Source organism: Coleofasciculus sp. E1-EBD-02 (genome assembly GCF_040218245.1).
Lineage (GTDB): Bacteria > Cyanobacteriota > Cyanobacteriia > Cyanobacteriales > Coleofasciculaceae > Coleofasciculus.
Genome location: NZ_JAVJQN010000087.1, coordinates 1 through 98,519 on the forward strand (window position 1 = coordinate 1; position 98,519 = coordinate 98,519).

A 98,519-nucleotide genomic window follows, 5' to 3' on the forward strand; every position below is an offset into this window, starting at 1 on the left:
ATCATGGTATGATTGTGTGGAGTTTTGTGCGCGATTGTCGCAGTACACAGGTTGGAACTACCGACTTCCTAGTGAGGCGGAATGGGAATATGCCTGTCGTGCTGGAACAACAACACCGTTTCATTTTGGCGAGACGATTACTACCGATTTAGCCAACTATGACGGGAATTATATTTATGGTGCAGGTGCGAAGGGTAAGTGTCGCACGGAAACCAATCCAGTGGGCAGTTTTCAGGTAGCGAATGCCTTTGGCTTGTACGATATGCATGGAAATGTGTGGGAATGGTGTCTTGACCAATGGCATGATAGCTATGAAGGTGCGCCGTCAGATGGTCAAGCTTGGATAATTGACAATGATAATGATAATCATTTCCGGCTGTTGCGCGGTGGTTCGTGGAACCCCTATCCCAGGGGCTGTCGTTGTGCCGCTCGCCACAGGCTTTCCCCAGCCTACTGGAGCTACCTCAACGGGTTTCGGGTTGTCTGTGGTGCGGCGTGGACTCTTTAGCCCTTGACACTTTTGCCCTTTTGCCCTATGCCCTATTTTCTTTTCCCTCTTCCCGCCGCAGGCGGGTCGATTTTTTTTTATAGCCAACATCACTAATAGTCTGTCAGAATACCTCCTGTAACCGAATCAACCAATGAGTGTTGTGAGGATAGGGAATAGGCAATGGGGAATGGTTGCCCAATCATGATCAACCTCCAACTTGCTAGTGTTGATGTCATAAACTGCCCAGCATCTCAAGGTTGTTGAGTCGCGATCGCTAATTTCGCCCCCGGAATCTCACGCAACCGATCCATGACAGCAACAACTTGACCATGATCAACCACAGTATCGGCTTGAACAATAACCAACGCTTCCGAGTTGGGTTCGATAAGCTGGCGCACTTTAGTTTCTAACCCATCCAGTTGAATCGACTGGCGGTTCAGTGATAACTGTCCTTCTGGATCAATCGTCACCGTAATTTTTGTCGAAGGTTGAGTATTAGCTGTTTTTGCCTGGGGTAAATTGACAGGTAATCCTTCAGATCGGGTTAAAAATAGGGTTGAGATAATGAAAAAAGCCAAAATAGCAAAGATCACATCAATCATGGGTACGATGTTGATCTGAGTTGGCACCTCTGGTTCATCAGGTAGATGCATATTCCGGTTCTCCTTTGGTTTGTGTTTGCTTCTCGTAGCGGCGACGGTAGAGGAGTTCCAGTTGACCGCCATATTCCTGAATCAGCGCGATTTGCCGCAGATAGAACCCGCGAAAAATGTTAGATACCATTAGCGTAAACATCGCCACAACTAACCCGGCGGCGGTAGACACCAACGCTTCACTAATCCCGCCTGTGACACCAGCCGATTGACTTGCGCCAATATCACCCACGCGCAGGGAAGCGAAGGAGTTAATTAAACCTAAGACGGTTCCCAACAAACCCAGCATCGGCGAAAGCCCAATAATGGTTTCAAAGGCGACGCTGAATCGCTTGAGTATGGGTATCTCCGCTTGCGCTTCGCTTTCTAAAGCCAGCCGAAATTCCTCTGGGGTGGGTTGTTCAAGTTCCAATGCTGTCAGAAAGACTCGGGCAATGGGTAGATCGGCATTTGCCTTTAGGCTTTTTATCGCATCTATGGGATCACGTCGATAAAGAGACAGCACGTCTCGCACCAAACGGCGTTGTCGTCGATTCACGCGAAACCAAAACGCCGCACGTTCTATAGTAAGCGCGATCGCGAGCACAGAAAATCCCAGCAGGGGCAACATGACTACGCCACCTGCACTGAATACATTATTGACTTCCATCTAAGAGTGAGACCGTTTTTTGAACAAAGGCAAGACTACAGGACTTACGCCATGGCAAAGGTGCGTTACGCTTCGCTAACACACCCTACACATAGAGCCATGGCAAAGGTGCGTTACGCTTCGCTAACACACCCTACACATAGAGACATAGAGTCTTGGCGTAAGTCTTGTTGTAGCCCGATTTACACAGTTGGGGTGTTCGCAAGTAAATGATATAAGTTCTCAAAAACTGTAGAGCTAGTGAGAATCACTTGTCAACCCCGATCTGTAAAAAATTTTTTTATCTACAAAGTTTTTAGAGCTGAAAACCCTTGATGTATGGGAATAGGGCGATTATAGCGGCACTGTGCAATCAGCCCTCTCAATTAAATTGTGTATTGACATTTGCACACGGGTCGCTTACGTTACTTAAGCACCTGATAACTAATCTCAATAAGCTATGGGCTTGTCAATGCTCGCTGTAGACCAGCGAGACAAAGAAGACGAGGCGATTCGGTCGTTTATGACCTATAGCCTTGTGGGTTCGCTGGCACTACATATCGTTGTGCTGATGCTTACTCATCTTTGGGTGAAAACGCCTGGGCTAGCAGAAGAACCGATTGAAATTATCGTCCTTGATGCACCCAGTCCTCAAGCTGTAGCACCCAAGCCAAACAATCAAGCAGAAGAGTCAAACAATGCTGGTAGTAACGCTCAAGGTGGTGGCGCTAATCAAGCGCCTGTGGCATCATCGCCAGCAGGAACGTCTACGCCAGATATTGCGCTATCGCCCCCATCGAGTTCTTCGGAAAACTCGTCCGGTTCCATCCAGCCTGTCACTCTGCCAAACCCTATAGCAACGCCTCCTGTAAAACGGAAACCTAAACCTGAACCTATTCAAACGCCGGAGGTAGAAACAAAACCGGAACCTGAACCTGTTGAAACACCGGAGGTAAAAGCGAAACCCGAACCCGAACCGATTGAAACACCGGAGGTAGAGACAACACCTGAACCTGAACCCGTTGAAACGCCAGAGGTAGAGACAACACCTGAACCTGAACCTGTGGAAACGCCAGAGGTAGCAGCGAAACCGGAACCTGAACCCGTTGAAACGCCGGAGGTAGAGACAACACCTGAACCTCGAAAAACTTCGGAACCAACACCGACACCTGTGGCGAATTTGCCAACAGAATCGACACCCAACCAAACAGAGGAACCCCCTGTGGTTCCATCTCCAAATTCTAGTCCGACAACTGAACCCCCCTCTGAATCGTCTTGGTTTAAACCCATTCAAGACATTTTCAAGAAACCTGATAATGCGTCAGGAGGTCAAGCTGTTGCCAGCAATGAAACAGAGTCGTTAAGCGATACCAGTGGAGAAGGCGATCGCACTTCGTCTTCTGACTCCGCAAACACCGGGGAAAGTAACTCGGGTTTAGACAATGACACAGGCGACGCTGAAGCTGGAACCGGGACTGATTCCGGAAATGGCTCCCAGATAGGGGATGACACAGGCGATTTCGGTGAAGGAACGGGTGAGGAATCAGGAGGGGATTCACCCCTAGCCGCTAAACCGAGTCCACCTTTACCACCCACAACGTTTGACGAGGATGAGGAGGATGAGAACAAAAGCCCAAAACCCGGTTCAAGAGACGCTTTGCTCAATTGTCGCAGCTGTCCCGATCCTAACTATCCTCGGAGAGCTAAACGACGAGGTTTAGAAGGAACGGTGCAAATTATCTTTGATGCTGATTCTACAGGAAATGTCAGCAATGTCAGACTTCTTAGTTCTAGCGGTTACGACATCCTTGATGAAACAGCTCTCTCTACTGTAAAACGGTGGCAATTAGCAGCATCAGAAAGTGGTTGGCGTGGTATCTCCGTACCCTTTACCTTTGCTGAACAAGGCTCTGATTTTGAGCGCCAAGCCCGCGAACGCCGAGAACGCCAAGCTCGTGAACGTCAAGCCCGCGAACGCCGAGAACGCCAAGCTCTTGAAGAACAGCAAGAACAGAATATCTCCGATCCGCCTGACTTTGGCTTCGACACGGAACCTGTAGTTCCACCATCACCAATTCCGGAAGCATCACCAACAACTCCTGATTCTTTCTCAGTTCCCGATGAACCATCATCAATTCCAGAAGCATCACCAACAACTACCGACTCCTTGCCAGTTCCCGATGAACCACCACCGATTCCCGAAGTATCACCGACAACCACTGATTCCTTGCCAGTCCCCGATGAACCACCATCGGTGGAACCCTCGCCAATTCCGGAACCATCGATTCCCGTAGAACCTGTAGAGGAAGTCATACCATCTGAATAAGAGGAAGTTTGTAGTAAGCGCTTTAGCGCTGATGGCACTAAAGTGCCGACTACCTACCTACCTACGAACGGAACGAACGCCGGAAAAAATTTCCTTAACTATTGACAAGTATTCTTATTTAGCTCTATGCTTCTAAACTTAGATGAGAGAATTTGTTGAGAAAATATTTCAATTATTTTGGCGCTACCTGAAACACTCCTACACAAGCTAGAGGTATTTGAACGTGCAAAAAACTGAGAATTATTCCCATTTAGAGGAACCAAGCCTTCTATCGCCACAGAGCGATCGCGACTATAGAAAGGCAGAAGGCAGAGGGCAGAAGGCAGAAGGAATCCATCCTGTTTCACCTTCTCAAGAAATTGGTCGTCAAGTGTCCTTACCTGGTCGAGTGTCCCACTGGTATCTCCAACGCCAAACCCAACGGGAATCGAACGCCCGCAGCTATCCCCGACGAATTCCCATTGCCATGCGTGAAGCCAAGGGAATTTACGTCAAAGATGCCGATGGGAACCTGTATTTGGACTGTTTAGCGGGTGCTGGAACCTTAGCCCTGGGACACAATCATCCCGTTGTACTAGAGGCAATGCAGCGTGTGTTAAACGAAAATCTGCCCTTACACACCCTAGACCTCACCACACCGATTAAAGACCAATTCGTTGAAGAATTATTCGCCAGTTTGCCCCCCGCCTTTGCCCGGAATGCCAAGATTCAGTTCTGTGGACCCTCTGGGGCGGATGCGGTGGAAGCGGCGGTAAAGCTAGTGAAAACAGCGACGGGGCGGCGTAGCTTACTCTCGTTCCAAGGGGGATATCATGGGATGACTCATGGGGCGTTGAGTTTAACGGGCAATCTAGCCCCGAAAACCGAGGTGGCGGGTTTGATGGCAGATGTGCATTTTCTGCCCTATCCCTACCACTATCGTTGTCCCTTTGGGTTTGGCGGTGAGGTCGGTTATAGCGTGGCTAGCCGCTATATTGAACATCTTCTGGATGACCCGGAAAGCGGGATTATTCCCCCGGCGGGGATGATTTTGGAAATCGTTCAGGGAGAAGGGGGCGTAATTCCGGCACCGGATCACTGGATGCGCCAAATCCGACGCATGACCCGCGATCGCGCTATTCCCTTAATTGTGGATGAAATCCAGACGGGCTGGGGGCGTACAGGTAAACTTTATGCCTTTGAGCATTCTGGAATTATCCCAGATGTGGTGCTGTTGTCCAAAGCCATTGGTGGCAGTTTACCCCTATCTGTTGTCCTTTATAACCAAGACCTCGACACCTGGGCACCAGGGGCGCACGCCGGCACCTTCCGAGGGAATCAGTTAGCCATGGCAGCCGGAATCGCTACCTTGGGCTATATCCAGGAAAACCACTTGAGTGAACACGCCGCCGCGATGGGTAAGCGGTTGATGAGTCACTTGTATCAGATTCAGTCGGAATTTCCCTGTATGGGAGACATTCGCGGACGAGGTTTAATGATTGGGGTAGAAATGGTTAATCTTGAAGCCTCAGCCGATCGGCGCGGTTGCTATCCTGCCCATTCCGGGCTAGCTAAAGCCATTCAACAAGAATGCGTGCATCGTGGCTTGATTGTCGAGATTGGCGGGCGCTGGGGCAGTGTGGTGCGTTTTCTACCACCTTTAATTGTCACAGCAGCACAAATTGACCAAATCGCCGAGATATTCCACGCCGCCGTTAAAGCCGCCCAACAGCAGATGCTGTCAGTGGTTGAGTTTGCGGAGGTAGGCTGATGGGGCAACTGACGCAGACATCCCAGCAAAATGTAAATGGCTTTCTCAGTAATTCTGGGGACAGTATCGCCGCCTACCAAGACGCGATCGCAACTGCCCAGCAGGTTGTGATTGATTACTTGGCGCAGCAAACTCGACCCTATAGCGGCGCGAATCCCGATGAGTTAACCCAGATTCTGGCAACTCGTGAGATTTGTCCAGAAGGGAACCAGCAATTAAAAGAGATTCTCAATTATATAGGTGAGACCATTCTCAATAACTCCGTGGTTGTGTCTCATCCTACTTGCATCGCCCACTTGCATTGTCCCCCCTTAATCCCCGCCTTAGCCGCCGAGGTGTTAATTAGCGCCAGTAATCAATCCATGGATTCGTGGGATCAAAGTCCAGCCGCCACCTTATTGGAACAACAGGTGATTAATTGGCTGTGTCAACTCTTTGGATACGAACAGACCAGTGATGGTATCTTTACCAGTGGGGGAACCCAATCCAATTTTATGGGATTGTTACTCGCCCGCGATCGCTATCTGCGCGATCGGTTCAATTGGTCAGTACAGCAGCAGGGATTACCGCCAGACGCTTCTCGGTTACGGATTTTATCGTCAGCCGTCTCTCATTTTACCATCCGTCAAGCCGCCGCTTTGCTGGGATTAGGAGAACAGGCTGTTATTCCCGTCGAAACCGATAGCAACTATCGCCTTTGTCCCCACGCCCTTACCCATGAGTTAGCCCAACTTTATCAGCAAAACCTGTTACCGATTGCCCTAGTTGGCACTGTTGGCACGACCGACTTTGGCAGCATTGATCCGTTAGCCGAACTGGCAGCAATTGCCCAAAATAACGGACTTTGGTTTCACGTTGATGCCGCTTATGGGGGCGCATTAATGATGAGCGATCGGCATCAGCATAAACTCACAGGCATTGAATGTGCCGATTCTATTGCCGTAGACTTCCATAAGTTATTTTATCAGCCAATTAGCTGCGGCGCATTCCTACTGAAAGACCGATCTCAGTTTAACGCGATCGCACTCCATGCCGATTATCTGAATCCTCAGACAAATGTTGAAGCGGGGATTCCTGATTTAGTTACCAAATCCATACAAACCTCCCGCCGTTTTGATGCCTTAAAATTATTTGTTTCCTTGCAAACATTGGGGCGTCAAGGATTCGCTGACTTAATCGATACCACGATTGATTTAGCTGTCCAAACTGCCCAATTAATTGACGGCGAATCAAACCTGAAATTAGTCAATTATCCCACCCTTAATGCTGTAGTATTCCGTTATTGTCCCCAGCAATCCTGCCATAGTAATTCCATCAATCGCCAGATTAGAACAACCTTGATGGAAAACGGTGAAGCTGTTCTCGCCCAAACTCAGATTGGTCAACAAACTTATTTGAAATTCACCCTACTCAATCCCCAGACTACGGTTGACCATATCCGGCAACTTTTGCACCGGATTCAACACCTTGGTCATCAATTAGAATTAACCGGAACCTGGAATATGAGGGAATAAAGAGGCGAACAGTAAGCCCTCCTTATTAAAGTGCCATCGGGGAATCTCTCGCCATTGAATTAACACTTAAAACGGGGAGAACAGTAAGCCCCCCTTTCAAAGGGGGGTTTGGGGGGATAAACACACCAACCACCTAGTATAAAAATCATAGACATGATAGAACCCACCATCATCGAAGCCAGCAATTCTCCAGCCCATCTCAATCCCACAGACAAACAAATTGCTGAACAAGCCACGATTCAAAGCTTTCTCAATTGCTATTTGCGAGAAACAGGCATTACCAGTCCTAACGCCCAAGAAATTCGGTGTAACTTACCCCATCAAGGCGTACAACTCATCGCTAAGGTACGATATTGGTCTCCCACAGGACGCCATTTATTCTCCTTTCCCCTCTATTACCAAACCGCCAACGGGAATCAATTAGAACTCGATTATGTAACCTTGGTCGCCCTCCTCACCAAAGAACTCGCCCTCGCCCAAGGGAGTGCCAATCACTGCGATGAATTACTGCTACGAGTGATTCAAAGTTGTTGGAATATTGAACAATTTGTCAAGCATCGGCGTCGAGATGCCGAACTCCTCTATGCCTTTACCAGTTCATTTTGGGAAACCGAACAATCCCTCGTATTTGGGCATCATTTACACCCCACCCCCAAAAGTCGTCAGGGATTTTCCAATCAGGAATTATTTACCTATTCCCCAGAACTAAAAGGCAAATTTGCCCTCCATTATTTCCGCGTCCATCATTCAATTGTTCAGGAAGGTTCAGCCCTCCCCCAAACAGCAACATCCCTAATTAAGGCACAATTACAGTCTGATCCAGAAATAGATAGCGAATTTAAGCAAACCTATTGTCAGGAGGACGACTATAGCCTATTACCATTACACCCCTGGCAAGCCAAATTTCTCCAGCATCAACCGACTGTTCAAAGCTTATTCAAGCAGGGATTACTCCAAGATTTAGGACAACAAGGTCGCGCCTTTCTTCCCACCTCTTCTATTCGCACAGTCTATCATCCCGAATCAGCCTTCATGCTGAAATTATCGTTAAATGTCAAAATCACAAACTCGGTGCGAACCAACTTATATAAAGAATTAGAACGGAGTGTAGAAATTTATAGCCTGATTGAGGGTAAAATTGGTCAAGAATTGCGAGAGAAATTTCCTCAATTTTCGATCATTCGTGACCCCGCTTATATTACAATTAAGATTAACGGGGAACCCCAGGATAGTTTCTCAACCATTTTACGAGAAAATCCATTCATCCAGCATCCCGAAACCGATGCCACCTGTTTAATTGCCTTGTGTCAAGACTCTATCTTTGGTGATGGTTCGCGATTAGCGCAAATCATTCGCCAGCTTGCTAAACAAGAACAACGGTCAACAGCACAAGTTAGTGTAGACTGGTTTCACCGTTATCTGAAGATTTCCTTAGAACCAATTCTTTGGCTATATTTCACGTATGGGATTGCCATCGAAGCCCATCAGCAAAATAGTGTATTGCAATTACAAGACGGTTATCCTTTCCGGTTCTTTTACCGGGATAATCAAGGATATTACTATGGACAATCATTTTCCCAGCAATTAGAGGGTATATTGCCAGGAATTAGTCAAAAAAGCCAAACTTTTTGCGATAATGCGGTTATTGATGAGCGATTAGGATATTACTTATTCTTAAATAACCTATTTGGCTTAATCAATGCCTTTGGGGTTGCCGGATTAGTGGATGAAAAGGTACTTTTAGCCCAACTGCGAATGAGTTTAGAAAAACAGGCATTGTTGCAGATGGGAGGTTCTGTACTTTTGCCGACTCTATTATCTCAAACTCAACTGCGCTGTAAGGCTAATTTGCTGACTCGTTTTCATGATATGGATGAATTGGTTGGTTCTGTTGCTACCCAGTCGGTTTATGTCAGTATTGATAATCCTTTGGGGAATAGGGAATAGGCAACAGGCAACAGGCAACAGCGAAGAAGACAGATAAATAGGTAACAGAAAGCCAGAAATAGTGAATAAGTAATAGGTAAGCTGTCACGCATTTAAATTGGGAATGGGTAGCGAAAAAGATGTTCACATTACAACAACTTTGCCGTTTTTAACATTAAGGTTTAAATGCATAACAGCTTAACAGGAAACAAAGAACAAGTCACAAAAAATGAGAAATAGGCAAAAGTGAAGACGTGATGGTGAAAACGTAACAATAATATAGCGAAGCGTTGCGGCGGGGGTGTGGGGGGGTCGCAACGTCCCCACTGGGGGGTTTGGGGGGCTAGCCCCCCAATAAAAGTTAGCTTTCTAATCATTCAAATTAATCGAATAAATTCCCCTAAAAACGAATTGCACTTCTGACTTCAAATGAGGGCGGGTTTAATTAAATCTGGGTGTAACCGAAACGATAGTAGTCAAACCCGCCCCTACCACCCCACCCAAAACCACCAAATTAGAGACATCAATGTCACCCACCAACTCCATTACTCAACCTAACCCTACCTACCAAACCTTTGACCCTGATATCAATAAACACATTACCTTTCGTACCCTTATCCTCGACCAAGATTTATCCTTAATTCATAACTGGATGAATCAACCCCACGTCATTCCCTTTTGGAACCTAGCCCTTACCCTAAACCAAATGCGGAATCACCTCGAAAAAGCCCTCGCCGATACCCACCAAACCCTTTATATCGGTTGCTTAGATGGCGTACCTATGAGTTACTGGGAATCCTATTGGGCAAGTAAAGATAGAATCGCCCAATACTATCCCGCCCATCCGACAGACCAAGGTATTCACCTATTAATTGGTGAACCCAACTATTTAGGGAAAGGATACGCCCTTCCCTTACTCCGCGCCATGACAACCTTTCAATTTCAACACCCAGACACCCAAAAAATTATCACCGAACCTGATAGCCGCAACGCCAAAATGATTCACATCTTTAAACGCTGTGGCTTCCAACCCCAAATCAACATTCAACTCCCCGAAAAACCAGCAATTCTAATGTTTTGTCATCGTAAAACCTTCTTCAACCGTTAAAAAAATGTCAAATCGCATCTACGACATCATCGGCGTCGGCATTGGACCCTTTAATCTAGGGTTAGCCGCATTATTAGACCCCCTATCGGAAATCGACGCCCTATTTTTAGACCAGAAATCTCAATTCCAATGGCATCCCGGCTTACTCATGGAAGGAACCACCATTCAAGTTCCCTTCCTCGCCGACTTAGTAACCATGGCAAATCCTAGTAGCCAATTGAGTTACTTGAGTTACTTAAACGCCCAATCCCGTCTTTATCACTTCTATTTTTTAGAAGACTTTCATATTCCCCGACGCGAATATAACCACTATTGCCAATGGGTTGCCCAACAATTACAAAGTTGCCGTTTCGGGGAACGAGTAGACGCTATTTCCTGGCAAGACTCTTTAGGGTGTTTTGAAGTAAAAACCCAGAATTTAACCTATCACTGTCACAATTTAGTCTTAGGAGTGGGTAGTGTTCCCAAAATGCCAGCTTGTTTTCAGGGACTAGACACCCAGGATATCTTCCATTCTGCCCAATTTTTGCACCAGCGCGATCGCATACGCCATTCCCAGTCAGTTACCGTTATCGGTTCGGGACAAAGTGCGGCGGAAGTTTTCTATGAACTTCTCCAAGAACAGGAGACATATAACTATCGCTTAGACTGGCATACCCGTTCTGCTGGTTTCCTACCCATGGAATATTCCAAACTGGGATTAGAACACTTCTCCCCCGACTATATCCACTACTTCCATAACTTACCTCAACCTAAACGCGATCGCGTACTGTCTCAGCAAAATTTACTGTACAAAGGAATCAGCTTTAATACCATTGCCCAAATCTATGAATTACTCTATGAACGCACCGTCGCGGGTAATCGTCCCAATCTGCGATTGTTACCCTTAGTGGAGGTTAAAGAAGTTGAACCAATCACCACAAACGAGAAAACAACTTACCGACTCAGTTATCGCCATATCCAACAAGACCAACGATTTACATATCAAACCGATTGTGTTATTTTAGCTACAGGTTATGACCATCAAATTCCTGATTGTATTGATGGGATTCGCCCGTTAATTCAGTGGGATAACCAAGGGCGTTATATTGTTAATCTCGATTACCGCCTTACCCTTACCCAAGATATTCCCAATCAGATTTTTGTCCAAAACGGCGAGTTACATACTCATGGCGTTGGTGCGCCTGATTTGGGCTTGGGTGCCTATCGCAATTCTGTGATTATCAATACCCTTGTCGGACAAACGGTTTACCCCGTTCAACGCCATAACGTTTTCCAGCAATTTGGGGTAGCCTGATGAAACAGCGACAGAAATGGGTTTGGGGCGCACTGTTTCTCTGCGTATTCCTAGCAATCTTTAACGAAGTTTTACTCTCGCCATTCTATCCCCAGTTTTTCCGCAAAGTATTCGGCGTAGAAGACTTATCCTATACCGGATATTACATTTTCGCTTGTCGGTTAACGGTGGTACTCTGCGCCCCAATTTGGGGAATTGTTGCCCGTCGGTTTGAGGTAAAATACTTGCTGTTTGTAGGTCAGATAGCGACAGCCGTGATGACGGCGTTAATGGCAACAGCGACGAGTCACCAACAGTTTCTTGTCTACACGATTATGTTGTTGCTGTTTAAAAGTAGTTATTTGTTGGTTTATCCCTTAATTATTCAATTAGCCGGGGAAGCCCAAAGACCAACCGTTGCTGGAACCTATCAAGCGGTATTTCATGGGGCAATTGTCAGCGCGACAATTACTGGCGCTTGGATGGTAAATTTTGAATCGCCGTTGTTGTTGTTTTATTGGATTGCCCTGGCTGATTTTTTCCAATTCGGTTTATGTCTTTATGTACTGCGAGGAGTATCAACACGGCGAGTAGAATTAGCCGTTGAAAAAGATAAGGGAGATAGGGAAAATGAAAAGCGAAGCGAAGGATTAGACAGGGCGGGTTTTGTACAAAGATTAACGTCAATAGGCAAACGAAAGTCTCTAAACCCGCCCCTACAGACGAATAATCGCACGTCTCAAAATCATGCCATCGAAGGTTGTGAAGGGTCAACACTCAACACTTCCCCAATTAAAGGAGATAACTGGACGTTTTTGATTGCCATTGGTGTCGTTATTCTCTCATTTCATCTGGCAAATAATCTAGTGCGTCCCTATTTTACGGCATACGTAACAGCCGAGACTCCCTTTAATACCAGCCTGCTGGCGAGTAGTGTGCTATTTCTCATTCCTAGCATTATGGCAATTGTCGCCTTACCGTACATTCGTCAAGCTTGTCAGCCAGAACGCCTAAATAGTATTTATCCCTGGGGAATAGGTTTAGTCATGGTGAGTTTATACCTGCAAGGACAAACCCAAAACTTATCGATTTTAGTGTTAGCCCGAATGGTTTACGGTTTCTGTTTTGCTGTCACCCAAGCCGCCTTGGAATTAAAGTTATTCGGCAAAAGTCGCGATAATCGTCTCCATTTCAACTATAGCCTTGCCACTTCCTTTGCTAATGTGGGACATTTAGCCGCCCCATTAATGGCATCTTGGCTAGTAAGTACCCAGAGTTTAATTGCGCCATTTTTAACCGCCGCCGCAATTTGTGGGTTTAACAGTATTTTTGCCCGATTGTCCGTTTTCCGTTCTTTTAAAAAGGAACAGGAACTAGGAGAGATGGGAAGTTAAATCAAATTTAGTCAGGGCGGGTTTAGTTAAGTTAGGGGTTTCCTGTTAAAAGTTATTGGTAAAACCCGCCCCTACAAACACGGGTTTAATTGGTGCCGACAATGACAAAGGACAAATGACGAATGACGAATGAAAAAGGACAAATCATCATGGAACATCTAAACAGTCTCAACCACGCTTTACAGCCAGAATATTGGCAGTCTGTTAGTCGTACTCTCCTAGCCAAAATGCTGTCGGAGTTTATGTACGAAGAAATTATTCAGCCCGACGTGATTAGCCAAAATGATGCACCGCCTCTCTATCATCTTTCCTTACCCGAAGGTATCGCCTATCGTTTTGCGGCTAAACCGCGCTTATTTAACAGTTATCGGGTTATCCCCGAATCGATTCAACGAGGACAAGGAAGCGACTGGTTACCTGCCTCCAATCCTTTTCAATTTGTCTTAGATGTTCATATTGCTGTGGGAATGACGGCGGAAACAACTGCCCATTTAATTAAAGAACTCAGTAATACACTGCTAGCGGATGCCCATATTAATGCCGCAAAAGAAAATCAGAATATTGATTGGCTAACCCTAGATTATGCCCATTTAGAAGGAGAAATGGAGGGACATCCTTGGATTACGTTTAACAAAGGGCGAATTGGTTTTGGGTATGATGACTATCTAAACTATGCCCCCGAACGTAAACAGCCTGTTAACCTAACTTGGATTGCTGTTCGCCATGACCGCGCCCAATTTAATTCTGTTGCAGAATTGGACTATTCAACATTAATACAAGAGGAGTTAGAGGCAGAAACGCTGGCTGAATTTGAGGCTACATTAAATGATCAAAATGTCAACTCCTCAGACTATTATTTCCTACCTGTGCATGAATGGCAGTGGCAAAATATTATCATTCCCCTATTTGCTGGAGAATTAGCAACGGGGGCGATAATATATCTGGGTTGTAGTCGCGATCGCTATTTGCCACAACAGTCGATTCGTACCTTTGCTAATATTAGTCATCCAAAAAAACGTCACGTTAAATTGCCCTTAAGTATTTTGAACACTTTAGTATATCGTGGGCTACCAGGAGACCGAACTGTCATTGCGCCCCAGGTAACAGAGTGGGTAAAATCGATTTGCGATCGCGACCCATTTTTAAGCGAGGAATGCCGTCTGATTCTACCAGGAGAAGTTGCCAGTATTAACTATGATCATCCCTACTACGCCCAACTTCCTAGCGCCCCCTATCAATATAAAGAAATGTTGGGGTGTCTGTGGCGGGAAAGTGTTCTCGCTTATGTTGAACCTGACGAACGCGCAATTACCTTAGCCTCACTGCTTCATGTTGATGGTTCAGGTCAACCCTTTGTATCTCGTTTAGTGGCGGAATCTGGACTCAGTTTAGAGGCTTGGTTAGACCGCTTGTTCAATACGATTTTGCCGCCTCTCTTACATTGTCTCTACCGTTACGGGGTTGTCTTTTCGCCCCATGGGGAAAATACGATTCTGGTTCTCAAAAATTCCATCCCCCATCGTCTGGCGATGAAAGATTTTGTCGATGATGTGAATATTAGCCGTCATCCGTTACCTGAACTTGAATCATTACCGCCAAATTTGAAAGCCGTCTTATTAACGGAACCACCAGAAGGACTTTGCCAATTTATTTTCGCGGGTTTGTTTATCTGTCATCACCGTTATCTATCAGATTTGTTGGAACTTCACCACAACTATCCAGAACGTCAGTTTTGGACACAAGTGCGACAAAGTATCTTAAATTATCAACAGCGTTTTCCAGAATTGCAGGAACGATTTGAGTTATTTAATTTACTTGCGCCTGAGTTTACTAAACTCTGTCTGAATCGGAATCGGTTGCTGACTTATGGGTATGCTGACGATGGCGATCGTCCTCATGCTGCGGCTTTCGGGAAGGTTAGTAATGCGTTGTACGAAGTTGGAGAACAGAATCGTCATTCGTCATTAGTCATTGGTCATTTGTAACGGTTATGTCAACGCAAGTAGGTTGGGTAGAACGATAGCGAAACCCAACAGAATCTCCTTGGAGTTGGGTTACTCTTTCGAGAAGGCTTCGCCTACGTTCCTCAAGCCAACCTACATTTTGCTCAAATTTATTTAGTTAATGGAAATCAAGCTACAGTCAATAATCAACAATGAAAAATCAACAATTATTGAATTTAATGGGTCTAACTAGCACCATTTGCTTAGTTGCAGCAGCCCCCGTACAAGCAGGGGTTGTCGAAGTCACCGATGTACTACTCAATCCCACATCCGCCGGACTTGAAGTCATCTTAGAAACAAAAGATGATAGCCAAACGAGAGTGTTTACCGCCTCTCACGGAAATACCTTCTTTGCCGATATCATTAATAGTCAATTAGCCTTACCAGACGGTAAAGAAATTCGCCTCGAAAATCCTAGCGATGATATCGCCTCAGTTCGAGTGTTTCACAAATATGCTAATACTGTTCGAGTGGAGGTGATTGGTCAAGCGGGTGTTCCGACTGTCCAAATTGATCGAAATAATCAACAATTAGCATTTAGTTTAGTTGCGCCAGTAACGACAACGGCGACTCCACCGACTTCAACACCCCCTGTACCATCCACGGAAGTCCCCTCCTCAGAAACGCCTGCCCCACCATCTACATCAGTCCCCGTTTTCCCTGACACTCCAACCTCACCGTCTCCCGAAGTCCCCGTTTCCCCAGAAACTCCAACCACACCATCCACAGAAGTCCCTATTTCTCCAGAAACTCCACCGTCTACAGAAGTACCCTCCCCGGAATTGGGACAAGAACCTCTAACTCCCACGGAACAGCCACCACTATCCCCAGAAAGTCCTGATCCGCTACTTGAACGAATTATCGTCAGCGTCACCCGTACCGAAGAAGAACTCTCCGATGTCCCGCGTTCGGTAACTGTGATTACCCGCGACGAAATTGAAGAACAAAGCAATTTGACTCAAAATGTGGGTGATATTCTTGGTCAAGTTGTCCCCGGATTTGCACCGCCGACTCAAAGTAGTAGCGCATTTGGGCAATCCCTGCGAGGGCGGAATGTCTTAGTATTAATTGATGGCGTTCCTCAATCCACCAGTCGGAATGTGTTTCGGGATTTGAGTAGTATTGACCCCTCGGCGATTGAACGGATTGAAGTGTTACGAGGTCCCACAGCCATTTATGGGGATGGGGCGACGGGTGGCGTGGTGAATATTATCACCAGACAACCGACAACTGACCAATTTACATCAACCACAGAACTCGGTATCAATTCATCCTTAACTCACGTTGATGACAGTATTGGCTATCATTTACAACAGCATTTCTCGGGTAGACAAGGGACGTTTGACTATGCGTTAACGGCGTCTTTTACGGAGACTAGCGGCTTCTTTGATGCAGAAGGCGATCGCATTCCACCTGATCCGAATGGACAGGGAGGGTTAGCTGATGCGGATATCCTGAATCTTTTGGGTAAAGTTGGCATCGATTTGAGTGAAGATCAACGCTTGCAATTGACCATTAATCACTTAAATGATCAACAACATACTGATTTCACCACTGATCCCAGGATTCTGGACATAGACGGACGGCAAAAAGCCCGCGCCTTGGAAGGTTTGGAGTTAGATGATCCCCAAGGTACAACAAATACGGTGATCAATCTTGACTACAGTCATCAAGATATCTTTGGGAGTCAGCTAAAAGGACAACTCTATTATCGTGACTATTCCACCCGATTTTTCCCTTTTGATGCCCGTAATTTTGATAGTTTAGGGAATGTTATTTTCCAATCTGAACTCGAATCGGACAAATGGGGCGGTCGCTTCCAGGTTGAAACGCCCTTAGATCCCAATGAGTTTATTACATTACTGTGGGGATTGGATTACTCTAGTGAAGACAGTTCTCAACCCGTTTCTGTTTTTGACGAAGATAGATTTGAACGGAGTAACGGGTTAGTGTTCCGAGAAACCGGGGAACGATCGTGGACACCTCCTTTTGACCAAAATAGTCTGGGATTATTTGCCCAGTTGAAATGGGATATTAGTGAAAGCTGGATTCTCAATGGCGGCATCCGTCATGAACGAATTGGTGTTAATGCCGATGATTTCACGACGATTCGCGGCGATAATATTGGCGGAGGTGAGTTAGATTATGATGCCACGTTGTTTAATATTGGTGCTGTCTTTTACGCGACCGATGAGTTAGATTTATTTGCCAACTTTGCCCAAGGATTTTCTGTTGCTGATGTTGGTTTAGCGTTGCGAAATGCCCCGGCTGGTTTTTCGGTTGAATCCTTACGTCCCGAAGCCCAAAAAGTCGATCACTTTGAATTAGGAATTCGGGGAAATTGGCGAACGGTGCAAGCTTCTCTGGTTGGCTTTTACAACGAATCTGACTTAGGCACAACCTTTACCGCACCCGGAACCGTCGTGCGATCGCCCCAGCGGGTTTACGGTGTAGAAGCCACTCTGGATGTACAACCTGCCCAGAATTGGCTATTAGGAACAACGGTGAGTTGGACAGAAGGAAAACGGGATAGTGATGATGATGGCGATTTTGATGCGGATTTGGATGGGTTTACAATTCCCCCGTTGAAACTAACCGCTTATGTGGAAAATCAAACTACACCAGATTGGCGCAATCGTCTCCAGCTTTTATTTTCGGGAAATCGTGATCCAGAGGGAACCGGATTTGGCTTAAATGAGGTGGATAGTTATGTGACGTTGGACTATATTAGTCAGATTCAATTGGGTCAAGGAGTTCTGGAAATCGGGGTTCATAATTTATTGAATAACCAGTATTTTCCCGTGGTTTCGCAACTGCAAACCAATGAATTGAGTAATGCGGCGGCGAGGGGGATTACGTTAGGGGTTAGTTATTCGTTGACGTGGTGATTTATCAAAACACTGATTTCACGGATTTATTGGAGAGATTGGGGTAGGGAGGTGAAAGTTTAGTCACACAGATTACACGGAGGATTTAGTAGCTGAGAAGGGCGGGTTTAATTACGTTATCGGTCATTGACAAAATGTTATCGGTAAAACCCGCCCCTACAACCTTAAAGGGTAAGGTGGACAATGCCCACCCTAAGTAGGTTGGTGGAAATAAAATTAACCCTATTAAGTTATGTTAATAAGCCTCAAACCCTTACAAATGACAAATGACAAATGACAAATGACGAATGACAAATGACAAATGACAAATGACGAATGACAAATGACAAATAACAAATGACAAATGACAAATGACAAATGACAAATGACACTTACTGCTAATAATCTAACTATTTGTTACGGTGAAAAACCGATTGTTCCCAACCTCTCAATCACTCTGCCAACAGGAGAGGTGACAGCTTTAATTGGACCGAATGGATCAGGTAAAAGTACCATACTGCGAACCTTGGCACGCCTAATCCAACCGAGTAAAGGAACCGTTTATCTCAAGGGTCGTAATATCGCCCAGATGCCGACTCGTGAGGTTGCCCGTCAGTTAGCTATGTTGCCTCAATCTTCGGAGATACCTGCTAATATTACCGTTTGGGAATTAATTGGCTTTGGTCGCTATCCTCACCGCAGCTTACTGGGTAACTTTTCTACTAAAGATATCGCCGCAATGCGATGGGCGCTGGAAATAGCAGGGTTAGAACCGTTGGCGGATCGTTCTGTGGACACTCTCTCCGGCGGTGAACGCCAACGGGCGTGGATTGCCCTGGCGCTAGCACAACAAACTCAGGTGTTATTACTGGATGAACCTACCACATTTCTGGACATCCGTCATCAGCTTGAGGTACTGTCTTTAGTCCGGCGCTTAAACCGTGAACATCAGATTACCGTGGGATGGGTGCTGCATGACTTGAACCAAGCCGCCGCCTATAGCGATCGCTTAATTGTACTGTCTCAAGGGCGAGTTGTGGCGTCAGGATCTCCGGCTGATGTGATCACCGCGCCGACAATTTGGGATGTTTTCGGGGTGGAAATGGTTGTGGTTCCTCACCCCATCAATGGTTTACCGTTATGTGTTCCCTGTGATTTAGGCAAAACCGATGAATCGAATTAACCGACGCCAATTTTTAGTCACGGCGGTACTCTCTGCCCTAGGCGTTGCCTGTACACCGTCTCCCCAGCAATCTGCACCTGTAACCAACACCGCTACCCGCGTGGTGGCATTGGAATGGGAATATGTCGAAGATCTTTTAGCATTGGGAGTGCAGCCTGTGGGTGTTGCCGATATCCCAGGGTATCAGCAATTTGTGCAAATTGAGCCAACCCTGGCAGAAACGGTAGTCGATGTGGGTACACGTCAGGAACCTAGCTTGGAAGCGATCGCACAATTGCAACCTGACTTGATTTTAGGTGTGGAGTTACGCCATGAACCGATCTACGATACCTTATCTGCGATCGCGCCAACCCTTTTATTTAATCCCTATCCCGCTGCCGAGGAATCCACACAACTGGAACGGATGCAGCAAACCTTCTTAGAGATTGCCGATGCTGTCAACCGACGCCCCCAAGGGGAAGCGGTTCTCAACCAGATGCAGGAAACCTTTAACCAGGCGGCTAACCAATTGCAAGAGTCTAATCTGGCAACTCGTCAATTTCTATTGGGGCAATTTGTCCCCGGCGTTCCCCAGTTACGCCTATTTACTAATGATGCCATGGCGGTGCAAATTTTAAGCCAAATTGGTTTACAAAATGCCTGGATTGGGGAATTTGATCGCTTTGGATTTAATCCGGTATGGGTGGAAGCTTTACCTAGTGTTGAGGAAGCGAATTTCCTCTATATTGCTGAAACCAAGAATACGCATTTTAAACAGTTACAGAAAAATCCAGTTTGGCAGAACTTACAGTTTGTGCAAGAGAATCGCCTGTATCCCATAGGAGAAGATACTTGGGTATTTGGGGGACCTTTGTCAGCCCAGGTGCTGATTGAAAACGTGGTTAGCGCTTTTTGATTGTGTAGGGGCAGGTTTGACAATTATAGCGCTACGCGCCAGGGAATAGGCAATAGGCAATGGGCAATAGTGAAGACAAAAGGTGAGCTGACAAGGGATTGACCCTTCGACTTCGCGGCAATTGAGCCTGTCGAAATTCAGGGTCAAGCGATTTGAATTTTTCTTGATATAGCGCTACGAGGATACGTTAGGACATCAGTTAGTCCAAGAGGGAACAGGGAACAGGGAACAGGGAACAGTAAAGAATGTCCTAACCTGTCTTAGTACCGCTATATGTCCTAACCTTAGTGCGTAGTGCTATATCCTTTTTTGAGACCCTGATTTGACTAAACCCGCCCCTACAAAAATGGGTTGAATTTTCAAAGGACGAGTATGACAAATAACAAATGACGAATGACGAATGACGAATGACAAAGGACTAAGGACAAGTCTGATCGCCCTGTTACTGCTTTTGGTTTTTGCCATTCATATTACCCAAGGGCAGGCAGATATTCAGATCAGCACGATTATCACCGCGATTTTCTCCCCAGATAACACCACGGCTGATAATCTGGTGCGTTACGTGCGCTTACCCCGTGCCACGATTGGCGTGATTGCGGGTACGGCGTTAGGCATCGCGGGGGTTTTACTTCAAACCGTGACTCGTAACCCCTTGGCATCTCCAGCCACGTTGGGGATTAATGCAGGTGCTTATTTAGCCCTCACCACTGCCGCGATCGCAATGCCGACTTTATTTGCCCAATCCCCTGTGCTGGTGGCATTTGCGGGAGGAATGGTAGCGGCGTTGTTGGTTTATGCGATCGCCTCTAGTGTGCAAATCACTCCGATCCGGCTGACGTTGGCAGGTGTGGCGGTTTCGTTGATGTTAGCGGCGTTGACTGCCCTATTACAGCTATTTTATGAAAATGAAATTGCGGGTTTATTTTTTTGGGGTGCGGGTTCCCTGGTGCAAACGGATTGGAGTGGCACGGTTTATGCTGCACCGAAGGTATTGGTAGGGGCAATTGTTGCGATTGTGATGGCGAAATCCCTTGATGTACTCTCACTGGGGGATGAAATTGCCCGATCGCTCGGTCAACGGATACAATTAACTCGCTTAATGGCGACTGGGGTAGGTATCTTTTTAGCCGCCGTAGCCGTAAGTGTGGTGGGACCCATTGGTTTTGTCGGGTTGGTTGCGCCTCATCTGGGGCGCTTGATGGGATATCAGAAACATCAACACCTCCTACCCTTAGCCGCCCTTTGGGGGGCTGTTCTATTAGTGGGGGCGGATGTGGTGGCGCGATTTGTCACCGGAACGGTTAGCGAATTGCCTGCGGGTACCGTTACTGCCTTAATTGGCGCACCGTTTCTCATCTGGCTGGTGCGGGTTTCTCTGTCGGGACAACGGGGAACGGTTGGGGAATTTGCGGTGTCAGGGAAATCCTCTCGCCGTGTTTCGTACCCGGTTTTACTCCTAATTGTGATTGGATTACTCCTCATCAGCCTAGTGGCTGGCTTATTATTAGGCGGGATTTCCCTCAACGGGCAGCAACTCTTAAATACCTTAGTCGGGCAGGGTACAGCCCTTTCAGAACAAGTCCTTTTCCACCTGCGCCTCCCCCGTCTTTTAGTCGCCCTCTTCGCTGGTGCATCCCTAGCCGCCAGTGGTTTACTCCTGCAGGGTGTGGTTCGTAATCCCTTGGCTGGACCCGAAATTATTGGGATTACCTCCGGGGCTGGGTTGGGGGCGGTGTTTGTTCTGGTAATATTACCGAATGCGCCTGTAGAAGCGGTTTCCATTGCCGCCTTTATCGGTGCGTTTGTCGCCTTTGGTTGCGTCTATTTAGCCGCTTGGCAAGGAGGCGTGTCACCCGCCCGATTAGCATTGGTAGGGATCGCCGTTTCTGCATTTTGTGCCGCCGGGATTAATCTCTTGGTTGCGATCGCGAAATTACGAGTGGCACAAGCTTTAGTCTGGCTGGTGGGCAGTACCTACGCCAGCACTTGGGAACAACTCTGGCGATTACTGCCTTGGTTTCTGATTTTACTGCCGTTAGCGTGGCTGATCTCGCGTTGGCTGGATTTAATGGCATTGGGGGAAGACTTACCCCGTACCCTAGGATTATCCTTGGAAAAAGCTCGTCTCATTTCTGTTGCGATCGCGGTTGGTTTAGCGGCGACAGCCGTTTCTACAGTGGGTACGATCAGTTTTGTCGGCTTACTCGCCCCCCACGCCGCCCGTCTCCTCGTCGGTTCTCGTCATCGCCAACTGCTCCCCATTGCCGCAATTTTGGGAGCGATTTTGGTCACTCTAGCCGATAGTATAGGTCGAATTGTCCTTGCTCCCAGAGAAATGCCTTCAGGACTTGTTACAGCGTTAATTGGCGCTCCCTATTTCCTGTGGCTACTTTATCGAAATCAAAAGTAAAATTTTAGGGAAGAGAGAAAAATTTTTGAGAATTCCAGGACTATGCCTCTGGTAACTGCATAGGTTCCCAAACGTCAGAGATATAAAGGGTTATGCTCCTTCCTACATAACCCCCTCAGGCAATATCTGAGGGTTTTTTTTGACTTTTCACCTTTTTTTCACAATTGTTCGATAGGTTTAATCATAGTTGTTACCCTGATGTGGAAGTGATTACCCACCCCCTGCTAAAATGGCGGGGGTCTTTTTTTGTCTATTTTTTTTTGTCAATGTTGGTCGGTGCGCCGATCATCAGCTTCATATCTTGATTTACACTCTTTACAGGGAAAAAGCAATGACCAATGACCAATGACCAATGACGAAGGACAATTCATGAGTTCAACACTTCAGCGTCAAATTCAGCAGTTTTACGACGCCTCCTCCGGACTGTGGGAACAGGTTTGGGGCGAACACATGCACCATGGTTATTATGGTCCGCTGGGTCGTGAGAAAAAAGGTCGGCGTCAGGCGCAGATTGATTTAATTGAGGAACTGCTGAATTGGGGTGATGTGCAGCACGCCGAGAACATCTTAGATGTAGGGTGTGGGATTGGCGGAAGTTCTTTGGACTTAGCCCAACGGTTTGGGGCAAAGGTACAAGGGATTACGCTGAGTCCCGTCCAAGCGGCGAGAGCAACCGAACGGGCAAAGGAGGCGGGGTTAGAAACTGCGGTGGAGTTTCAGGTGGCTGACGCCTTGGATATGCCGTTTGCGGATAACTGTTTTGATTTTATCTGGTCGTTAGAAAGTGGGGAACATTTACCCGATAAGCAGAAATTTCTGGCAGAATGCTACCGGGTTCTGAAACCAGGTGGGACATTTCTGATGGCGACGTGGTGTCATCGTCCGATTACGCCAGCCACGGGAGATTTGACGATGGATGAAAAGCAGCATTTAGAGCAAATTTACCAGGTTTACTGTTTACCTTATGTGATTTCATTGCCAGAGTACGCCGCAATTGCCCGTGAGTTATCTTTTGCGGATATTCGCACTGATGATTGGTCAGATGCAGTCGCACCGTTTTGGGATATTGTCATTGATTCAGCCTTTGAACCCCAAGCATTAATCGGTTTACTCAAAAGTGGTTGGGGTACAGTGCAAGCGGCGCTATCGTTGGGATTAATGAGTCGGGGGTATCGGCGGGGTTTGATTCGGTTTGGTGTACTCTCTGCTCAGAAACCATCTTTAAATCGCTTGACCCTGAGCGAAGTCGAAGGGTCAATCCCCTGAAGGGGTGACAAACTCGCGTAAAAGGTAGGTAGGGTATGGGGTGTGGGGTATGGGGTGTGGGGAAAATATTAGAGAAACTAACTGTGATGGTGATACGCCCCAATTTCGGGTTGAAAGGGAGCGATTTCTGGCTTCACATCCACGCCTAACTGATTCAACATCGCCTGTAAAACGGAGTCAGGTGACAAGCGTAAATAGTGGGGAGTGACTTCCAAGGGGACGTGGCGATTACCAAGGTGATAGGCGGCTCGCAGTAAACTCAGGGTATGGGGAGACGTAACGGTTAAAACAGGTTCGGGTTTCGCCGCAATCTGCACCACTATCTCACCTGTCTCAGATTGGAGTAAATCCCCATCATTGAGAATCGTCCCTCTCGGTAAACGCAGATACAAACCCTGACCCTCTGGGGTTTCAAAGCGGTAGCGTGTCCGGGTGCGTTCCTCGGCGGTGAGGGAAAGTGTAAAATTAGCGGAGAGTTTTGTCGCTGAGTTCAAGCGTTGCGTCAACGTCAGCATAAATTGCCCAATCTGTCAAGCTAAAGTACAAGCTAAAGTGACCGTTTCAGGCGAATCAGTTGATTCTGAATTTGCCGTTGTAAATCGGGGTCTAATTGAGCTGTATTAGTAATGGCGTTAAATTGAGCCATGTTGAATCCCTGACTTTCACCAATTTCTTTGGCTTTATTGCAGTAGTTGACGGCAATTCCTTGGACATCAGAGGGGAGTTCTTTGAGAGAATCGGGTTGGGTACAGGTAATATTAGGAATCTGGTCTTGGTTTATCTGTTGCTGAATTTCGCTGAAGGCAGTTTGACGGCTATTTTCGATCGCCAGAAGTGCCTTGGCGTAATTCCTGATTTCTTCTTCGGTGATAGTTTCGGGTGGCAATGGGGAAATAGTGGGACTTGCCTCTGGAGTGGAGTTAGAGGCACATCCAGAGAGAATGAGGGCGAGTGCGGTTACACAACTCGTCCAGGGAATCTTATAGGTTCGCGATCGCGCCTGTATGGGCATGGAATCCGATTCAAGTAGCAACGGCAAAGTGTAGCTCTATTTTGACAGGTTTTGACCGTTTGGAGCTCAGGAACTTAGTAAAACTCAGGGTTCTTGCTTATATCTAGAGTTCCTTACCGAGCGTTATGATACCACAAGAGTGGCTTATCGTTGGCTGGATTCTTGCTGTCTTTGTAATGCATCTTGAATCCGCTGTCGTAAATTACCATCTTTTTCCGCCAGACGTGTAATTTGATTGAATCGGGAGGGGGTTAAATAATTATTCACCAGCGCTAACGCTTGGTTACAATAAGTATTGGCAATTTTTCGCGCCTCCTGAGACGGCAGTTGATTGATGGTTTCTGAGCGATGACACTGGATATCAGGAATGTTGCCATTTACGATTTTTTTAATTTCGTTATAGGCAACTTGGCGCAAGGGTTCCATGGCTAAAACTGCTCTAGCATAGTTGGTAACTTCCGCCTCGGTAACCGCTTGTTGAGCATAGACAGCACGGCTGAAGTCCAAACTTAGAGACTGTCGCGAAAGTTCGGGAATGAACCCAGACAGTAAACCTAAGCTGGTTAGTGCAGCTACAATAAGTGGACGAGAGAAACGAGGCACATGAGGGTGATTACAGTAGGACGTGATCATGACGATCGCAAATAATTAAACAGTACACAACAAAACCCAGAGTGGGCTTGTTTTTCCTGAACTATTTTAGGGGATAGAAGTTCCGCTGTCGGGTGTGAGGGTGTCGGGTGTCGGGTGTTGGGTGTTGGGTGTTGGGTGTCGGGTGTGAGGGTGTGGGGAAGTTGGGGAAGCTGGGGAAGCTGGGGAAGCTGGGGAAGCTGGGGAAGCTGGGGAAGCTGGGGAAGCTGGGGAAGCTGGGGAAGCTGGGGGAGATGGGAGACAAAATTTCTATTGCCTATTCCTTGATAAATGACAAATGACAAATGACCAATGACAAATGACAAATGACAAATGACAAATGACGAATTAATGACGAATTAACGACAAATTTGACACAGTTTTATCACCTGGGTTTGCAGAGTGGAGAGTCCATCAGCACCTCGTTTTAGGCTAACCTCTAACTCTAATAAAACTCGTAACGTTGCCATTAATTGATCCAGGCTGAGGTGTTGCACATCTTTCTTCAAGAAGTAAATACGCTTAGGGTTACCAACTTCGGCGGCGTTAGCAATAACTTTTATATCCTTTTCTCCCTCACTCATCATTAGCTTCACCCATAACCAAGTGCGAAATTGTCCCACAAGGGTGGCGACAATTCGTAATGGGTGTTCGTTGTTGTTGATTAAGTCAGCAATCAATCCTAATGCTTTAGTTGTATCGCCTTTGAGGATACTCCCGGCTAATTGTAAGCTATTGTGAGTTGTGGTGGTGACTAATGCAAAAACAGCGCGTTCATCTAAGCTAGTTGTCTCATCGCCTGCGTAAAGGCGTAATTTGTCGAGTTCGTTGGTAAGTTGGCGGGTATTGTTACCCACTGCATCAGCGAGGAGTTCAGCCGCTAGGGGAGTGAGTTTAACACCAGTGGTTTGGGCGTAGGATTTAACCTGTTGGACTAATTCCTCGGTTTTCCAGGGGGGAATTAGCGGAAATTCTCGGATTTTGGCGTGTTTTTGCAGCAGTTTGGTGGATTTGAGCCGTCCATCGGGGCGATTATGACTGGTGAGGAGTAATATAGATTCTGGTGGAATAGCGGGGAGAGTGCGTCCAAGTTCAGCCAGAACGTTTTCGGAACAGTTTTGGCAAACGGTGGTATCGACTAGCCAGACTAATCGTCCTCCCATCCCAAATGGGGGAGTCATCGCTTGATTGAGTCCCTGAATTACGGCATCGGGTTGGTCTGGGGGAATTCTATCATAGTTAAAACTCAGCCAGTTGGGGTCGAGGACGGACTGGCGCAGTTCGTTGACGGCTTGGGTAAGGGCGAAGTCATTGTCTCCCCAATAAAGATAAATTGGCATAAGGACGTTTAGCGTATTCGGAGGAAATTCAACGTGGATGATACTTATCCAACCTATGTCAATCGGGTGGCGAGGATGACTGTACCCGATAGTTATCATTCCCAGTTACCCAATATCCAGGAGTCACCGAAGTTTGAGCATCTGGCTGATGGCACAACTAAGGCGGTTAATTTTCCAGGATACACGGTGATGACTCCACCCTGGGAGGATGAGTCGGAGAATGGGGCGTTTTACGGGAGTTTACAGGAGTTACAAGGGATATTAGAGCAGGAATTGCCCAGTTTCATGATATCGCTTCCGCCTGAGAGTTTTCATTTCACGCTGGCGGATTTAATTTGGGAGAATAATTATCGGGATGCGGTGCAGAATAATCCAGAGTTTGATCCACAACTTCAGGGACGCATTCGAGAGAGTTTTGGGCAATATCAGGAGTTGTATAGGAGTTCTTATCCTATATATTGGCAGTTTTTTGGCGTGATTGTTATGCCGCGTGCGATTGGGGTTTGTTTGGTGCCAAAAGATGAGGAGTCTTATCAACGAGTGGTTGAGTTCCGGCGTTGTCTTTATCAAAATCCAGGGTTAATTGGTTTGGGGGTTGAGCAGCAGTACCATTTTACGGCGCATATTACGTTAGGATACTTCGGGAAAATTCCAGCACAGCTTGAGCGCGATCGCATTAGTAGTATGTTATCGGATTTGAATCAGCAATGGTTAGGGAAGGAGGATAATTTATTTTTGGTTAAGCGGGCTGAGTTGCGGAAGTTTGATAATATGACTCATTTCTATCGCAAATCGGATTTTCCGGTTGTTGAGTTTTGATCTGAGTTAGTGTGGGGTGGGGGGAATGTTTACGTTGATAAGTTTAAAACCCGCCCTCTTTTAGGTTGTTGAAGATGGGATTTGTGTATTTGCGGTGTGAATGGTTTTGTCTCAGAATTGAATCGTTTTTAACGCAGAGGTTCGCAGAGGTAAGCGCAGAGGGACGCAGAGGGTTTGGCGTTACTTATAGGTAGAAGATGGTAGGATGTTTCTGGCTAATTTTCGACTGAATCGAGGGCGGAAATTATAGTAATTTTATCCAAGAGTGAACCCAATAACTACGTATCATTAATCAACCTTCTGTCCGGGAGCCTCCTGCATTCTGCTATAATTGGGTGGTTTTAGGCTTTTCGAGTGAATAATAAATCATGGCAACTAATCTAGAGATTTTTAAGTCCCCTCGATTTACGGGTGAAGTGATCCAAGCTGATATTGAATTTTTTGATTCTCTAGAAACGATTGATCGCTTTGCGGCTAACAATGACTTACAAATATTTGTTACCCAGTCAGTTCGTCAACAAGGTGTTCCGATTGGAGGAGCTATTGTTCCTCCCGCCAGTCGGTCAAATCACTTAGTCGGTCATGCTATCGACATGAATATTCTATTAAATGATCGCCTCTTTAATAGTACTGATCTGAGATCAAGTAATTTGAGAAATCTGCCAGTTGCTGTCCAAGATTTTATCAGAAGTATACAAATTGATCCGATTCTGCGATGGGGAGGAGATTTTGGTGATCCTGTTCATATTGATGATGGCTTAAATCTGAGACAACCGCTTACTTGGGCGGCTAAGTTTCCGATTATCCAGGCGGAATTGGTTGGTGGATTACCTCCTGATGATTCAGAACAAGAAAGACTATTGTTTCTGACTCGCCCATTTATGCGGGGAGAGGATGTACGTGCTGTTCAAGAAGCGTTGATTCAACGAGGCTTTGATATAGATGCAGATGGTATATTTGGTCCCTTAGCGGATGCAGCCGTAACCGCGTTTCAGGCAAGTCAAGGTTTGACTGTAGATGGGGTGGTTGGTTCTCAAACTCGACAAGCATTGGGGCTGTAATTTGATAAAAAATAAAGATAGTGATTGACTTAAATAACTGTGAACTACAAAATAAGTTACTCTGTAGCAACGAGATAAGGGATGATTAAGTAAGTTAACTAAATATAGTCACTAAGTAGAAAACGGCACGCTCATTAAGTTTGGTAAATCGCCCTCAAACCCTTACTGTTCCCTGTTCCCTATTCCCTATTCCCTGATCTCAACCGTTAACTTTAATTGTGTCCACCTACTTATGAATCCGCTAAATCATCCAATTCTAGAGCAAAGTTTTGCTATCATTGACCAAGAAATTGGCGAACATGACTTCACGCCTGATGAATATGCAATTGTCCGGCGGGTGATTCACAGTACCGCTGATTTTGAATTGGCTAAACTGATTTATTTTAGTCCGGAGGCAATTACATTAGGAATTACCGCCATCCAGAATAAAGTCCCGATTATTACTGATGTGGGTATGGTTAAACAGGGAATTACGGGAATGGTGAGTAAGACGTTTGGGAATCTGGTAATGGCGGCGGTTGAACAAGCATCGGTGGCGCTTCCGGGGAAAACTCGCACGGAAACGGGTTTATTAAGTTGTTATTGTCAGTTTCCTGAAGCTATTTATGTGTTTGGTAATGCGCCGACTGCACTGTTAGCATTATGTGCTGAGTTGCAACAAGCTTCAGTAAAACCAGCTTTGGTTATTGGCGCACCTGTAGGATTTATTTCGGTTGTGGAAGCAAAAGAGACTTTAGCAAAAACCCCAATTCCGCAAATTCGGATTAATGGGCGCAAAGGAGGTTCCCCGGTTGCGGCGGCGATTCTTAATGCTTTAATTGTCTTAGCGTGGGAAAATTCGTGAATTTAACTTATAAGCGTTTGTAGTAAGCGCTTGTAGTAAGCGCTTTAGCGCTTCTGGCACTAAAGTGCCTACTACGAACCTAGTTACCTTGTGGTGGGCAAGAGCAATAAACGATATGATAAAAAATTTAAGGATTCTAACTCTTGCCCACCCTACATGAAATATTAATAACAAATAACGAATAACAAATGACAAATGATATTCATGTAGTCGGAATCGGTTTAGATGGCGTGGCGGGACTTACAGAATCCGTGCGACAATTAGTAGAACGGGCGACGCTGTTAGTGGGGAGCGATCGCGTCATGAGTTACTTCCCTGATCATCCCGCACGCCGCCTGGTTTTGGGCGATTTGACGCAGGTGATCCGCGAGATTCGTCGTCAGTTGGCTAAGAATGAGCCAAATTGCTGTATCATTGTGTTAACCAGTGGCGATCCTTTGTTTTTTGGCTTGGGACGTTTATTATTAGCTGAATTGCCACCTGAACATCTCACGTTTCATCCCCATGTCAGTGCAGTACAATTAGCATTTAGTCGGGTGAAAGTCCCTTGGCAAGATGCGGTGATGATTAGTAGTCACGGGCGTTCGTTAGAACGGTTAACCCAAGCGCTACAACAGGGAACTGATAAAATTGCCGTGCTGACGGATAAAATAAATACGCCGAGTGCGATCGCAAATCTGTTACTTGATCTGGATTTACCCTGTGAGTACCAGTTTTGGCTGTGTGAAAATTTAGGTGGAACTGATGAACGGGTGCGGTGTTTGCCTGTGGATGCGGTACACTTAGAAGCGATCGCGCCGCTGAATGTGGTGATTCTTTTGCGTCAGTCTGAACCGAGTGATATTCCCCTAGATGTCGCCACTTTACCTATTTTAGGGCTATCGGATCACAGCTTTGCCAGTTTTCGCGATCGCCCGGGTTTAATGACTAAGCGAGAAATCCGTACTCTGATTTTAGCGGAACTCTCCCTACAACCAGAACAAATTATCTGGGATATTGGTGCAGGAACGGGTTCCGTCTCGGTTGAAATTGCCCGATTATCGCCTACGTCTCACGTCTATGCGATTGAAAAAACGGCGATGGGAACGGCTTTAATTGAACAAAATTGCCGCCGTTTACAGGTTACGAATGTTACCTCTATCTATGGTACAGCACCGGATATATTATCTCAACTGCCCACCCCCCAGCGGGTGTTTATTGGCGGAAGTGGCGGGAATTTGTTGGCGATTTTAGAACGAACCCAGGCACAATTAGGAGATAATGGCATAGTAGTGTTAGCCTTAGCCACCTTAGAACACCTGAATCAGGCAGTCAACTGGTTTAGCGATCGCGGTTGGACGTATCGATTGTTACAAGTTCAGCTTTCCCGTTCCATTCCCATCGCCCAACTCACCCGTTTTACCCCCCTGAATCCGGTGACGATTATTCGAGCTATGCGATCGGATAAAATAGAGGGTGCTGAATAGGTATTGGGGTGGGGTTATACCAAATCCGCCTTTATCACCCCCTTTTTCCACGGCGATTGAAATCGCTGCTACACAAACAAAGTCCGCCTGCGCGGACTAGGTTATAACGGGGGTAGCGTTCCCCGGATTTGGTATTAGAGAGCAGGGGAGCAGGGGGAGCTGGGGAAGCCATGTAGAGACGTGCCATGGCGCGTCTGGAAGCTGGGGGTGAGGGCTGTTTAAACCACAAAACTCGCCCTGATTCATACGTCGTAGATTATGTAGAGACGCAGCAGGCTACGTCTGTCATCAGTGACATGAAGCAAGTTACAGTTTATCTCAACCATGGAAAACACTGTACCGGAAGCTCCGATAACGGCAGAACCACCATCGAGAACCATATCTTGTATCCCGGTGATATGTGTATTGTTGATCCCGCCAATTCCAAAAAACACAAATACAGAGGTAGAATTGGCAGACTGGATGGCACTCAACGAAAAGGAATTCCCCGACTTTGTTTCACCGACAAAAAAGGGGGTTATGGTTACATCAATCCCGTTGATCTCTCCCCTCTCCCCGCCAATCTACCCGCCATTACCAGCATTAAATCATCGTCCCAAAAACCCCATCCCACCTTTCCGGTAGACTTACCGCCAAAAGTTCCCGGCGATAAAGACAGTCTACAACGCGCCATCTGTCTCCTGGGAAATCGCACTAAATCCGAACTGAAACAGAAACACCAAACCGAATTAAGAGAGCTAATTGGCACCTATCCCAACGCCCAGAGAGCCGCCGATTGGAAGAAAGGATTAAAGCAAGTGGTTAAACAGTCGGATTGATGGAGATGAGGGAGATATGCTATGGCACGTCTGTGTGTAGGGGCTGGTTTAGGGAATAATATTGATGGCTATCCCTAGCTTAGCTGCAAAACCCGCCCCGACCAAATGACGAATGACAAATGACGAATGACAAATGACCCAAAAATTTCGCCAGCTAATCCAACAACCCGAAACCCTCATCCTTCCCGGCGTCTACGATTGCATCAGCGCCAAACTCGCCGAAAAAATCGGCTTTGAAGCCATCTTTACCAGTGGCTTTGGCATTTCCGGTTCCACCCTAGGTAAACCCGATTACGGTTTTCTCACCGCTACCGAAATGCTGAATAGCGCCGGACGAATTGCTGAATCTGTTACCATTCCCCTTATCGCCGATATTGATACCGGGTACGGAAACCCCCTCAATGTTATCCGTACCGTCACCGATATCGTTAAACTTGGTATAGCCGGAATTATCCTCGAAGACCAAGAGTTGCCCAAGAAATGTGGTCATTTTGCCGGAAAACGGGTAATTCCCGCCGCAGATCATATTCAGAAAATCCGCGCCGCCGTTCACGCTCGTGGTAAAAATGAATTAGTGATCATTGCCCGTACTGATGCCCGTGCGCCCTTGGGACTCGACGAAGCGATTAATCGCGGACGTGCCTATTATGAGGCTGGAGCGGATATTATCTTTATAGAAGCACCCCAATCTATTGAAGATTTACAGGCGATCGCATCAGCACTTCCTAATGTGCCTCTGTTTGCCAATATGATAGAAGGGGGCAAAACTCCGGTGCTGTCGGGTCAACAATTGCAAGCGTTAGGCTTCAAAATCGTCGTCTATCCCCTCTCTGGCTTATTTGCAGCAACTAAAGCCATGATGGACTGTTTGACTCATTTGCGCCAACAGGGGACTACCGCAGGCTTTTCCAATCTCGTCTCCTTCCCAGAATTTGAGCAGCTTATTGATGTACCGCACTATCGCCAACTCGAACAGCAGTTCACTGTATCAGAAGCATCACCACCGGAGGAAACGTGATGAGAGGATGGGGGAGTTATCAGTGAGCAGTTATCAGTTATCAGGAGATGGGGAACACCTCGACTTCGCTCGGTGTGTCAGATGGGAGAGATGGGGGAGTTAGTTCAATAGTATTGCACTTGGTCAGGCGGGACGCAATATGGCTCAGATAAGCTTCTCCCTCAGCTCCCCCAGCTTCCCCAGCTTCCCCAGCTTCCCCGGCTTCCCCAGCTTCCCCAGCTTCCCCGGCTTCCCCGGCTTCCCCAGCTTCCCCGGCTTCCCCAGCTTCCCCAGCTTCCCCGGCTTCCCCGGCTTCCCCAGCTCCCCCAGCTTCCCCAGCTTCCCCAGCTTCCCCGGCTTCCCTGATTGATCCGGTTGACCAATAGAAGAATGCCGGTATACATGGGTAGAAAGGGACGCCATCTTCAAAACTTAACCGGAATGCCCTGAAATCCCCTGTAGACGGCAACTACACCCAACAATTACGGTTCTGCCCACTGATACAGTCCATCATACAGAGGTAAAGTGTTAGTAGAAAGTACATAAAAATTTACAAATAAGGGTAAATCGTTTACCCCTTCAGCCAATCATATACCGCTCGGCAAAGGAAACCAACCATGTTTGAACATTTTACAGACAGAGCTATCAAATCGATTATGCTCGCCCAAGAGGAAGCCCGTCGCCTGGGACATAACCTCGTGGGAACGGAGCAAATTCTCTTGGGATTGCTGCGAGAAGGAACCAGTGTGGCGGCGATTGTCCTCAAAGATATGGATGTCACCCTGGAATCAACCCGGAAAGTCGTCGAGAAAATCATTGGTCGCGGATCAGGCTTTGTTCCAGCAGAAATTCCCTTCACTCCCAAAGCCAAACGCCTGTTTGAGCAATCCTTCAAAGAAGCTCGACAACTGGGACATAATTATATCGGTCCAGAGCATTTGTTACTCGCCATCCTTCAAGACAGCGACAGCGTTGCGGGTAAAGTGTTACAAAGTTTAGGCGTCAATCCATCCACCGCCCGCACCAAACTGATTCAAGCCATTGGCGAAGTAGCAGCGGCTGCAACCGCTAGAGGACCCGGTACTTCAATGATGGGTCGCACCTCAAAGTCCGCGACTCTGGAAGAGTTTGGCAGGAATCTCACCCAGTTAGCCTCAGAAGGTAAGTTAGACCCTGTGGTGGGTCGTGTCAAGGAAATTGAACGGATTATCCAGATTTTAGGACGCCGCACCAAGAATAATCCCGTATTATTGGGAGAACCTGGCGTGGGTAAAACCGCGATCGCAGAAGGATTGGCGCAACGGATTTCCGATAGTCAGGTGCCAGAACTGTTGGAAAATAAGCAGGTGATCAGCCTGGATATCGGATCACTGATTTCCGGGACTCGTTTCCGGGGTGATTTCGAGGAACGCATCAAGAATATAATGGCGGAAGTGCGCGAAGCCGGAAATATTATCCTGGTGATTGACGAAATTCATACCTTAGTCGGTGCTGGAGCGTTAGAAGGCGGATTAGATGCAGCAAATATCCTCAAACCCGCATTAGCACGAGGCGAACTCCAGTGTGTTGGGGCGACGACGTTGGATGAATATCGCAAGCATATTGAGCGAGACGCCGCCCTAGAACGCCGTTTCCAACCGATTATGGTGGGTGAACCCTCGGTTGAGGAAACCATTGAAATTTTGCAGGGATTACGGGATGCTTATGAGCAGCATCACCGAGTAGAAATCTCTGATCATGCGTTAGATGCAGCGGCGAAACTGTCCGATCGTTATATTAGCGATCGCTTCTTACCGGACAAAGCCATTGACTTGATTGATGAAGCTGGAAGCCGTGTGCATCTGATTCATTGTCAGCCGTCTCCCGCGACACGCGACATCAAGCGTCAAATGCGTCAGGTAACCAAAGAAAAAGAAGACGCCGTTCGTCTCCAGGACTTTGAGAAAGCCGCCCAATTGCGCGATCGCGAACAGGAACTGGAAACTCAGCTTCAGGCGGTTCTGCAAGAGGAAACCGACGAAGATACCCCTGTGCAGACACCTCTGGTAAATGAAGAAGATATTGCCCACATTGTCTCCTCCTGGACAGGTGTACCCGTCAACAAGCTGACCCGATCCGAATCAGCCCTGCTGCTGCACATGGAAGATACCTTGCACCAACGCTTAATTGGTCAAGAAGAAGCCGTTACAGCCGTCTCCAAAGCGATTCGGCGGGCGCGGGTGGGATTAAAAGACCCGAATCGACCCATCGCTAGCTTTATCTTCTCTGGACCGACAGGAGTGGGTAAGACGGAATTGGCGAAAGCATTGGCGGCTTACTTCTTCGGGTCAGAAGAGGCGATGATTCGCTTGGATATGTCCGAATACATGGACCCGCACACCGTCTCTAAGCTAATCGGTTCGCCTCCCGGATTTGTCGGCTATGACGAAGGCGGTCAACTTACAGAAGCCGTCCGGCGTCAACCCTACACAGTACTCCTGTTTGACGAAATCGAGAAAGCACACCCCGATGTCTTCAATAGTCTCTTACAACTGTTGGATGATGGTCGGTTAACAGATGCTAAGGGTCGTACTGTAGACTTCAAGAACACCCTGATTATCATGACCTCGAACATCGGTTCGCGGGTGATTGAAAAAGGTGGCGGTGGTTTCGGATTTGAAGATTCAGACAACCTGGCTGAGTCTCAATACAACCGGATTCGTAGCCGTGTGAATGATGAACTCAAGGACTATTTCCGTCCAGAATTCCTCAATCGCCTTGACGATATTATCGTCTTCCGTCAGTTAAACCGAGATGAGATTAAGCAAATTGCTGATCTCCTGTTGGTGGAAGTGTCAACTCGCTTAGTTGAACAGGGAATTACCCTGGAAGTGACGGAACGCTTCAAAGAGCGTTTAGTCGAAGAAGGGTATGATCCCAGTTATGGGGCGCGACCTTTACGTCGGACGATTATGCGGCTATTAGAAGATAGCTTAGCGGAAGCCATGTTAGCGAGTGAGATCCTTGAGGGAGAAACCGCTGTGGTTGATGTAGATGAGAATGGTGAGGTGAAGGTTTTACCCGGTGAATCGCCAGCGCGATTGCTGCAACCTGTTGGTTAAATTTTAGCAACCTAGACGTAGCATGTAACTTGTTCTAGACGTAACATGCTACGTCTTTTTTTTTACAACTTTTTTACCACCAAAACCGCCGAATTAGCCACGTCACCAAAGCCGCAACAAAGGCGACTGTTAACTATAGCACTACGAGGATACGTTAGGACATCAGTTAGTCCAAGAGGGACCCAAGGATTTAGATGTGCAAGTAACCAAAGATGCGGTGATGATTAGCGGCGAACGCAAATCTGAAGCCAAGACTGAAGAAGGAGGAATGACGCGCAGTGAATTCCGCTATGGTAAGTTCCGCCGCGTAATTCCCTTACCCGGACAAGTTGAGAATACGCAAGTCCAAGCTGACTATAAAGACGGCATTCTAAATCTCAATATTCCCAAAGCGGAAGCAGAAAAGAACAAAGTCTTTAAAGTGAACCTTGGCTAATCAGAATCGGTGCGAATTCAGATTAACTAGGCTTGTAGACAGCCCTCACCCCCAACCCCTCTCCCAAGCTTGGGAGAGGGGAGCCATCAACTGATATCATGTCCTGACGATTACCCATAATTGCAATGCTGTAATAACAAGGGTTTCAGGCGTTTTTATTCGGGGTGTTTGACCGGACATGATATGATAGTAATAAAGACAAAGATTAATTAGGGGCTGATGAACAAAACCGAAACCCTTACCCATCAATACTTTGAGCTTTATTGACAGAGGGTTTGATTCAAGGAAATCGGGTAGTATTCTTTAAAGGTATGGCATCACCTTGCTCAGGAAAAATGTACCCTTGCTCCCCCAGCTTCCCCCGCTCCCCCTCACCACAACACTTATTCAGCAGACCCTAATTAGGGCGAGTTTTGGTGAGCCGTTATCGGTGAGGTCGGGCGGGTTTTGTTGTACATTTATCGGTGAGGTCGGGCGGGTTTTGTTGTTCCGTTATTTCAGCAATAGCTGACGTTAGTTCCTAAACCCGCCCCTACAGTCCCTAAACCTGCCCCTACATTAGTTTCTAAACCCGCCCCTAGATTAGTTTCTAAACCCGCCCCTACAATTGATGCTAATCATCAATCACGAATTATTAATCTCCAATCTCCTGAAGCGCCTGTCGCACATCATCTCTAATTTCTTCAGCACATCCTTTAACAGGTTTATGACAGTAATCCGCCACCGATAAAGGTGAACCAATACGAATATCAACATCGCATCCCTTGTGCGGTACAGGTTGACTATAATGAATCCGAATTGGCACAATCTTAATCCCTAAACCCGGTTGATCCGTTTCTGCATGAAGCGCAATCCGAGCCAATCCTGGTTCTAAGGGTTGGATGTCTTCCGTCCGAAAAATATCGCCTTCAGGGAAAATAACCAGAACTTTTCCCTTCTCCAATAACTCAATTCCGTGACGCAGACTGGAAATTCCCGGATGTTTAGGATCAACGGGGAATCCGCCTAAACGACGAATAAACCACCCTTGCACGCCTTTCATTTCATCAATCGACACCATAAACTGTAAATCTCGTCCGGTAATATCTCGACCAGCGGCATAAGCTAACATCAGCGCATCCCAGCGAGACCGATGGGTGGGTGCAAAGATAACTGGATTATCTTTGGGTAAATTCTCCCGTCCCTTGACCTGAATCTTGCCAAAGTAAAAAGGCAAAACCAGGTAACGCCCTAGGGGATAGACTAGGCGCACTAACCACGGCGAAACATGAGAGGTAGTTGCCTCTTCCTTGGTATTGGTGGAATGGTCTTGAGTTTTGTCGGGGGATTTAGTCTGGCTCATTGTGGCAATTGGTGATGTGTAAGCCAAAAATTTTCATTACAGCTTTACCTTAGGTGTTATGACCTAGACTATCCTCTGCCTAAAGGTTGATGACGTTAGTTTGTAGTAAGGGCTTTAGCCTTTATCAAAGGAGGCAGCGCCAGGAAACGAGACTGGACTAGGGCGGGTTTTGTTGTTGATTTATTGGTGAGGAGGGCGGGTTTTGTTGTTCCGTTATTTCAGCAATAGCTGACGTTAGTTCCTAAACCCGCCCCTACATTAGTTTCTAAACCCGCCCCTACAATCGACTGTAATTGCACAAAAATCTGCCTGTTGAATGGTGCAAGACTTGCTTCACCTATGCCACCTTCAAATTAGGTACAGATACTCAAACAACAATATGTCTTATCATTACGAACTCCTCATCATTGGTGCAGGGTCTGGCGGACTAGCAGCAGCGAAACGAGCCGCTGCTTATGATATCAACGTTGCTGTGGTGGAAAAAGAATCCCTAGGTGGCACTTGTGTCAATCGCGGCTGCATTCCCAAAAAATTAATGGTCTATGCGGCTGATTTTGCCTTACAAGATCAACTCGCCACCAGCTATGGCTGGAGTGAATGTCAACGGCAAATCAATTGGTCACAATTTCTCAGCAAAATCCACCACCATATCGATAAACTGAATCAATCCTATCTGCAAACACTGGAGGAGGCGGGAATCGACCTGATTCGCGGTCAAGCCAAATTTGTGGATGCTCATACGATAACTGTAAGCGATCGCCAAATTACTGCCAATAAAATTATTATTGCTGTGGGTGGGCATCCCATCGTACCCAATATCCCTGGCAAAGAGCATGGGATTACCTCCCGCGAAATGTTTCACCTGCAAGAATTGCCCAAACGACTGGCAATTATTGGCGGCGGCTATATTGGTGTAGAATTTGCCAGTATGATGGATGCTTTGGGATCTGAGGTCACGCTGATGGATGTCGAGGAATCAATCTTACCTGGGTTTGATCACGATATCCGCATGTCTGTGCAAAAGAGCTTAAGTCAACGGGGAATTCGGATTCTGACTCAAACCACAGCCAAAGAAATTAGCCAAGGAAGCGATGGAATCCAACTCAGCTTATCTGGGGACTATCAGGAAACCCTGAACGCCGATACTGTCTTAATTGCCACCAGTCGCGCCCCCAATACGAAAGACTTGGGTTTGGAAAACACGGAGGTTAACGTCAGTGAAAAAGGCGTCATTGAGGTGGATGAGTACAGCCGCACGACGCAGGATACTATTTTTGCCATTGGTGATTGTACCAATCGTATCCCCTTAACCCCCGTCGCCATCGCTGAAGGTCAAGCTGTTGTAGATACGGCAATTGGCAACCAGCCCCAGTCTGTCAATTACGACGATGTTCCCTCTGCGGTGTTTACCCGCCCAGAAGCGGCGACTGTGGGAATGACACAAAGCAAGGCGCAGAAAAAATTTGGTGACTCCGTGCGCTGCTACCGCACTGAATTTAAACCCATGCTTTACAGCCTGAGTGAACAAGACGAAAAAGCGATGATCAAATTAATCGCTGAGGGCGAAAACCAACGCATCGTGGGCGCTCAGATGGTGGGTGAACATGCGGCGGATATTATGCAAACTCTCGCCGTGGCGATTCGTCAGGGTGTCAACAAGCAAGAGCTAGATGCGACGATTTGTATCCATCCCACGATTGGAGAAGAGGTTCTCACGCTGGACTAAATCTGGGTTAACTCGAATGGTACTGACTGGCAGGCTGGTGGGCAATGCCCACCCTACGATATCTCAAGGGTTTCGGCGGATAAAACGGCAGAAGGCGAGCCTGCCATTTGGGTTAACTCCCTTTTGGTGGGGACAAGGCAAATGGTATGGTTTTCATTTCTTAAGAATACGGAAAATTGCGGTAATCTGCGGTAATATATACATATACATAGGTCGATAAAATTACCCCATGAAATTATTGGATTACGCTCTCATCACAAGACGTCAGGCGAGCGTAAGACGGAAAAACTCATGCTTCGAGCTGCAATTAATATGGAGACAATGAGACTTGTGGAGAAGCACGTAATTCGTAAAGGAAGTCGAGAATGGAAAGAGATTGATGATTTGGCATTCAAGTCTAAAAATCTTTACAACCGAGCCAATTACGAAATTCGTCAACACTTCTTTAAAACCAACCAGATCCTCTCCTACAACGAGATGGCATCTCGGATGCGACTAGAGGAGTCTTATTGTGCCTTACCTCGCAAAGTCTCTCAACAAGTCCTGCGTTGCTTGGACAGGAACTGGAAAGCATGGAAAGAAGCTAATAAGGCATACAATAAAAACCCGGTCTTATTCTTGGGCAAGCCCAAGCTTCCCAAGTATAAAGATAAAGAGAAGGGGCGTAATCTGCTGGTTTACACCATCCAGGCTATTAGCTCGAAAGAGCTTCAAAAAGGATGGATTAAGCCATCGGGAACAAACCTTATGATATCTAGCAACAAGCAGGATATCAATGAAGTAAGAATTGTTCCCCGCCTGAATTACTACGTGGTTGAGGTGATTTATGAGCAACCCATTCAGCAATTGGTTAGCGGTGAAGCGGTAGCCGATGTAGATATTGGACTGAACAACTTAGCGGCTGTAACTTCAAATCAAAAAGGGTTTAAACCTTTCCTGATTAACGGCAGACCTATTAAAGCGGTTAACAATTACTACAACAAGAAAAAAGCCGAACTGCAATCTCAACTTAATGGAAACAGAAAAACGTCAAACAGAATTCAATGTTTATCAACTAAACGAGGATTCAAGATTGACGACTATCTCCACAAGTCCAGTCGGTTTATTATCAATCAGTTAGTTGAGAACAACATCTCAACTCTCGTGATTGGTAAAAACGAGAACTGGAAGCAAGGAATCAGTATCGGTAAGGCTAACAATCAGAACTTTACTAGCGTTCCTCATGCAAGATTTATCGAGATGTTGACCTATAAAGCTGAACGGGTTGGCATAAAAGTCATCATCACCGAAGAATCTTATACGTCGGTTGCTAGTTTTCTGGATGGAGATTTTATTCCTGTTCACGGAAGCCCAGAGGCATTAGCCGCAAAATTTAGCGGTCGTCGTGTTAAGCGTGGGTTGTACAAATCGAAAATCGGCATCAAATTCAACGCCGACATCAATGGTAGTTACAACATCATTCGCAAAGTAGTCCCAGATGCTTTTGGCAATGGGATAGAGGGTGTAGTAGTTCACCCAGTCAAGATTACTCTGACCAACTAATTTCCGCGTTTTTCCGCAAAATTAGGAACTATTCAGGCACACATTGGGATACTCCGACAACAGCAAACACTGAAGTCTGTCGGTGAATCAATTAAGAGTTATAACAGCTTGGTTGACGCCTATTATCAGGGAGAAGCTAATCGTCCATCCTTGCCTAAGTACAGGAAAAAAGGTGGTTGGGCGGCGGTAACTTTTCCTAAGCAAGCTCTAACCTACAAAGACGGGTGTTTTCGCCCATCCACGACTCAAAGAATCCAAGCCTGAACTCATCAGTCAGATTGACGCTTCGACTCCGCGAGCGCGTCAACACCGAGCGGAGCCGAGGTGTTGAGTTACCATTGCCAGAGTTTATTGACTCAGACTGGGTTAAAGAAGTAACGATTCGTCCTTGTCTTGGTGAGTTCTGGATTGATTGGGTAATAGACGACTCAAAAGAACCCATTAAAGTCAACCCCAACCTAGACCGGGTGCAGCGTAAACGCAACAACCAAATGAGGGATGCCATTAACAAGGCAGCTAGATTCATCATTAATCGGTGCTTGGCTGACGGAATTGGCAATCTGGTTATTGGTTGGAACGAGGGACTCAAAAACAGTCCCAAGATGGGTAAGCGTGGGAACCAAAACTTCATGCCCATCCCCACGGGCAGGCTAATTGAACGTCTAAGGCAGCTTGACACTGCCGAAGCGGTACGATCTGTTTTCCAATCTGAAACGATCATACCGCGAGAAATGTGAAGCGAGAGTCTTTCAACCCTTCGGCTTCGCTCAGGGTTGAAGCTGAGCGAAGCCGAAGCTTCAAGCTGTCGCGTAGCATCCGCTCTCCAATCCTCTCGCTTTTAAGGAGAGGAGATGTCAAAATTGAGTAAAATCAAGAGCAAAGTAGCCCAAATGAGTGCAACAAATAGCGCTAAAAAAATAAAATTCGGTACCGATGGCTGGCGGGGAATCATCGCTGATGATTTTACCTTCGCCAATGTCTGTAAGGTAACTCGTGCGATCGCGAATTATCTGGATACAGCCTACGGCAAAGACCGCCCCGTCTTGGTAGCTTATGATACCCGCTTTCTGGCTGATGAGTTTGCCCGCACCGCTGCTGAGGTTTTGGCAGACTTGGGCTGGACGGTGAAAATTGTCAACCGGGATTGTCCGACGCCAGTGATTGCCTATCAAGCGCGTCAACTCAACTCAGCCGGAGCGCTGATGTTTACAGCATCCCACAATCCCGCTGCCTATTGCGGGATTAAATATATTCCGGATTATGCAGGTCCTGCTACCCCGGAAATTACGGATACGATTGTTTCCAATATTGCTGGGGCAGATGATGCACTACCGAGTGGTAAGTCGGGTGATAAAATTTCTACCTTTGATCCGAAACCGGATTACTTGGACTTTATTTACACGCTACTAGATGTAGAACGGATTCGGCGGGCGCAACTCAAAGTAAAATACGATGCCCTTTATTCCACCTCTCGCGGTTATCTGGATGATGTCCTGGAATACTGTGGCTGTCAGACGGAAAGCTTTAACACTACCCGTGATGTCTTATTTGGTGGCGGAATGCCCGAACCCAAAGGCGAGTATCTGGTGGGGTTAAGAGAAGCCGTGACGCGAGATCAGGCGGATTTAGGTCTAGCGACTGATGGGGATAGCGATCGCTTTGGTATCGTAGATGAACAGGGTAATGTACTAACCCCCAATACCGTGCTATTGTTACTGGCACGCCACCTGATTAAAAACAAAGGTAAAAAAGGTGCGATCGTCCGTACCGTTGCCACAACTCACCTATTGGATAACTTTGCCGTAAAACATGGTCTAGAAACTTACGAGACAGCCGTCGGGTTTAAATACATCGGTCAGAAAATGCGGGAAACCGAGGTGCTGATTGGCGGTGAAGAATCCGGGGGATTGAGCATTATTGGGCATATTCCTGAAAAAGATGGTATTTTAGCCAATATGCTGGTGGCTGAAGCCATTGCCTACGAAGGTAAACCCCTAAGTCAGTTAGTCGAAGAAGCGATTAAAGAAGCGGATGGTCCGGTTTACAACCAGCGTCTAGACTTGCATTTGAATGAGGATCACAAAGCCGCCGTTTTAGACACTTGCACCAAAAATCCCCCCCAAGAAGTGGCTGGAATTAAGGTTAAAGAAGTCGGGCGCAAAGACGGGATTAAACTCTATTTATCAGAAGGAAGTTGGGTGTTATTGCGTCCCTCCGGTACCGAACCTCTGATGCGGGTGTATATGGAAGCGGATTCTCCTGAAAAGCAAAATCAAATTGCTGAGGCGATGAAGCAGATGATTCAGCAGATGGAACCAGCAACGGTATAACTAAAGCTTGCTGAATTAGGGTTGTAGAGACGTTACATGCAACGTCTCTACACAGCAAGAGGAGGCGATTGAAATCGCTGCTACACAAACAAAGTCCGCCTGCGCGGACTGCGATTATAGAGGATTTCGACTTCCATCCCCCCACCAAAATGAATCGCAAAATAGTTTCAATCCCTGATAGGGATTATAGAGGATTTCGACCCAACATCGTACCACATTCACTGCAAATACTTCAGTTTCAATCCCTGATAGGGATTATAGAGGATTTCGACTTCAAGAGAGCGATCGCGAATAAGGGCAGGAGGATGAGTAAGTTTCAATCCCTGATAGGGATTATAGAGGATTTCGACAATCCTGCCAATCCCCACCAACCTGATCAATAGCTTGTTTCAATCCCTGATAGGGATTATAGAGGATTTCGACATCAAAGTTGCCAAATTTGCGGACAGCTCGTCTAAGTTTCAATCCCTGATAGGGATTATAGAGGATTTCGACAGCTTTATCGAAAAATTTACTTAGAGGTAATCATGGTTTCAATCCCTGATAGGGATTATAGAGGATTTCGACGAGGGCAGTTCCCCTCGCCGCCGCACTGCCACTCAAGTTTCAATCCCTGATAGGGATTATAGAGGATTTCGACTAGTAGTAGGAAAAGTAGGTTCAGAAGTAATTTGGTTTCAATCCCTGATAGGGATTATAGAGGATTTCGACACTATGCCTTATGATATTTACTATCAAGAACATTTTATCGTTTCATAGGGTCGAAGGAAAGATTTATCTTTCTCAGCTCCCATTCAAAACCGAACGAGCAAGTTTCCAAGCATTCGGCTCCTAGTATGCCTCCGATAATTAGTGGAACCCTTTCCCGTTTCCAGTTGGGGGTCTGGTCTGTTTAACGCTTTTATTGTCCCTTTTTATCCCACGTTCAGAGGTTTCGCCTCCTACGTTTTAGGCATTTTAAGAACTTAATCAGTCGTGACCAAGGCAGTGACTGCCATACGTCAGCTTATCTTAAGCGTTACCTTAAGCTTTGGCTTCTTATGACATCGTATTCAATCGGGTTCATCCGGAGTTAGCTCACCCTACTTGTGAAGGATTTCCTTATCCAATCAGGTAAACAAGTTGTGCTATCTGTTCAACAAATAACAGTTCATGTTTCCTGTGGATGGATTTGCGGTTTAACCTATCACCTCTGACCAGAATTATCCTGCAAGAGAACCCGATGATTTACCTCGTTCCAAGTAACTATTTCTTGATACCTTTAGGTTCCGAGTATCCGCCGGGGTAATTATCGACAACATCTCTTGTTGGTGGATTGCGCCCAACAAGCTCTTTACCCATTGCACCAAGTATGGAGATATCCAAAGGATAATATGGATACCAGTCGCTGTCCCTTTGGGGCTGGTCACTGTTATCCCCTTCCTTTGTTACCACCGTTCCTTTACATATAGTAAAGAATCTAGGTTTTCTCCCCTTTCGGGAGAGAATTCCCGTACACAGCCTCTTTCTCTGGCTCCTATCTAACGACGGGTCTTACTCAATTTACTGTACGTTAACCCTGGGCATCTTCCCTCCCGACTTCACCAGTTGAGGCTACCAGCTTATCCGGTTTTCTCCTAAGCTGTTCCAGGACAAGTTGCTATCTTGTTTAAGGTAGGAGATGGATTCACCCCGATGCTAAGGGGGTGGGAATTTAACCCACATAGATTACTTAGTTGTCAAGGTGCAATTTTAGTTAAACTAGGGCTGCACCTTGCCACCTTTTCCTATTAGTATCTTTACAGCAAAAAAAAAAAATCTAATAATTATAGGTGAACGAGTCGCCCCAATCCCTGATAGGGATTATAGAGGATTTCGACTGCCGACCTCTGAAACGCTTGCTGTATTTGGTTTTCAAGGTTCGATTGCGACAACCTCTTCTAACTATAGCATTTCAGCCCTCGCTTTTGACAAGCCCTCTCCAACAAAAACTCTCAAATCCTTGCTGGATAAGTTTTTCAGACATTGCGACAACCTCCTAAACTGGGAAAAAGCCTGTATCCCTGATCCAATAAGGATTACAGCCTCAAATTTTGACTCCTCAAAAAAAACACCTACTGGTTGTCGCATTAGGCAAAGAAAATCGAATCATCCCGAAGAGATTCGCCGCCGATGCGCTTAACCTTGCATTGACAATACCCCAGAGGCAGTCAAACTGTACTCATATAAACTATACTGCATCCACTGCCCTGAAGACTTGAGCGTTAGATGAAAGCCTTAACTAATCTACTCACATCTGTGATTGTCGCCGCTTGGATTGCGGCAATTGCCATCCTATCGGTACAAAATGCCACACTTGTATCTCTTAGATTTCTCAATGTTGAATCCATTAAACTCCCTGTGGGAGTTGTTTTAGCGTTTAGTGTGGGAATAGGCGTGATTGCTGGGGCAATTATTCCCTGGGTATGGCAGATAGAAGGCAGAAGGCGATTATAAGTAGGTGGACATAATTAACGTGAAGGGTGAAGATAGTCATTTGTCATTTGTCATTTGTCATTTGTAAGGGTTTGAGGTTTGTTTACAAAACTTAGTGGGTATGCTGTTTTCTTTTTAGGTAATCTGTAGGGACGGGTTTAGGGACAATTGTAGGGGCGGGTTTAGGGACTAAATTCAGCTAGTCACCGATAAATCAACAAGAAAACCCGCCCTCCCCACCGATAAATCAACAAGAAAACCCGCCCTCCCCACCGATAATGGAACAACAAAACCCGCCCTCCTCACCGATAATGGAACAACAAAACCCGCCCTCCCCACCGATAAATCAACAAGAAAACCCGCCCTCCCCACCGATAAAGCAACAACAAAACCCGTCCTCCTCACCGATAAAGCAACAACAAAACCCGTCCATTCCTCCACCGCCAGACAATCAATTAATCCCAAACCGAACAACAAAAATCAGCAGATTTTCAACCGCGATCGCATATCAAAATGTCGGCGTGAAAGGGTGGGGCAGGGCGGGTTTTGTCGAAAGGTGATTGGTTGCTTCATTAATTTTGTCCCTAAACCCGCCCCTACATGGGAACTTGGAATAACCAACGATAGTATGGGGATTGCAAGGTTTATAATTATTTACACCACCAACGCTGGACGCTGGTGAATCCCCGGATTTGTCGCTTCTAACCGAGTAGCCAACGCAATCAGCGTCGCTTCAGCCGCAGGGCGTCCCACTAGCTGAACCCCTACAGGTAAACCCTTTGAGTCAAATCCTGTCGGAATTGCGATCGCGGGAAGTCCACTGGCATTAAATGGAGGACAAGGCGCAATCCAACGAATAATATTTTGCAACGTTTCCTCTGGACTTAAAGACGCCCATTCCCCCACCCGAATCGTTGGGTGCATATAAACCGGAAGCACCAACACCTGAAAATTCTCAAAAAAGCCGACAATCTGTCGCGATGTAATCTGCATCTGGGCAACAGCTTGCAAATACTCCCCCGCCGAACCGGATTGGGCGGCAATCCACTGATTCATCGGACTTAACGCCGCCACGGGAATTCCTGTCGCCGTTACCCCGGCTTGCCACACCTTTTGAAAAGGTTCAATTAAAGCACTAAAATCAGGACAACCCGGTTCCACCTGATGTCCCATCTCTTCCAAGCGCCGCGCCGTTTCATGCACCGCCTGCTGACAAACCTCTGCGGCATCCCCTAGAGGGGGTATCGCTGTAGAAAAGGCAATTCGCAATTGACCCAGCGGTTGACGAGTGGCTTCCAGAAATGATACCTCCGGATCAGGTAACCAATAGGGATCACCGGGAATATAGCCAGACATCACATCCAGCAACGCCGCCGCATCCGCAACCGTGCGGGCTAAAGAACCATTAGCGGCAATTCCATTTTGGCGATCGCCCACTGGGGCAAAAGAGACTCGTCCCCGTGCGGGTTTAATCCCCACCACGCCACAGCAGGAGGCAGGTCCACGCACTGAACCGCCCCCATCAGACCCCTGGGCGATCGGGCATAATCCAGCAGCAACAGCCGCAGCAGACCCCCCACTTGATCCGCCTGGGGTGTATTCTAAATTCCAGGGATTACGGGCTGGGGGGAATCCTGGAGGTTCGGTATAAGGAAGCGAACCCACTTCTGAGGTGGCGGTTTTGCCTAAAATAATGAATCCCGCTTGTTTAATCCGGGCGACGACGCCATCATCGTAAGGTGCTATTTTATCTTTGAGAATCGGCGTGCCGTAGGTACAGGGTAATCCCTGGACAGCGGTGAGGTCTTTAATAGCAATGGGTACGCCAAAAAAAGGGGGCAGTTCGGCACTATCTCTTATCTGCGTCAACTGTTCCGTTTTGGCTTTGGCATCCGCTAGCGCCATATCAGTGGCGACACTAAAATAACTGCCCAATTGAGGATTAAACTGTTGAATGCGGGCTAAATACAGTTCGACTAATTCTAAGGGAGATAATTGACCTTGGCGAATTAATTGCGCTTGTTCTAAAGCGGGTGTGAAGGCTAAATCAGTGTTAGTCATTTGTCATTTGTCCTTAGTCATTGGTTATTTGTCCTTTGTTGAAGACGGCTTGCTGTCTGTCGAGGTAGGTTTAGCGGGTGTAGGGTGAGGAGAGCAAAGCGTAACGCACCATTTCAAACGATAGTAGTGAAACCCTATAACAATAGGCAATTGAGCCAATGACGCAGAGGTTTAGGTTGGTTGGGTTCTTGATAATTATTGGGTAATAGTTTAATCAGCGCCTCTTCTAACGTTTCCATCGCCTTTTGGACTTCCTTTGGTTTGGGGCGTTTGGATTGAGGAAAGTGCAAGGGTTCGCCAAATCGCAGGGTTAATAGCTTGCGAAAATAAAGGTCATGAGTGCCAATCAAGGCTACGGGTACAATGGGGACGCCCGCCCGCAACGCATACATAATCCCACCTCGCGCTAAGGGTAATTGTAATTCACCTTCAACCTCACCCAGTCTCCCCTCTGGAAAGATTAAAACGCCATCCCCACGGGCAAAAATTGCCTGCACCACCCGTTCTATCTGTCGCATAGTACCTAATCCGGCGTTGCTGGGTACATCCTCTTCAATGGCGGCGGCTAAGTCGGCTAAATCCTCGCGCCCTGCTTGGGCGGCTTCAATAACCGCTTTTTCTTCTTTCCAGCGCCGTTCTAGGGGAATGACACCCCCCGCCCAACCCAAAATCCGGCGTTTCCACCAATGGTTATAGAGAGTACGGGCGTCAGCCGGGGTGTAGTAGTAGGGATGTTCGGGGACTTCGGCGAGAATCAATAATGGATCAATGTGATTGAGATGGTTGGCGGCGAGTAATGCGGGTTGAGTGGGGATATATTCCGGGTTTTCGATTCGCACCGGGAACAGCAGATGAATAAACGATCGCAGGATGAAACGCCTTACCCTTCCCCTGACTCGCTGATCACAATCCCCATTCGCGATCGCATTCAGATTATTCCTAGCATTTTCGACAGCATCACGCACTCTGCGATCGCGGGCTGCACTCAATCCTTCTTTCACCCGTTGAATCATTGCAGGTGTCAGGGGTGGCGATTGGGTTTGTTGGGTTTGCTGATTCTCTACGGAGGAACTCATAGGCAATTAGGGAAACAGGGAACACCGAGGTAGCCGGAATAGACTTCATCATTCATCTTTGATAACGTCTGTCCTCGATAGGAAATGCAATAGCCCAGTTTTTCCTTTGTCACCGTCTCCACTTCGTTGCTTTGATTACACCATCCTGAATAGCTTGGAGTCGCAACGGTTCAAGTTACAACGGTAGTATAGACAGTTCAAAAACTGGCATACTATTATATACCAGTTTTCCAGGTCGTTATAAGAAGTTTAAATACTAAATTTGAGTTAGCCGCTTATGGTGCTAATGGTTATCCTGGGACACAATAAGGCTAAATTATTCAGGGAGCTTCTCAGTTGCCAAAAGAAGCTCCCTAACGGTTACTATTATTGATTTCCTTGGGAATCATTGTCAGTTGGAGGTTGAATATCAACATCAGGCGCGGTAATCGTCTTTTCTTCTTGGGTTACTTCCACATCAGGAACAGTAATCTCTTTTTGCTCAGTTCCTACATCAACTTCTGGTCCCTCAACTTCATATTCGGGCAAATTCCCAGGATCTACGTTTACATCTACATCCGGTTCTTCCCCGGCTTGCTCTTTTTCCACGCGACAACCTGTTGAAACAACAAGCAGTAAAGCCAGAGGAAGTAATAGAAAGGGTCGTTTTAGAAAAGACATAACTTTTTTATAGAATTCATTATCTCGTTACTAGGGTATTTACATAATGTAATAACTCTTACAACGAAGACTCTCTCATTTTAGGAAATAAGGTCAATTTTAGCTTATGCCTTTAGGATGAAATTATTTGAAGTAGCGTAGCATGTCTCAATTGTTACATCAGCCTCGTAGGGGCGCGAGGCTTGCATCCGTGTCAACTTAAGGTGAGAACTTTTCCCTGTAAAACTTTGAATTTCATCGCTTTAATCTTATCCGGTTCCTTCCCCTTGATAAGGGGAGGGTTAGGGTGGGGTAAAAATGTTGAGGTAGGGGCGCACCGACGTGCGCCCGATTTAATCGTCAAATCTACTCAGCCTCACACAAATCGATGCATAAACTCATAGGTCAAATCCACTCGTCCTTTACGTAACATCGCCGGGTCGAAGCGTTCTGTGGTATTACAGGTCATTAATACCACTAATTTTTGCTGCGCTTTAATTCCGGTGTCATCAATTACACTCTGATACAAAGTTCCATCCAACAAACTGAGAATATGCTCCGTTTTATTATTCCATTGTGCCACTTCACTGGCTCGATTTTTTGCTAAGTTATCCGCCTCGTTAATAATTAGGGCAACTCGTTCCAAATAACTCGGCGGTACAAAATTTTCTACGGCATCATGATCCAGAATAAAAATCGTATACCCCAACGGTACAAGAACTTCTTTTGCCAGCGCTTGTGTCCATACCGTTTTCCCGGTTCCCGGTTCACCATGCACGACAATCGCTAACTGGTTTTGATCCAGAATTGCCTGCTGAACGGTATCGGTAAACCGTTGAATATCGCTGGGAAAGTCTCTAATCTGAAACTGACTGTGAACCTTCCCCACGCGACTTTGATAACCACTCAGCATCACCGCTACATTATAGGTCGCTTTATTCACTAACGGGCGAATTTCATCCGCCATTAAATTGTAGCAGCGCCGTCCTTGACCCTGGTTATTAATTTGTAACCAAATCTCTGGATTAGACCAGTAGGCATAGACTGTGCCAAACACATCTAAGCGTTGCCAATTGACAAACTTTTCTAGAGGATAATAAAAGCGACGATCCATGTAATCTTGAGTAATTAAATCAGGACTGCCCAGAATATCCAAGACTTTAAATAAAGTGACTTCTTGTAGTCGATTCAGGACATACTCAATCGGAATACTCTCGCGAGTAACCGTTTGGGTGACGGGCGTATTGACAAATATCGTCTCCCGCTGACAATGATTAGGAGTTGGCGGGTCAGGGGTAATGTACTCCCAGAACTCATCCCACTCATAACGCATATTTTCGGAAAATAAGCTCAAAACATTGGCAAAAATATTATAGTGATTTCGCCCTAATGCATCAGCCACATCACTGGTAAAATCTAGGCTCTTTTGCAATAACTCTGATGTATCATTTTGCAACAAATGTAAAATAAAATCCAAATCAAACTGCCGGGATAAAGGACGCCAGCCTAACCCCAATAACCCTTTCGATTGCCGATTATTCTGATGAGATTTTTCTTGAGACCAAAGCTGTTCTGAATTCATCACTATTTTTCCTGCTGAGTTGGAGACTCCTGGCGGATTAGAGTTGCTGTAGATATTTAGGGGGAACAAAATCCACTAACCACACGCCATTATCGGAACAGTAGAATGTATGACCCTTTTCGGACATGGCTTTAGCATCGACAGCTAAAACCACTGGAGAACCATGACGCTGTCCTACTTTTTTGGCGGTGGCGATATCCTGGGATAAGTGGACGTGATGCCGTGACATTTTGCATAAGCCTTGACGCCGAATCGATTCAACAGTTTTGTGACCTGTACCGTGGTAGAGTACCTCTGGTGGAAGGGTTGGTTCTAACTGTAAATCAACCGCGACACTATGCCCTTGATTGGCGCGAATCCGTGTTTCTGTCGCATCAAAGGAAAAGCGTTGTTTATCATTTTTGGCGACGACTTCTTTAAGTTCATGGAGAGTAAGGGGAAAGGAATATTGTTTACAAGCAGATAGCAGTTGATCAACGTTGACCCAACCTCCTGGTTCTAAGGTTAACCCAATCCGTTCGGGTTGATGCCGTAGATGTTTGCTGAGATATTTACTAATTTTAACCAGGCGAGTAGAGTTCATGGTTGATTGAATCAATAGCTTTTAAGAATGGTTTCGCTAACCCTAAACAATGGTTGGATAACGTTGCCTTGAGTCTGAGTCAGATCAATGGGTTCACACTCAGGGGTGAGGACTAGACTAGCTTGTATTATACAATACTACAATTACTAAAAATTGTCTACCTGTTAATTATTCGTCATTTGTCATTTGTCATTCGTCATTTGTTGAAGATGACTTTCACTCTAATCGGGGCGGGTTTAGTTACATCTGGGTGTAACCAAAAAGATAGTAGTGAAACCCGCCCCTACACAATCTCCCCCATCTGACACACCGAGCGAAGTCGAGGTAGTTCCCCCATCTTCCCTATCTTCCCCATCTCCCCGATCGCCTGATAGGGTTGTGTAACCCTGTTTTTTTTCGAGTGAGTTGATACAATGAACCAGGCGTAGGAACGGATGCATGATTCGATGAACAATACATCAACCTCTAGCTATGGTGTAGTCTTGGTAACGGCAACGTCAAAAGAAGAAGCAGACGCGATCGCTTCATCCTTAGTGGAAGCGCGAATGGCAGCTTGTGTCAGTATTACGCCCGTGCGATCGATTTATACCTGGGACGGAAAGGTGAATCGTGACCAAGAGTGGCAATTGGTGATTAAAACCGATTTATCTCAGTTTGACCAGTTAGCTGCCAAAATTCAGGAGTTGCATAGTTACGACGTTCCTGAAATTATTGGTTTGCCGATTATTGCTGGATCTGAGGCTTATTTACAGTGGATTTCCGAGAATGTATCTGTGAAAAAATTGTAGGGGCGGGTTTAGGACTTTCGTTTCGCCATTGATGATAACATTGAATCAAAACCAGTCCAGTTGTAGGGGCGGGTTTAGGGAATTTTATTTCGCCATTGATGATAACGTTGAATCAAAACCCGCCCTGATCTAGAGAGAGATGAGGGATAAGTAATTTCTTGATGCCCTTTGTCCTCGGCTGTGGGATAATCATACTTTTGAGGAAGTCGTCATTTTTTAAAGTTGTACATCGTCACATTTCGTTCTGTTTAATGCCTACTTCTGAACTCTCAAAGCGTATCCAATCCTTCTGGAAATTTCTCGTCAAATTATTAACCAGCAATTGGCGTTCTCTGGTCATATTATTTCTGGGTGTCTATATCCCCGTGCAAATCTTCGGAGAATTAGCCGAAGAAATTTGGGAAAAGGAAGGGGGTTTTCCCTGGGATGTGCCAATTTTATTAGCGATTCACTCAACAACTTCCCCTCAACTCGATACGTTTGTGATCTTCCTGACGAACTTGGGTGCATATTGGGGGGTGTTTCCTGTATCTGTGGCGATAGTACTGCTCTTGGCATTCCGACGCCAGTGGCGATTCCTTACCTATGCGCTGATAACCTATTTAGGCAGTGTTATTATTGTTCGTACCGCTAAGTTAACTTTCCAGCGAGTACGTCCGAGTTTGTGGGAATCCCCTGCGCCAGAATCGGATTATGCGTTCCCCAGTGGACACGCGATGGGAAGCGTAACGTTTGCGATTGTATTAATTATTTTGACCTGGAATACCCGTTGGCGTTGGGTGACGGTGATTGGGGGTATCGTGTTTGCGATCGCGATTAGCTGGACGCGGATGTATTTAGGGGTTCATTACCCCAGTGATATTATTGCAGGTTGGATGGCATCCATTGCTTGGACAGTTGGCGTCTGTTTGGTGATTAGACCCCACAGGAGTCAGCGACGACTGGAGAAAGAAGAGAAAGCGGCTACAGAAACGTCCTAACATAGGGGCTGCTGAATAAGTGTTCCCTATCCTCACCACAAGACGTTCCACCGGAACGTCTCTACTACAGCAACCCCGATATAGTGAAACCCGTCCCTACATTTCTCAATTCTTAAAACGTTTCGCTCAAAGTTTGGCGATAATGAAAGAAAGCGTGTAAAGAACCACAGGACAACTTACAGTGGCTGGCTTTCAGTTAATCACGCTGGAGTTTAAGCCGATGCAGCCTGTGACTGGAAGAGAGCGCTTTGGCTAAACCAAACCAAGAGGAGGATTGGCAATGGATATAAATAGACGTGAAGGGAGTTATTTGTTGTGGTGCGGCTTTCTGTTTGGATTTGGAGGATTGCACCGCCTCTATAATGGTAAAATTGCCACAGGTTTGTTGTGGTTTTGTACGGGGGGATTATTTGGGGTTGGTCAATTCGTTGACTTGTTTCTGATTCCCGGCATGGTAGAAGAACATTATCTCAAATATGGGAAGCGCGATCGCATCACTGGAGAAGCAACGGTTTCTGGTTCACCCACATTAGTCCAGCCTTATCATGCTCCTGCTACTTTAAACCATGACTCCTTTGTTGTCCAATTAGTAAAAGCGGCTGAAGTCAGAGGCGGTAAATTGTCCGTGACTCAGGGGGTTGTCGATACGGGACGAGGGTTTGCGGAAGTAGAAGCGACGTTGAACGATTTGGTCAAGTCCGGGTATGTGAATATTGACAATGACCCCGATACAGGTGTTGTCGTTTATGCGTTTCCAGAATTAGAGTTGAGTGTTAATCCTGAGTTAAAGCGATGGGTGTAGGGAGGTTGACCACTATCCTATTTTGAAATATCGCATTATCCTGCTCATCAGCATTATCCTCATTGCTCCTTTGGGGTATGCGGTGCGGTTTTACGCACCTGCACCGGAATGGCTGAATGACCGCCTGGGTAGCTTTGCTTATGAGATTTTCTGGATTCTCTTGGTTGGACTTTTCTTTCCCCAAGCGTCACCCCTGTGGACGGCGGTAGGCGTCTGTATAGTTACTTGTCTCCTGGAGGTTCTGCAACTATGGCAACCTCCATTTTTGCAAGCAATCCGAGCCACGTTACTGGGTCGGGTTATCTTGGGGAATACCTTTACCTGGTCAGATTTTCCCGCTTATTTTATCGGGAGTTTTCTGGGTTGGGTCTGGATGCGATCGGCTTTGGTCTACTCGCGCCAGTCACGTCGCCAAAGTAAATCATAACTCAATACGTTACCGCTTAAAGGCTGAGGGAATTGTATTAGTTTTACACAGCAGACAGTGTACAATCTGGCTGTATCGGACTTATACGCTGGGAGTGCTTTGTGTATTATTTTCATGAACCGCCTTATTTATTGTTAGTGATGGGTTTATTGGCTGGGATTACCTGTGGTGCGGCGTTTGAAGCCACACTGAAACAAAAGGTACAGGAATGGTCAAAAAACCGTTCCTCTCGCAGTCTGGCTCAAATGCAAGGATTGCCATTATTCATCCCATTCCTAGGAATTTCCGCCGGAATTTGCGTATTTTTGGCGGCTGGGTTAGAAATTTTTAGCTTTCCCACATTCCTGGCTTACACCATTTCCCTACCCCTAACTCTATTCATTGGTTGGTTAGTGTGGTATCAGTTGGGTAAACTTTTAGGACAGCTAGAACGAGGCGGCTCAAAAGCCATAGACCTCGATGCTTGGGAATAGAATGTAGAGACGCGCCATGGCGCGTCTTGATTGTTGAAACCCCAATACCCCATTCCGCCTCACCCATTCCCCCGGATGCGTTTAAGATACAGTTGAGCCACTCTATCCCTAGGACTCAACCGTAAAACCTCTTCAAATCCTTGTGCGGCTTGCTCAACAGCCTGGAGATGATAGAACGATAACGCCTCAGTAAACAGTTGCAATGTCGCCAACTTCCCAGCTTTTATCTCCGGAGAATCCGCATCAAAGACTTCATAAACTGTGACTAATTCCGCTTTTCCCTTAACCTGTACTTGACCAATTAAACGAATCGCATAGTCAGTGGGATGCTGTAACCCTAAGAACGTATGATGGGAAATTAACAACGACACGCCATACTCCTTCGTCAATCCTTCCACACGAGACGCCAAATTCACCGCATCACTGATTACCGTCGTATCCATGCGATTGCATCCGCCAACTGTCCCCAACATCAAAGAACCCGTATTAATCCCTATACCAATTCTCAGGGGACTATCACCCTGATTCCGGCGCTTTTTATTATACTCTCTCAGTCGATGCAACATGGCAATTCCGGCGTTCACCGCATCATTAACCTCACCGCCAAAGAGTGCCATAATCCCATCGCCAATATACTTATCGATAAACCCTTGATTATCCACAATCGTCGGTTCCATACATTGTAAATAAGAATTAATCAATTTGAAAGTATCATCCGGTGTGATTGTTTCCGAGAGTTGGGTAAAATCCCGAATATCAGAAAATAACACCGACATTTCCTTCTGCACCTGATCCCCAACTTGTACCTCCACAATACTGTCCTTATCCAAAAACTGGAGAAATTGACGCGGCACAAACCGGGAAAATGCCAGATTCAGTTGAGAGAGTTTTTGCGTAAATCGTTCGTGTTCAGCCTCAGCGTGGCGACGTTCGGTAATATCTTGAAAGGCGACAATTGCATAGATAACATTCCCCTGTTCATCAAAAATAGGTGTTCCCCAGGCTTCGATGGGAATAATTCTATCGCCGTGATGGATTTCAATATCATCCGCCGTCGCATATTCACCACGTAAGGCTTTTACCATGGGTAATTTATCATTAGGATAAAGCTGCTTTGTTCCAGCGACATAGTTTTGATAAAGTTCAGCAATTTTATCATAGTTGATATCGGGTATAATGCCTTTGGCGAGTAACTCCTGCGCCCGTTGATTCAAGTAGTGACTTTTGCCCCGTTTATCGATAACCGCGACTCCCACAGGGACGGCTTCTAAAAATTGACTTAATCGACTTTCATTGCTGCGAAGTTCGGCGTAGAGTTTAGCATTATCAATGGAGATTGTGGCTTGAGAGGATAAGAGTTTCAGCAGTTCTAGTCGGTCTGAGGTAAAAGCACCTGTCGTTAAAGTATTTTCTAAATAAATCAATCCGGATAGTTTGCCTTGATTCAGTAATGGACTACACAAAATAGACTTAGACTGATTTTGGATCACATAGACATCCTGGGTAAATTTACCCTGATTCATGGCATCATGTAAAACCACTGTTTCGTGGGTACGTGCCACATAATTAATAATACTTGTTGCCACAGCGGTACTACTTTCTACTGGAATCGACTGTAACACCTTAACCGTCTCCTGATTCACCGCAGCCTCCGCTTCAATCAGCAGTTTTCCCTGAGTGGACAGAATCAAATAGCCTTGAGTTGCACCTGCATTTTCAATCAGAATTTGCATGAACTTTGCCAGCAATTGATCTAAAAGGATTTCTCCTGATAAGGCTTGGGAGGCTTTCAGAACACTGGTTAAATCTAAGCGAGACGAATCACTCCCATCAGAGGTTTGAATAAAGGGATTGACGTCGGAGGTGTTCCTGTCGGCTGAACGTAAATTTGCCCGCCGTTCAATTAACTGAGAATGGCGTTCCTCTAAGTCCCTAACTTTAGCGTTTGCTCCCCAGCGACTATAGCAATAATGCGCTTTATTCATATACGTTTGAGCAATTTCTACTCGATTGAGACTGAGATAAAATTCGGCGGCGCGTTCATAGGCTAAGGCTTCTTCTTGGATATACCCATGTTCTCTTGCCCCCTGAATCGCGTGGTCGTAATCGTCCATTGCCTTGAGGAAGTCTCCTAAAATTCGCGCTTTCTCTGCTGCAACTAAATCATACTTATGTTGATAGTTCATCGGGGCATAATTCGCCCAATGTTGCATTTTTTCTTGATTAGCAATGACTTGCTTTAAATACTGTTCTTGTTCAGAGGGTTCTACAGTGGGATACTGCGCCAAGAGGATGAGTGAATTGTAGAACAGATGAATCGCATAAACGATTAATCCCTGGGCTGATCCGGCAAATGCCTCAGTCTGATGGGTTACGGAAATCGCTAAATTAACCTCTTTAAATAAATAACTGAGGATTTCTTTGGCTAAATAGGCAAAAAAGAGTAAGGTATGATTATTGGTTTGGTGTAAGTAGGGCAGAGTTTCCTGTTCATCAAAGCTATCCCCCTGCAATTGCACTACTGACTCGACTTCCCCAATTAAGTTCAAGCAGAGTTGTTGCCAGAGTTGGGTTAAATAAAGGGAAAATGTATGGTTTATTTTAGAGAGGGATTTAATATAGTGTTTATGTTTTTTCTCGACAACATCCAGGGGAGTACCAATAAAAAACGAATAGGTACAATCATTGGTCATGCAATACCCCGCATATTCTAAATCCCCAGTTTCCAATCCCGATTGAATTGCCGATCGCAAGGGAATTAAGGTATCCTTAGCATGGGCTTTCCAGTGGTGGATATAGACATTAAACAGGTGCAGCACTTTACACTTAAGCGCCTTCGCCTCTAATTGATCTAAGAGTCTCAGCGCCAACTCCCCGGCGTAATAGCCTTCCTCTATTTTCCCCAACATTCCACAGAGAAGCAATCCATATACTGAATAGGCGTAAGTAGACTCTGGCAAAAGCCCATAGGTTTGACAAAGATTGACCATGGTTAAGATTACCTGAAACAAGAGTTCCGGCTTGGCTAAATAGGTAGCTGACGCAACAGTAACCAGTAGTCTCATTGCCGCTTTTTTCTGCGGATCAGTCATTTGGGGAAAGTCGTCTAAATCGGTGAGCGAAGGTAACTTAACTTGTCTATTTCCTCCGTTAGACTCGACTAAAAAAACATCCAGCATTTCCAGAGTTTCTAAGCCAATATCAATCGCCTGAAGTAGCTGGTTTTGGGCGATACTAATCTGCATCATCAGTTCATAGACTTTGACGCGATCGCGCAATGTATTAGCTTGGTCTAAAATAACCGTTCCTAACTGTTTTGCGGCGGCAAAATTTCCTCGTAAATAGGCGGCTTCGGCAGCTTCATAATAGAGTTTTACTGTTAAGTCATACTGAAGCTGCCAGCTATCCGTGGCTAACAAATTCAATCCTGTATTTAAATAATTAGCCGCCGATTCATAAGCAGTGGCAGCTTTGGCTTTTTGTCCAGCTAAGAGATTCAATTGAGCCAGTTCATTTCTCTCAGACTGATGCGTGATTAATGGGATACCAATATTTAACTGATTGACAATATCAAATAGTTTCTCCTCCTGCTTTTCTGGTGGAGTTGTTTTCAGCATAAACTGACCAATTCGCAGGTGAATGCCAGGTTGATCAGGTTCAGGAATTAAAGAATAGGCAGCTTGTTGAATTCGGTCATGAATAAATCGGTATGAAGAATTAATCGTGACACTGATTGGTAATGTAAGAGAGGAGGAATTGTCATTCGGATCATTGTCAGTGAAATAGCTAGACGTGGTGAGTACAGCAGATTGAATAAATTTGTAATCTTCACCGAGAGGAATAATTAGTCCTGCTTGAACCGCCTCCCATAAGTCAATGGCAGTTTCTAACGGTGATTTATCATAAATAGCGGCTAACGTAGTTAAATCAAAGACATTACCAATTCCAGCCGCAAGCTGTAAAGCCGACTGAGTATTTTCTGATAACGTTTGCAGTTTTTGGGCGATAAATTCAACAACGTTATCGGATACCGTTTGCGCTGCAATCTCTTGAATATCCCACTGCCATGAACCTGAATCAAAATCAAATTGAAGTAACCCTTGGTTATAAATAGAGGTTAAGAACTGGTTAGCAAAAAAAGGATTTCCTTGGGTTTTGTTCCAAACCAATTCTGCCAGGAATTTCACCTCCTCTAAAGAACAATCCAGCGCATCGGCAATTAGCTGATTCAGGTGGATTAACTCTAAAGAGCTAAGATTAATTTGATTAACTGCTACACCCAGATTAAGACTCTTATCCAGCAACCTATTTAAAGGATGAACTGGGTTAATTTCGTTATCCCGATAGGCAGCAATAATTAAAAGATAACGACTATCGATATCAGTCAGTAACCGTTCCAACAAATCCAGAGATGCCGAATCTGCCCATTGCAAATCATCTAGAAAAATAACCAGAGGATGTTCTGCTTGAGCAAACACCTGGATAAACTGAGCAAACAATCGATTAAAGCGATTTTGCGCTTCTGTCGCCGGAAGTTCAGGTACAGGAGGCTGTTGACCGATAATCAGTTCAAGTTTAGGAATAACGTCAATAATAACTTGACCATTAATCCCAAACGCCTCTAACAGTTGAGAACGCCAATCGGCAATTTTGGCTTCACTTTCGGTTAAAATTTGTCCGATTAAGTCAGAGAAGGCTTGCACCAAAGATGCGAAGGGGCGATTTGGGTTAAATTGGTCAAATTTACCAACTATAAAATAGCCCCGTTCTTGCACAATTGGTTGATGAAGTTCCTGGACTAATGCCGATTTACCAATCCCAGCGGAACCCGATATAAGCATTAATTCTTTGCTGCCATTAGCCACACGGTTAAAGGCGGCGAGTAAGATAGCTAATTCAGCATCTCTACCATAATTTCTTTGAGGAACTTGGAATTTTTCACTGACATCATTTTCGCCAACGGGAAAGGGTTCGATAAAACCATTTGCCTCTAATTGCATCAGACAAATCACTAAATCGGCTTGAATTCCCAAGGCACTTTTATAGCGTTCGTCTGCTGTTTTCGCGAGGAGTTTAAGCACAATGTCTGAAACCGCCTGGGGTATCTCCCCCACTCCCTTACCTGCCTGCATCTGTTTACTCCCGTCTAAAAGATGGGGAGGTGTGGGATATTTTGCCAGATGGCAATGCACTAACTCCATCGCATCTTGAGCCTCAAAGGGAAGGTTTCCGGTCAACAATTCATAAAAGGTGACACCCAGCGAGTAAAAATCTGTGCGATAATCCACATATCGGTTCATTCTGCCCGTTTGTTCCGGGGAGATATAGGCTAAAGTCCCTTCGATAACATTGGGGTTTTGTAGAGTCGGATTTTCCTGACTCAAAACACTGGCAATGCCAAAATCAATCAGTTTAATTTGTCCGGTTTGGGGATTGTAAACAATATTACTGGGGTTAATATCTTTATGGATAATAGTAGCGGCGTGGATTTGATTTAAACTATCGGTTATTTTAATCGCGATATCGAGAAACTCAGCCAGAGTCAGTGGATGGTGATTAAGCAATAGCTGTAAAGAATCGCCGCCGAAATCCTCGAATATAATGACTACGTTGTTTTGATACTGTTCTAAGCGATACGCTTTGACGACGCCTGCCAAATTGAGACGGCGGGTAATCTGATATTCCTGCTTATATTTGCGAATCTCTTCCGGTGTAGGATAATTAGTCTTCAGGCGTTTAAGGATAACCGCTTGCTGATCCGCTTGGCGAATTCCTCGATAGACAATCGATTGAGTGCTTTCATAAATTTGGCATAAAATCTGATAACCGGGAATGTTAAACATAGATGTGATTTAAAGAAACAGGGAATGGGCAACACCTCGGCTTACCTCGACTTCGCTCGGTAACACGCTCGGTGTGTCATGGGCAATGGGGAACAGAGAAGCACAATCAGGTATATAAACTGTTAAAACCAATAATTTTATAGGGATTAAAAATCCTCGATACTTATTTTTCATCCATTTGCCTTGAAACCCTCTGCCTTCTACCTATTCAAACAGCGTAACTGATAAATTCGAGCCACGCTATCTTCAGGGTTTTGGCGCAAACACTGTTCAAACAGACTGGCGGCTACGTCAAGCTTACCCAGATTGTAAAATAACAGGGCTTGTTCAAAGGTTGTTTTTGTGACTAACTTAGCCTGTTGCAGTTCCGATTCATCTGCATCAAAGACTTCATAAACACTCACCGCCTCAGATTTCCCCTTAACCTTAACTTTATCAATCACACGAAAACTATAGTCATTGGCATTATTGAGCTGGCAAAACGTGTAGTGAGAAATTAACAACGGTACGCCATACTCTTTGGTTAATCCTTCCATCCGATACGCTAAATTAACAGCATCACTAATCACCGTACTATCCATGCGCGATGCACCGCCTACTGTACCCAACATCAACGAGCCTGTATTAATCCCAATGCCAATGTGAATCGGCACATAGCCAGTTTTGGTACGATGACTATTATACTCAGCCAGCCGATGCAACATGGTAATTCCCGCCTTAAGTGCATCATCGGCACTACCGCTAAAGAGTGCCATAATCGCATCGCCAATATATTTATCAATAAACCCTTGGTTATCAATAATGGCTGATTCCATGCGACTCAAATAGGAATTAATAAATTTAAAATTATCGTCCGGATTCATTTTTTCTGAAAGGCTGGTAAAGTCGCGAATATCAGAAAATAGCACTGACATTTCTTTCTGGACTTGATCACCCAGTTGCACATCGACAATACTGTCTTTCTCCAACAATTGAAGGAATTGGCGGGGGACAAAGCGGGATAAGGCTTGATTGAGGGCAAACAGATCCGTGGTAAACTGAAGGCGTTCGGCTTCGGCTTTTTTGCGTTCGGTGATGTCTTGAAACGCCGCGATCGCAAAAATAATAGTCCCGTCTTGATCAAATATCGGTGTTCCCCAAACCTCTAGGGGAATCACCTGATCCCCGTGGCGAATTTCTAGGTCATCAGCCGTGGAAGTTTCACCCTGAAGCGCTCGCACAATCGGTAACTGCTCAAAGGGATAAAGTTGGTTGGTTCCGCTGCGATAAATGTGATAAAGTTTAGCTAATTTTTCCGCATTGACTCCCAGAGGGATGCGATGTCGGGTTAACTGTTTTCCCTTACGATTAATATAGTACAGACATCCTTGATAATCCAATACCGCCACACCCACGGGCATCGCTTCCAGAAATTGCAACAGTCGTTTTTCACTATCGAGTACGGCTTGAATTGCCTGATTATGCAACTGGGCGGTAACGGTATCCGAATGTTCCGTTGTCGTCTCCAGCAGAATTTCTAAATCCGCATTTTCCTGCTTCAGGGCGGCGATTTCCTGGCGCAGACTGGCATTTTCCAAAATGAGCTGCTCTAGGGAGGGGTGTTCAGGTTGCATAGGTGCGATCGGCTTTTTCCGGACGAGCTATAGTTTTCATATCAATCTGTTCAGCCTTATTTCGGAAAAAATGTCATTTGTCATTCGTCATTCGTCATTCGTCATTCGTCATTTGTCATTTGTCAGAGAATCGGTAAGGTAGAACTTTGAGTTAACTCCCTCTGTTCCCCCTGCTTCCTCTGCTTCCCCTGCTTCCCCAGCTCCCCCTGCTCCCTCTGCTCCCCCTGCTTCCCCTGCTTCCCCTGCTCCTCTGCTTCCCCTGCTTCCCCTGCTTCCCCTGCTCCCCCTGCTCCCTCTGCTTCCCCTGCTCCCTCTGCTCCCTCTGCTTCCCCTGCTCCCTCTGCTCCCTCTGCTCCCCCTGCTTCCCCTGCTTCCCCTGCTCCTCTGCCCTAACATCTTTCCGATGAGGGAAGTCAAAATGCATCCGGCGTATCACGCTTAAATGGAATGGCACTGACTTAAAATTCAGCCCTGAACTAAAGTTCGGGCTAAAAGCTCAAACCCGTTAAAACGGGTTAAATACTTACCCAGTAGGCTTTAGCTCACTTGAGCTTCGACAGGGAAATTCATGTCTTGGCTATACAAGTCAGTTAAATACTTACCCAGTAGGCTTTAGCTCACTTGAGCTTCGACAGGAAAATTCATGTCTTGGCTATACAAGTCAGTTAAATACTTACGCAGTAGGCTTTAGCTCACTTGAGCTTCGACAGGAAAATTCATGTCTTTGGCTATACAAGTCAGCAATATTCCTCTTAAGCGTGCCATTCCTCTTAAATGACAGGTAACTATGGGAGGATGAGGTGCGCCAACTTTTAATTCAAGTGCCGCGAGGACAAGGGGATAAGGTTCTCGATATGGCTAAAGCTCATCAGGGAACGAATCTGGCGCGGTTTGAGGCGTCTGATACCGAAGGAGAGCTAGATTTTGTGATTACTTATGTTCCCAATCGTCAGGTAGAGAGCTTTTTAGAAGCTTTAGATACACTTCCTGATTTACATCTGACATTAGTGCCTCGGGGGATGATGCCCCTTAAACCGCCCCCGTCAGAAGCCCCGCAACAAGTGAAAGAGGTGCAGTTACGCAGCCCCTTAGAGATATTTTTAGCGGGGTTGCAGAGTGTTGGTTCTTGGAAGGGATTTCTGGGGTATGCGGCTTGTGCAGGTGTGGTGGTTTGGATTGGGCTATTTACCAATACCATTTATCTACTCACCGCCGCGATGTTAATTGCGCCCTTTGCTGGACCGGCTATGAATACCGCGATCGCAACGGCACGAGGCGATTTATACTTACTTAAGCGTAGTGTCATCCGCTATGGTGCAGGGATTGGCGTGACGGTGGTTGTGGCAGGGGTTTTGAGTGTGATTATGCAACAGCAAGCACCCACCAGTCTGATGATGGCGAGTTTTAAGGTATCATCAGTTACGATTCTCCTCCCCCTCATTGCCGGAACAGCAGGCGCTTTGAATCTCATCCAATCTGAACGCAGTAGTCTGGTTTCCGGAGCCGCCGTTGGTGTGTTAGTCGCCGCCTCCTTAGCCCCAGCCGCCGGATTAATCGGCATGGCAGCCGCGATCGCACGATGGGATATGGTAGTTAATAGTCTGTTCCTCCTCGTGCTTCAGTTAGCTGGGATTAATTTTTCTGGCGCGATTGTCTTCCGTCTGGTGGGGCTTTCCGCTAGGGGCGCTCGCTATAACCGGGGAAAGCGGTGGTTGTTTCCAGTCGTATTAGGGATTGGGACGGTGATCATGGCAGGGTTGTTAACCGCGCAACTTTGGCAGGAACCCACTTTACAGCGAACCACACTCGAACAGCGTACCTCAACAGAGATTCAGCAGGTGGTGCAGGAGAGTGATTTGGCAAAACTGGTGCAGTCGAATGTGCAGTTTACGCCGACTAAAATCGAGGGACAAAATACGCTACTGACGATAGTTTATGTGCAGCGTAACCCGGACGTAACGGCTTCTACGGAAACGATTCAGACGCAGTTAACCCAAGCGATTCAAACCCATTTATTAGAACAGGATTTTAATGTTACACCCTTAGTGCAGGTGAATGTGTTGGAATTGCCAGAGGTTCAGGGTAAAAGAGTAGAAGGGTAAGCTGAGGTGCATTTAAATTGTGTATTCCCTGTTCCCTGTTCCCTGTTCCTTGTTTCCTGTTGCGATCGCAACATCTTCAGTGTTGAACGTATCATTAACCACGCTGCTAGCATTAATCTGCGCCATACTCCTGGCGATTGTCCATCTATTTGGTGGACAAATGCGCTTTCTCGATGTGATTCCTCGCAGTCAGTGGTTATCATTCGCCGGGGGCGCGTCGGTGGCGTATGTTTTTGTGCATTTATTGCCAGAACTCAATCAGGGACAACGAACCATTGAACAGACAGAAGGATTGGCGATCGCGTTTTTGGAAAGCCACGTTTATTTAGTCGCACTTCTGGGCTTAACGGTATTCTATGGCTTAGAACATCTGGTTAAAGTATACCGACAAAATCAGCATAAACTTAGCGGTATCCTCTCTCAAGGACTCTTTTGGTTACATATTGGCTCGTTTTCCCTTTATAACCTGTTAATTGGTTATCTACTGATTCATCGCGAGGAACCGGGAGTAGAGAGTCTCTTATTCTTTTTTATCGCCATGGCGTTGCACTTTTTTGTCAATGATTATGGATTGCGGGATCATCACAAAGACGCCTATCATCGGGTAGGGCGCTGGGTTTTAGCGGGTGCAATTTTATGTGGTTGGGCGATTGGACAAGCTACGGAAATATCTGAAGCCGCCTTAGCCATGCTGTTTGCCTTTCTGGGTGGAGGAATTATCCTGAATGTGATTAAAGAAGAACTACCCGAAGAACGGCAAAGTCGATTTTGGGCATTTGCTTTGGGTGCAACTGTCTACGCTGGTTTACTCGTTTTGGGTTAGATTTTTGGGCGATTCAGGACAAGAGAGTCCCATCTTAACGTATCGATGGCGAATCAAGCACTGTCTTCGGATTTTCCATATTTAGCGTAGACCTGTTGAGGGGTTGCTGGCATTACGTTATAGTATTCTTCGCTACCGTTGCTCTTGCCAATCGGAGCTTGGTATCCACAGACAAACTCGGCTGTGCCGTCACTGAAGACATAAGCCCCACTGTAGTAACCCTCTTGGTCAGGATTACCAAAGCTTTCTTTGACAATTTTGGTTTTGTTGCTCATTTTTTTGTTCATCTAAAATCTCATTCTCAGTAGTCGGACACAATTAAACTTGAGTGTGAGGGCAAAGAAACACCTCGACTTACCTCGACTTCGCTCGGTAACACGCTCGGTGTGTCACAGAGAACAGTAATAATTTGACGCTTGTTAACATTTTCTAGTACAGCGGACATAATTGATGTCTAGGTATTTACTACTGCATATCTAATAAATGGTTCATTACGACTCCTCCTTATCATAAAGCATGTTCTGATATTTAATATTAAGTTTAATGTCAAGGAAAACGAAACTCAGCAATCCTTATCCTTTAAGTGACCTGAAGAACATCCCCATACTGACCCATTCAATCATGGTTAAGGTATGGATAAGAGAAGAGTGCGATCGCGTCTTCAAATAGGAGAATGCTTCCACCAACTACCTTACCTTCTGACTGGCTAAGACTTTGAACCCGTTTTAACGGGTTTTAGCTTTTAGCCAGAACTTTAGTTCTCGGCTTAATTAAGATTAAATCCCCAAAAAATCAGTTATTTCTCTCACCAGCCACTTTTGCTCTGATCGGCTTAAAGCTATACCTAACCAATGCTTGCGCCGATGCGACTGCAGCAAACACACGGTTATCGTTTTTCTAAGTAACGGTAACTTTATTTTGTCCAGGTTGATCGGATTTCTATCAGCCAATTGCCCCCGAACATTCCAGTAACATAAACCCAAAACCCACCGTTTTATCTGGAAGCCCTTTGGACTAATTTCGATCCAAGTGCGAGACGTGGCACGAATTAGGAAACTCCCGATACTAAACAGTCCTGTCATAACATAGATACTCAGAAATAAAAGACCAATAACGAGGAACCCAATACATCCATTTAATACCCAGTTGTAGATGGTTGTTGCAAATATAATATCTGGATGATGATTTAATCGAATAGTTTCAGCAATATTACCAGAAAATGATGGCATAGCGATAACTTGAACCAGAAGCAAACCGATCAGATCCCACAACAGCAACGGTAAAATGGGTTTGATTATACGAGTCAGTCCCCTTAATAAACGGAAGCGATCGCGCTGTCGCCCTATCGGTTTAATTTCTAGAATTAATTTGTGCGGCGTCTTGAGTAATGCTATCCGCTTTTGGGGCGATTGGTAAAAAAGTTGTCCTATATTTTGCCTCAGTTTCTCTTCCCCCTGCAAGACAGATAAGGCATATTTCGCATTAGCAAAACGATGGGCGATCGCAGGTTCTAGGATTCGCTCTAACCAATCGGCAAACTCTGGCGAAATTTGGACGTGGGGACGGAACTGAATTTTGAGCTGATGCTGAGGGAAATCAGCCGGAGATTTTCCGGTTAATAAAAATAGCAATGTTGCCCCTAATCCATACAAATCCGTGGATAATACTGCTTGACCTCGATATTGTTCGGGAGCCATATAGCCGAATGTTCCCACTATCGTACTACCTCCGGTTACGGTGTGACGATAGGTATCGGAAACTGCGCCAAAATCCACAAGAAATACTTCTCCATTTTTACTGAGAATAATATTTTGTGGCTTAATATCGCGATGGATAATCGCTGGCGTAAATTGTTGTAAGTAAACCAGTATATTTAATAATTCAATAGCTAAACGTTTAACGGTAGCTTCCTTGGGTTTCCACCCCAGTTCCACTAATTCAGCTAACGACTTTCCCGGAGCGAGTTGCTGAACAAGATAAAAATCACGGGTTTCCGGTGTATCTACCTGAAAATAGGCTAAATACTGGGGAATTGCGGGATGATTGAGTTGTGCGAGAGTTTGGGCTTCTCGTTTAAATAAGTCTAAGGTTTTCCAGTCGCTCATCTGGCGTAGGGATAGGGATTTTATTGCCACGAGTTGACCTGTTTTTAAGTCTTCAGCTTTATAGGTTGTAGCGATACTTCCTTGTCCTAAAACATTGAGGATGCGATATCGATTTGCCATGATGTCTTGACGAGAATAGAGTTGTGGCATTTTAATTAATCGGTTCATAAAGTTGAATAGTTCATTTATTGGTGGGGAGGGCGGGTTTTGTTTTTGTTTTTGAGGTGAGGAGGGCGGGTTTTGTTGTTCCGTTATCGGTGAGGAGGGCGGGTTTTGTTGTTCCGTTATTGGTGGATATTTGAATTGAGTCCCTAAACCCGCCCCTACAATTGTCCCTTCACGACCTTCGAGGGTATAAGTAGGTTGGTGGAAATAAACTTAACTAGATTAAGTTATGTAAACAACCCTCAAACCTTTACTGTTCCCTGTTCCCTGTTCCCTAATCTCCACCGCTAACTTTAATTGTGTCCACCTACTTACTTATAACTGTGAAATAAAATTCTAAGGCATCGCACCGTAATCTTCGAGCAATTGTTTGATATACTTTTTTTTAGCCAGTTGTAGAGGAGTTTCACCGGAAAAATTTATCACATTAACCTCTGCGCCTCTAGCGAGTAACTGCACGACTAATTTAGACCAGTTATTTCTGACAGCTTTATGCAGCGGAGTGTCACCATTAAGATCTATAGCATTGATATCAGCACCTGAATTAACTAAAAATAAGGCAATATCCTGTAATCCTGTACAATGCAAGGGCGTTTTGCCCTCTCTATTAGGAAGATTAATTTCTGCTCCTTTTTCAATCAGAAGTTTAACAGCGTCTAAGTTATTCCAAGCGGCTATATGAAGGGGACTATAGAATTGATTGTTTGGCATATTCACATAAGCACCGTTAGCAATTAATAGTTTGATCAGATCCAGATCATTATTTTCTTTAAAGTCGTCACGAGTTTGATTTGCGATCGCGATATGTAGCGGGGTGTTTCCTTGATTATTTCTGGCATTAACATTTGCGCCTTTAGCAATCAGTAACGCTACTTGATCTAGCTTAAGCAGAGAAGCGGCGTTATGAAGGCGTGTATTCCCCCAATTATCTTGGGCATTACTATTCGCATTTTGATCGAGTAATAGCTCGATAATTGTAGTATTGCCCGCTTTATGTAATGGCGTTTCTCCTTGGTTATCCTGGGCATTACTATTCGCACCTTTAGCCAGCAGTAATTCTACTACCTCGGTTTTGTCATTCTCTACCGCTTTATGGAGTGGCGTTTCCCCATAACTATTTCTGGCATTAACATCAGCAATGAGCAGTGCTGCGATTTCAGGAGAAGGAGCAAAATGTAACGGCGTATTACCCTGATAATCTTTAGCTACAATATTTGCCCCGCTTTGCAGCAGGAACTCTATCATCTTCTTAGACTCTATTTTGCTTGCCTGATGCAGAAGAGTACCATGGGGATGGTAGTCTGTATTAATCTCATCTGCCTCAATTTTGGCACCGTTTTCAATTAAAACAGCGGCGATTTTAGGAGAATGTGCTAGATGTAATGGCGTGCGATTTGTTTTGGCGTCTTTTATATTAACATCCGCCCCTTTATCAATAAGCAATTGGGCAATTTCCGCAGAACGGGCAACGTGTAAAGGGGTGATTCCGGGTAGCAATTTACCCCAATTCCAGTGATATCCATGTAATTGCTCCCAGTTGGGTTGACTTTGGGCATGAATATCAGCACCGTTGGCAATAAGTAACGCCGCAATGTCACGCGATCGCGCATAATGGAGAGGAGTCCAACCATACTGATCTGTGGCATTTACATCAGCACCAGCATTAATCAGTAACTGTGCCACTTCCGCTGAACCTACCCAGTGCAAAGGGGTTGTATAGTCTCCATTTCTGGCATTCACACCTAACCCGTTTTTGAGATACTGTTGAATCGTGGTAATATCTCCCTGTTCGGCGGCTTCATAAACCTGGGGCGGTGTCAGTCTGAGGGTGCTGAGGATTGGGTATTTAAACGTATTAATTCCTAAAATAACACTGGCTAAAAGTCCTACGGATACCAGGGGTTTCCAGAAGGCTGACTTAGAGGAAACGGGTTTAAATTTAACGGAAACTCGCTGATTTTGTAACTCAGCCAGGGCGGTTTCAGCATCAGAGAAGCGGTGCTTTAAATCCGGTTCCAGCATTGTCTCCAACCAATCAGCAAAGGCTTCCGATATCTGTATCCGAAAACACCGGGAATCCGTTGTCAGATGATTGACAGGTAAATCGGCGGGAGAACGATGGGTGAGTAAAAATAACAACGTTGCGCCTAACCCATACAAATCCGTAGCTGGAACCGCTTGTCCCAGAAATTGTTCGGGTGCCATATAGCCAAACGTTCCCACCACAGTATGACTTCTGGCTAAGGTACTGTAATAGGTAGTTTGCACCGCGCCAAAATCCACAAGCATTATCTGTCCATCATCGCCTCGGATGATATTTTCTGGTTTAATATCCCGGTGAATTACAGGCGGTATTTGCTGATGTAAATAAATCAGGATGTTTAAGATTTGAATGGCAATTTGGCGAATTTCTGTTTCATTCCCCCGCCAACCGTTTCGGATTAATTCCGCTAGTGAGTGTCCGGGGGCAAATTGTTGGATAATATAGAACGTGCGATCGCGTGGTGTATCTTGATAGAAATAGTCCAGATACCGAGGAATCCCCGGATGATTCAGTTGAGCCAACACCTGCGCTTCTCGTTCAAACCGTTCAAGTGCTTTCCAGTCATGAATCTGGCGCAGTGACAACGCTTTCAGGACAACTCGTTCTCCGGTGTCTAAATCTTCGCCCAGATAGGTGATACCGCTCCCTCCCTGTGCCAAGGGTGCTAAAATACGATAACGTTTAGCGATCGTCTCGTCTCGCGCTTGTAGTTGTTCCATAGCCACTTAACCTGTAACCGGATTGATATTGTTGTTGCCTCTGTTGCTATAAGTAGTCGGACAAAAGAAAACAACATTGTATTAATTTTTGTAAATCGACCTCAAACCCTTACTATTCCCTATTCCCCATTCCCTGTTCCCTAATCTAAACCGTTAACTTTAATTGTGTCCACCTACTTATGACTCACTCTATTCAGAGTATGCCCAAATTTGTTGCTAATTCTGTCACCCTCAGCAGATTTTATAGCAGTAGACACATCAATTAGGACTTTCCGTACTGTTGTAGAGACGTTGCATGCAACGTCTCTACCTATCGTTAAACCGAACTTTATTAGCCATGTCGTACAGCGATTTTACCCTCTATGAACTCAAAAGCCAATTTAACCTAATTATTCAGGAACGAGTAGAATTATTTAAGCCGATAGAATCAGTCATCCCCAGCCCCATTTTGCAAGAAATTCTCGCCGAGAATATTCCTCTCGCCTTAGAAATCGATACCAAAAAAGCTCGTTCAGAATTAATTATTGCCCCTATCCTGGTTGAATTGCGAAAATCCTTCAATCGAAAAATTAGTATCTTTTCGGGTACAGAGTTTACCGTTGACAAACAGAAAGGACTCAACGGTAAATGTGACTTTCTGATTAGCCAGTCACCCGAACAATTATATATCAATGCTCCTGTCGCCACCCTAGTTGAAGCCAAAAACGATAACATCAAATCAGGCATAGCTCAATGTATTGCTGAAATGATAGCCGCTCAACTCTTTAACCAGCAGAGAAATCAGCCAATTGCCTGTATCTATGGCGGCGTAACGACAGGAAGTAACTGGAAGTTTATGAAATTAGTAGATAATACCGTATCCCTTGAATCCGGAGAACATTTTATTGGTAATATAGAACTTATTCTGGGCATTCTTACTCAGATTGTCCATACTACGTTTCCCCAGACGTAATCAAGCAGCTTTATGGGTCTTCCGTAGTTAGTGTGCTAAATTGTTAGTTTAATTTGCCGGAGTATTTGCCATAAAGGTGTATTGATTGGTTCGCTAGTTATTCCCGTAGATAAACCGAATTAAACCCGTGACGAGTAATGAGTGTATATATTTAAAATTATTGCCTTTCCCCCGAAAAAATGCCAGATAATCCCAACACGACTCAAGACACTGTACAACTGTCCCTAACTGCTTTACGGGAACAGGAATTGCAGCGCCTGTACAACAGTTTACGTCAGGGACAACAACCGATGGCAGATTGGCAGGGGGGTTCTCTGGCGGTGTCGGCGGTACCGGGTGCGGGGAAGTCTACGGGAATGGCTGTCGCGGCGGCTATTGCGATCGCACGCTATCAACTTCATGGTAAACGACAATTAGTCGTGGTCACGTTTACGCGATCGGCGGCGGCTTCAATTAAGGCGAAAATTCGCGATTATCTTAAACCCCTGCGCTTACCCCAAAATAGTTTTGTGGTGTATACGCTACATGGGTTAGCCCTCAATATTGCCAACCGCCATCCGGATTTATCCGGGATTAATTTAGATACGCTGACGGTTGTCACCCCGAATCAAAGCCACCGCTTAATTCGCGCTTGTGTGGAACAGTGGATAGCCTCGAATCCGCGCCGTTATTCTAGTTTGCTGGAAGGAGTCAGTTTTGATGGGGAAGAAACGGAACGATTGCGGCGACAATCGGTATTGCGAACCGAAGTGCTACCGTCTTTAGCCTATACAGTGATTCACGAAGCCAAAAGTTCGGGACTATTACCGGAAGACTTATGGGGAATCAGTCAACAAACCAATGACCCTTATGACATATTAGCGATCGCGGCGGGATTATACGAACAATATCAACGAGTGACGCGATCGCGAGACTTTATTGATTATGATGATATGATTCTGGCAGCATTGCGAGTGCTAGAGGATAACACCGTGCGTCAACTCTGGCAGAGGCAATTCTTTGCCGTCTTTGAAGACGAAGCACAGGATTCCAGTCCCCTCCAATATCGCTTATTACAAACCCTAGCCACTGATCCGAGTAATCCTTACAGTCCCCTCAATTTAATCCGGGTGGGTGACCCAAATCAAGCGATTAACTCCACCTTTACCCCCGCTGACCCCATTTATTTTAATCGCTTTTGTTCCGAATGCCAGGAACAACAGCGCCTTGCTACCATGGATCAAGCAGGTCGTAGTACACCAATTATTATTAATGCGGCTAACTTTATCCTAAATTGGGTGAATCAAACCTATACGCAAAACCAGGATGAATCCACTCGTCCCTTTCGCCCCCAAACCATCCATCCCGTACCCCCCGATGACCCGCAAACCGACGCCAATCCCCAGCCAGAGGGGAAAGGGTTAGAAATCTATCAACCCAGTGATATTTATCAAACGGTAGAATTGTTGGGACAACGGGTAATAGACCTATTTACCCGCAACCCCGAACATAACGCCGCCGTCTTAGTCCGAGAAAATCGCCAAGGAAACTTTATCGCCCAGAAACTCGACTATCTCAAACGCCAGCATGGGATTGACGTGTATGATGTACAGGGGAGCGATCGCCATTCACATATTCCCATAGAAATCCTGGCATTATTGCAATTTATTGACCGTCCCCATTCTCCCGATTACCTAAAAGCCGCATTAGACGTTCTGGTTAAACGCCAACTGATTCCCACCCAAGACTTAAACGCCCTCGCCACCTATCCCGAACAATTCCTCTATCCCGGACCCCTTGACCCCCATCCCACGCCCGCAGTCAGTCAAGCCGCCAGATACTGTCGTAGTCTATTACGGGCGCGTTTAGAATTACCCCATTACCAGCTTATTTCCTTTTTAGCCCTCACCTTACAGTACGACCAATCGGAACTCGCCACAGCCGATAAACTCGCCGAACGAGTGGTTAAACAAACCTATAGTAGCAGCGCCATGCCTGCTACCTTAGCCGCCTTGAGTGAAATTGTCTCCTCGGAACGCTTTGAACCCGTAGAAACCGAAGACGCCGACTCGCGCTATTTACGTCGCCGTCAACTCACCATCATCACCATGCACAAAGCCAAGGGATTAGATTGGGACTACGTTTTTCTCCCCTTTCTCCACGAAGACACCATTCCCGGTAATCCTTGGGTACCCACCGCCGCCCAATTCTTAGGCGATTTTACCCTAGCCGAAGTCGCCCGGGCGCAAATTCGCGCCAGCTTACACGAACACCCCCTACCCACCGCCTTAGAAGCCTGGGAGAAAGCCGGACAACTCAAAACCGCCGAAGAATATCGTCTATTATACGTCGCCATGACCCGCGCCAAGCGACTCTTATGGATATCAGCGGCACAAAAAGGACCCTTTCGCTGGAATACCTTCAGTGGACAAGCCTCAGATAACTTACAGATGAAAAAGCCTTGTCCTGTGTTACCTGTATTAAGTCGTCGCTTCCCCGATTCAGTAGTTTCGCTAGCAACGATGGCAAATTAAGAGTTAGCCGGAGTGATGGTTAGTGATTTAGTATGGAACAACAATCTGATGAAGACAGACTGATAAATATACTCCAAAAGCACAAGAACTTGAAACGCTGGGTCATCGCTCAATTAACATCCCATTATATTTCCTGTCGGGAAACCTATGGTAATGATGAGAACGGTGATATAAAAATTATAAACTCAGCCGATACCCTTAAAGTCAAACAACTCATTCGAGAAATTCATCAGCAATTTAATCAGAATGACTCGATTACGGCTACGGCGACAGTAACGTCAACCAGCAATCCCCATCTGGAAATTAAAACCCAATATCTCTATGGCAAGGAAGTAGATATAATTATTAACCAAGGAACTGTAATTGGAATTGTCAGCGCTAACCGAATTTCTCAACCGAGTAAGCAAAAACTGAACCAGGCGGGTATTGCTTTTGCTGAAAATATACCTGAATCAACATTTAGTAATTACTGATATGAGATAGGAAGAAGTCATGTTAAACATTAATTTCTATGGGGAAAATGGACAATCTTCTCAAAGTATTCGGATGATAGAAGATTTTTATCAGTGGCTAGCCTATTCAGACTTTGCTCAAGTCGGGCGTTCTAAAATGACCACGATTTGTCTTGATGGAGAAGAAGTAGAGCTACCACTAATCCATTTATCCAGCACCACAAGAAGTATGTTTACTGCCTGTTTTAATGAAATGATATTGAAAGAAACAGCAGCCATGTTAGTAGACTTAGAGGAAACCCTCTCCAAAGAAATATTAGGAGAAAGAACGTATCGACTAAAAAAACTTTTAGAACTATTGGATTGCTGTAAAAATAGTCGTTTTATTTATTTGCAAAGGGAGTAGTAATATTAAATTTGGGATGTAATGCCCATGTGATTCTAGTTGTTTGGGTGATGTAAACGTTGCCTATGTTGGGATTTTCAACAATTGTTCTATTTTACCTTTATCTAAATTCAAAAACAGATAATCATTCCAGCAGGCAATTATAGCAGTAGACACATCGATTAGGACTTTCGGCACCATTGTAGAGACGTTGCATGCAACGTCTCTACATAAATGATGTGTCCTAACTTGTAAAGAATCGAATCAAACAGCATTTCATCAGCGGCAAATTCCTCAAACGTTATTCCGGCTGTTCGTTCCTGAATACTCGAAATTGCCTGCAAAATATCTTGAACTCGCAGTTGCCAACCTCTAGAAGACACGAATCACATCCTCCAAAACAGGTTCACGCAAATGCTCTCGTAACGCATCTTGAGTCCCTAAATCGACAGGACAGCCTAAAATATCTTCTAGATAAAGCCGGATGCGACTAAAACCAAATAATCCTATCGGTTGAGAAAATTCGACCAGAAAATCCACATCACTGTCGGTTCTCGCTTCATCCCGCGCGACAGAACCAAACAACTCCAACGACTTGACACCAAGTTCTTGAAGTTTCAATTGATGAGCTTTAACAATGGCTAACACATCCTCTCGTTTCACCGTTATCCCCCCACTCATTCAGCCAATACGACTAATAAGAATATTATCTAACACTCCAGACATTAAGTTGAAAAAAATAGCCAGCAGCAATGCCAACCGTACCTGATTAATTGACTTTTGAAAGTAGTCCTCAAAAAAGATAATGGTGCGTTACGCTTTGCTAACGCACCCTACAATGATTGGTGTAAGATGTGAGTTCAACTAAAGGTATTTAATGTAATGGTATCAGTAGGGGCGGGTTTAGCCTATCAATGTAGATGCTCACCAATAACTGGGCAACAAAACCCGCCCAAACCCCAAATTTACCCCTTCAACTTTTTGCCTAAAAGTTGGTTGGTTAATTTGGGATTTGCCCGTCCATTGGTTTCCTTCATCACCTGTCCCACAAAAAACCCTTGCAGCTTGGTTTTCCCATTCCGATACTGTTCCAATTTCTTGGGATTAGCCGCAATCACTTGATCAATGATGGCTTCGAGTTGGCTGACATCAGAGATTTGAATCAGTCCCCGACTTTCAGCTAGTTCCTTAGCTGAACCGCCTGTTGATAGGAGTTCTGGGAGAATTTCTTTGGCGATTTTGCCGCTAATCGTATCATCTTCAATCAACTGAATCAGTTCTGCCAACACTAACGGTTTGAGCGCGATTTCGGTAATCGCCAATTTCTCCGTATTCAGATAAGCAGCAATATCTCCCATCACCCAGTTTGCCACTTGTTTAGGATTGGCATTAGCGGTTACGGCGGCTTCAAAATATTCGGCAACCAGTTTATCTTCAGTTAAGACGCGGGCATCATAAGCCGAAAGCCCGAATTTCTCTTCATAATGATGCCGTTTCTCGGCGGGAAGTTCGGGGAGTTCACTACGCCATTGTTCGAGTTGTTCTTTAGAAACTTCAATTGGGGGTAAGTCGGGTTCGGGGAAGTAGCGGTAATCGCTAGACCCTTCTTTAATCCGCATACTAATCGTGCGTTGACTTCCTTCTTCCCAGAGGCGGGTTTCTTGGACTATCGGTTCCCCGGTTTCAATTGCCTCGATTTGCCGTTCGATTTCGTAGTCAATGGCTTTTTGAATGGCGCTAAAGGAGTTCATGTTTTTGATCTCAACTTTCACGCCAAACTCTTTTTGACCGACGGGACGCACGGAGATATTCACATCACAGCGCAGGGAACCTTCCTGCATATTGCCATCACTGATACCCAAGTAACGCATAATCCGGCGCAATTCTTGGGCATATTCGGCGGCTTCTTTGCCAGAACGCAAGTCGGGTTCTGAGACAATTTCTAGGAGGGGGATACCTGCACGGTTGAAATCGACGAGGGAGTAGGTGGAACCAGAGAGTCGGTCACTTCCGGCATGGACGAGTTTTCCGGCGTCTTCTTCCATGTGCAGACGGGTGATGCCGATTTTTTTGTCGATCGGGTTTCCGTCGTCATCGATGAGTTCGATTTCTAACCAGCCATGTTCGGCGATGGGGAGGTCATATTGAGAGATTTGATAGTTTTTGGGTAAGTCGGGATAAAAGTATTGTTTGCGGTCGAATTTACTATAGGGGGCGATTTGGCAGTTGAGGGCTAATCCGGCTTTGACGGCGGATTCTAGGACTTTTTGATTGAGAACCGGTAGCACTCCGGGGAGTCCCATGCATATCGGGTCAATGTTGGTGTTGGGGCGAGTGCCGAATTCTGTGGAGGAGTAGGAGAATATTTTGGTGGCGGTGTTGAGTTGGCAGTGGGTTTCTAGACCAATGATGGCTTCGTACTTGGTTTTGGCGGGTGCTGCGGTGGTCATCTGTTTCTTTGCTGTTTTGTTGTAAGAGTTTTGGTCTATTTTAGCGTGGGGGTTGGGATCGTCATTTGTCATTTGTCATTTGTCATTTGTCATTTGTCATTTGTCATTTGTCATTTGTCGTATGATCAACTCTCTACAATTACCCGATCGAGAGTGTGACGAATAATCTCCCGTTGTTGGGCATCATATTGCCAACGTTCCAGAAACGCCTTATAACTTCCCTCTCCGGTGATGGCACTTTCCCGTAACGCCACTACTTTTTCCTGCACTTGAGGGAGATTAATTTGTTCAATTAAATGGATCGTTCGTCTTCGTACTCGATCTGATCCTTGCGCCATGGCTTCATTCTGATTCCGACGGTGGGTAATCGCCATGGCAGCGGACATGGCTAAGTTTTTCACCAACAGTTCAGCGACGGTATCCGGTGAGGATTGCAGGGCTTGAATTACCTCTGGCGAGGGAGTATCCGCTAAACTGTCGTCAGCGGTGAGGTACGTGACAAAGAACCCTCTAGCACCATTTGTGGTTTTCACCAATTGGGCGATCGCACTCGCCGCGTCTACTTGGGAGAGTTCACCGGATGACAGTTGGGTCATCAGCGACTGAGTGAGTGCGATCGCGTCGTCAAAGGTCACATCGTCTGGAATATCCACCTGATTCCATCTCGTAATAAAATGCTAGTCAAGTTATCTTGATCGAAAATTCATCCTAATGCAAGCACTTTGGCTGGAAAACAATCAACTGCAACTCCGCCACGATATCCCCATTCCGCAGCCACCACCGGGGGAAGCCTTGGTACGAGTTGTTCGGGCGGGTATCTGCAACACGGATTTGGAATTAATTCGGGGCTATTATCCCTATAAGGGTATTTTAGGTCATGAATTCGTCGGTGTTGTCGAACAAGGACCGACTGAATTACAGGGACAACGAGTTGTTGGCGAGATTAACGCCGTCTGTGGGCAATGTCACTATTGTCAACGTGGACAATCAACTCACTGCGAAAACCGCACGGTATTGGGAATTGCCAACCGCCATGGGGCGTTTGCCGACTATCTTAGTTTACCAATAGAGAATTTGTATCGAGTCCCCGATACTTTACCCACAGATTTAGCTACCTTTACCGAACCCGTCGCCGCCGCCTTGGAAATTCAGCAGCAAGTCACGGTGAGTTCGACGGAACGAGTGGTGGTGGTGGGCGATGGGAAACTGGGACAATTAGTCGCCCAAACCCTTGCCCTAACCGGATGTGACTTGTTTGTGGTGGGGCGTCATCGGCATAAGTTGGCAAATTTATCGGCACGGGGGATTAATGTGGGATTCGCCGATGCGATCGCACACCGATCGTTTGATATTGCGGTTGAGTGTACCGGGAATCCGGCTGGATTTGAACTCGCCCGCCGCGCTTTACGTCCACGGGGTATTTTAGTCCTGAAAAGTACCTACGCGGGTCAATTAACCTTTGATGCATCATCTCTGGTTGTAGACGAAATTACCCTAATTGGGTCGCGTTGTGGTCCGTTTGCCCCCGCCCTGGAGTTACTGGCGTCAGGACGGGTGGATGTGAAACCACTGATTCAGGGTCATTATCCGTTACGAGAGGGAATTAAAGCCGTTGAACAGGCAAAAACTAAGGGCGTGTTGAAGGTTTTATTGGATATGAGTGATCAGTAGTTTGTCATTGGTCATTAGTCATTGGTCATTGGTCATTGGTCATTGGTCATTAGTCATTGGTCATTGGTCATTGGTTATACTCGCTTGCCGAAAAGAAGCCAATCAGGATGAGATTTCAGGATAAAAACAGGGAGGGTCAAGTCGGGTGCAAATCGGATGGTTAGAAGATAAACAGACAAAGGCAAAGGCGATCGAACTGACCAATGTTATTCGTTTTTTTGCCAATCGCGGTTGGACACCAGCCACCAGTTCTAATTTTTCCTTCGTTAAGGATCAGGAACAAAAAGCCTTTGTTATTTCCCGTTCTGGACAGGATAAAAGCCAGTTTAAACCCAATCATTTCATGTTGATAGATGAACGAGGTCAAGCGATTGAACCGAAAGAGGCAAAACCCTCAGCCGAAACCTTAATTCACCTAAGTCTTTATAACTGGCAACCCATTGAATGTGTGCTGCATACCCATTCCCCGGCGTCTACCGTGTTATCGATGAAATATGCTGGATTAGGAACAGATTTTGCCCATCCTGGTGAAATGACCTTTACGGGCTACGAAATTAAAAAAGCCTTTGATGGCATTGACACCCACGACACAACCGTAACGCTGCCCATTTTTCCCAATTCCCAAAACATGGTAGAATTTGCGAACAATTTGAATCACTATTTAGCTCAACGTGACGAGTTATTTGGCTTCGCGATCGCGGGTCATGGGTTATATACTTGGGGAAACACGATTCAGGCGGCGAAACGTCATGTTGAAGCCTGGGAATTTCTGTTCGAGTGTCGTTTATTGGAGTTAAGGATGGGATGAGTGTTACCCTAACCGATGTCAAGTATATTTTGTTGGATATTGAAGGCACAACCTCTGATATTCAATTTGTGCATAAGGTGATGTTTCCTTACTCTAGAGAACGGTTGGAACAGTTTGTTTTAAGCCATAAGAATTTAGATGAGGTGGTTGAGGCGATTAACCTGACGCAGCAGACGGTTAAAGCTGAACAAGGACAAGAGATTGATTTAGAGGGCGCGATCGCGACTTTACTCCACTGGATTGATCGCGATCGCAAACACCCCGCCCTGAAATCCATTCAAGGACTAATTTGGAAAGAGGGATTCGAGACGGAGGCATTTAAATCACATCTTTACCCTGATGTCAAGCCAAAGTTAGAAGAATGGGCGCGATCGGGGTTAAAATTAGGGATTTATTCCTCTGGGTCAATTGCCACGCAAAAAATGTTTTTCAGCCACACAGTCGAAGGTGATTTAACCCCACTATTTTCTAACTATTTCGATTTGACGACGGGGAGTAAAAAAGAAGCGATGAGTTACGAACAGATTATCGAGGTTTTAGGATTAGCGCCCAATAAAATTGTATTCTTTTCCGATGTTCCCGCTGAATTAGTTGCGGCGCGAGAGAAAGGGTTACGAGTGGTTCATGTCAAGCGCGAGGAAACCGAATCTTGGTCTGACGTACCAGAAGTAGAATCGTTTCAAGACGTATCGTTGGACACATAAGCGAAGTTAGATGCCAGGAAATAAATTTCCGGCTGAAAGCTTAAGTAAGCTAAAGCTTACTCCATTAAACACGTTGAAGGCTTCTTTGGCTTTAGCAAGATCTGTGAATTGACTGTATGGCATTGTTGTTCGATCTGATCAAATCAATTCACACCTTAGAAAACAGGTAAATCTAAAACAAATCCGGGTAAAACAGCTTCTCCTGATAAACTCGCAGGTAACTGCACAATCTCAACAGTCTGATTTGGACGATAAATTTGCACCTGTTGGGCTTGCGGATTAATCAACCACCCTAAACGCAAACCACTGTTCAGGTATTCCTGCATTTTGGTTTGCAACTCTGGCAGGGAATCGGTGCGAGAACGCAATTCGATGACAAAATCAGGACAAATGGGCGGAAATTTTGCTTGTTCTTCTGGAGTTAGCGATTCCCAGCGTTCATTGGTAACCCAAGCGACATCGGGAGAACGATCTCCGCCATTGGGTAAGCGAAATATGGTAGACGAACTAAAGACTCGTCCCCGTTGAGTTTGGCGATTCCAAAACCACACTTGACCGTTCAAATCAGCTTCTCGATTTCCACTCACGCCACCAACGGGAGGCATAATAATTAATTCTCCTTTAGCCGTTCGTTCGAGTTGCCAATTGTGATTGGCTTGGCAGAGTTGATAAAATTGTTCATCGCTTAAACCAACGTTGTCTAAGTTTAGAATTACTGGAGTTGAAGTAATCGTTGCCATGCCATAAACCCATAGAATACTGACCCGTTAAACCTTGCATATCCTCTCATATTAGCAAATAGGAGTTAGACTCGCGATCGCACGGACAACCCGAACTATTCTTTTAGGTTGAATCGGTTAATAATGAAGGTCTGCGATCGCCAAGACAGGGCGACCCGAAATTGAATGGAATTGTGTTGTTGATTAAACCAAGCGGGTCGCCCTTACAGGAAGATGATCGGGGTTTTGGTTCTAGTATCCGATCGCCCAATCGTATCTATCCTGATCCAAGCAACGCGATCGCACGTTTCCTCCTTATCCCCTAACTTCTTCCCATTCCCAGGAAGACGGGGAAGCATCACTCCCCAGTCTACCCCTGTTCATTTCTACCACCTGATTGAGATAAGGAAAACTTTTAGACTTTAGGCTTACGTTTTAATCATTTAAACTTCATCAAACTTAACAGGGCAGAAAACGTCACAGGTCAATCCTGATTTGATCAGGGTTTGAGGTTGTAGTACAATGTTAACTTAATCCTGTATTGTGCTAATTTTATAGCAATTTTTCAACTTTAAACGCTTCAAACCCTTATAAATACGTTATTTTATCCCGTAACACTGCGGCAAACGTGAAACACGACAAGCATCTTACATTACCCAATTTCCTCAACTCAGACCGAGGTAAATTTGACAAAGGAACCTTTTTATGCATCTGAGGTTTAATCAAAAAGGAACAACTGGGGGGAATAGGAATGCAACTCAGCAGGAGTTAGAGGAAGTGCGATCGCATAAGACACAGATCACCGAATCTCTGCTTAAGCCAACAAATTGAGGAACCAGTGACTGGATGGGAGGGAAGAAATAGGGCGCGATCGCACCGCGACTCAACCCAAATAATTCTCTTTATACAGTTGCGCGGTCTTCGCTTTAAATTGAGGACAGGGCGACCCGATCGCATTGAATAGAGTGGTGTTGTTAATTAAACCAAGCGGGTCGCCCCTACAAGAAGTAATTTGACAAAAGTACATTCAGTTATCCCTGTTTGACTGGTAGGGAATCACCGATCCTTTTAGGTCGAATGCCACTGACTTTAGAGTTTGTAGTAAGCGCTTTAGCGCTTCTGGCACTAAAGTGCCTACTACGAACCCAGCGTAAGTCAGTGACATTCCTTTTCGGTCGGTGAGAATGTCAACGATGTCCTGCATCAGATGTTTTATCTGGATCAACGGTTAACCAACTGTTTTTGAAATACCAGCCATTTTTCCATAGCATCAGAATTAGAGTCTACCCCTTTCTGCAATAAAATTACCCCATCTTCAAACCCAATAATGCCATACTCCTGCTTTGCCGTTACCTGATCAATGAGTGATACCAGCGACTTCAAGAGTCCTCGTTCCTGATCAAAAGCCACCTGATATTGCTGCAATCGCCAAAGGTCAGCAATCATATAGTCTACATTAATAACCTCTTGCTGATCATTGCGTAACTTTAAATCCGGTAAGCGGATAATTTCACGGCGACTAGAGAGATGAGGAATAATATACGTTGTCGCCGAAACACTGGCATCCGGTGGAATTTGGGCAACTAAAGGACGCATTTGTTGCACATGCCGCCACTGTTGGGGTAATGAGATATGTACCCACGGGTCAAAGGAATCCGGTAGCATAAAATAAAACGCCCGATTTAACGCTGAAGCACTGGAGGTATAGGAGAAAAATAGCGTCAAACTAATACAAAAAATCCAAAAATATCGAAAGTGCGATCGCTTATATAACCCTTGATGCTTTGACCACCAGAGAATCACCCCATAAAACAACCCTGGCACCACCGTAAGCGCATAACGAATATTAATCGCCAGTACCGATTCTCCCTGACCTAAAAATAACTTAAGTAAGGGAAATCCAGCTATCATCCAAGAGGCGGGTGAAATCGCTGGCACAAACGCCAACGGTAACCATTGCCCCAATAAATAATTCAACGTGCGACCAAAGGGTGTAACCAATTCCACCAACACCCGCCCTGGATTACTCACCATTCCCCAGATAATTTCTAACGTAGACGCCTCATCCCCTGAAGCATATTGACCGAATCGTTCCATCATAAACCGCTGCGAAATATCTTCTGAAAATAACGGCATAACTAGATTCGTCAGCAGAATTATATAGCCAAAACTTAAGCTACAAACCGCTAACCCAATCCGGGGATAGCGCCGACTTAGGATTAAGTAGACTCCCACACCAAACAAGCCGATTCCCGCATCTTCGCGCACGGCTAAAAGGAACACGGCTAATAGCCAAAACAGCCACCAGCAGCGTTTTTCCATCGCTAGCAACAGTCCGAAAACAAATAGGGGAATCTGGGAAATATCGTGAAAGTTCGATAACGTTGGACCAATAACTGCATTCGCACAGTAAAAGCTAACCGTAATCATCCCAGCTAAGGTTGGTTCCAGATACTCTCGTGCGAGACCATACAACACCAAACCTGCCGCCGTGACCAATGTTATCTGCAATACAGTTAACGTGGCGGGTGTAGGAAATAAAGCATACAGGGGTAACCAAAGTAACAACGCTGGCGTAAAATGTTGTCCCAATCGGTGATAATCCACCCTGGGAACCTCCCCCTGATGAACCACATTCGTCGAAAGTTGGGAGGATAAGGAACTCTCAAAAAAACGTCCATGCAGGTTATTCCAGAAGACTTGATTAAAAATCCCTTGGTCGTAGGAGGAATAAAACGTATAGTGTCGATGTAAGCCTAAAGTTAAAGCAATACAAAAAAAAGCGAGTGCCACCGTAATCGCTAACTTTGATAGAGATACCTGAGAAAATTTCAATCGCATCATAGTATGTCCGGCTGTATAATTCGTCTATCATACCCGTAGTTATTTTCCAGAGAACATTATCCTAACGAAGGACAAAGGACAAAGGACAAAGGACAAAGGACAAAGGACAAAGGACTACTTAATTTTGCTACCATAGCGGGAGTCCCCTTGCTGATTGTAAGATGATCAAGAGAATTTCCTTAAGCTTAGGCTTGTTGAGTGGCATCCTATTCACAGGCAATCCAGTTAATGCTGATATACCCCTAACTCCAGTCTCCCCTGCATCCTCAACAGTTCCCCAAACCATTTCCCAAGCCTCCACCTCTAGCAATATCAAGCTGTTACTCGAAGACTTACCTGAGGGGTTCCAGGAACTTCCCCCCGAATTAACCGCCTCACTTGCCTCTCAATTTAGACTGTTAACCCAGCAATTCCAGGAAGCCAACCTGAACCCAGAAAATTTATTTGCCTTTGTCAATCCCGAAAGCTTTCAAATTGTGCTGGGATTTACCAGTCCCCTGTCTAGCGAACAAGATTGGGTAAACTTTGATACCAATGTACAGCAGTTACAACAACCCGAAATTCAACAGTTACTGGTTAGCCAACTGAAGCAACGATTGCAAGGGATGGGAGAAATTAACGTTTTGGAATACAAACCCCTCCCACAATTGAATAACTTTGCAGATACCTCAACAGGCTTTACTTTAGGCATCGATATGGAAGGAACCCCCCTACAATTAGACATGGCAACCTTTCGCCGAGGTGGGATGATTGCGTTCACTGGGGTGATGTATCTGAATGGACAAATGCCATTAATTCAAGTTGGCGATGTTGCCCAAAAGCTTGATAGTCGTATTGTCCAACGTTCGGCGCAATCCTATCCTGCTAGTTTAGCCAACCACTAGTTTAGCCAACCATCAGTTTTAAATCCCCAACCGACAACGTAGATATATACCCACCTGGCGTATATGTAGGGGCGGGTTTAACGACTATCTTTCTGGTTGCACACAAGATGTGACTAAACCCGCCCCGATTAGGTATAGCACTACTATTGCCTATTGCCTATTGCCTATTGCCTATTGCCTATTCCCTATTGCCTATTCCCTATTGCCTATTGCCTATTCCCTATTGCCTATTGCCTATTGCCTATTCCCTAGCGCTAAGTAGGTTGGTGGAAATAAACTCAACCATGTTAAGTTATGTTAACAAGCCTCAAACCCTTACAAATGACGAATGACGAATGACGAATGACGATCCCCACCGTTAACTTTAATTGTCCCCACCTACTTATATCATCGTTCAATTCTCTCCCTAATCCACTTCCGAAAAGCTTTTAAAGCCACACTTGAACCTTGCATCAAACTCATTTGGACAAATTGTGAAACCCCCTCAATCATCGGGAAATTCGGAAAAGTAGGACTCAAAGAAGATTCAACATAATCACCCGCTTGCAGTACATTAATTTTTAAAGTTCCCTGAGAAAACTGCCATAACTCCGGCACTCCCAAAGCGGCATAAGCACTCAGTTGTGTTTTGGAAGTAACATCAACCTCAATGGCTAAATCAGGGGGTGGATCTACGGTTAAATCTAATCGTCTTTTGCCAATCATTAAACGATGATTTTGAAGATAAAAACAATTATCTGGCTCGATTCCTGCTGCCATATCCTGGCGCTTAAACGTCGTTGAACCGTAACATTCGCGGTCAACCTCCAATTATTCTAGCAAAATCTTTACCATGTCACCAATAATTTCTTTATCAAACTCATGTTCTGATAATGGCATCCTAATTTCTAATTTACTGTGATAGTAAGCTACTCTAGTCGCTCGTTTTTTACCGAGTTCTTGCAAAATATCCTCGAATTTTGACCAGTTTACATCAGTTAAAATAATCCGCTGTCCTAGAGGAATACTTAACTGTTTGAGTTGTAATGTTACCATTTATAGTTACCTTCGGGTTAACCTGCTTCTATGTTAGGGCAATCACTTCACCTGTACTAATACCAAGTTGTGTTCAAAGATAGCAGATAGAGTAGATGGGGTGAGGGGGTGATGGGAAGATGGGGGAAAAAGAAAGTTCTACATTAGACGGCAACTTGGTATAAAACCCGCACAGTATTCAACCAAGTCGCAAACCGCTATATTGTTTTAGACAAAATCTCCCGGTAGCTACCAATAGCTTACCGGGAGAGACTCAGCATTTTCTGTTTGATTTCAATTGTAAGTTCAAGGACACCGATCAAAAATCCGTAAAATTCAGGAATTTCCGGTCTCTAGTTTCCATAAATCATCAAAAATACGGGTTGACAACGGGTTATAGCAATGCTAGCTAGGGTCTGCTGAATAAGTCTTGTGGTGGAGTTAGAGAGCAGGGGAAGCAGGGGAAGCAGGGGAAGCAGGGGAAGCAGGGGAAGCAGGGGAAGCAGGGGAAGATGAGGGAGATGAGGGAGATGGGGGAGATGAGGGAGATGAGGGAGATGAGGGAGATGAGGGAGATGAGGGAGATGAGGGAGATGAGGGAGATGAGGGAGATGAGGGAGATGGTAGACAAAATTTCTATAGCCCATTACCCTGTTCCCTGTTCCCTGTTCCCTGTTCCCTGTTCCCTAACAAATGACAAATGACAAATGACATAAGACAAATGACATAAGACAAATGACAAATAACCCTTACCGCTCAAAACTGTAGATTTTTTGCGTGGTTAAATGCTCAAATACACGGGAGGGACACTGACTCAGCGAGAACATTTGCCGATCAAGCTGAACTTGTAAACTAAGCAGGGGATCGACTCCAGTAGACACTAGAAATTCTAGACGTCCCAGTTGCGACCAAGTGCTGAGTGTATCTAAGATTTTCGCGATCGCAACGCAGTAAGGATGATGGCTATCCTTGTACCAGTCGGGTTCTGCCAGATTAGCTTGATCAAAGCCCAGGTGAACGATTAAAGACGGTTTCCCAAATAGTGCGATCGCCACAGGACGGGCTTCTTCCTGTAACAATAGGTTATGGCTTTCCGCTAAATGTCGCAGTTTTTCCAGTCGTTCATACCGTTCCGTCACCGGTTGCGGCGCATCTAACCACTGAATTCCCACAGTGACTAAATAGGTTTGTAGCAACAGATGCCCTAATTTCTGTGCCTTGGTTGCTAAATAGATCGAATTATAGTCATTGGATTCAATCAACAGGGGGACGCGATCGACCACCTCAATCCCATATCCCCTTAATCCAGCAATCTTACGCGGATTATTGGTAATCAGGCGAATTTTTTTGACGCCAATATCATTAAGCATCTGCGCCCCCATCCCATAGTTACGCAGATCCGCCGGGAATCCCAAGCGTTCATTCGCTTCCACCGTATCCAGTCCCATATCCTGGAGGGAATAGGCTTTCAGCTTATTCACCAAACCAATCCCGCGTCCCTCTTGGCGCAAATACACCAGTACCCCTTGACCCGCCGTCTCTATCATTTTTAAAGCGGCTTCGAGTTGCTGGCGACAATCACAGCGCAGGGAACCCAAAGCATCTCCCGTCAGGCATTCTGAGTGCATCCGTACCATCACGGGTTGGTCTTGGAACGTGTCCGGATCTCCCTTGACAATTGCCACATGTTCTGTTTTGTCCAAGGTATTGCGATAGCCATAAATTTTAAACGTGCCAAACTCTGTCGGCAATTTAGCCACCGTTTCCCGGTAGACAAAGCGATCGTGTTCTAGGCGGTAACTAATTAAGTCGGCAATGCTAATCAGTTTAAGATTATGCTGCTTGGCATACTGAATCAACTGCGGCAAACGCGCCATCGACCCATCGGGATTTTGGATCTCACAGATCACCCCGGCTGGGTATAAACCTGCCAATCGCGGTAAATCCACCGCCGCTTCCGTATGACCCGCCCGTTTGAGGACACCTCCTTCTCTAGCGCGGATCGGGAAAATATGACCTGGACGTCGTAAATCACAGGGTTTAGTGTGGGGATTAATCGCAATTTGGATCGTTCGCGCCCGATCTTCTGCCGAGATACCCGTTGTCACCCCCAAATGGGATGCTGCATCAATGCTAATCGTGAACGCCGTTTGATTACTATCGGTATTTTTAGTTACCATTAACGGCAAATCCAGGGCATCGAGGCGTTCTCCCATCAGCGCCAGACAAATCAAGCCCCTGGCTTCCACCGCCATGAAATTAATCATATCTGGTGTAGCAAATTGGGCAGCGCAAATTACGTCCCCTTCGTTCTCCCGGTTTTCATCGTCAACCACAACCAAAGCGCGACCGGCTTTGAGATCGGCTAGGGCTTCATCTATCGAGTTGAATTCAAACAAAACAGTTTCAGGCGATTCCACGTCAAAAGCGCGAGTGCTAGACCGTTACATAAAACTTACACAAATTTACCAACAAGTGGTAAAATATGCCGTTTACTTCCTGCTTCATTCTGGCGATGTCGGCATCCTCCAGTCCACAGGCTATCACCACCTAACTGGCGGCTGTCTCCAAATTCAGGGAGGCGTTAAAGTCTGGTCAATTTCCAACCCTAAATTTATAGCGTGAGTTACTTTTCGATTGTATCCCGTTTATCTGGGTAGAGAATTCACAGATGCCAGAGTTCTTCAAGAAGGGCGGGTTGAGTTAAGTTATGGGTTTGTGCCAAAGGTTCTAGCTCCCCCAGCTTCTAGACGTTCCACCGGAACGTCTCTACTCCCTCTGCTCCCCCAGCTCCCCCAACTCCCCCAGCTTCCCCAGCTCCCCCAGCTTCCCCAGCTCCCCCAGCTCCCCCAGCTCCCCCAGCTCCCCCAGCTCCCCCAGCTTCCCCAGCTCCCCCAGCTCCCTCTGCTCCCCCAGCTCCCCCAGCTTCCCTTACTACCCCCTCTCCCTCATCTGTGACTGTTTCAATGCGGCTTTCGCTTGTTGCCAAAGCTGCTCTAATTCATCCAGGGTATACTCAGACAAGGAACGAGTCGCGATCGCTTCCATCCCAGACAAACGCTGGATAAACCGTTGGTTGGTGTCTTGCAGCGCTGTGGCTGGATCAAGGTCATACCAACGGGCGACATTAATTAGTGTAAACAATAAGTCTCCTAATTCTGCCTGCTGCTCCTCTTTCCCTTCCTGGGCAATTGCCTGATGGAACTCCGCTAATTCTTCCTCAAATTTTGCCCAAACCCCATCCACATCATTCCATTCAAACCCGGCGGCGGCGGCTTTTTGAGACATTTTCATCCCTGCCATTAAGGGAGGAAGTTTCCGGGCGTATCCCTGGAGTTTGCGACTCAACCGTTGTGCCTCGGCTGGGGTTTCTCCTTTTTCGGCAGCTTTGATTTGTTCCCAATTGTAATGGACTTCTTCGGCGTCTTGCACATTGACATCACCGAAGACGTGGGGATGACGACGGATGAGTTTTTCGGTAATGCCATCTGCCACTTCTTTTAGAGTAAAGTCACCGACTTCGGCGGCTATTTGCGCTTGTAAGACGACCTGAAGCAGTAAATCACCCAATTCTTCGGCAATGGCTTGGGGATTGCCACGGCGAATCGCATCCACCACTTCATAGGCTTCTTCAATCACATAAGGGGTCAACGTCTCCGGAGTTTGGGCAAGATCCCAAGGACAGCCTCCATCAGGCGATCGCAATTGGGCAACCACATCGATAAGCTGTTGTAGGGCATTTGTCATTTGTCCTTTGTCATTCGTCATTTGTCTTATGCCTTATGTAAGGGGTCGAGAATGCAGGCATTTTGGTTAAGCTATAGGGACAATCCCTCAAGCGGTTCTATCGGGTAACTATGAATCTAACTATTTTTGATCAGAAACTCCGCATTGAACTGGAATGGTATGAGCAACTTTGGGCGTTCACCTTAGATAAAGGGTGGCAAATCCCCCTCAACCATATTACCAGCGTCACCACTGATGAACCCCCTAGCAGTTGGACAGAAATTCGCGCCCCCGGTACAGCGTTACCGGGAGTGATTAAGGCGGGAACCTACTACAGTTCTAGGGGGAAAGAATTTTGGTATGTGACGAGCGATCGCAATTATCTCGTACTAGCACTACAAGATGAACCCTACCAGAAAATTGTCCTAACGTTAGACCAAAATGACTTTTGGGCAGAACGTATTCAGCAAGCCCAAGCCTCATCGATTTGAGGCTAACTTCTGTTCCCTGTTCCCCAAACTTAAATTTATTTTGGCGAATAAAGCCAGCTTTGATATTCAGGATTAGTGTCTTTCATATCTTCATAAAGCCAGACCATGCGATCCAGAAACCACAGCTTTCCGGCATAGATTAGCGCGACACCAAACAGCGTGATCCAAATGTCAAGTTCAATGACGCCCCAAGCCACAAAACCTGTACCAATTGCTGCTACTGTCGTGAGGATATTGGGCATAGTTTGATGTCGGGTGGGGACGGGGATTGTATCTCGATTCATCCAAACCCGTTCGCCAAACACGGCTTTAGATGCCCAATTATCAGTTGTTTCTGGTTGAGCAAAGAGGCGTGGATTTACCCAATTCCAAAGTAACGCCACTGCAACCAAAAGCAAAGACCACCAACCTAGCCAAATTCGACTCCAAATGCCTAGAATGAGCAAAGGTAAAACTGTGTTGCGTGTCCAGACACTCCAAGGATTAGCATGACGTGTCCATGTAGCTTCATCCATCTGAAACAGTTGAGAAATTTTGTTTTCTAGAGTCATGGTTGTTATAAGTAGGTGGACACAATTAAAGTTAACGGTCGAGATTAGGGAACAGGGAACAGGGAACAGGGAACAGGGAACAGTAAGGGTTTGAGGGCGATTTACAAAACTTGGTACAGTACCGTTTTCTGTTGTCCGACTACTTATCTCAGAAGCGTCAAGTTCGTCGATTTGAGGTTCGTTTGCGTTTAGTTGATTTACGGCGCGGTTTTTGCTTTTGACGCTGGTAGCGCTTGTAGGTGGAACTCGTCCAATCACTAATGGAGTGGATGATAGCGCCGAGTTCTAAGCCGATAAATAAAGCAATCCAGTGGGCTTGATAATCGAGGAGCGATCGCGTGATTTGTTGTTTCAACTCTTCCCCAGTCCAGGGTACAGCTTGGAATAGGTATAGAATCGCGAATCCGATTCCCGCCAGGGCGATGATCCAACTCCCCAGATAAAGGATACGAATCGTAGTCCCCAGGATAAATCCGTGGGAAAAAATAGAGCGGTGGCGCATTACCTTTTGGTAAGGTAGCCAAATCCAGCGCAGCCACCCCCAGCGTTTAAAGGGGCGTGAGTAGAGATCTAAGTCGGGGCTGAACATGAGTCCACTAAAAAAAAAGCCTCCAGATACGATCAGGGTTAAGTCCCCATTCCTAGTCATGATGCGGGTTACAGCGGTTACAAGGGGGAGACTCCATAAGGTAATGCGATCGTGTATTTGACCAGAGGGCATATTTTTGGTAATTTAGTGTTAACCTAAGTAAGTATGTTACATACACGGGCGGTTAGCTCAGCGGTAGAGCGCCTGCCTTACAAGCAGGATGTCACTGGTTCGAATCCAGTACTGCCCATTTTTTTTGTACAGCACTTGTAGGGGCTTGGTAACCAAGCCCCTACTTGATGGGAACCCGGTGTACTGTTTTGATATAATCGCCTAACTTACCCACCCAGTTTTCCCATGTCACAAGCGTGTATTTTAGCTCACTTGAGTCACACATCCTCTGTGCCGAACCTGATCGCCTCTGAACCCACGTTAAGCACGGTTTTAATCGGGATTGCGATCGCGTTTGGATTCGGTGCGGTTCATGCACTGTCCCCTGGACATGGTAAAACCCTCGTCAGTGCCTATTTTATTGGCTCTCAAGGAACTGCACAGCAGGCGGTTTTACTCGGATTAACGATAACCTTTACTCATACGCTGAGTATTTTTCTCTTGGGTGCGATCGCGCTGTTTGCATCTCAATACTTCTTACCTGAACAATCCTATCCGATACTGAGTTTCGTGAGCGGGTTAACCATTGGTATCGTCGGATTGAGCCTGCTGAGGAAGCGGCTGCATTCCGATTCCCATTGTCATTCACACGCTCATGCACACTCACCCACTAGCCTTTCATCCCTGGTTAAATTAGGGATTGCGGGGGGATTAATTCCTTGTCCTTCTGCATTGGTGATGTTATTGAGTGCTGTGGCTCTACACCAGATTAGCTATGGGCTATTTTTGGTGGGCGGGTTTAGTCTGGGGTTAGCATCAGTGTTAGTTATTTTGGGTGTCGTCGCCATTTATGCTCGCCAGTGGCTGGAGCGATTGCCACAAACGGATCAAGTGTTGCAGAAGTTATCCATTTTGAGTGCGATCGTGATCATGATCATTGGTTTTGGTATTACCGTTGTTTCAGTCACTACCTCGTTATGAGGCAAAATCAATCACAACCTTTTCACAGATATCCAATGAAAGTAAAACAGTTCTTTGTTGTCCTACTGGTACTTGTCAGTCTTTTGGGCTTTCCCAGCCAAGCCTTCGCCCATGGTGTAGAAACAAACTATAACTTAAACATTAAGTCCCTGGAACTTCAATCGCTGTTCAGCACAGGAGAAGCGTTTAAAGATGCGCCTGTGATTGTCCATCCTCCTGCGGGTTCAGACTATGCACCGATTGAAGGAAGAACAAACGAACAAGGGATGTTTGTTTTTGAACCCGACTACTCCGTCAGTGGAGAGTGGGAGGTGGAGATTGGTGAGGATAGTCATTGGGATATGTTAACGATTCCGGTGAGCGATCGCGGAATTGATGTCGAGGCGATCAGCCAGATTCAGGAGGATCATCCTCACCATCATCACTATCTTGCCAGTCAAATTCTTGTCGTGGTGCTTGCCATTTGTTTTGGCATTAGTAGTCAATTTATCAGCCATAAATTCAAGGGTTAACCTCGTAGGGGCGCACAGACTTCATTAGTATCAACTTAAGGCTGAAACCCTTACTTAATCAGAGAGCCCCCCTACCTCCCTTAAAAAGGGGGGAACCAGAAATTAATCAAAGTCCCCCTTTTTAAGGGGGATTTAGGGGGATCTAAACTTTGAGCGCTAGTCATACAAACTCTTAAGTTGACACGGATGACTGACGTGCGCCCACAGGCAGAAAAACAGGCGATCGCATTTTTGACTTGTAACGAACAATGATTCCAATTATTATCCCACAAACCCTAAAAGTTACTCAGGAACAGTTTGAGAAACTCGCTGCGGCTAATCGCGACGTGCGACTCGAACGAACAGCTATAGGAGAATTAATTATTATGCCACCCACTGGGGGAATTACCGGAAAACGGAATATTGATATAGAAGGACAACTCTGGTTTTGGAATCGCCAGACAAAACTAGGGGTTGCTTTCAACTCTTCTACTGCATTTCGGCTTCCTAATGGTGCAGATCGTTCTCCTGATGCGTCTTGGGTGAGTCAAGAACGATGGGATGCTTTGACACCCAAACAACAGGAAGCATTTCCGCCACTGTGTCCGGATTTTGCGATCGAATTGCGTTCTAAGAGTGACAATATGGAACCTTTACGCAAAAAGATACAGGAATATTTAGACAATGGGTTGCGTTTGGGGTGGTTGATTGATGCGAAGAATAAAAGGGTTGAAATTTATCGACCGAATCGGGAGGTTGAGGTTTTAGAGTCACCTACGAGTTTATCGGGGGAAGAGGTTTTACCGGGATTTGTACTGGATTTACAGGTGGTTTTGGATGGTTAACATTTATTTTTATATACCAGCCAAAGTCTTCTAGCATGAGACCGTTAAAAACATCATTATTAAAGAGCAGGGTTGTTAGTAAAATAAATTAAATAAAGGCAGTAGTCACCGATCAAGGTTTCAAATTTTTCATGGGATCAACGTGGAGATATTAAGACGATGAATATAACCCTAACACCAGAAGCGGAACGATTGATTCAAGAAAAGCTTAAAAGCGGTCAATATCAAACGGCTGATGAAGTAATTGTTGAAGGGTTACAATTATTAGAGCAGCGAGATCAACACTATAAAGTGTGGTTAGAAGAAATTACTCGCCAAGTAGAAGTTAGTCTTCAACAGCTCCTTAAGCAAACTGACACAAAATCAATTCCTAAAACACCCGAAGAGTTGGGCTGGTCTCCTGGTTTTTTTGAGAAGACAGCAGGCAAGTGGCAAGGGGAACCATTGACACGAGGGGAACAAGGAGAATATGAGCAGCGGCTTTGGGAACTTTTGTAATTTATCTGTTAGATACGAATACGTGTATTCTCTATCTGACTCGTCGAAATTCAGCAGTTGTTGAGAAATTGATGACTATTCCACGGCAAGACATCGTGCTGTGCGATATTGTCAAAGCTGAACTCTATTATGGTGCTTATAAAGGTACTCGCCTGGAGAGTAATTTGGCGTTGTATCAGGAGTTTTTCAGCGAGTTAGTCAGTCTTCCTTTTGATGGCAATGCAGCAGCAGTCTACGGGCGTATCCGGGCGCGACTAGAAGCTTTAGGGACTCCTATTGGTCCGAATGACCTTCAGATTGCAGCAATTACTCTTGCCAACGACTTAATCCTAGTCACCCACAATACCCGCGAATTTAGTCGCGTCGAAGGGCTACGCCTGGAAGATTGGGAGTTGTCCGTGTGAAGTGTTCGCCACTGTCGCCGCCGGAGACGCGATCACACCAACAACTGACAAAGATTACAAGCTAGCTTCAAACAACTGACCAACCAAAAACGCCTTATTCCATAATTACTTTGGGGACTCTATTTGAGTCGGTTCTCCAATTTCACCACTACCAAAATTATCTATCATGAAATCTTTAAAAGCTTCAGCACGATCAATGGTAGCGAAAGAAGCAACTTGTATAGATAGATTATCTGTTTCTTCCCTGGTCTTTTTCCGAGCATCTTGACAAAAACTTGAAGTGACCTTAATCAAACTATTCTCGCTGTAATCAATGTAAACAGGATAGAAATTTACAGGATATACATTTGGGTCTTTGGGCAAAGGATCACCACATACAGTTTTTGGAAAAGATTCCTTATAAAAGGGATTTTCTATTTGACCTGGATTCACTGGTAAATTTTCTGATGGTTTTCTTGAGTTATTTGGTTGCTCTGGAGAAGTTGGAGCTTGCACTATATCAGGCTCAGACAGATTTGACTTTATAGTCGTTGCTACAACGATTATCAACATCAGTAAGCTTCCACCCCCTACGGCAAGTAACCAAGGAAGGATTGCTGCCCACCGTAAAGCAGATTTCAAAAGACTTGAAATAGTTTTTACTTCATTATCTGAAACATGACTCCACTTCCGAAGAACAAAAGTCATCATATCCCGACGTAATTGGTAATGCCAAAACGCTTTAGGCAATAGGTTGCTGATAGCTGGGCGATAGCGTTCTGCATTCTTGGTTGCCAACCATGGCACTAACTTGTTGAGATAAAAACCCGACTTAGATTGACTAACAATAACAGGATCAACCCAACTCTCTCTTGAGTACAATTCTTGCTTTGATTGTCGGTCTTGTATCTCCTGAATTTTTTTCTCTTCTTCTTGATCTAGCACCTCATAAAACTTCACTTCTGTGTCTTCTGCAACTTGTTGAGCCACAGGTTTTGAATTATCCTTTAGCCAACGAAACATTGCCTCTTCTACAGCAGTTCGAGGACGCTGATTGAGATCCCTCCAAATCGAGTAGCGATGACCGTTGATTTCAATCTCATCATCCCCATTTGAAAGGTTTTCACGCTGTTTTAGATAAGTTTCACCTAGTATATAGACGATTTCTTTACGCTCATTGGATTTGACCTCAGCAACTAAATCCTGTAACAGATCTTCGATTTGCTCAAAGTATCGGATGGTTAGTAATTTAATGGCAATTAAAACAACTTGGCGGATGAAAGAATATCGTTCGCGTTGAAGGATATTTCGTAAGCGGTGAAACCCTTGGTCAGGGGTAAATTGATTAATTCCTTCATCATACCGAATTTGCCCATAAGTTAATGCTACAGTTCCTAGCAAACAATTATATCGTGTAATTTTTATACCAGTAAAATTTATGGATCTACTTGTTGAGCATTCGCTGATCCACAACTCTAGCGTTCTCAGAACTTCTTCAGGATTTAGTTGGTAAGTGAATGCTAAACTCCTGCTAATTGCTGGAATTAAGTCTAGTTTCAGTGTAAGGTCATGAAGCATATCGCGCAATTGGACAAGATGTAACGATGCCACTCTAGGTAAAGTATGGTAACCAAAGCGATCGCGGACTAAATTATTTGGATCTTCTGATAGCTTTTTGAGTAAGTCATACAGTTTTGGGTGAAGTTGATTAGGGGGGTCGTATAGAGCCGCGTAACTAACTGTTAGAGCAATAGTAGCTCGAATATAGTCTTGTGGCTCCTTCGTTGTTTTCTCATCCTGATTAGTCAGGATACTTTTTAATTGGCTAATTAAACGTTGATCATTTTGCCAATTGTGAAGCGTTTCAAATAGTTCCTGTTCACGGTTATAGTTTGGGTCACGCCAGCGTGCCATTGCGTAGGCAGCTACTGCTTGAACTTCTAGTTCTTCATCTGCAGCTAAATGGCGTAAGGTGTCTTGTATAGCAGTAGGAGAAATCCAACCAATATCGCTTAGAGCTTCACCTAAGACAAGGCGAATTTGCTCACATCTTGCTGAGGTTCCATATAATTCCTGTTCAAAAGACCTATTAGCTACCGAATTCTGAACTAGAGTTTCTATTGTAGCTAGTGCAGCAAGAATTTGCCTGCGATGACTAGACCAGGCTACTTTAAACAACATTCGGCGTTGTTGGGGAAAGCAACCTTCAACTTTTGCTCGATCAGTCTCTGTGTTTATCGGATTTAAATTGAAAAAATTGCGGAGATTATCTAAATCGCAGTAATCAAGAGCGCGTAAGGATGGATCACGCTTCTGCCAAACGTTTTCTACAATTTCTTCTAGCGCGGCAAAGAACTGATCATCAAGCAAACCTGTAAAAAAGTTTAATCCCAAAGCTAGCAATTGTTCGCGAGAATCCAATATTTGATAGAACCAATTATTTAATGCCGTTTCGTTATTTTTAATTTCTTTAATCAATTCAATGACTTTTGTTTTCTGGGGTAATTCCTGGTTTTTATCAAACTCTTTAGCCAGAAGTTGTACAAAACGAGCAATTTTGTCTGGAGTCTGTAACTGTTGAGCAACTGTGTGGACTGTCAAATTTCCAATACATTGATCTTCAGGTTCAATATTTTCATTCAGCAATACCTGCTTTAAAGATTCAGTCGTATTATTCAGCGCCTGAACAAGAGCCTTAACTAAACTGTTTTGATCATAGAGTTCTGCCCCTGACAAGTTTTGCCAGAATTCAGTGGTTTCTGGAGATAGCTTCCAACTTTCAATAGGTATATCTGTGGTTATTATGACATAATGCTGTCTCGAAACAGCCATCTTATGAATTCGGGATAAATCATAGCCAATATTTTGAGGCGAAACCTGATTTAAAAGAAAAATTGTGGTTTCTTCGGCTTTTTGGAGTTCCACATCAATACTTTGTGGATCAGAACTGCGCTGCCACTCTAAGATAGGTAGTTTTTCATATCCACGGTTGCTAATATGCCATGCAAAGTACCTCGCTAAACTAGGCTTATCGATATCATTTCCTCCACCGAATGCCAATATTCGCTTTTCTTGAATAAATCCGAAAAACTTTTGAATGATACCCTGACTAGGGCTAACAAAATTAGGAGACTCAAATTGTTCTAGGCTTGGCTCGAAAAAGTCGGGCTTTTGTAAATAAGTATTTTGAGTAGTATTCCCTATATTAAAAGTGCTGCTATGACTGTCAATGACTTCAACATTTCCGAAAGAAGCTCCTCTCTGTTCATATAAAAAGGTAGATTTATCACTCATGATTTTAGCTTCCTTAATTTAATTTGGGAGAGAGCTTGACTTTTCTCTCTCAATTTTGAGTAGTGTTTCCTATGCTGAAGGTGCTACCATGACTGTCAGTAACTTTCACATCTCTGAAAGATGCTCCTTTCTGAACCTTCTCACTAGCTGAGCGAATTTTCCTTTCCGACTCAGATGGTTGCCTTTCCTCTGTCAGCTTATTAATATCGAGCTTCGCTAAGATTTGGAAGGCAAAAGCACTAGCGTGTCGTGCAGCAATTTTTTGAAATCCAGCATCATCGGCATTGCTCTTATCCTCAATCAGATCTGAGATACCACGAATAATTAACGCATTGATTTCCGGGTTGGCGCGGAGAGCTTTAAGAACACCGTGGCTCTCCATCTCTACTGCTAGCGCATCACCATAATTTTGACGTAGCTGCTGGTAAACTTCAGAATGGGTTGAAGCCACTACTTTGTCACCTGCGGCTATAGCTCCAACCCAAGCTTCCGGTTCCAAGTCCGAACTAGAACCTTGAATCCTCTCTAACCATTCTTCCTTTCTAGCCTCAGCCTTAGCTCGCTGTTCCAAAGGATAGCTAACTTGGCTAACATTAGGTCTTGGCTGGAAAGTTTCGACAACTTTTCCCGACTCGTACCCATAAACTTTCGTTGCGGCTACCACATCACCAAGTTTGACATCCTTGAGTCCACCTGCTACCCCAACGAATAGGATAACGTTCGGCTGGAAA

Annotated in this window: 83 protein-coding genes, 1 tRNA gene, 3 pseudogenes and 1 CRISPR repeat array; of the genes and pseudogenes, 54 read left to right on the forward strand and 33 right to left on the reverse strand. The window is 45.5% G+C overall.

Annotation, left to right across the window (positions count from 1 at the left end; translation table 11 throughout):
• Window positions 1-508 (forward strand): formylglycine-generating enzyme family protein (locus RIC07_RS14100; RefSeq protein ID WP_446395075.1); only part of this gene is annotated, 508 nt, incomplete at its 5' end.
• Window positions 509-741: 233 nt separating this feature from the next.
• Here the strand turns inward: RIC07_RS14100 and RIC07_RS14105 are convergent.
• Both RIC07_RS14105 and RIC07_RS14110 read right to left on the reverse strand, forming a co-directional pair.
• Window positions 742-1,143, reverse strand: a complete 402-nt coding sequence (locus RIC07_RS14105) for an ExbD/TolR family protein (RefSeq protein WP_446395076.1) — start codon at window positions 1,141-1,143, stop codon at window positions 742-744.
• Entirely contained in the window at window positions 1,130-1,792 is a 663-nt protein-coding gene (locus RIC07_RS14110) for a MotA/TolQ/ExbB proton channel family protein (RefSeq protein WP_446395077.1), read from the reverse strand. The genes RIC07_RS14105 and RIC07_RS14110 overlap by 14 nt, the downstream gene beginning before the upstream one ends.
• A gap of 439 nt (window positions 1,793-2,231) precedes the next feature.
• Here RIC07_RS14110 and RIC07_RS14115 point away from each other — a divergent pair, with 439 nt between their 5' ends.
• The 13 genes from RIC07_RS14115 (at window position 2,232) to RIC07_RS14175 (ending at window position 23,689) form a co-directional block, all read left to right on the forward strand.
• On the forward strand, window positions 2,232-4,097 hold the full coding sequence (locus RIC07_RS14115) for a TonB family protein (RefSeq protein WP_446395078.1): 1,866 nt from the start codon (window positions 2,232-2,234) through the stop codon (window positions 4,095-4,097).
• A gap of 370 nt (window positions 4,098-4,467) precedes the next feature.
• Window positions 4,468-5,847 carry a diaminobutyrate--2-oxoglutarate transaminase gene (locus tag RIC07_RS14120; RefSeq protein WP_446395143.1) on the forward strand — a complete coding sequence of 460 codons (1,380 nt, stop codon included), beginning with the start codon at window positions 4,468-4,470 and terminating at the stop codon, window positions 5,845-5,847.
• Complete coding sequence (locus tag RIC07_RS14125; RefSeq protein WP_446395079.1) at window positions 5,847-7,361, forward strand: pyridoxal phosphate-dependent decarboxylase family protein; 1,515 nt, start codon at window positions 5,847-5,849, stop codon at window positions 7,359-7,361. The genes RIC07_RS14120 and RIC07_RS14125 overlap by 1 nt, the downstream gene beginning before the upstream one ends.
• Before the next feature lie 153 nt (window positions 7,362-7,514).
• Complete coding sequence (locus tag RIC07_RS14130; protein ID WP_446395080.1) at window positions 7,515-9,308, forward strand: IucA/IucC family protein; 1,794 nt, start codon at window positions 7,515-7,517, stop codon at window positions 9,306-9,308.
• Between the two features lie 505 nt (window positions 9,309-9,813).
• Window positions 9,814-10,395, forward strand: coding sequence for a GNAT family N-acetyltransferase (locus tag RIC07_RS14135; RefSeq protein ID WP_446395081.1), 582 nt, complete (start codon window positions 9,814-9,816; stop codon window positions 10,393-10,395).
• A gap of 4 nt (window positions 10,396-10,399) precedes the next feature.
• Window positions 10,400-11,692, forward strand: a complete 1,293-nt coding sequence (locus tag RIC07_RS14140; protein WP_446395082.1) for a lysine N(6)-hydroxylase/L-ornithine N(5)-oxygenase family protein — start codon at window positions 10,400-10,402, stop codon at window positions 11,690-11,692.
• The gene (locus RIC07_RS14145) at window positions 11,692-13,065 is read left to right on the forward strand and encodes an MFS transporter (protein ID WP_446395083.1); all 1,374 of its coding nucleotides are present in this window, start codon (window positions 11,692-11,694) and stop codon (window positions 13,063-13,065) included. The genes RIC07_RS14140 and RIC07_RS14145 overlap by 1 nt, the downstream gene beginning before the upstream one ends.
• A 122-nt stretch (window positions 13,066-13,187) precedes the next feature.
• Complete coding sequence (locus tag RIC07_RS14150; protein WP_446395084.1) at window positions 13,188-15,050, forward strand: IucA/IucC family protein; 1,863 nt, start codon at window positions 13,188-13,190, stop codon at window positions 15,048-15,050.
• 170 nt (window positions 15,051-15,220) lie between these two features.
• Window positions 15,221-17,956, forward strand: coding sequence for a TonB-dependent receptor domain-containing protein (locus tag RIC07_RS14155; protein ID WP_446395085.1), 2,736 nt, complete (start codon window positions 15,221-15,223; stop codon window positions 17,954-17,956).
• Between the two features lie 364 nt (window positions 17,957-18,320).
• The gene (locus RIC07_RS14160; RefSeq protein ID WP_446395086.1) at window positions 18,321-19,118 is read left to right on the forward strand and encodes an ABC transporter ATP-binding protein; all 798 of its coding nucleotides are present in this window, start codon (window positions 18,321-18,323) and stop codon (window positions 19,116-19,118) included.
• Window positions 19,105-20,013 carry an ABC transporter substrate-binding protein gene (locus RIC07_RS14165; protein WP_446395087.1) on the forward strand — a complete coding sequence of 303 codons (909 nt, stop codon included), beginning with the start codon at window positions 19,105-19,107 and terminating at the stop codon, window positions 20,011-20,013. Before RIC07_RS14160 ends, RIC07_RS14165 begins: the two co-directional genes overlap by 14 nt.
• Before the next feature lie 400 nt (window positions 20,014-20,413).
• A complete protein-coding gene (locus RIC07_RS14170; RefSeq protein ID WP_446395088.1) occupies window positions 20,414-22,423 on the forward strand; it encodes an iron ABC transporter permease in 2,010 nt (669 codons plus the stop codon).
• 369 nt (window positions 22,424-22,792) lie between these two features.
• Window positions 22,793-23,689, forward strand: coding sequence for a methyltransferase domain-containing protein (locus RIC07_RS14175; RefSeq protein ID WP_446395144.1), 897 nt, complete (start codon window positions 22,793-22,795; stop codon window positions 23,687-23,689).
• Between the two features lie 77 nt (window positions 23,690-23,766).
• Here the strand turns inward: RIC07_RS14175 and ureE are convergent, their stop codons facing one another.
• The 5 genes from ureE to holA all read right to left on the reverse strand — a co-directional run bounded on the left by ureE (window position 23,767) and on the right by holA (window position 26,671).
• Window positions 23,767-24,204 carry an urease accessory protein UreE gene (gene ureE / locus RIC07_RS14180; protein ID WP_446395089.1) on the reverse strand — a complete coding sequence of 146 codons (438 nt, stop codon included), beginning with the start codon at window positions 24,202-24,204 and terminating at the stop codon, window positions 23,767-23,769.
• A gap of 32 nt (window positions 24,205-24,236) precedes the next feature.
• Entirely contained in the window at window positions 24,237-24,728 is a 492-nt protein-coding gene (locus tag RIC07_RS14185; RefSeq protein ID WP_446395090.1) for a DUF4168 domain-containing protein, read from the reverse strand.
• 117 nt (window positions 24,729-24,845) lie between these two features.
• The gene (locus tag RIC07_RS14190; RefSeq protein WP_044210607.1) at window positions 24,846-25,334 is read right to left on the reverse strand and encodes a DUF4168 domain-containing protein; all 489 of its coding nucleotides are present in this window, start codon (window positions 25,332-25,334) and stop codon (window positions 24,846-24,848) included.
• Window positions 25,331-25,657: a hypothetical protein gene (locus tag RIC07_RS14195; RefSeq protein ID WP_446395091.1), complete on the reverse strand. Its 327-nt coding sequence runs from the start codon at window positions 25,655-25,657 to the stop codon at window positions 25,331-25,333. Before RIC07_RS14195 ends, RIC07_RS14190 begins: the two co-directional genes overlap by 4 nt.
• 33 nt (window positions 25,658-25,690) lie before the next feature.
• Window positions 25,691-26,671, reverse strand: a complete 981-nt coding sequence (gene holA, locus RIC07_RS14200) for a DNA polymerase III subunit delta (protein ID WP_446395092.1) — start codon at window positions 26,669-26,671, stop codon at window positions 25,691-25,693.
• A 33-nt stretch (window positions 26,672-26,704) separates the two neighbouring features.
• On the opposite strand from holA, the gene RIC07_RS14205 reads away from it, so the two are divergent.
• From RIC07_RS14205 to RIC07_RS14230, 6 genes are all read left to right on the forward strand, one after another.
• The gene (locus RIC07_RS14205; RefSeq protein WP_446395093.1) at window positions 26,705-27,490 is read left to right on the forward strand and encodes a DUF1868 domain-containing protein; all 786 of its coding nucleotides are present in this window, start codon (window positions 26,705-26,707) and stop codon (window positions 27,488-27,490) included.
• Between the two features lie 368 nt (window positions 27,491-27,858).
• On the forward strand, window positions 27,859-28,551 hold the full coding sequence (locus tag RIC07_RS14210) for a peptidoglycan-binding protein (RefSeq protein WP_446395094.1): 693 nt from the start codon (window positions 27,859-27,861) through the stop codon (window positions 28,549-28,551).
• A gap of 232 nt (window positions 28,552-28,783) precedes the next feature.
• Window positions 28,784-29,395, forward strand: a complete 612-nt coding sequence (locus RIC07_RS14215) for a cobalt-precorrin-8X methylmutase (RefSeq protein WP_446395095.1) — start codon at window positions 28,784-28,786, stop codon at window positions 29,393-29,395.
• A 188-nt stretch (window positions 29,396-29,583) separates the two neighbouring features.
• The gene (gene cbiE, locus RIC07_RS14220; RefSeq protein ID WP_446395096.1) at window positions 29,584-30,861 is read left to right on the forward strand and encodes a precorrin-6y C5,15-methyltransferase (decarboxylating) subunit CbiE; all 1,278 of its coding nucleotides are present in this window, start codon (window positions 29,584-29,586) and stop codon (window positions 30,859-30,861) included.
• 185 nt (window positions 30,862-31,046) lie between these two features.
• A complete protein-coding gene (locus RIC07_RS14225) occupies window positions 31,047-31,679 on the forward strand; it encodes a hypothetical protein (RefSeq protein WP_446395097.1) in 633 nt (210 codons plus the stop codon).
• Window positions 31,680-31,812: 133 nt separating this feature from the next.
• A complete protein-coding gene (locus RIC07_RS14230) occupies window positions 31,813-32,697 on the forward strand; it encodes an isocitrate lyase/PEP mutase family protein (protein ID WP_446395098.1) in 885 nt (294 codons plus the stop codon).
• 40 nt (window positions 32,698-32,737) lie between these two features.
• Here the strand turns inward: RIC07_RS14230 and RIC07_RS14235 are convergent, their stop codons facing one another.
• Window positions 32,738-33,145 carry a hypothetical protein gene (locus RIC07_RS14235; protein ID WP_446395099.1) on the reverse strand — a complete coding sequence of 136 codons (408 nt, stop codon included), beginning with the start codon at window positions 33,143-33,145 and terminating at the stop codon, window positions 32,738-32,740.
• 148 nt (window positions 33,146-33,293) lie between these two features.
• Here RIC07_RS14235 and RIC07_RS14240 point away from each other — a divergent pair, with 148 nt between their 5' ends.
• Window positions 33,294-35,777, forward strand: coding sequence for an ATP-dependent Clp protease ATP-binding subunit (locus RIC07_RS14240; protein ID WP_446395100.1), 2,484 nt, complete (start codon window positions 33,294-33,296; stop codon window positions 35,775-35,777).
• A 184-nt stretch (window positions 35,778-35,961) separates the two neighbouring features.
• A pseudogene (locus tag RIC07_RS14245) lies at window positions 35,962-36,213 on the forward strand (Hsp20/alpha crystallin family protein); the annotation flags it as partial.
• A gap of 634 nt (window positions 36,214-36,847) precedes the next feature.
• On the opposite strand, the gene RIC07_RS14250 reads toward RIC07_RS14245, so the two are convergent.
• Window positions 36,848-37,555, reverse strand: a complete 708-nt coding sequence (locus RIC07_RS14250; protein WP_446395101.1) for a lysophospholipid acyltransferase family protein — start codon at window positions 37,553-37,555, stop codon at window positions 36,848-36,850.
• 379 nt (window positions 37,556-37,934) lie between these two features.
• On the opposite strand from RIC07_RS14250, the gene gorA reads away from it, so the two are divergent.
• From gorA to RIC07_RS14280, 6 genes and pseudogenes are all read left to right on the forward strand, one after another.
• Window positions 37,935-39,281 carry a glutathione-disulfide reductase gene (gorA, locus tag RIC07_RS14255; RefSeq protein WP_446395102.1) on the forward strand — a complete coding sequence of 449 codons (1,347 nt, stop codon included), beginning with the start codon at window positions 37,935-37,937 and terminating at the stop codon, window positions 39,279-39,281.
• Between the two features lie 321 nt (window positions 39,282-39,602).
• Window positions 39,603-40,823, forward strand: a complete 1,221-nt coding sequence (locus RIC07_RS14260; protein WP_446395145.1) for an RNA-guided endonuclease InsQ/TnpB family protein — start codon at window positions 39,603-39,605, stop codon at window positions 40,821-40,823.
• A gap of 60 nt (window positions 40,824-40,883) precedes the next feature.
• Window positions 40,884-41,497, forward strand: a pseudogene (locus RIC07_RS14265) (RNA-guided endonuclease TnpB family protein); the annotation flags it as partial.
• 216 nt (window positions 41,498-41,713) lie between these two features.
• On the forward strand, window positions 41,714-43,153 hold the full coding sequence (locus tag RIC07_RS14270) for a phosphoglucomutase/phosphomannomutase family protein (RefSeq protein WP_446381195.1): 1,440 nt from the start codon (window positions 41,714-41,716) through the stop codon (window positions 43,151-43,153).
• Between the two features lie 164 nt (window positions 43,154-43,317).
• Window positions 43,318-43,864: a CRISPR direct-repeat array (repeat unit 37 nt; unit sequence GTTTCAATCCCTGATAGGGATTATAGAGGATTTCGAC).
• Between the two features lie 1,536 nt (window positions 43,865-45,400).
• On the forward strand, window positions 45,401-45,628 hold the full coding sequence (locus RIC07_RS14275; RefSeq protein ID WP_446375479.1) for a LapA family protein: 228 nt from the start codon (window positions 45,401-45,403) through the stop codon (window positions 45,626-45,628).
• A gap of 257 nt (window positions 45,629-45,885) precedes the next feature.
• Window positions 45,886-46,167 carry a hypothetical protein gene (locus RIC07_RS14280; RefSeq protein WP_446395103.1) on the forward strand — a complete coding sequence of 94 codons (282 nt, stop codon included), beginning with the start codon at window positions 45,886-45,888 and terminating at the stop codon, window positions 46,165-46,167.
• A gap of 94 nt (window positions 46,168-46,261) precedes the next feature.
• Here the strand turns inward: RIC07_RS14280 and RIC07_RS14285 are convergent, their stop codons facing one another.
• The 5 genes from RIC07_RS14285 to RIC07_RS14305 form a co-directional block, all read right to left on the reverse strand.
• Window positions 46,262-47,668: an amidase gene (locus tag RIC07_RS14285; RefSeq protein ID WP_446395104.1), complete on the reverse strand. Its 1,407-nt coding sequence runs from the start codon at window positions 47,666-47,668 to the stop codon at window positions 46,262-46,264.
• A 134-nt stretch (window positions 47,669-47,802) separates the two neighbouring features.
• On the reverse strand, window positions 47,803-48,744 hold the full coding sequence (locus RIC07_RS14290) for a lysophospholipid acyltransferase family protein (protein ID WP_446395105.1): 942 nt from the start codon (window positions 48,742-48,744) through the stop codon (window positions 47,803-47,805).
• A gap of 366 nt (window positions 48,745-49,110) precedes the next feature.
• Window positions 49,111-49,404, reverse strand: a complete 294-nt coding sequence (locus RIC07_RS14295; protein WP_446395106.1) for a hypothetical protein — start codon at window positions 49,402-49,404, stop codon at window positions 49,111-49,113.
• A 355-nt stretch (window positions 49,405-49,759) separates the two neighbouring features.
• The gene (locus RIC07_RS14300; protein WP_446395146.1) at window positions 49,760-50,965 is read right to left on the reverse strand and encodes an AAA family ATPase; all 1,206 of its coding nucleotides are present in this window, start codon (window positions 50,963-50,965) and stop codon (window positions 49,760-49,762) included.
• 37 nt (window positions 50,966-51,002) lie between these two features.
• On the reverse strand, window positions 51,003-51,548 hold the full coding sequence (locus RIC07_RS14305; protein ID WP_446381201.1) for an RNA 2'-phosphotransferase: 546 nt from the start codon (window positions 51,546-51,548) through the stop codon (window positions 51,003-51,005).
• A 446-nt stretch (window positions 51,549-51,994) separates the two neighbouring features.
• Between RIC07_RS14305 and cutA the strand changes: the two genes are divergently transcribed.
• From cutA to RIC07_RS14330, 5 genes are all read left to right on the forward strand, one after another.
• A complete protein-coding gene (gene cutA, locus RIC07_RS14310) occupies window positions 51,995-52,336 on the forward strand; it encodes a divalent-cation tolerance protein CutA (RefSeq protein WP_446395107.1) in 342 nt (113 codons plus the stop codon).
• 251 nt (window positions 52,337-52,587) lie between these two features.
• The gene (locus RIC07_RS14315; RefSeq protein WP_446395108.1) at window positions 52,588-53,316 is read left to right on the forward strand and encodes a phosphatase PAP2 family protein; all 729 of its coding nucleotides are present in this window, start codon (window positions 52,588-52,590) and stop codon (window positions 53,314-53,316) included.
• Window positions 53,317-53,596: 280 nt separating this feature from the next.
• Entirely contained in the window at window positions 53,597-54,118 is a 522-nt protein-coding gene (locus RIC07_RS14320) for a TM2 domain-containing protein (protein ID WP_446395109.1), read from the forward strand.
• Between the two features lie 22 nt (window positions 54,119-54,140).
• On the forward strand, window positions 54,141-54,545 hold the full coding sequence (locus RIC07_RS14325; RefSeq protein ID WP_446395110.1) for a ribosomal maturation YjgA family protein: 405 nt from the start codon (window positions 54,141-54,143) through the stop codon (window positions 54,543-54,545).
• 101 nt (window positions 54,546-54,646) lie between these two features.
• A complete protein-coding gene (locus RIC07_RS14330; RefSeq protein WP_446381207.1) occupies window positions 54,647-55,018 on the forward strand; it encodes a hypothetical protein in 372 nt (123 codons plus the stop codon).
• Window positions 55,019-55,077: 59 nt separating this feature from the next.
• Here RIC07_RS14330 and RIC07_RS14335 read toward each other — a convergent pair whose 3' ends face one another.
• Together RIC07_RS14335 and RIC07_RS14340 are read right to left on the reverse strand one after the other, a co-directional pair.
• Window positions 55,078-60,861, reverse strand: coding sequence for an AAA family ATPase (locus RIC07_RS14335; RefSeq protein ID WP_446395111.1), 5,784 nt, complete (start codon window positions 60,859-60,861; stop codon window positions 55,078-55,080).
• Between the two features lie 200 nt (window positions 60,862-61,061).
• Window positions 61,062-62,474, reverse strand: coding sequence for an adenylate/guanylate cyclase domain-containing protein (locus tag RIC07_RS14340; RefSeq protein ID WP_446395112.1), 1,413 nt, complete (start codon window positions 62,472-62,474; stop codon window positions 61,062-61,064).
• Between the two features lie 800 nt (window positions 62,475-63,274).
• Here RIC07_RS14340 and RIC07_RS14345 point away from each other — a divergent pair.
• Both RIC07_RS14345 and RIC07_RS14350 read left to right on the forward strand, forming a co-directional pair.
• Window positions 63,275-64,576, forward strand: coding sequence for a DUF389 domain-containing protein (locus tag RIC07_RS14345; RefSeq protein ID WP_446395113.1), 1,302 nt, complete (start codon window positions 63,275-63,277; stop codon window positions 64,574-64,576).
• 19 nt (window positions 64,577-64,595) lie between these two features.
• Window positions 64,596-65,399, forward strand: a complete 804-nt coding sequence (locus RIC07_RS14350) for a hypothetical protein (RefSeq protein ID WP_446395114.1) — start codon at window positions 64,596-64,598, stop codon at window positions 65,397-65,399.
• A 53-nt stretch (window positions 65,400-65,452) separates the two neighbouring features.
• Here the strand turns inward: RIC07_RS14350 and RIC07_RS14355 are convergent, their stop codons facing one another.
• The 3 genes from RIC07_RS14355 to RIC07_RS14365 all read right to left on the reverse strand — a co-directional run bounded on the left by RIC07_RS14355 (window position 65,453) and on the right by RIC07_RS14365 (window position 70,432).
• Window positions 65,453-65,674: a hypothetical protein gene (locus RIC07_RS14355; RefSeq protein ID WP_446381212.1), complete on the reverse strand. Its 222-nt coding sequence runs from the start codon at window positions 65,672-65,674 to the stop codon at window positions 65,453-65,455.
• Window positions 65,675-66,175: 501 nt separating this feature from the next.
• Window positions 66,176-67,672: a serine/threonine protein kinase gene (locus tag RIC07_RS14360; protein ID WP_446395115.1), complete on the reverse strand. Its 1,497-nt coding sequence runs from the start codon at window positions 67,670-67,672 to the stop codon at window positions 66,176-66,178.
• A 333-nt stretch (window positions 67,673-68,005) separates the two neighbouring features.
• Complete coding sequence (locus RIC07_RS14365; RefSeq protein WP_446395116.1) at window positions 68,006-70,432, reverse strand: ankyrin repeat domain-containing protein; 2,427 nt, start codon at window positions 70,430-70,432, stop codon at window positions 68,006-68,008.
• 337 nt (window positions 70,433-70,769) lie between these two features.
• Here RIC07_RS14365 and RIC07_RS14370 point away from each other — a divergent pair, with 337 nt between their 5' ends.
• From RIC07_RS14370 to RIC07_RS14385, 4 genes are all read left to right on the forward strand, one after another.
• A complete protein-coding gene (locus RIC07_RS14370; RefSeq protein ID WP_446395147.1) occupies window positions 70,770-71,384 on the forward strand; it encodes a hypothetical protein in 615 nt (204 codons plus the stop codon).
• Between the two features lie 179 nt (window positions 71,385-71,563).
• Window positions 71,564-73,897, forward strand: a complete 2,334-nt coding sequence (locus RIC07_RS14375) for an ATP-dependent helicase (RefSeq protein ID WP_446395117.1) — start codon at window positions 71,564-71,566, stop codon at window positions 73,895-73,897.
• A gap of 32 nt (window positions 73,898-73,929) precedes the next feature.
• Window positions 73,930-74,370 (forward strand): hypothetical protein, encoded by a 441-nt coding sequence (locus RIC07_RS14380; protein WP_446395118.1) that lies wholly within the window; start codon window positions 73,930-73,932, stop codon window positions 74,368-74,370.
• 19 nt (window positions 74,371-74,389) lie between these two features.
• Window positions 74,390-74,755, forward strand: coding sequence for a hypothetical protein (locus RIC07_RS14385; RefSeq protein WP_446395119.1), 366 nt, complete (start codon window positions 74,390-74,392; stop codon window positions 74,753-74,755).
• A gap of 161 nt (window positions 74,756-74,916) precedes the next feature.
• Here RIC07_RS14385 and RIC07_RS14390 read toward each other — a convergent pair whose 3' ends face one another.
• The 4 genes from RIC07_RS14390 to RIC07_RS14405 form a co-directional block, all read right to left on the reverse strand.
• Window positions 74,917-75,117 (reverse strand): HepT-like ribonuclease domain-containing protein, encoded by a 201-nt coding sequence (locus RIC07_RS14390; RefSeq protein WP_446395120.1) that lies wholly within the window; start codon window positions 75,115-75,117, stop codon window positions 74,917-74,919.
• Entirely contained in the window at window positions 75,107-75,397 is a 291-nt protein-coding gene (locus RIC07_RS14395; protein ID WP_044210625.1) for a nucleotidyltransferase family protein, read from the reverse strand. The genes RIC07_RS14390 and RIC07_RS14395 overlap by 11 nt, the downstream gene beginning before the upstream one ends.
• A gap of 302 nt (window positions 75,398-75,699) precedes the next feature.
• Window positions 75,700-77,184, reverse strand: a complete 1,485-nt coding sequence (gene gatB / locus RIC07_RS14400; protein WP_446395148.1) for an Asp-tRNA(Asn)/Glu-tRNA(Gln) amidotransferase subunit GatB — start codon at window positions 77,182-77,184, stop codon at window positions 75,700-75,702.
• Between the two features lie 125 nt (window positions 77,185-77,309).
• Window positions 77,310-77,837 (reverse strand): hypothetical protein, encoded by a 528-nt coding sequence (locus RIC07_RS14405; RefSeq protein ID WP_446395121.1) that lies wholly within the window; start codon window positions 77,835-77,837, stop codon window positions 77,310-77,312.
• 58 nt (window positions 77,838-77,895) lie between these two features.
• Here RIC07_RS14405 and RIC07_RS14410 point away from each other — a divergent pair, with 58 nt between their 5' ends.
• Genes RIC07_RS14410 through mtnC form a run of 4 tightly spaced genes read left to right on the forward strand, consistent with a single transcriptional unit; the run spans window position 77,896 to window position 80,367 of the window.
• Complete coding sequence (locus tag RIC07_RS14410) at window positions 77,896-78,855, forward strand: MDR/zinc-dependent alcohol dehydrogenase-like family protein (protein WP_446395122.1); 960 nt, start codon at window positions 77,896-77,898, stop codon at window positions 78,853-78,855.
• 1 nt (window position 78,856) lies between these two features.
• The gene (locus RIC07_RS14415; protein ID WP_446395123.1) at window positions 78,857-78,979 is read left to right on the forward strand and encodes a hypothetical protein; all 123 of its coding nucleotides are present in this window, start codon (window positions 78,857-78,859) and stop codon (window positions 78,977-78,979) included.
• 21 nt (window positions 78,980-79,000) lie between these two features.
• Entirely contained in the window at window positions 79,001-79,663 is a 663-nt protein-coding gene (mtnB, locus tag RIC07_RS14420; RefSeq protein WP_446395124.1) for a methylthioribulose 1-phosphate dehydratase, read from the forward strand.
• The gene (gene mtnC, locus RIC07_RS14425; RefSeq protein ID WP_446395125.1) at window positions 79,660-80,367 is read left to right on the forward strand and encodes an acireductone synthase; all 708 of its coding nucleotides are present in this window, start codon (window positions 79,660-79,662) and stop codon (window positions 80,365-80,367) included. The genes mtnB and mtnC overlap by 4 nt, the downstream gene beginning before the upstream one ends.
• Before the next feature lie 155 nt (window positions 80,368-80,522).
• Here mtnC and RIC07_RS14430 read toward each other — a convergent pair whose 3' ends face one another.
• Window positions 80,523-81,107: a Uma2 family endonuclease gene (locus tag RIC07_RS14430; protein ID WP_446395126.1), complete on the reverse strand. Its 585-nt coding sequence runs from the start codon at window positions 81,105-81,107 to the stop codon at window positions 80,523-80,525.
• Between the two features lie 684 nt (window positions 81,108-81,791).
• Here RIC07_RS14430 and RIC07_RS14435 point away from each other — a divergent pair.
• Window positions 81,792-81,917, forward strand: coding sequence for a hypothetical protein (locus RIC07_RS14435; RefSeq protein WP_446381223.1), 126 nt, complete (start codon window positions 81,792-81,794; stop codon window positions 81,915-81,917).
• 390 nt (window positions 81,918-82,307) lie between these two features.
• Here the strand turns inward: RIC07_RS14435 and RIC07_RS14440 are convergent, their stop codons facing one another.
• The gene (locus RIC07_RS14440; protein WP_446395149.1) at window positions 82,308-83,927 is read right to left on the reverse strand and encodes a DUF2079 domain-containing protein; all 1,620 of its coding nucleotides are present in this window, start codon (window positions 83,925-83,927) and stop codon (window positions 82,308-82,310) included.
• Window positions 83,928-84,091: 164 nt separating this feature from the next.
• Here RIC07_RS14440 and RIC07_RS14445 point away from each other — a divergent pair, with 164 nt between their 5' ends.
• Window positions 84,092-84,814: a hypothetical protein gene (locus RIC07_RS14445; RefSeq protein WP_446395127.1), complete on the forward strand. Its 723-nt coding sequence runs from the start codon at window positions 84,092-84,094 to the stop codon at window positions 84,812-84,814.
• 109 nt (window positions 84,815-84,923) lie between these two features.
• Window positions 84,924-85,076, forward strand: a complete 153-nt coding sequence (locus tag RIC07_RS14450) for a hypothetical protein (protein WP_446395128.1) — start codon at window positions 84,924-84,926, stop codon at window positions 85,074-85,076.
• 125 nt (window positions 85,077-85,201) lie between these two features.
• On the opposite strand, the pseudogene RIC07_RS14455 reads toward RIC07_RS14450, so the two are convergent.
• Window positions 85,202-85,849: pseudogene (locus RIC07_RS14455) on the reverse strand (Uma2 family endonuclease).
• Window positions 85,850-86,340: 491 nt separating this feature from the next.
• Between RIC07_RS14455 and RIC07_RS14460 the strand changes: the two are divergent.
• The gene (locus tag RIC07_RS14460; RefSeq protein WP_446395129.1) at window positions 86,341-86,532 is read left to right on the forward strand and encodes a hypothetical protein; all 192 of its coding nucleotides are present in this window, start codon (window positions 86,341-86,343) and stop codon (window positions 86,530-86,532) included.
• Between the two features lie 45 nt (window positions 86,533-86,577).
• Here RIC07_RS14460 and ribBA read toward each other — a convergent pair whose 3' ends face one another.
• The 3 genes from ribBA to mazG all read right to left on the reverse strand — a co-directional run bounded on the left by ribBA (window position 86,578) and on the right by mazG (window position 89,596).
• Window positions 86,578-88,227 (reverse strand): bifunctional 3,4-dihydroxy-2-butanone-4-phosphate synthase/GTP cyclohydrolase II, encoded by a 1,650-nt coding sequence (ribBA, locus tag RIC07_RS14465; protein ID WP_446395130.1) that lies wholly within the window; start codon window positions 88,225-88,227, stop codon window positions 86,578-86,580.
• A 347-nt stretch (window positions 88,228-88,574) separates the two neighbouring features.
• Window positions 88,575-88,817 carry a hypothetical protein gene (locus tag RIC07_RS14470; RefSeq protein ID WP_446395131.1) on the reverse strand — a complete coding sequence of 81 codons (243 nt, stop codon included), beginning with the start codon at window positions 88,815-88,817 and terminating at the stop codon, window positions 88,575-88,577.
• A complete protein-coding gene (mazG, locus tag RIC07_RS14475) occupies window positions 88,763-89,596 on the reverse strand; it encodes a nucleoside triphosphate pyrophosphohydrolase (RefSeq protein ID WP_446395132.1) in 834 nt (277 codons plus the stop codon). Before mazG ends, RIC07_RS14470 begins: the two co-directional genes overlap by 55 nt.
• Window positions 89,597-89,685: 89 nt before the next feature.
• Between mazG and RIC07_RS14480 the strand changes: the two genes are divergently transcribed.
• Window positions 89,686-90,045 (forward strand): hypothetical protein, encoded by a 360-nt coding sequence (locus RIC07_RS14480; RefSeq protein ID WP_446395133.1) that lies wholly within the window; start codon window positions 89,686-89,688, stop codon window positions 90,043-90,045.
• Between the two features lie 35 nt (window positions 90,046-90,080).
• Here RIC07_RS14480 and RIC07_RS14485 read toward each other — a convergent pair whose 3' ends face one another.
• A complete protein-coding gene (locus RIC07_RS14485) occupies window positions 90,081-90,596 on the reverse strand; it encodes a DUF6653 family protein (RefSeq protein ID WP_446395134.1) in 516 nt (171 codons plus the stop codon).
• A 157-nt stretch (window positions 90,597-90,753) separates the two neighbouring features.
• A complete protein-coding gene (locus RIC07_RS14490; RefSeq protein WP_446395135.1) occupies window positions 90,754-91,317 on the reverse strand; it encodes a metal-binding protein in 564 nt (187 codons plus the stop codon).
• A 46-nt stretch (window positions 91,318-91,363) separates the two neighbouring features.
• Here RIC07_RS14490 and RIC07_RS14495 point away from each other — a divergent pair.
• The 6 genes from RIC07_RS14495 (at window position 91,364) to vapC (ending at window position 94,515) form a co-directional block, all read left to right on the forward strand.
• Window positions 91,364-91,435: transfer RNA gene (locus tag RIC07_RS14495), tRNA-Val, on the forward strand.
• Window positions 91,436-91,542: 107 nt separating this feature from the next.
• Window positions 91,543-92,277, forward strand: coding sequence for a nickel/cobalt transporter (locus RIC07_RS14500; protein WP_446395136.1), 735 nt, complete (start codon window positions 91,543-91,545; stop codon window positions 92,275-92,277).
• Window positions 92,278-92,312: 35 nt separating this feature from the next.
• Window positions 92,313-92,789 carry a hypothetical protein gene (locus tag RIC07_RS14505; protein ID WP_446395137.1) on the forward strand — a complete coding sequence of 159 codons (477 nt, stop codon included), beginning with the start codon at window positions 92,313-92,315 and terminating at the stop codon, window positions 92,787-92,789.
• 248 nt (window positions 92,790-93,037) lie between these two features.
• Window positions 93,038-93,613, forward strand: coding sequence for a Uma2 family endonuclease (locus RIC07_RS14510; RefSeq protein ID WP_446395138.1), 576 nt, complete (start codon window positions 93,038-93,040; stop codon window positions 93,611-93,613).
• Window positions 93,614-93,772: 159 nt separating this feature from the next.
• Window positions 93,773-94,111 carry a ribbon-helix-helix domain-containing protein gene (locus RIC07_RS14515; protein WP_446395139.1) on the forward strand — a complete coding sequence of 113 codons (339 nt, stop codon included), beginning with the start codon at window positions 93,773-93,775 and terminating at the stop codon, window positions 94,109-94,111.
• On the forward strand, window positions 94,096-94,515 hold the full coding sequence (gene vapC, locus RIC07_RS14520) for a type II toxin-antitoxin system tRNA(fMet)-specific endonuclease VapC (RefSeq protein ID WP_446395140.1): 420 nt from the start codon (window positions 94,096-94,098) through the stop codon (window positions 94,513-94,515). Before RIC07_RS14515 ends, vapC begins: the two co-directional genes overlap by 16 nt.
• A gap of 105 nt (window positions 94,516-94,620) precedes the next feature.
• Here vapC and RIC07_RS14525 read toward each other — a convergent pair whose 3' ends face one another.
• Both RIC07_RS14525 and RIC07_RS14530 read right to left on the reverse strand, forming a co-directional pair.
• On the reverse strand, window positions 94,621-97,788 hold the full coding sequence (locus RIC07_RS14525) for a HEAT repeat domain-containing protein (protein WP_446395141.1): 3,168 nt from the start codon (window positions 97,786-97,788) through the stop codon (window positions 94,621-94,623).
• 49 nt (window positions 97,789-97,837) lie between these two features.
• Window positions 97,838-98,519, reverse strand: a 682-nt coding sequence (locus RIC07_RS14530) for a 5'-methylthioadenosine/S-adenosylhomocysteine nucleosidase family protein (RefSeq protein WP_446395142.1), incomplete at its 5' end; no start/stop codon positions are given.

What these genes read in the sequence shown, in the direction of transcription:
- RIC07_RS14105 (WP_446395076.1), bottom strand. Translation starts at nt 1,143, where the DNA reads ATGCATCTACCTGATGAACCAGAGGTGCCAACTCAGATCAACATCGTA.
- RIC07_RS14110 (WP_446395077.1), bottom strand. Translation starts at nt 1,792, where the DNA reads ATGGAAGTCAATAATGTATTCAGTGCAGGTGGCGTAGTCATGTTGCCC.
- RIC07_RS14115 (WP_446395078.1), top strand. Translation starts at nt 2,232, where the DNA reads ATGGGCTTGTCAATGCTCGCTGTAGACCAGCGAGACAAAGAAGACGAG.
- RIC07_RS14125 (WP_446395079.1), top strand. Translation starts at nt 5,847, where the DNA reads ATGGGGCAACTGACGCAGACATCCCAGCAAAATGTAAATGGCTTTCTC.
- RIC07_RS14130 (WP_446395080.1), top strand. Translation starts at nt 7,515, where the DNA reads ATGATAGAACCCACCATCATCGAAGCCAGCAATTCTCCAGCCCATCTC.
- RIC07_RS14135 (WP_446395081.1), top strand. Translation starts at nt 9,814, where the DNA reads ATGTCACCCACCAACTCCATTACTCAACCTAACCCTACCTACCAAACC.
- RIC07_RS14140 (WP_446395082.1), top strand. Translation starts at nt 10,400, where the DNA reads ATGTCAAATCGCATCTACGACATCATCGGCGTCGGCATTGGACCCTTT.
- RIC07_RS14145 (WP_446395083.1), top strand. Translation starts at nt 11,692, where the DNA reads ATGAAACAGCGACAGAAATGGGTTTGGGGCGCACTGTTTCTCTGCGTA.
- RIC07_RS14150 (WP_446395084.1), top strand. Translation starts at nt 13,188, where the DNA reads ATGACGAATGAAAAAGGACAAATCATCATGGAACATCTAAACAGTCTC.
- RIC07_RS14155 (WP_446395085.1), top strand. Translation starts at nt 15,221, where the DNA reads ATGAAAAATCAACAATTATTGAATTTAATGGGTCTAACTAGCACCATT.
- RIC07_RS14160 (WP_446395086.1), top strand. Translation starts at nt 18,321, where the DNA reads ATGACACTTACTGCTAATAATCTAACTATTTGTTACGGTGAAAAACCG.
- RIC07_RS14165 (WP_446395087.1), top strand. Translation starts at nt 19,105, where the DNA reads ATGAATCGAATTAACCGACGCCAATTTTTAGTCACGGCGGTACTCTCT.
- RIC07_RS14170 (WP_446395088.1), top strand. Translation starts at nt 20,414, where the DNA reads ATGACGAATGACAAAGGACTAAGGACAAGTCTGATCGCCCTGTTACTG.
- RIC07_RS14175 (WP_446395144.1), top strand. Translation starts at nt 22,793, where the DNA reads ATGAGTTCAACACTTCAGCGTCAAATTCAGCAGTTTTACGACGCCTCC.
- ureE (WP_446395089.1), bottom strand. Translation starts at nt 24,204, where the DNA reads ATGCTGACGTTGACGCAACGCTTGAACTCAGCGACAAAACTCTCCGCT.
- RIC07_RS14190 (WP_044210607.1), bottom strand. Translation starts at nt 25,334, where the DNA reads ATGATCACGTCCTACTGTAATCACCCTCATGTGCCTCGTTTCTCTCGT.
- holA (WP_446395092.1), bottom strand. Translation starts at nt 26,671, where the DNA reads ATGCCAATTTATCTTTATTGGGGAGACAATGACTTCGCCCTTACCCAA.
- RIC07_RS14210 (WP_446395094.1), top strand. Translation starts at nt 27,859, where the DNA reads ATGGCAACTAATCTAGAGATTTTTAAGTCCCCTCGATTTACGGGTGAA.
- RIC07_RS14215 (WP_446395095.1), top strand. Translation starts at nt 28,784, where the DNA reads ATGAATCCGCTAAATCATCCAATTCTAGAGCAAAGTTTTGCTATCATT.
- cbiE (WP_446395096.1), top strand. Translation starts at nt 29,584, where the DNA reads ATGACAAATGATATTCATGTAGTCGGAATCGGTTTAGATGGCGTGGCG.
- RIC07_RS14225 (WP_446395097.1), top strand. Translation starts at nt 31,047, where the DNA reads ATGGCGCGTCTGGAAGCTGGGGGTGAGGGCTGTTTAAACCACAAAACT.
- RIC07_RS14230 (WP_446395098.1), top strand. Translation starts at nt 31,813, where the DNA reads ATGACCCAAAAATTTCGCCAGCTAATCCAACAACCCGAAACCCTCATC.
- RIC07_RS14240 (WP_446395100.1), top strand. Translation starts at nt 33,294, where the DNA reads ATGTTTGAACATTTTACAGACAGAGCTATCAAATCGATTATGCTCGCC.
- RIC07_RS14250 (WP_446395101.1), bottom strand. Translation starts at nt 37,555, where the DNA reads ATGAGCCAGACTAAATCCCCCGACAAAACTCAAGACCATTCCACCAAT.
- gorA (WP_446395102.1), top strand. Translation starts at nt 37,935, where the DNA reads ATGTCTTATCATTACGAACTCCTCATCATTGGTGCAGGGTCTGGCGGA.
- RIC07_RS14260 (WP_446395145.1), top strand. Translation starts at nt 39,603, where the DNA reads ATGAGACTTGTGGAGAAGCACGTAATTCGTAAAGGAAGTCGAGAATGG.
- RIC07_RS14270 (WP_446381195.1), top strand. Translation starts at nt 41,714, where the DNA reads ATGAGTGCAACAAATAGCGCTAAAAAAATAAAATTCGGTACCGATGGC.
- RIC07_RS14275 (WP_446375479.1), top strand. Translation starts at nt 45,401, where the DNA reads ATGAAAGCCTTAACTAATCTACTCACATCTGTGATTGTCGCCGCTTGG.
- RIC07_RS14280 (WP_446395103.1), top strand. Translation starts at nt 45,886, where the DNA reads ATGGAACAACAAAACCCGCCCTCCTCACCGATAATGGAACAACAAAAC.
- RIC07_RS14285 (WP_446395104.1), bottom strand. Translation starts at nt 47,668, where the DNA reads ATGACTAACACTGATTTAGCCTTCACACCCGCTTTAGAACAAGCGCAA.
- RIC07_RS14290 (WP_446395105.1), bottom strand. Translation starts at nt 48,744, where the DNA reads ATGAGTTCCTCCGTAGAGAATCAGCAAACCCAACAAACCCAATCGCCA.
- RIC07_RS14295 (WP_446395106.1), bottom strand. Translation starts at nt 49,404, where the DNA reads ATGTCTTTTCTAAAACGACCCTTTCTATTACTTCCTCTGGCTTTACTG.
- RIC07_RS14300 (WP_446395146.1), bottom strand. Translation starts at nt 50,965, where the DNA reads ATGAATTCAGAACAGCTTTGGTCTCAAGAAAAATCTCATCAGAATAAT.
- RIC07_RS14305 (WP_446381201.1), bottom strand. Translation starts at nt 51,548, where the DNA reads ATGAACTCTACTCGCCTGGTTAAAATTAGTAAATATCTCAGCAAACAT.
- cutA (WP_446395107.1), top strand. Translation starts at nt 51,995, where the DNA reads ATGAACAATACATCAACCTCTAGCTATGGTGTAGTCTTGGTAACGGCA.
- RIC07_RS14315 (WP_446395108.1), top strand. Translation starts at nt 52,588, where the DNA reads ATGCCTACTTCTGAACTCTCAAAGCGTATCCAATCCTTCTGGAAATTT.
- RIC07_RS14320 (WP_446395109.1), top strand. Translation starts at nt 53,597, where the DNA reads ATGGATATAAATAGACGTGAAGGGAGTTATTTGTTGTGGTGCGGCTTT.
- RIC07_RS14335 (WP_446395111.1), bottom strand. Translation starts at nt 60,861, where the DNA reads ATGTTTAACATTCCCGGTTATCAGATTTTATGCCAAATTTATGAAAGC.
- RIC07_RS14340 (WP_446395112.1), bottom strand. Translation starts at nt 62,474, where the DNA reads ATGCAACCTGAACACCCCTCCCTAGAGCAGCTCATTTTGGAAAATGCC.
- RIC07_RS14355 (WP_446381212.1), bottom strand. Translation starts at nt 65,674, where the DNA reads ATGAGCAACAAAACCAAAATTGTCAAAGAAAGCTTTGGTAATCCTGAC.
- RIC07_RS14360 (WP_446395115.1), bottom strand. Translation starts at nt 67,672, where the DNA reads ATGAACCGATTAATTAAAATGCCACAACTCTATTCTCGTCAAGACATC.
- RIC07_RS14365 (WP_446395116.1), bottom strand. Translation starts at nt 70,432, where the DNA reads ATGGAACAACTACAAGCGCGAGACGAGACGATCGCTAAACGTTATCGT.
- RIC07_RS14370 (WP_446395147.1), top strand. Translation starts at nt 70,770, where the DNA reads ATGTCGTACAGCGATTTTACCCTCTATGAACTCAAAAGCCAATTTAAC.
- RIC07_RS14375 (WP_446395117.1), top strand. Translation starts at nt 71,564, where the DNA reads ATGCCAGATAATCCCAACACGACTCAAGACACTGTACAACTGTCCCTA.
- RIC07_RS14380 (WP_446395118.1), top strand. Translation starts at nt 73,930, where the DNA reads ATGGAACAACAATCTGATGAAGACAGACTGATAAATATACTCCAAAAG.
- RIC07_RS14385 (WP_446395119.1), top strand. Translation starts at nt 74,390, where the DNA reads ATGTTAAACATTAATTTCTATGGGGAAAATGGACAATCTTCTCAAAGT.
- gatB (WP_446395148.1), bottom strand. Translation starts at nt 77,184, where the DNA reads ATGACCACCGCAGCACCCGCCAAAACCAAGTACGAAGCCATCATTGGT.
- RIC07_RS14410 (WP_446395122.1), top strand. Translation starts at nt 77,896, where the DNA reads ATGCAAGCACTTTGGCTGGAAAACAATCAACTGCAACTCCGCCACGAT.
- mtnC (WP_446395125.1), top strand. Translation starts at nt 79,660, where the DNA reads ATGAGTGTTACCCTAACCGATGTCAAGTATATTTTGTTGGATATTGAA.
- RIC07_RS14430 (WP_446395126.1), bottom strand. Translation starts at nt 81,107, where the DNA reads ATGGCAACGATTACTTCAACTCCAGTAATTCTAAACTTAGACAACGTT.
- RIC07_RS14435 (WP_446381223.1), top strand. Translation starts at nt 81,792, where the DNA reads ATGCATCTGAGGTTTAATCAAAAAGGAACAACTGGGGGGAATAGGAAT.
- RIC07_RS14440 (WP_446395149.1), bottom strand. Translation starts at nt 83,927, where the DNA reads ATGCGATTGAAATTTTCTCAGGTATCTCTATCAAAGTTAGCGATTACG.
- RIC07_RS14445 (WP_446395127.1), top strand. Translation starts at nt 84,092, where the DNA reads ATGATCAAGAGAATTTCCTTAAGCTTAGGCTTGTTGAGTGGCATCCTA.
- RIC07_RS14460 (WP_446395129.1), top strand. Translation starts at nt 86,341, where the DNA reads ATGAGGGAGATGAGGGAGATGGGGGAGATGAGGGAGATGAGGGAGATG.
- mazG (WP_446395132.1), bottom strand. Translation starts at nt 89,596, where the DNA reads ATGACGAATGACAAAGGACAAATGACAAATGCCCTACAACAGCTTATC.
- RIC07_RS14480 (WP_446395133.1), top strand. Translation starts at nt 89,686, where the DNA reads ATGAATCTAACTATTTTTGATCAGAAACTCCGCATTGAACTGGAATGG.
- RIC07_RS14485 (WP_446395134.1), bottom strand. Translation starts at nt 90,596, where the DNA reads ATGACTCTAGAAAACAAAATTTCTCAACTGTTTCAGATGGATGAAGCT.
- RIC07_RS14490 (WP_446395135.1), bottom strand. Translation starts at nt 91,317, where the DNA reads ATGCCCTCTGGTCAAATACACGATCGCATTACCTTATGGAGTCTCCCC.
- RIC07_RS14500 (WP_446395136.1), top strand. Translation starts at nt 91,543, where the DNA reads ATGTCACAAGCGTGTATTTTAGCTCACTTGAGTCACACATCCTCTGTG.
- RIC07_RS14505 (WP_446395137.1), top strand. Translation starts at nt 92,313, where the DNA reads ATGAAAGTAAAACAGTTCTTTGTTGTCCTACTGGTACTTGTCAGTCTT.
- RIC07_RS14510 (WP_446395138.1), top strand. Translation starts at nt 93,038, where the DNA reads ATGATTCCAATTATTATCCCACAAACCCTAAAAGTTACTCAGGAACAG.
- RIC07_RS14515 (WP_446395139.1), top strand. Translation starts at nt 93,773, where the DNA reads ATGAATATAACCCTAACACCAGAAGCGGAACGATTGATTCAAGAAAAG.
- RIC07_RS14525 (WP_446395141.1), bottom strand. Translation starts at nt 97,788, where the DNA reads ATGAGTGATAAATCTACCTTTTTATATGAACAGAGAGGAGCTTCTTTC.